At 40.3% G+C, this 115,343-nt stretch carries 92 protein-coding genes and 1 tRNA gene (1 of these 93 running past the window's edge); 40 read left to right on the top strand and 53 right to left on the bottom strand.

All coding sequences use genetic code 11. From position 1 onward, the window contains the following. Positions 1-1,729, bottom strand: partial view of a M14 family metallopeptidase gene (locus SAE01_RS17460; RefSeq protein WP_147205080.1) — the 5' portion only. The gene continues 1,031 nt to the left of window position 1, outside the view; 1,729 of the gene's 2,760 nt are visible here — the first part of the coding sequence; the start codon lies at positions 1,727-1,729; the stop codon falls past the left edge of the window. 308 nt (positions 1,730-2,037) lie between these two features. Between SAE01_RS17460 and SAE01_RS17455 the strand changes: the two genes are divergently transcribed. The 3 genes from SAE01_RS17455 to SAE01_RS17445 all read left to right on the top strand — a co-directional run bounded on the left by SAE01_RS17455 (position 2,038) and on the right by SAE01_RS17445 (position 5,270). Further along, positions 2,038-2,853 carry an alpha/beta fold hydrolase gene (locus tag SAE01_RS17455; protein WP_147205079.1) on the top strand — a complete coding sequence of 272 codons (816 nt, stop codon included), beginning with the start codon at positions 2,038-2,040 and terminating at the stop codon, positions 2,851-2,853. A gap of 20 nt (positions 2,854-2,873) precedes the next feature. Continuing rightward, positions 2,874-4,025 (top strand): glycosyltransferase, encoded by a 1,152-nt coding sequence (locus tag SAE01_RS17450; protein ID WP_147205078.1) that lies wholly within the window; start codon positions 2,874-2,876, stop codon positions 4,023-4,025. A 162-nt stretch (positions 4,026-4,187) separates the two neighbouring features. Next, positions 4,188-5,270, top strand: coding sequence for an ABC transporter permease (locus SAE01_RS17445; protein ID WP_147205077.1), 1,083 nt, complete (start codon positions 4,188-4,190; stop codon positions 5,268-5,270). 28 nt (positions 5,271-5,298) lie between these two features. On the opposite strand, the gene SAE01_RS17440 is transcribed toward SAE01_RS17445, so the two are convergent. Beyond that, on the bottom strand, positions 5,299-5,769 hold the full coding sequence (locus tag SAE01_RS17440) for an Lrp/AsnC ligand binding domain-containing protein (RefSeq protein WP_147205076.1): 471 nt from the start codon (positions 5,767-5,769) through the stop codon (positions 5,299-5,301). 1,781 nt (positions 5,770-7,550) lie between these two features. Here SAE01_RS17440 and SAE01_RS17430 point away from each other — a divergent pair. Continuing rightward, a complete protein-coding gene (locus tag SAE01_RS17430; protein WP_147205074.1) occupies positions 7,551-10,934 on the top strand; it encodes a methylmalonyl-CoA mutase family protein in 3,384 nt (1,127 codons plus the stop codon). Between the two features lie 101 nt (positions 10,935-11,035). Then, positions 11,036-12,139, top strand: a complete 1,104-nt coding sequence (locus tag SAE01_RS17425; RefSeq protein ID WP_147205073.1) for a metallophosphoesterase — start codon at positions 11,036-11,038, stop codon at positions 12,137-12,139. Positions 12,140-12,172: 33 nt separating this feature from the next. Here the strand turns inward: SAE01_RS17425 and SAE01_RS17420 are convergent, their stop codons facing one another. Then, positions 12,173-13,039 carry a hypothetical protein gene (locus tag SAE01_RS17420; protein ID WP_147205072.1) on the bottom strand — a complete coding sequence of 289 codons (867 nt, stop codon included), beginning with the start codon at positions 13,037-13,039 and terminating at the stop codon, positions 12,173-12,175. A 77-nt stretch (positions 13,040-13,116) separates the two neighbouring features. Beyond that, on the bottom strand, positions 13,117-13,404 hold the full coding sequence (locus SAE01_RS17415; RefSeq protein WP_147205071.1) for a hypothetical protein: 288 nt from the start codon (positions 13,402-13,404) through the stop codon (positions 13,117-13,119). A gap of 166 nt (positions 13,405-13,570) precedes the next feature. Between SAE01_RS17415 and SAE01_RS17410 the strand changes: the two genes are divergently transcribed. Both SAE01_RS17410 and SAE01_RS24560 read left to right on the top strand, forming a co-directional pair. Continuing rightward, positions 13,571-13,765, top strand: coding sequence for a hypothetical protein (locus SAE01_RS17410; RefSeq protein ID WP_147205070.1), 195 nt, complete (start codon positions 13,571-13,573; stop codon positions 13,763-13,765). 179 nt (positions 13,766-13,944) lie between these two features. Next, on the top strand, positions 13,945-14,088 hold the full coding sequence (locus tag SAE01_RS24560) for a hypothetical protein (protein ID WP_170234192.1): 144 nt from the start codon (positions 13,945-13,947) through the stop codon (positions 14,086-14,088). A 268-nt stretch (positions 14,089-14,356) separates the two neighbouring features. Here the strand turns inward: SAE01_RS24560 and SAE01_RS17405 are convergent, their stop codons facing one another. The 5 genes from SAE01_RS17405 to pgl all read right to left on the bottom strand — a co-directional run bounded on the left by SAE01_RS17405 (position 14,357) and on the right by pgl (position 17,405). Beyond that, entirely contained in the window at positions 14,357-14,767 is a 411-nt protein-coding gene (locus tag SAE01_RS17405) for a hypothetical protein (RefSeq protein WP_147205069.1), read from the bottom strand. A 239-nt stretch (positions 14,768-15,006) separates the two neighbouring features. Next, positions 15,007-15,342 carry a hypothetical protein gene (locus tag SAE01_RS17400; RefSeq protein ID WP_147205068.1) on the bottom strand — a complete coding sequence of 112 codons (336 nt, stop codon included), beginning with the start codon at positions 15,340-15,342 and terminating at the stop codon, positions 15,007-15,009. A gap of 55 nt (positions 15,343-15,397) precedes the next feature. Continuing rightward, entirely contained in the window at positions 15,398-15,562 is a 165-nt protein-coding gene (locus SAE01_RS24555) for a hypothetical protein (protein WP_170234191.1), read from the bottom strand. 184 nt (positions 15,563-15,746) lie between these two features. Further along, complete coding sequence (locus tag SAE01_RS17395) at positions 15,747-16,334, bottom strand: YMGG-like glycine zipper-containing protein (protein WP_218029181.1); 588 nt, start codon at positions 16,332-16,334, stop codon at positions 15,747-15,749. 336 nt (positions 16,335-16,670) lie between these two features. Then, complete coding sequence (gene pgl / locus SAE01_RS17390; protein WP_147205067.1) at positions 16,671-17,405, bottom strand: 6-phosphogluconolactonase; 735 nt, start codon at positions 17,403-17,405, stop codon at positions 16,671-16,673. A gap of 126 nt (positions 17,406-17,531) precedes the next feature. Between pgl and SAE01_RS17385 the strand changes: the two genes are divergently transcribed. Both SAE01_RS17385 and SAE01_RS17380 read left to right on the top strand, forming a co-directional pair. Next, positions 17,532-17,876, top strand: coding sequence for a carboxymuconolactone decarboxylase family protein (locus tag SAE01_RS17385; protein WP_147205066.1), 345 nt, complete (start codon positions 17,532-17,534; stop codon positions 17,874-17,876). A 289-nt stretch (positions 17,877-18,165) separates the two neighbouring features. Next, on the top strand, positions 18,166-19,206 hold the full coding sequence (locus tag SAE01_RS17380) for a 2-oxoacid:ferredoxin oxidoreductase subunit beta (RefSeq protein WP_147205065.1): 1,041 nt from the start codon (positions 18,166-18,168) through the stop codon (positions 19,204-19,206). 191 nt (positions 19,207-19,397) lie between these two features. On the opposite strand, the gene SAE01_RS17375 is transcribed toward SAE01_RS17380, so the two are convergent. Beyond that, entirely contained in the window at positions 19,398-19,985 is a 588-nt protein-coding gene (locus SAE01_RS17375; RefSeq protein ID WP_147205064.1) for a pseudouridine synthase, read from the bottom strand. 708 nt (positions 19,986-20,693) lie between these two features. Between SAE01_RS17375 and SAE01_RS17370 the strand changes: the two genes are divergently transcribed. Next, on the top strand, positions 20,694-21,644 hold the full coding sequence (locus SAE01_RS17370; RefSeq protein ID WP_147205063.1) for a UDP-3-O-(3-hydroxymyristoyl)glucosamine N-acyltransferase: 951 nt from the start codon (positions 20,694-20,696) through the stop codon (positions 21,642-21,644). Between the two features lie 100 nt (positions 21,645-21,744). Here SAE01_RS17370 and recB read toward each other — a convergent pair whose 3' ends face one another. From recB to recD, 3 genes are all read right to left on the bottom strand, one after another. After that, on the bottom strand, positions 21,745-25,137 hold the full coding sequence (gene recB / locus SAE01_RS17365) for an exodeoxyribonuclease V subunit beta (protein ID WP_147205062.1): 3,393 nt from the start codon (positions 25,135-25,137) through the stop codon (positions 21,745-21,747). 178 nt (positions 25,138-25,315) lie between these two features. Next, positions 25,316-28,516, bottom strand: coding sequence for an exodeoxyribonuclease V subunit gamma (recC, locus tag SAE01_RS17360; RefSeq protein WP_147205061.1), 3,201 nt, complete (start codon positions 28,514-28,516; stop codon positions 25,316-25,318). A 108-nt stretch (positions 28,517-28,624) separates the two neighbouring features. Further along, positions 28,625-30,427, bottom strand: coding sequence for an exodeoxyribonuclease V subunit alpha (gene recD, locus SAE01_RS17355; protein WP_147205060.1), 1,803 nt, complete (start codon positions 30,425-30,427; stop codon positions 28,625-28,627). 291 nt (positions 30,428-30,718) lie between these two features. Between recD and SAE01_RS17350 the strand changes: the two genes are divergently transcribed. Beyond that, positions 30,719-31,705, top strand: a complete 987-nt coding sequence (locus SAE01_RS17350) for a DUF2157 domain-containing protein (protein ID WP_170234190.1) — start codon at positions 30,719-30,721, stop codon at positions 31,703-31,705. Further along, positions 31,686-32,843 carry a hypothetical protein gene (locus SAE01_RS17345; protein WP_147205058.1) on the top strand — a complete coding sequence of 386 codons (1,158 nt, stop codon included), beginning with the start codon at positions 31,686-31,688 and terminating at the stop codon, positions 32,841-32,843. The genes SAE01_RS17350 and SAE01_RS17345 overlap by 20 nt, the downstream gene beginning before the upstream one ends. A gap of 84 nt (positions 32,844-32,927) precedes the next feature. On the opposite strand, the gene SAE01_RS17340 is transcribed toward SAE01_RS17345, so the two are convergent. The 13 genes from SAE01_RS17340 to nirB all read right to left on the bottom strand — a co-directional run bounded on the left by SAE01_RS17340 (position 32,928) and on the right by nirB (position 51,968). Then, on the bottom strand, positions 32,928-33,350 hold the full coding sequence (locus SAE01_RS17340) for an SET domain-containing protein (protein WP_147205057.1): 423 nt from the start codon (positions 33,348-33,350) through the stop codon (positions 32,928-32,930). A 143-nt stretch (positions 33,351-33,493) separates the two neighbouring features. Next, complete coding sequence (locus tag SAE01_RS17335) at positions 33,494-34,162, bottom strand: gluconate 2-dehydrogenase subunit 3 family protein (protein WP_147205056.1); 669 nt, start codon at positions 34,160-34,162, stop codon at positions 33,494-33,496. A 157-nt stretch (positions 34,163-34,319) separates the two neighbouring features. Continuing rightward, a complete protein-coding gene (locus tag SAE01_RS17330; protein ID WP_147205055.1) occupies positions 34,320-36,059 on the bottom strand; it encodes a GMC oxidoreductase in 1,740 nt (579 codons plus the stop codon). Positions 36,060-36,330: 271 nt separating this feature from the next. Then, positions 36,331-36,894 carry a DinB family protein gene (locus tag SAE01_RS17325; RefSeq protein WP_147205054.1) on the bottom strand — a complete coding sequence of 188 codons (564 nt, stop codon included), beginning with the start codon at positions 36,892-36,894 and terminating at the stop codon, positions 36,331-36,333. A 184-nt stretch (positions 36,895-37,078) separates the two neighbouring features. After that, positions 37,079-37,462: a hypothetical protein gene (locus tag SAE01_RS17320; RefSeq protein ID WP_147205053.1), complete on the bottom strand. Its 384-nt coding sequence runs from the start codon at positions 37,460-37,462 to the stop codon at positions 37,079-37,081. 359 nt (positions 37,463-37,821) lie between these two features. Beyond that, positions 37,822-40,053 carry a S9 family peptidase gene (locus SAE01_RS17315; protein ID WP_218029180.1) on the bottom strand — a complete coding sequence of 744 codons (2,232 nt, stop codon included), beginning with the start codon at positions 40,051-40,053 and terminating at the stop codon, positions 37,822-37,824. A gap of 36 nt (positions 40,054-40,089) precedes the next feature. Next, on the bottom strand, positions 40,090-40,296 hold the full coding sequence (locus tag SAE01_RS24830; protein WP_218029179.1) for a hypothetical protein: 207 nt from the start codon (positions 40,294-40,296) through the stop codon (positions 40,090-40,092). A 187-nt stretch (positions 40,297-40,483) separates the two neighbouring features. Beyond that, on the bottom strand, positions 40,484-41,959 hold the full coding sequence (locus SAE01_RS17310; protein ID WP_147205052.1) for a rubredoxin: 1,476 nt from the start codon (positions 41,957-41,959) through the stop codon (positions 40,484-40,486). A gap of 64 nt (positions 41,960-42,023) precedes the next feature. Continuing rightward, the gene (locus SAE01_RS17305) at positions 42,024-45,629 is read right to left on the bottom strand and encodes a nitrate reductase (RefSeq protein WP_246113269.1); all 3,606 of its coding nucleotides are present in this window, start codon (positions 45,627-45,629) and stop codon (positions 42,024-42,026) included. A gap of 270 nt (positions 45,630-45,899) precedes the next feature. Next, a complete protein-coding gene (locus SAE01_RS17300; RefSeq protein WP_147205051.1) occupies positions 45,900-47,213 on the bottom strand; it encodes an MFS transporter in 1,314 nt (437 codons plus the stop codon). A 55-nt stretch (positions 47,214-47,268) separates the two neighbouring features. Continuing rightward, the gene (locus SAE01_RS17295; RefSeq protein ID WP_147205050.1) at positions 47,269-48,621 is read right to left on the bottom strand and encodes an alginate export family protein; all 1,353 of its coding nucleotides are present in this window, start codon (positions 48,619-48,621) and stop codon (positions 47,269-47,271) included. A gap of 82 nt (positions 48,622-48,703) precedes the next feature. After that, positions 48,704-49,090 (bottom strand): nitrite reductase small subunit NirD, encoded by a 387-nt coding sequence (nirD, locus tag SAE01_RS17290; RefSeq protein ID WP_147205049.1) that lies wholly within the window; start codon positions 49,088-49,090, stop codon positions 48,704-48,706. 349 nt (positions 49,091-49,439) lie between these two features. Next, on the bottom strand, positions 49,440-51,968 hold the full coding sequence (gene nirB / locus SAE01_RS17285; protein WP_147205048.1) for a nitrite reductase large subunit NirB: 2,529 nt from the start codon (positions 51,966-51,968) through the stop codon (positions 49,440-49,442). A 211-nt stretch (positions 51,969-52,179) separates the two neighbouring features. On the opposite strand from nirB, the gene cobA reads away from it, so the two are divergent. Both cobA and SAE01_RS17275 read left to right on the top strand, forming a co-directional pair. Then, positions 52,180-52,953 (top strand): uroporphyrinogen-III C-methyltransferase, encoded by a 774-nt coding sequence (cobA, locus tag SAE01_RS17280; protein WP_147205047.1) that lies wholly within the window; start codon positions 52,180-52,182, stop codon positions 52,951-52,953. A 357-nt stretch (positions 52,954-53,310) separates the two neighbouring features. After that, positions 53,311-55,059 (top strand): pyruvate dehydrogenase complex dihydrolipoamide acetyltransferase, encoded by a 1,749-nt coding sequence (locus SAE01_RS17275; RefSeq protein ID WP_147205046.1) that lies wholly within the window; start codon positions 53,311-53,313, stop codon positions 55,057-55,059. A gap of 144 nt (positions 55,060-55,203) precedes the next feature. Here the strand turns inward: SAE01_RS17275 and SAE01_RS17270 are convergent, their stop codons facing one another. Then, a complete protein-coding gene (locus tag SAE01_RS17270) occupies positions 55,204-56,286 on the bottom strand; it encodes a sialidase family protein (RefSeq protein ID WP_147205045.1) in 1,083 nt (360 codons plus the stop codon). Positions 56,287-56,576: 290 nt separating this feature from the next. On the opposite strand from SAE01_RS17270, the gene SAE01_RS17265 reads away from it, so the two are divergent. Both SAE01_RS17265 and SAE01_RS17260 read left to right on the top strand, forming a co-directional pair. Then, complete coding sequence (locus SAE01_RS17265; RefSeq protein ID WP_147205044.1) at positions 56,577-56,765, top strand: hypothetical protein; 189 nt, start codon at positions 56,577-56,579, stop codon at positions 56,763-56,765. 310 nt (positions 56,766-57,075) lie between these two features. Further along, positions 57,076-57,516, top strand: coding sequence for a hypothetical protein (locus SAE01_RS17260; RefSeq protein ID WP_147205043.1), 441 nt, complete (start codon positions 57,076-57,078; stop codon positions 57,514-57,516). A gap of 94 nt (positions 57,517-57,610) precedes the next feature. Here SAE01_RS17260 and SAE01_RS17255 read toward each other — a convergent pair. Further along, positions 57,611-57,683 (bottom strand) — tRNA-Phe (locus tag SAE01_RS17255). 126 nt (positions 57,684-57,809) lie between these two features. Beyond that, positions 57,810-59,246, bottom strand: coding sequence for an asparagine--tRNA ligase (gene asnS / locus SAE01_RS17250; RefSeq protein ID WP_147205042.1), 1,437 nt, complete (start codon positions 59,244-59,246; stop codon positions 57,810-57,812). Positions 59,247-59,870: 624 nt separating this feature from the next. Here asnS and rho point away from each other — a divergent pair. From rho to SAE01_RS17225, 5 genes are all read left to right on the top strand, one after another. After that, positions 59,871-61,565, top strand: a complete 1,695-nt coding sequence (gene rho, locus SAE01_RS17245; RefSeq protein ID WP_147205041.1) for a transcription termination factor Rho — start codon at positions 59,871-59,873, stop codon at positions 61,563-61,565. A gap of 460 nt (positions 61,566-62,025) precedes the next feature. After that, positions 62,026-63,399 (top strand): DNA repair protein RadA, encoded by a 1,374-nt coding sequence (gene radA, locus SAE01_RS17240; protein WP_147205040.1) that lies wholly within the window; start codon positions 62,026-62,028, stop codon positions 63,397-63,399. A 78-nt stretch (positions 63,400-63,477) separates the two neighbouring features. Beyond that, entirely contained in the window at positions 63,478-64,173 is a 696-nt protein-coding gene (locus SAE01_RS17235) for a ComF family protein (protein WP_147205039.1), read from the top strand. 24 nt (positions 64,174-64,197) lie between these two features. Continuing rightward, a complete protein-coding gene (locus tag SAE01_RS17230; protein ID WP_246113268.1) occupies positions 64,198-65,595 on the top strand; it encodes a choice-of-anchor Q domain-containing protein in 1,398 nt (465 codons plus the stop codon). 65 nt (positions 65,596-65,660) lie between these two features. After that, positions 65,661-66,221: a glutathione peroxidase gene (locus SAE01_RS17225; protein WP_147205038.1), complete on the top strand. Its 561-nt coding sequence runs from the start codon at positions 65,661-65,663 to the stop codon at positions 66,219-66,221. 28 nt (positions 66,222-66,249) lie between these two features. Here SAE01_RS17225 and SAE01_RS17220 read toward each other — a convergent pair whose 3' ends face one another. Further along, a complete protein-coding gene (locus SAE01_RS17220; RefSeq protein WP_147205037.1) occupies positions 66,250-66,555 on the bottom strand; it encodes a hypothetical protein in 306 nt (101 codons plus the stop codon). Between SAE01_RS17220 and SAE01_RS17215 the strand changes: the two genes are divergently transcribed. Further along, positions 66,536-67,747 carry a DNA polymerase III subunit gene (locus tag SAE01_RS17215; RefSeq protein ID WP_147205036.1) on the top strand — a complete coding sequence of 404 codons (1,212 nt, stop codon included), beginning with the start codon at positions 66,536-66,538 and terminating at the stop codon, positions 67,745-67,747. The two genes, SAE01_RS17220 and SAE01_RS17215, sit on opposite strands and share 20 nt — an antisense overlap. A 445-nt stretch (positions 67,748-68,192) precedes the next feature. Then, complete coding sequence (locus tag SAE01_RS17210; RefSeq protein ID WP_147205035.1) at positions 68,193-69,731, top strand: PSP1 domain-containing protein; 1,539 nt, start codon at positions 68,193-68,195, stop codon at positions 69,729-69,731. Between the two features lie 55 nt (positions 69,732-69,786). Here the strand turns inward: SAE01_RS17210 and SAE01_RS17205 are convergent, their stop codons facing one another. The 3 genes from SAE01_RS17205 to SAE01_RS17195 all read right to left on the bottom strand — a co-directional run bounded on the left by SAE01_RS17205 (position 69,787) and on the right by SAE01_RS17195 (position 73,662). Then, entirely contained in the window at positions 69,787-70,971 is a 1,185-nt protein-coding gene (locus tag SAE01_RS17205) for a transporter (protein WP_147205034.1), read from the bottom strand. A gap of 14 nt (positions 70,972-70,985) precedes the next feature. Beyond that, positions 70,986-71,633, bottom strand: a complete 648-nt coding sequence (locus SAE01_RS17200; RefSeq protein WP_147205033.1) for an ATP-binding cassette domain-containing protein — start codon at positions 71,631-71,633, stop codon at positions 70,986-70,988. 235 nt (positions 71,634-71,868) lie between these two features. After that, entirely contained in the window at positions 71,869-73,662 is a 1,794-nt protein-coding gene (locus SAE01_RS17195) for a DUF4836 family protein (protein WP_147205032.1), read from the bottom strand. A 303-nt stretch (positions 73,663-73,965) separates the two neighbouring features. Here SAE01_RS17195 and SAE01_RS17190 point away from each other — a divergent pair, with 303 nt between their 5' ends. The 3 genes from SAE01_RS17190 to SAE01_RS17180 all read left to right on the top strand — a co-directional run bounded on the left by SAE01_RS17190 (position 73,966) and on the right by SAE01_RS17180 (position 77,122). After that, positions 73,966-74,847, top strand: a complete 882-nt coding sequence (locus SAE01_RS17190; RefSeq protein WP_147205031.1) for a sugar phosphate isomerase/epimerase family protein — start codon at positions 73,966-73,968, stop codon at positions 74,845-74,847. A 209-nt stretch (positions 74,848-75,056) separates the two neighbouring features. Continuing rightward, complete coding sequence (locus SAE01_RS17185) at positions 75,057-76,571, top strand: TolB family protein (protein ID WP_147205030.1); 1,515 nt, start codon at positions 75,057-75,059, stop codon at positions 76,569-76,571. A gap of 101 nt (positions 76,572-76,672) precedes the next feature. Beyond that, positions 76,673-77,122, top strand: a complete 450-nt coding sequence (locus tag SAE01_RS17180) for a hypothetical protein (protein ID WP_147205029.1) — start codon at positions 76,673-76,675, stop codon at positions 77,120-77,122. A 41-nt stretch (positions 77,123-77,163) separates the two neighbouring features. Here SAE01_RS17180 and SAE01_RS17175 read toward each other — a convergent pair whose 3' ends face one another. The 9 genes from SAE01_RS17175 to SAE01_RS17135 all read right to left on the bottom strand — a co-directional run bounded on the left by SAE01_RS17175 (position 77,164) and on the right by SAE01_RS17135 (position 86,832). Continuing rightward, the gene (locus tag SAE01_RS17175; protein WP_147205028.1) at positions 77,164-78,051 is read right to left on the bottom strand and encodes an alpha/beta hydrolase; all 888 of its coding nucleotides are present in this window, start codon (positions 78,049-78,051) and stop codon (positions 77,164-77,166) included. A 63-nt stretch (positions 78,052-78,114) separates the two neighbouring features. Beyond that, positions 78,115-78,903, bottom strand: a complete 789-nt coding sequence (locus SAE01_RS17170) for an NIPSNAP family protein (RefSeq protein WP_147205027.1) — start codon at positions 78,901-78,903, stop codon at positions 78,115-78,117. Positions 78,904-78,967: 64 nt separating this feature from the next. Next, positions 78,968-79,831 (bottom strand): sugar phosphate isomerase/epimerase family protein, encoded by an 864-nt coding sequence (locus tag SAE01_RS17165; RefSeq protein WP_147205026.1) that lies wholly within the window; start codon positions 79,829-79,831, stop codon positions 78,968-78,970. Positions 79,832-79,853: 22 nt separating this feature from the next. Next, complete coding sequence (locus tag SAE01_RS17160) at positions 79,854-80,420, bottom strand: gluconate 2-dehydrogenase subunit 3 family protein (RefSeq protein ID WP_147205025.1); 567 nt, start codon at positions 80,418-80,420, stop codon at positions 79,854-79,856. A gap of 274 nt (positions 80,421-80,694) precedes the next feature. Continuing rightward, positions 80,695-82,161, bottom strand: coding sequence for a Gfo/Idh/MocA family protein (locus SAE01_RS17155; RefSeq protein WP_147205096.1), 1,467 nt, complete (start codon positions 82,159-82,161; stop codon positions 80,695-80,697). Positions 82,162-82,237: 76 nt separating this feature from the next. After that, complete coding sequence (locus tag SAE01_RS17150) at positions 82,238-82,879, bottom strand: gluconate 2-dehydrogenase subunit 3 family protein (protein ID WP_147205024.1); 642 nt, start codon at positions 82,877-82,879, stop codon at positions 82,238-82,240. 76 nt (positions 82,880-82,955) lie between these two features. Then, positions 82,956-84,641 carry a GMC oxidoreductase gene (locus SAE01_RS17145; protein WP_147205023.1) on the bottom strand — a complete coding sequence of 562 codons (1,686 nt, stop codon included), beginning with the start codon at positions 84,639-84,641 and terminating at the stop codon, positions 82,956-82,958. A gap of 86 nt (positions 84,642-84,727) precedes the next feature. After that, positions 84,728-85,492: a hydroxypyruvate isomerase family protein gene (locus SAE01_RS17140; RefSeq protein WP_246113267.1), complete on the bottom strand. Its 765-nt coding sequence runs from the start codon at positions 85,490-85,492 to the stop codon at positions 84,728-84,730. A 92-nt stretch (positions 85,493-85,584) separates the two neighbouring features. Beyond that, complete coding sequence (locus SAE01_RS17135) at positions 85,585-86,832, bottom strand: nucleoside permease (RefSeq protein WP_147205022.1); 1,248 nt, start codon at positions 86,830-86,832, stop codon at positions 85,585-85,587. 614 nt (positions 86,833-87,446) lie between these two features. Here SAE01_RS17135 and SAE01_RS17130 point away from each other — a divergent pair. The 3 genes from SAE01_RS17130 to SAE01_RS17120 are packed head-to-tail and all read left to right on the top strand — an operon-like array spanning position 87,447 to position 89,681. Then, positions 87,447-88,502, top strand: a complete 1,056-nt coding sequence (locus SAE01_RS17130) for a sugar phosphate isomerase/epimerase family protein (protein WP_147205021.1) — start codon at positions 87,447-87,449, stop codon at positions 88,500-88,502. Positions 88,503-88,532: 30 nt separating this feature from the next. Beyond that, positions 88,533-88,937, top strand: coding sequence for a c-type cytochrome (locus tag SAE01_RS17125; RefSeq protein WP_147205020.1), 405 nt, complete (start codon positions 88,533-88,535; stop codon positions 88,935-88,937). A gap of 3 nt (positions 88,938-88,940) precedes the next feature. Then, positions 88,941-89,681 carry a 3-keto-disaccharide hydrolase gene (locus tag SAE01_RS17120; RefSeq protein WP_147205019.1) on the top strand — a complete coding sequence of 247 codons (741 nt, stop codon included), beginning with the start codon at positions 88,941-88,943 and terminating at the stop codon, positions 89,679-89,681. Between the two features lie 51 nt (positions 89,682-89,732). Here SAE01_RS17120 and SAE01_RS17115 read toward each other — a convergent pair whose 3' ends face one another. From SAE01_RS17115 to SAE01_RS17095, 5 genes are all read right to left on the bottom strand, one after another. After that, positions 89,733-90,974, bottom strand: coding sequence for a glutamate-5-semialdehyde dehydrogenase (locus SAE01_RS17115; protein ID WP_147205018.1), 1,242 nt, complete (start codon positions 90,972-90,974; stop codon positions 89,733-89,735). 145 nt (positions 90,975-91,119) lie between these two features. Next, positions 91,120-92,154: a glutamate 5-kinase gene (gene proB / locus SAE01_RS17110; protein ID WP_147205017.1), complete on the bottom strand. Its 1,035-nt coding sequence runs from the start codon at positions 92,152-92,154 to the stop codon at positions 91,120-91,122. A gap of 185 nt (positions 92,155-92,339) precedes the next feature. Further along, on the bottom strand, positions 92,340-92,756 hold the full coding sequence (locus tag SAE01_RS17105) for a hypothetical protein (protein WP_147205016.1): 417 nt from the start codon (positions 92,754-92,756) through the stop codon (positions 92,340-92,342). Position 92,757: 1 nt separating this feature from the next. Beyond that, positions 92,758-93,102, bottom strand: coding sequence for a phage holin family protein (locus tag SAE01_RS17100; protein ID WP_147205015.1), 345 nt, complete (start codon positions 93,100-93,102; stop codon positions 92,758-92,760). 52 nt (positions 93,103-93,154) lie between these two features. Beyond that, positions 93,155-93,547 (bottom strand): YtxH domain-containing protein, encoded by a 393-nt coding sequence (locus tag SAE01_RS17095; protein ID WP_147205014.1) that lies wholly within the window; start codon positions 93,545-93,547, stop codon positions 93,155-93,157. A gap of 399 nt (positions 93,548-93,946) precedes the next feature. Between SAE01_RS17095 and SAE01_RS17090 the strand changes: the two genes are divergently transcribed. The 7 genes from SAE01_RS17090 to SAE01_RS17065 all read left to right on the top strand — a co-directional run bounded on the left by SAE01_RS17090 (position 93,947) and on the right by SAE01_RS17065 (position 103,776). Continuing rightward, positions 93,947-94,207 (top strand): SemiSWEET family sugar transporter, encoded by a 261-nt coding sequence (locus tag SAE01_RS17090; protein WP_147205013.1) that lies wholly within the window; start codon positions 93,947-93,949, stop codon positions 94,205-94,207. A 186-nt stretch (positions 94,208-94,393) separates the two neighbouring features. After that, positions 94,394-94,561, top strand: coding sequence for a hypothetical protein (locus tag SAE01_RS24550; protein WP_170234189.1), 168 nt, complete (start codon positions 94,394-94,396; stop codon positions 94,559-94,561). Positions 94,562-94,899: 338 nt separating this feature from the next. Then, positions 94,900-100,368, top strand: coding sequence for a translocation/assembly module TamB domain-containing protein (locus SAE01_RS17085; RefSeq protein ID WP_147205012.1), 5,469 nt, complete (start codon positions 94,900-94,902; stop codon positions 100,366-100,368). Further along, positions 100,358-102,688, top strand: coding sequence for a translocation and assembly module lipoprotein TamL (tamL, locus tag SAE01_RS17080; protein ID WP_147205011.1), 2,331 nt, complete (start codon positions 100,358-100,360; stop codon positions 102,686-102,688). The genes SAE01_RS17085 and tamL overlap by 11 nt, the downstream gene beginning before the upstream one ends. Before the next feature lie 18 nt (positions 102,689-102,706). After that, entirely contained in the window at positions 102,707-103,012 is a 306-nt protein-coding gene (locus tag SAE01_RS17075; RefSeq protein WP_147205010.1) for a DUF4286 family protein, read from the top strand. Between the two features lie 212 nt (positions 103,013-103,224). Further along, positions 103,225-103,494 (top strand): HU family DNA-binding protein, encoded by a 270-nt coding sequence (locus SAE01_RS17070; RefSeq protein ID WP_147205009.1) that lies wholly within the window; start codon positions 103,225-103,227, stop codon positions 103,492-103,494. Between the two features lie 162 nt (positions 103,495-103,656). After that, on the top strand, positions 103,657-103,776 hold the full coding sequence (locus SAE01_RS17065; protein WP_147205008.1) for a 30S ribosomal protein THX: 120 nt from the start codon (positions 103,657-103,659) through the stop codon (positions 103,774-103,776). A 75-nt stretch (positions 103,777-103,851) separates the two neighbouring features. On the opposite strand, the gene pdxH is transcribed toward SAE01_RS17065, so the two are convergent. From pdxH to SAE01_RS17045, 4 genes are all read right to left on the bottom strand, one after another. Beyond that, entirely contained in the window at positions 103,852-104,493 is a 642-nt protein-coding gene (gene pdxH / locus SAE01_RS17060; RefSeq protein WP_147205007.1) for a pyridoxamine 5'-phosphate oxidase, read from the bottom strand. Positions 104,494-104,670: 177 nt separating this feature from the next. Then, the gene (pyrH, locus tag SAE01_RS17055) at positions 104,671-105,381 is read right to left on the bottom strand and encodes a UMP kinase (protein WP_147205006.1); all 711 of its coding nucleotides are present in this window, start codon (positions 105,379-105,381) and stop codon (positions 104,671-104,673) included. A gap of 183 nt (positions 105,382-105,564) precedes the next feature. After that, entirely contained in the window at positions 105,565-106,299 is a 735-nt protein-coding gene (locus SAE01_RS17050; protein ID WP_147205005.1) for a DUF2490 domain-containing protein, read from the bottom strand. A gap of 20 nt (positions 106,300-106,319) precedes the next feature. After that, the gene (locus tag SAE01_RS17045) at positions 106,320-106,700 is read right to left on the bottom strand and encodes a RidA family protein (protein WP_147205004.1); all 381 of its coding nucleotides are present in this window, start codon (positions 106,698-106,700) and stop codon (positions 106,320-106,322) included. Positions 106,701-106,885: 185 nt separating this feature from the next. On the opposite strand from SAE01_RS17045, the gene tsaB reads away from it, so the two are divergent. The 3 genes from tsaB (at position 106,886) to SAE01_RS17030 (ending at position 109,546) form a co-directional block, all read left to right on the top strand. Beyond that, positions 106,886-107,572, top strand: a complete 687-nt coding sequence (gene tsaB, locus SAE01_RS17040) for a tRNA (adenosine(37)-N6)-threonylcarbamoyltransferase complex dimerization subunit type 1 TsaB (protein WP_170234188.1) — start codon at positions 106,886-106,888, stop codon at positions 107,570-107,572. Positions 107,573-107,671: 99 nt separating this feature from the next. Continuing rightward, complete coding sequence (locus SAE01_RS17035; RefSeq protein WP_147205002.1) at positions 107,672-108,013, top strand: ArsR/SmtB family transcription factor; 342 nt, start codon at positions 107,672-107,674, stop codon at positions 108,011-108,013. Between the two features lie 129 nt (positions 108,014-108,142). After that, entirely contained in the window at positions 108,143-109,546 is a 1,404-nt protein-coding gene (locus tag SAE01_RS17030) for an MBL fold metallo-hydrolase (protein ID WP_147205001.1), read from the top strand. Between the two features lie 117 nt (positions 109,547-109,663). Here the strand turns inward: SAE01_RS17030 and SAE01_RS17025 are convergent, their stop codons facing one another. Beyond that, positions 109,664-110,629 (bottom strand): zinc dependent phospholipase C family protein, encoded by a 966-nt coding sequence (locus SAE01_RS17025; RefSeq protein WP_147205000.1) that lies wholly within the window; start codon positions 110,627-110,629, stop codon positions 109,664-109,666. 9 nt (positions 110,630-110,638) lie between these two features. Further along, positions 110,639-111,283: a DUF502 domain-containing protein gene (locus tag SAE01_RS17020; protein WP_147204999.1), complete on the bottom strand. Its 645-nt coding sequence runs from the start codon at positions 111,281-111,283 to the stop codon at positions 110,639-110,641. Between the two features lie 613 nt (positions 111,284-111,896). Between SAE01_RS17020 and SAE01_RS24825 the strand changes: the two genes are divergently transcribed. Then, the coding region (locus SAE01_RS24825) for a PA14 domain-containing protein (RefSeq protein ID WP_218029177.1) at positions 111,897-115,343 on the top strand (3,447 nt) is incomplete at its 3' end.

Raw genomic sequence — 115,343 nt, 5'->3', positions numbered from 1 at the left:
CAGCCTTTGTAACCAACCCTTTTGGTGATTGCAACTGACCATACGGGACCTTTTGAAACGGACCATCGAAGGCATTTAGGATTCGATCAAAGTGGATCCCCATCTCATATGCTAACGTCCAGCCGGCAGCATCGTAAGGTGGTATGGGAGGGCCGCCGGGATATTGAAAATCATTAGGATGATCTTGCGGCTCAAACATGTCAAGGATGTGGGGCCGGAAGGCCTGGCTTGTTTTAATGATGTAAGAGCCTGAAGGGTATTTCTTTCCTGCGACAGTAAAATCAGCACTGGCTCGATGAACGCCTATACCTGAGTAAATAAGGGCGTTGATAAACTTAACAGCCGTAGGAAAATCAGGTTGATCCGCCGAAATAATATAGCCTCGTGGGTCACGTAGCGTAGGATCTTTATAAACCGCATCAAAATATTTTGTTGGAACAGTATCTCGTTCAGAAATAGCGCGCTCACCTTCACCAGACCTCGCCAGCTTTTGATCTTTTTTGAATGCATTATTGATAGAGTCAATATAACGTGGACTAAGTGTCCACGTATCCCTGTTTCCTTTCTCGATAGAGTTTTTTCCCATTTTATAAATTCCGTATAATAAATCCTGCTTCTGGTTAATCGAGTAATTAAGCACTGCGTAATTAAGCGAAACGGAATAATCTATCGATTGCCTGAAGTGCCACTCCTGCGGAACGACTGGGTTTGGTGTAGCTCCATTAGGAATAAGGCGTGAAGGAACAAGCGGTATAGCAGCAGGCGTAGGGCCGCCAATGATTTCTGTAAGTAAGCCAACCATATTATGGAAATAGGCAGTTGTACGTAAACCACCATTCCACCAGGTCGAATAACTCGAGCCTGCTCTTTGTGTATAGCCCGGTTTTCCTTCGAGATTTAGCCTGTTGTTCATTGCTGCTCCAACGGCATCTATACTTGTAACTAATAGGGGATCAAAAGCATAATTGAAAGGATCGCGATATGGAGGACCTGCCAATACAGAACCGGCTGGCCCTGTCTGGTGATGATTGTAAATAACCTGGGGCATCCACTCGATGTATTGCTGCTTGCTGATGTTCTGCGTCTCTTTCATGTTCATCATGAAGAAATCCCGATTGTTATCGTGGCCGATGTATTTCTCATACAACCGCGGGATGTTTGTCTTGCGCTTTTTAACATCGCTATCCTTCATGTACCAATTCGAAACAAGTTCTTGCCCGTCAGGATTTGCATGAACAAACAGGATGATCGCTTCGTCTAATATCCTCAATGTTTCCGGGTCTTTTCTACTTACTAATTGGTACATGGTTTCGATCAATTGATGTGCACCAACTACTTCAGTTGCGTGCAGGCCTCCGTCTATCCAGACAACAGCTTTACCCTCGGTTGCTAAGGTATGAGCCTGCTCATCTGTTAGGTCTTCAGCACGGGCAAGCTTTTGAGAAATCTCTTTGTATCGGTCCAGGTTCCTGATGTTTGTAGACGACGAAATGATTAGCATGAACTGGTGTCTGCCTTCTTCCGTTAGTCCTATGTCAACCAACTTTGTTCTGTCTGATGCAGCAGCTAATTTTTTTACATAAGCTTCTGTCTGCGTGTAATTAGCCAATTGATAGTCGTCACCAATATTAAAACCAAAGTGTTCTTTCGGCGTTGGTATTACCTGGCTAGAACAAACAACCACATTCAGGAGAATAATGGAAACAGCAGTTAAAATCTTACTAATCATATTGGGAATTGTAATAATGGTGAATTTACCTGCTTTCGTTTTTCGAACCAAAACAGATCCCGCTATTTGCCTGGCTAAGGGGATTGTTTCATATTCTTGTATTCTTTGTTGAAAATCTTTTGTTCGTAGGAATAAAACAGTTGCCGCAAATTGTTACAAAAGACGAACGGATTGCGACGCAACGATGGAACAACAAGGGGATAATGTTTGTATCAAAATGTTTTTCTTTCTATTAATGAAGGCGCCTTTTTATCTCCATTTCCCATAGCATTGTTTTTGCAACAGCATTAAAACTTTTCTCACCACGAATGCAGAGCCACTACATTACTCATAAAAATTCCACTGTTCATTATAGGCAGTTTGGGAACGGGCCTAAACTTTTATTCTGCTTTCACGGCTATGGAAGAGAAAGCTATACTTTTTCATTTCTTGAAAAAAGGCTTGGAAACATCTATACTATCATCGCGATTGATATTCCCTTTCACGGGCTCACCAAATGGAAAGACGAACTGATATTGAAGCCGAAATACCTGGCGCAATTTATTCTTGATATACGGCAGGGGCTTAAAAAGGAGAACATGAAATTCAGCCTGCTTGGTTTTAGTATGGGTGGTCGAATTGCTTTACATCTTACCGAACTTTTATCGGGACAAATAGATCGTTTGGTGCTTTTGGCGCCCGACGGATTGTCTTTTAATTTCTGGCGATGGTTTGGAAGTGAGACGTGGATAGGCAGTAAGCTGCTTCACTACACCATTTATCATCCCGGGTGGATAGTTTGGGTAGTTGAAAAGGGGGAGAAGTGGAAGGTAATTCATAGAAGCATCGCGGACTTGATAAGATATTATATCTACGATGAGGAGCACCGTTTAAGCCTCTACAGGCGGTGGGTTTCGATGAGGAAGTTTAGCCCGGCGTTAGGGAAACTGCGGCGTTTAATAGTGAACAACGGCATTAAGGTGCGAATGCTGTTTGGTGCATTTGACAGAGTGATCCCGTACAAAGGAGGTGAACGATTCAAAGAAGGGATTGAAGCGTTTGCATCTTTCGAGGTTGTTGAAGCGGGACATAATTTGCTATCTGAAGTAAATGCAAGAAAAATAGCCCAACTAATAAATGACTAATTCTTGTTTTCTTTGCCCTGATGGCTTCAGCAATTATTATTTCGATTATCCTGCTTTTCCTTTTTGTGCATTGCGTATTGATTGAAAGCTATCGCAAATGGTTTTTGAAAGTGAAGCCGTTCATACCTGTTTCTAGCTCTGTTCCATCGATTTTTTTTTCGGTGATTATACCTGCAAGAAATGAGGAACACCAAATAGCTAAATGCCTGCGAAGTGTATTAGATCAAAACTATCCCTCTGAACTTTTCGAAGTCATTGTCGCGGACGATTACTCTACCGATAACACTGCCGGCATAGTGCGGCAGATGCAGAACGAATATAAAAACCTGCGTTTACTCCAGATAGAAAAACTATTGCCTCAAAAACAACTCAACAGCTACAAAAAGAAAGCGCTTGAGCTGGCAATTCAGCAAGCTAACGGAGATTGGATCGTGACAACCGATGCAGACTGCAATGTTTCAGAAGAATGGCTTTCAAATTTCTCAAATTTTATTCAACAGAATAATGCTGTTTTCGTGGCAGCTCCTGTCAAGTTTATAAACACGGGTTCCTTTGTTTCTATTTTTCAATGCCTTGATTTTATAAGCCTGCAAGGCATCACTGCCGCTTCTGTAAGTGCCGGTTTTCATACCATGTGTAACGGTGCAAACCTTGCTTACAGTAAGAAAGTGTTCTACGAAGTGGATGGGTTTAAGGGAATTGACAATATCGCCAGCGGCGACGATATGTTGCTCATGCACAAAATATACACGCGCTATAAAACACAGGTTCACTATTTGTTTTCAAAAGAATCAGTCGTAGAAACGCTTCCGATGGAAACCTGGAAGGACTTCTTTAATCAACGCATTCGATGGGCAAGTAAAGCGGATAAATTTGAGGATAAAAGGATTGTGTTTGTTTTGATCTTTGTTTACTTTTTTAATCTATCATTTCTTCTGTTGCCTTTCGCAGCGATCTGGCTTGATAACATTGGTTGGTATTGGCTGGCTATGCTTGCTGGTAAAACAGTCATTGACTTCAGGTTCATGGTTCCTGTCGCTAAATTTTTTAATGAAGAAAAACTGTTGTGGTGGTTCCCCATTATGCAACCATTTCATATTGGGTATACAATCATCGCCGGGTGGTTAGGAAAGTTTGGCAAGTACTCGTGGAAAGGAAGAGTGGTTAAGTGAGAAGGAAAGCTACGAGTTGCGAGCTTGTTAGCCAGTGGGAAATTTGCACTGGCAACTGGTATCCAAAACAGGCAACAGTGCCAGCCAACCTTTTGAAACTTGTAACTTGCAGCTCAAGTTTCCGTCATCCGTCAACTATCATCTGTCAACTAATTTTTCTTCATGCCTTCTGGTTCATACTCACAAGCCTTTTGGAAACGCCTTAAAAAAAACAAGGGCGCTATGTTTGGTTTGGTGATAATTTGCCTGTCCTTTCTGTTGGCTGTTTTTGCTTATTTCATTGCGCCAGATTCTTCGCCTAATGCAAACAAAATGACGGTTGAAATTGGTGGCGAAAAACCTGGGTTTACCATACATTTTCTGAAAATAAAAAACGAAAACATAGCTGAGAGAGTACCGTTCTTTTTACGGTTAGTAAATGGTCAGGAACAACCTTATTCATTGTTACCTATTACATCTTATCAAAAAGTAAACGACAGCATTATTGTTCAGAAGTATATAGATGAAGGGATAACGGAGCGACAATCGTATCATCAATCGAAGGTCGAACAGGAAATGGTTCTGCGGAAAACCTTTCTATTAGGTACGGATAAATTTGGGAGAGATATTCTAAGTAGGTTAATTGTAGGCATAAGAGTTAGCCTGAGTGTGGGACTGATCGCAGTAACAATCTCCGTCATACTTGGAATATTACTTGGCTCTCTTGCTGGTTATTTTAGGGGACGCATTGACGATATCATCATGTGGTTCATTAACGTCATTTGGAGCATTCCAACCCTATTACTTGTTTTTGCCCTAACGCTCCTACTCGGCAAAGGCTTCTGGCAAGTTTTTATTGCGGTCGGATTAACAATGTGGGTAAACGTAGCGAGACTTGTACGCGGGCAAGTGATGGCAGTACGCGAACTTGAATTTATCGAAGCAACACGAGCCTTGGGTTATTCGCATACCCGTACCATTGTTTTTCACATTCTGCCCAATATACTGGGTCCTGTAATGGTTATTGCTGCGAGCAATTTTGCATCAGCAATTGTTATAGAAGCGGGGTTAAGTTTTTTAGGTGTAGGTGTTCAACCGCCACAGCCCAGTTGGGGATTGATGATAAAAGAAAACTACAACTTCATCATTACCCATAATCCAATGCTGGCCCTCGCACCCGGATTAGCCATTATGATTTTAGTGCTTGCGTTTAACCTGCTTGGGAACGGTTTGAGAGACGCTTTAAATGTGCGGGGAAAGTTGTGATGTTTTTTAGTGCAATTCTGTAAATGACTTAATTATTAGTAACAACAACGTTGCGGCTGAAGCTTTCTTCAAGGGAGATAAACGTTTCTGTTCTTTCAATTCCTTTAATTTTTTGTAGTTCATCATGCAACACCGATCTTAGCTGCGTGATATCCTTGCAAATAATTTCAGCAAACATGCTGTAGTTGCCAGTTGTATAATTTAATCGTACAATTTCAGGAATATTTTTAAGTTCTTTTACAACATCGTCATACAACGAACTTTTTTCAAGGTAAATGCCGATAAAAGCAATTACATCGTATCCGAGCGCTTTTAGGTCGACATTTAAGCGGGTGCCTTTAACGATGCCCATTTCCTGGAGCTTTTTAATCCTGACATGAATAGTTCCGCCTGACACAAATAATTTTTTTCCAAGGTCGGCGTAAGAAATTTCTGCCGTTTCCATCATTTCGTAAATGATCTCATGATCCAGTTTGTCAAGATTTAATTTCCCTGCCATTTTTAATTCTTCTATTTTAAATTTTCTAACATATTCTACAAATATGTGGATATTTTCTAAATATTTAAAATAATACTTGAAGATTTTATAATGAAAAGGGAAGATGTTGTAATATTGCATAGTCAATGAGGATTGATGTACGATCTTTTTTTCTTGTGGGGTGATGAAATTTTTGGCAGACATGCCCTCTTGTCTCGGGGGTGAGGATCACGGGATAAACTTAAGCGTAGAGCCGACTGTTCCTTGCGTTCGGCCGACCAGGGTTGACCACTAAACTTTGCGTTAAGCTAACTGCCTCGTGGAGGTTCGACCCCTCCCCCTACAGCTAGTAAAATGGTAATACCTTTGAAGACCTAATACCAGGAACGAAATTACAGATGCTGGTGTGTCTTAGTTCTGTACCTTTAAAAAAAAGAGTTCTTATCAATACTGTGGAGTGATGAAATTTTTGGCAGACATGCCCTCTTGTCTCGGGGGTGAGGATCATGGGATAAACGAAGCGTAATGCCTTTCGCAAGAAAGACTGGGGTTGACCACCACAACATTGCACTTTGGCTAACTACCTCGTGAAGGTTCGAGCCCTTCTTCCACAGCTCTCTTAGCCTCAACCCTTCTCATTTGTGCATTGGGTTGGGGCATTTTTATCCAATTATCCGTGAAACAAAATCTAACCTATATTCTGTGCGTATGATAATTCAGTTTTTTCTCCTTGCGGTATTTATATTTATCAGTATAATAGTTATTAAAAAGTTTGTTAGGTGGGTTGTAAAAGAAGAGTATAAAGAAAGGTTGAGGATGTCTAACAAACGAATGAAAACTTCTACTTCTGCCTCATAAGATTTCGCTCTGCCTGTATTAACTCCGACGCAGATACGACTTAAAATTTAATGCCTTTGCTCGAAAGTTCTCTGGCTACGAGTTCTGGTAGTGATATTGTCTGCCCGCTAACGAGCTATTCTTTTTAGCATATCCTAGCAAATCTTTTTTTTTGCTTTTACTCAGATTTCCGTCTACGCTAAGGTGTTGTAGTTTATGCATAAAGAAAATAATTATTTCAATGTGCATCGTTACTGGTAAAAGAGTTGTCTCTAAGCAGATTACTCTTTTAACCCTGACTTATGATACTAACTTTTACATTTTTAATAATGTTGGCTTCTTCAGTTTATCTCATTCTTTACACAAGTCATCTAACACGTCGCACCCAGCAAGAACTTAAAAAGCAAGTAGTTACTAAAGCTGTCACAGATACAAGGCAGGAAGTAAGTCTACAAGAAGTGCGTAGCCACTTACTGGTAGAGGCAGTTTAAAAGGTTCCCTCTTATCAGTTTTGTAGCTTGTTTTATCAATTCAGCTAACACCGTTGTTTTTCAACTGGCCCGGCAGTAAGCAAGGGCCATTACGATTGTATTAATCTTCCCTTAGTAAGGCTTCTACCCTATAATTTATCTTTTCGAAACGTTACCAAGCATCTTGCTGTTAATGCCCGCTTGCCCACTTCCTTTTAGAATTTTTCTAAAAAAGGTCTAACTTCTGCTACTTCCGTAGTAATAATTGTGGAATTTTAGGCCGTGAGTTTGAATTCTTCTAACAAAATTTTTAGGCGATTTGCTAAAAAGCAACCGAAACCCTTTAAAGCGCTAATTTAGCTCACCGCGTAGGGAAAGTATGATTGTTGATAGTTAGAGAATAAATGGGGTTATTCTTTGGAAAGAGTTCATCGATATTAGATTAGTTACTCACCCATTACCTGCTGGTTTATAAAATTATTTAGAATTCGAAGTATGTCTTATAGTCTTCAACACAAAGTTAGAATCGTAACTGCGGCCTCTTTATTCGACGGTCATGACGCCGCCATAAACATAATGCGGAGGATAATGCAATCTAAGGGTGCAGAAATTATTCACCTCGGTCATAACCGAAGCGTTGCAGAAATAGTTGAATGTGCCATAGAAGAAGATGCGCAAGGGATAGCGATTACAAGTTACCAGGGCGGACATGTCGAGTTCTTCAAATACATGAAGGATTTACTTGACCAGAACGGGTGTGGACATATAAAAATATTTGGCGGGGGCGGAGGCACTATTCTGCCAGCTGAAATACGCGAATTACACAATTACGGAATTACGCGTATTTATAGCCCCGATGACGGAAGAACGATGGGCCTTGAAGGAATGATTGAAGATGTAGTCAAGAGTTGTGATTTCGCAGTAAATGGGAATTTAACAATATCAGGCAAACTACAGCTTGATGAAGTGAAAGACATTCGTTTTATCGCAAGAGCTATCAGCCACGCGGAGAACGGGCAGGAGTTTGAAAAGTTATTATTACCCATTCAGAACAATACTGATAAAGAAACGACACCGGTCGTAGGAATTACAGGAACAGGAGGCGCAGGTAAGTCATCAGTTACAGATGAAATTGTTCGTCGCTTTCTGCACACATTTTCGGATAAAACTATTGCAGTTATCTCTGTTGATCCATCGAAAAAGAAATCTGGTGGGGCTTTGTTAGGGGACCGGATACGGATGAACTCCATTCATAGCTGTCGTGCTTACATGCGCAGCCTTGCCACTCGCGAGAGCGATAAAGCTTTAAGTAGTCATGTGCAAGAGGCAATCGACATTGTTAGAAGTGCAGGATACGATTTCATTATTCTTGAAAGTGCAGGTGTTGGTCAAAGCGACGCAAGTATCTTAGATTATTGCGATATCAGCATGTACGTGATGACGCCGGAGTATGGTGCTGCAAGCCAGTTAGAAAAAATAAACATGCTTGATTATGCCGACATAGTCTGCATCAACAAATTTGACAAGGCAGGCGCTTTAGACTCACTTATGGAAGTGCGCAAGCAGTACAAACGCAACCACAATTTATGGACTGCCAAAGATGAGGACTTACCTGTCATTGGTACTACCGCATCAAAGTTCAATGACGAAGGGGTAAACCAGCTTTTTACCGAATTGATGAAAGTTGTTGAGATTAAGACAAATTTAAAATTTGCTCAAAAAACAATCGAACCTACAGAAGTAAAACATTCTATCAGCAGTTTGATAGTTCCTCCCAAACGCGTTCGCTATTTGTCTGAGATTGCTGAAAACAATCGGAAATATGATAGCTGGGTAAATGAACAATGCGCTATTGCTTCTAAACTCTATAACATAAACGGAACTGTTAAAGTACTGGCTGAAGTTGGCACTCGAACACCGGCAGTTACCGAAAGTCTCGAAGCAGCAAGGAAACAACTGGATGAACAGTTGCATCATGAATGCCGAAAGTTGTTGCAGCACTGGAATGACATCGTACAAAAGTACAGCTCCGACTTTTTTGAGTACGAGGTGCGCGACAAAGTGATAAAGCAATCTCTCATCACCAACACCTTATCCGGAACGCGTGTACCTAAGGTGGTTCTTCCGAAGTATAAAGATTGGGGCGATCTTTTGAGGTGGCAATTGCAGGAAAATATTCCCGGCGAGTTTCCTTATACAGCAGGGGTGTTTGAACTAAAGAGACAAGGCGAAGATCCAACAAGAATGTTTGCCGGCGAAGGTGGACCCGAGCGCACCAACAAACGTTTTCACTATGTGTCTTTAGGGCAACCGGCCAAGCGTCTTTCTACTGCGTTTGACAGCGTTACCCTATATGGCGAGGATCCAGAAATCAGACCCGATATCTATGGAAAGATTGGCAACAGTGGTGTTAGCATTGCAACTGTAGACGATGCAAAAAAGTTATATAGCGGCTTTGATTTATGTAGTGCTACCACTTCAGTAAGCATGACGATAAACGGCCCGGCCCCCATCATTCTTGCTTTTTTCATGAATGCAGCTATCGACCAGATGTGTGAGAAATGGATAGAGGAGCATGGTCAATGGCAACTGGTCAATGAAAAGCTTGATCAAAAGTTCAATAATTCTTCCAAGCCTTCTTACTATAATCCATCCTCACCAGAAAGGTTACCTGAGGGTAACAACGGCTTAGGTTTAAAACTGTTAGGACTTTGCGGAGACGAAGTATTGCCCGCCGAAATTTACCAGCAGATAAAAGCAGAAGCATTGAGTCAGGTGAGAGGAACAGTGCAGGCAGATATTTTAAAAGAAGATCAGGCACAAAACACTTGCATCTTTAGTACCGAGTTCGCTCTTAAGTTGATGGGTGACGTACAGCAGTTTTTCATCGACAATAAAATTCAGAATTTTTACAGCGTTAGCATCAGCGGGTATCACATTGCCGAGGCAGGAGCCAATCCCATTACACAGCTTGCCTTTACACTTGCCAACGGCTTTACGTACGTGGAATATTATTTAAGCCGTGGGATGAATATTGATGATTTTGCTGCAAACCTCTCTTTCTTCTTTAGCAATGGAATGGATGCAGAGTATAGTGTTATTGGGCGCGTTGCCAGGAGAATTTGGGCCAAGGCGATGAAGTATAAATACAACGCAAACGAGCGGAGCCAAAAGCTCAAGTATCATATTCAAACAAGTGGCCGAAGTCTTCATGCGCAGGAAATCGACTTCAACGATATCAGAACAACGTTGCAGGCGCTCTATGCTATCTATGACAACTGCAACAGCCTTCACACGAATGCTTATGATGAAGCAATAACTACCCCTACAGAGGAGAGTGTGAGACGTGCGATGGCGATTCAGTTAATTATTAACCGCGAACTTGGAACAGCTAAAAACGAAAACCCCAACCAGGGAAGTTTTTTAATAGAAGAACTTACAGACCTTGTTGAAGAAGCTGTGTTGACAGAGTTTGATCGCATCAATGAAAGGGGTGGTGTACTGGGTGCTATGGAGCGAATGTACCAACGCAACAAAATACAGGAGGAGAGTCTTTTCTACGAACACCAGAAACATACAGGTGAACTGCCTCTTATCGGCGTAAATACTTTCCTGAATAAAAAAGGTAGCCCCACTATTTTGCCTAACGAAGTTATTCGCAGTACCACAGAAGAAAAGCAACAGCAAATTCAAAATCTGAAAGCTTTTCTAAAACGTAATGAACACAAGTCTGCCGAGATGCTCAACCGGTTAAAGAACACTGCAGTCAACAACGGGAACCTTTTCGAAGAGTTGATGGAAACAGTAAAGTATTGTTCGATTGGGCAAATCACTCATGTTTTATATGAAGTAGGTGGACAATACAGGAGAAGCATGTAATGATGAAGCGCTGAAGATTTAGTTGTTAGTCATCATTTTATTTCCAATCGTCTTTTGTTGCGTCGCACCCTTGTACAGCATATTTTCATTCTACCTCTATCATGCGGAAATTTCTACAGGAGCTACTAGTAAAACCTATCAACCGGCTAGCTGATTATTACTCATCTCGACCAGACAAAGAACGTGTACACAAAGCTTTAACTGACCTCTATGCAAGCATTACATCCGACAATAAAAAAGGTCTATTATTAAATTTTAATGCGGAGACTGATCGTTTTATCATTTTTTCCGACATGCATAAAGGGACTAAAAATGGTGCGGACGATTTCAACTTCTCCGAAAAAAATTACTTGCAGGCTTTAGAGTATTACGAGAAAAACAAGTTCACCTACATCCAGCTTGGAGATGCCGAAGAACTTTGGGAAAACAAACTGGCTGCTGTAAAAAAGGCAAACGCAGATTCATTTGATAAGGAAAGATTCTTTTTACAGCGAAATGCCTTTATAAAGGTCTTTGGTAACCACGACCTTTTTTGGGACAACAGTCCTTTCAGCAGCTCAGAACTTGAAGACATCTATGCCCAAAAAGTAACTATTTACGAAGGCGTGGTGTTACGAACAACTGACAGCAGTAACTCCCTTGATATCTTTCTTACTCATGGTCACCAGGGCGACGAACTGAGCGATGGCAACTGGTTTACCAAGTGGTTCATAGCGAATTTGTGGGCGCCGCTTCAATCATATCTTTTAATTAATCCGAATACGCCCGCCTACTATAATTATTTAAAGACGGCCCACAATAAGTTGATGTATGAATGGGTGGCGCCACAACAAAATATATTATTGGTTACAGGTCACACTCATCAACCAGTATTTCAATCACTAACCCAACTCGAAAGATTATATAGAAGACTTGAATCAGCAAAAGAGTCAAAGGACGAAGCAGCAGTTAAAGACATAGAAAATGAAATACAAATAAAGCATCAGAAAGGGCAAATACTGCCTGATTTCTCTGGCTATAAACCCTCGTATTTTAATAGTGGTTGCTGCTGTTACAACGATGGCGATATTACGGGGTTGGAAATAGAAGCAGGACAGATATCACTGATAAAATGGGAATACAACGAAGACACCCAAATGCCCGGCCGAATATTGTTAGAAACGGTTGCCTTGTCAAAACTTATATCTTCCGAGGCTGTCAATTAAAGTCTTTGCTATTGCCACCGTCTTAAACTCAGATTAGTAGTTGACCTCCACACCATCGTTGTTAATATAAATTCTTTTTCCGCCCGCCGTCTCTATTTCATACAAGTCATCTTTCCCCTGCACTTGTAGCTTATAAATTGTAGCTGCCTTAAAGTTAGCAGGTTGTTTAGCCAGGTATACACTTACAGGTCTTGGTGGCTGCACAAGAGGTACCTCTGTACGCATATCTAACCGTTGGCCTGAGGAATTGTAGTTAGTAACGATCCACTGGCTTCCCGATTTATACTTTGCTGAATAGATAGTCGTATCTACATTATTCCTTGTCCAGGTAGCACTGTTAGAAGCGGGAAACTCTTTATTAAAAGAAGCGGTGATTGGTGGTGGAATAGTCCATTGACTCTCGCCAACGGTACTTCGGCTGTTACCCCAATTAGTCTGGCCAAACTGCGCTTGCCCCGACCTGTCAACTGCACCCGAATTAGTCGTTACTCCTCCTTGAGAAAGGGTCGTATTAATGTTGAAAGTAGTATCATTCCCACCCGCAATAGTTGTATTGGCTCTTTGCCCGTTCGAATTATTTCTATTAATAGTTGTATCGAATGTCCTCGTCGCGTTATCCGCAGCATGCACTCCTCCAACAAAAGGACTAGATGAACTGGCACTCTTTGCGGAAGTTGTATCAGTTCCTTTTCTCACAGGCCCGTTTAAATATTTATCAGTAACTGTTTGCCTCGGTTGTAAATTTTCTTCGCTCCGAGGCGGCTGACCAATGCCGGCATTTGTTGTAGTAGAACTTCGGGTGGCTGCTTTAACCGGAGCGCTTCTGTTAGTCCTCGGCTTCGACTGGCTGTAGGTATTTATACAAATGGCGGTTAGCAATGTTATGAATGCAATTTTCATAAAACGCATTTTAATTAAAAAAAAAGCTGCTGTAGCCGGCGGCTCACAACAGCAGACGTTACCCTTTTTTGTAAACTCTATTTCTCTCTATTAATCAGCTTAAAGAACCTACTTTCCTTTCCTCCTGCTGTATGATCCTGGTAGAGAAAAGCCAGCTTTCGGTCTTCGAAAGTTTCGTACCAATCTTCCCACGAAATCTCTTCTAATGTATCCTGTCCTGAATATCCGGGAAAGTCAATTCTTAGAACTCCGCCTCCCTCTTTATCTGCAGTGCTTTTAACGCGTGAAGGTTTGCCCCCTCTTTCCTCTGCCCATTTTTTAATTGTCTTAAAATCTGTCGTTGTATTTGATGATGACTCTGACATATCGTTACAGTTTTACATGATGAAATAATACCATAAGGGTTACTAAAACTGTGCTAACCACAAGTTGGGGAAGTGGTGAAAAGAGTGGATTTACTCCTGAAAAAATTGCTAAGTCTTATTGAACGGCCCATCTTTTGCATTTACCCTTTGTATTAAAAATATAACGATGGAAAAGAAAGTATTCGGAATCATACTAACCATTTTAGGTATAGTAGGACTAATAGCTGCGGCGGTAAATTTTGTAAACTCAAGTAGCGGCAGCTACAACATAAAGATGATCACAGTATATGGTATACTTGGTCTCATTTTCTTCTTTACTGGGGTTGGCTTAATAAGAACTACTAAAGACAGGTCCTTATAATAGAGGAAGTCATGAGAATAGGTTCGCTAAGAGGTATAAAAACGCCCACAAGTGCGACGCAACCAATGACGTGATAACCCCTAATGCCTGGGACACCAATAACTACTTTGATCGTTTTAATGGCAAGATTTTTTATCAACCATATTCCTTTCTAATTATAAAAAATTAAATCAGCAATCATGAAAAATGTTCTTATGCTTCTTAGTGCAATAGTACTTGGATCAGTAGTTATTCAGCAATTAATTGGGGGTAAATCTCGCAAACATATCAGGTCAAGAGCAGACGATCCCACCATACCACAAATTTCTACCAAAGCTTTCTAAATGCTATCTTGAACTTACTTTGAGTCCCTGCTTTGCGGGGATTTTTTGTATTAAGACGTCGGCTTTCAAAAATGGTAAGGTTATGTTGTGAAAGTGAAAAAGTAAGAAGATACCCCCGGCGCTTTTTGATAAGAATTGGTTCCAAAATCATATAAAACGAAATAATGAGGGATTGAAGCTTTTTAGCGTTCTTTTTTACTAACGTCAAATCATAAAAAAAAGCCACCCGGGCAGGATGGCTTACTTTCTTTCAATAGGGCAACTCCACTTATTTTTGAGGAGGAGTTGTAGTTCCGCTACCTGTACCTGTTCCAGATCCACTTCCGGACGATTGAGAACCAGTTGAGTTAGTTCCCCCGCTTCTTGTTGACCTGTGTTTTCTCTTCGTACTTTGTCCATTAGCACTGCCCTTGTTCATGCCTTTGTGCATGTTACTTCCGCCTGTACCACCTGTACCGCTTTGACCTGTTCCTGTGCCGCCTGTACCGCTCCCTGATCCAGCTCCGCTACCTTCTCCTGTTGTACTACCGGTACCAGTTTGGCCACTAGTACTTGACTGTCCTGTTGTTCCTTTGTGCTTTGTTTTACCTTGAGAACCAGAATTTGTTCCTGATCCTGTTTGGGCACTTAGAGATAAACTGCCTAATGCAAATAATGCAACGATGAATGTCTTTTTCATACTACAATCTTTTCTATTAAGGCTTCAAAGTTTAGACCACATTTGCCAACGCACTAAAATTACAAGTAATATGATTTGTTGGGGAATCTTGAGGATTTTTAGTCTTTAAAGAGCTCGAATCAAAAAAAGTTGTACAAGAGCATGCTCATATTATTAAAATATATTTTAATATAATTTGCAAGCATGTTTTGTGCGGGGCATGCAGAAAGATAAACCCCTAATCCAAATGTCCTAAAATGTTAGTCTTTTCCTTTAGCCGTCCCCTTTCTCGCAAGGATGTTGTTTCCGCTTTGCTCATTTGACGGGGCAGCCTTACTTTTTTGTAGTGCCGTTTTAGACGCAGATCCCGCTGGCGACCCGCTCATTCCGGTGCCGCCAGCACCACCTGTTCCCATTGGGCTTCCTGGTGTAGTATCCTTGCTTCCGTGGTATTGGCCTGTGCCTCTCGCCTGTGTGGCAGTCTTCTTTGCGTTGCTACTATTTTTGCCGGTACTCGTTCTCGTACCGGTGGCACTTTGGGACTGCGCGAGAAAAGTGCTTGCAATAAAAATGCTTGCTAACAAAAGATGTTTCATAGCTAATTTTTTTTAACCATTTCCAGGTAATGGTTGCTGATTTTTGTTACTCGGATTAGTCCCTCTCTGTCATCGCCTCTTTGAACCTCTCTTCATTATCGATATCCTCTTGCGTTATTTTACGCGTGTCATTAGGATCGAAAGGATTATGAACGGGTAACGGTTTTTGGTTCTCTTCTTTCTGAGGTGACTCCTTTGTCTGGTTTTGATCTTTTTCCATGTAATTTCTTTAGTTTATTAAATAAAAAATGAGGCCAAACTTCAGAGGATTAAAGCTTTTTTTGCTCCATTCCGTAAGGAGAAAAAAATTGGTGCAAAAAAAAATCTGTATACAGTTTTTTGCAACTTGCATACAGATCGAAATTTTATTTCTTATGATTGTTTAACTGTCGGCTCTTGTTCTACTAATAACGGCCATCTTTCTTGTCCTTATTACGGCCGATGATATATCCACCTGCACCACCAACAACTCCACCAACAACTGCTCCTAAACCTTTCTTTTTGCTTATGATAGCACCTGCAACGGCACCAGTACCAGCTCCAATTGCTGCTCCTTTTGCTGCTTTGCTCCATCCTTTCTTTTTTGCCGGAACGGGAGCAGATGCAGTACCCGCACCTGAATAACCACCGCCTGAAGAACCCCTTCCACTATAACCACCGGAAGATCTTGTACCGGTGCTACGAGTAGTTTTTTTAGCAGTGCTACGATGAGTAGTTGCAGTTGGTGTTTTCACGGATGCTGGAGGGGTAGTAGTTGCCGCCAAATTTTGTGCAGGTTGATTAGGATCAACCTTTACGTAACGGCTGCCATCACCAGCGACGATTGTGTCGCTTACGCCTTTCAATTCAATTACCTGCCCTTTATCGGCCATTGAATTATTTCTAAGGCTGGTAGTATCTGTAGTCGTTGTCGTCTGTGTATTTGTTTTCGGGTTACTATTACAAGCTGCAAAGATTGCCGCCATCGTAATTGCTAATAGTTTACTTTTCATAATTGTAATTTTAAAATGTAGAATTGACTTATCTGTTCAGTTTTTAGTTGTGAAAAATTCTATTATAAATTCTTTGACCATACAAAGAGAAAACTGTGCCAGAATTAAAATAGCAGTACAAAAACAAGTAGAACGAATTGAAACGCAACTAGTTGAGAAATGAATATTAACGATTCTAATAGAAGTTTTTGCAAGGCGTTAAAAGAAATTATAGAACATGAAGAAGGAAATTGTAGCCCGCTTATTAACAACTTTTAGAGCTGCACTATTAGTCTACAATAATGAATAAAGAAGGGTGAAAGATCTCAAAACGATATAGGTAACGCGCTACTTAAATCAATAGCTGGGTTTGATCAACTTACCTGCCGAGCCTTCATCAAGGAACCAATGGACTGGTTTATTCGCAGCAACAATTAGTTGAGCCGGAGCTTTTTCTGGTTCGTATTTGCCCTTCAAAACTTGTTGCACTACGTCTTCTTTCTTTTTTCCTGTTATTAAAAAAGCTTTTACGGCGGAGGCATTGATTGCTGAAATGGTTAACGTGACTTTGTATAAATCGTCTTGCTTGTCGTAAACAGGCATTACCCACGAGCCGGCATGATGACTTTCTTCCGAGAACGGGTAGAGCGAAAGCAGGTTTCCTTGTTCACCCATGCCAAGTATAACAAGATCGAATGTCGATTCGGGTTCTGTAAAGTAGGTCCTCAACAAATTTTCATATTCTGTCGCTGAATCTTGAGGAGATACATCAGTTCTTATACTATGAACATGATTTTTCGAAACTGGTAAATCGTCGATCAAATTCTTCAAACCTAGCGTCGGGTTATATTTCTCGTCTGGAGAAGAGATGAAACTTTGATCTCCCCAAAACAGGTGAATTCTCGTCCAGTCAATACTAGTCGCGTAATCGGTTGCCAATATTTTGTAAACGAGTTTAGGTGTATCACCCCCGGAGAGAGCGATTGTAAATCGGTCTTGTTTAGTCAAAGTCTCTTTGACCAGGTTTGCCAGCCACTCAGCAAAAGCGTAACATGTTTCCTTTTCGTTTTTATATATATGAAGCTTTGGCATTTAACCTTTGTTATAATGTACGTTAAACTCTAATATATAAATAAGCAAAAAATAAGCCGCGCCATAAGGCGTTGCTTTTGCCCGAGGTTTAGGCACTCTGACCGTAATTTTGTAAAAAGTAATAGTATGAGCAATATAGTAGAAGAGTTTAATGACTACCGGGTTAAGATGAATGAAGTCATTCTTAGTAAGAATAACCTGGTGATGAAACGGCTTTGGAACCTTGATACAAACACGTACGAAGAAGGAGCTTTAGATAAGAAGACAAAGGAAATGCTGGGGCTGGTTGCAAGCATGGTTTTACGGTGCGACGATTGTATAAAATACCACTTAGGCAAAAGCTACGAACTTGGAGTAACGACCGAACAGATGTACGAAATCTTTGCAGTAGCAAATATTGTCGGCGGTACCATCGTCATACCTCATACTCGTCGCGCAGCCGAGTATTGGGAAGAACTACAAAAATCATAGCCAGGGCTTTGAAGCGTTTGGTAGTGATATTCGAATTCGGCTAAAAGGTGTTTAGCTAACACTGTTTATATGGCAGCTTTAAGCTTGTTAAATAGAATTACGAAAAGTACAAGAGTGCGACGCAACGGCAGCAGAATTTATTTATGAAGCTTGACACAAAAGCGTAATTTTAAGAAAGCAAGGTCGAACGATTTCTATTTTAGTAATTAATAGCCAAAAAAAAGTAAAACCAACAGCAACTCGGTTTTATTTATCGAATTTTACACCCTCAAATTAAGGAAGTATTATCATGTCAACGATAACAGAAACAAGGCCGGTTACATTAACCGCAAAGGATTTTGCGACCGATCAGGAAGTCAGGTGGTGCCCTGGCTGCGGTGATTATTCTATTCTTGCGCAGGTGCAGAAGATAATGCCAGGCATAGGTGTTCCAAAAGAAAATATTGTGATCATTAGCGGTATCGGCTGCAGCAGCCGTTTTCCATACTATATGAACACTTACGGGATGCATAGTATTCACGGACGTGCGACTGCAATTGCCAGTGGATTAAAAGCAAGTCGTCCTGAATTAAGCGTGTGGATCGTGAGTGGTGACGGTGATAGCCTAAGCATTGGCGGTAACCATACTATTCATCTTTTAAGAAGAAATTTTGACGTTAACCTTTTAATGTTTAATAACCAGATTTATGGTTTAACGAAAGGGCAATATTCGCCTACTAGTGAAAAGAAAAAGATCACTAAAAGTACTCCTTATGGTAGTATAGACCATCCCTTTAATCCACTTGCCCTTGCGCTTGGTGCAGACGCTACTTTTATCGGTCGTAGCATGGATCGCGATCCAAAACATTTGCAAACGATGCTTACCAGAAGTCATCAACATAAAGGGGCTTCGTTTCTTGAGATCTATCAAAACTGCAATATTTTTAATGATGGAGCTTTCGAGATTTTTACAGAGAAATCAACCAAGATGGAAGAAGCTTTATTCCTCGAACATGGAAAGCCGTTGGTATACGGAACTGCACGGGATAAGGGAATAAAAATCGAAGGCCTTCGACCAGTAGCTGTACAGTTAGGCAATGGCGTTAGTGAAGATGATCTTTGGATACATGACGAGAAGGATTTTTATAAAGCGCAGGTGCTTGTAAGAATGTTTGACGACCCTCAACAAAGCGTTCATTTTCCAAGGCCATTTGGTGTGTTTTATGAAACTGAAAGAGCTTGTTACGAAGACATCATGCAAATGCAAATAGAGGAAACAATCGCAACAAAAGGAGCAGGAGATTTAGATAAACTGTTGCGTGGAAGAGAGGTGTGGGAGATAGCAGGATAGCTACGTTGGTTATAAAAATTTGAAAAGCCGGATCATTATTGAACCGGCTTTTTGCTTTTAGTACCCCTGAAGCTTTAAAGATTTTAAAGGCAAATTTTGGCTCAAGCATAAGTATTTCAATTAAGCAATAGTTGCGTCGCACTCTTGTACTTAACTGCTTTCAGCAGCCATCTATAACTACGGTATTTCTGTTATTGAATAAGCAATCCTTTATAAATTTCCTGCTTTGAAAGTTCTTTTATTTCACCTGGAGCAAGGCCTTGAATTGAAAGCCTTTCAATGCGGTATCTTATCAATCGTAATGTAGGAAAACCGACTTTAGCAGTCATTCTTCTTACCTGCCTGTTCTTTCCTTCGACCAGTGATAAGCTAACCCAGCTAACGGGAATTTCTTTTCTAAATCTTATTGGCGGGTTTCTTTCAAATACTTGTGGCGGTTCAGTAAAAAGAGATGCTTTACAGGGAAGTGTCGTGTGTTGTTTACCATCTATTGATATGGTTACACCTCCTGTTAACTCATCCAACGCTTGCGGGGCTATACTGCCTTCAACCTGCACCCAATATTCTCTTTCATGTTCGTGTTTTGGGCTTAATAAAAGGTGATTTAATCGGGTGTCATCAGTAAGTATAAGTAAGCCCTCACTATCATAGTCGAGGCGCCCGACAGGATAAATATTTTTAGGCACATCAAATACATCTGCAAGGCACTTTTTACCTCCTTCTGACGTGAATTGACTTAGTACCTGGAATGGCTTGTAGATGATGAAATAGCGCTGCATATAACAATAAAAAAGCCCGGTATAAAACCAGGCTTTGATATATGGATGGGTTAGTAAGTACCAGGAAATAAATTTCCTTACACAATATTAAAAATTGTTTTTTCTAACACAAAAATTTTCTTTCATTATTTTATACACATTTTTAATTTTATTGTTAATAAGGACACTTTTAAGAGCGCTGAATTACACACCAAATTTGCATTGTCGCAACTATATTCACACCAATTTTTATTACCAATGTTTATGCCATTTAAAGTGCTGAAAGTGCGATGAATAAAGGCTTTCGGCGTTTCTCTATGAAAAACAGATCGTGCTCGCCGCATAACTTAAGCTACAAAGCTCTTGTCTGTTTACGTCTTACTTAGTGTCTCAAATAGCAATAAGAATCGCAAGAAAATTTTCTTTTAAAAATGATCTTCATTTTGTTTTTAAGCAGCATATTAATGCCTAACTGCTACGATGTCTTTTATAATAGACTCATCTTCTGGCGCTAACGTTTTTTTGCTTTGCATTAAATGAAAATTACGGTCATTTTTTGCTCCTTGTCAGTATGAGACATAAAACGTTACTCCACCAAAATATAAGGTAAAATAGAGGTGTTTTTTTGTGAATTGCTGAAGCCTAAATTGTCGCCAATTCTTGAATAAGAATAAGCCAAATACAGCTTTGAATGAAGCGCATAGTACCTTTGCCAAAATCGTTTTTATCATGAAATTTCCTTCTCCTGTTACTGTACAATGGATTGCTGGTTTAATAGGTGCTGAAGTGCTTGGTGATGCTGCTGCTTTTGCAACCGGTATTAATGAAATTCATCGTGTTGAAACGGGAGATATTTGTTTTGTTGATCATCCTAAATACTATGATAAATGTTTACATAGTGCAGCCTCTTTTATCATCATCAATACGAAGGAAGTGCAAGTTCCTGAAGGTAAAACCTTGTTAGTTTTAAGTGACCCTTTTGAAGCTTATCTCACAATCGCCAATCACTTCAGGCCCTTTGCTCCATCTGAAAAATCTATCAGTAATTCTTCAAAAATCGGCGATGGCACCGTTGTTATGCCCAATGTTTTTATTGGCAATCATGTAACCATTGGGAGGGACTGTGTTATTCACCCAAACGTCGCTATACTCGATTATACCGTGATAGGAGATAGCGTTGTTATACAAGCAGGAACGGTTGTAGGAAGCGATGCATTTTATTATAACACTAAAAAAAATCGTGAGGTGTGGTATAGAAGAATGCAAAGTTGCGGGCATGTAGTGATTGAAGATTTTGTAGAAATAGGGGCGGGTTGTACGATTGATCGGGGAGTGACTGCTGATACAAGAATTGGACAGGGAACGAAGCTTGATAACATGGTTCACATTGGTCATGATGTGGTGATTGGGAAGAACTGTTTACTTGCCGCACAAGTAGCTATAGCCGGGGGAACAAGGTTGAAAGATGGAGTTACACTTTGGGGCCAGGTCGGCTTAAGTAAAACACTGACTATTGGTAATAATGTTACCGTGCTCGCCCAAAGCGGGGTAGGCAAAGATTTGCCCGATAACAGCGTTCATTGGGGGTCGCCTTCAGAAGATGCGTTGACTAAAAAACGAGAATTAATCTGGGTCAGACGTATCCCTGAATTATGGAAGAAGGTGATGGAGAGTAAATAAGGGGTTTTGATTTTCGAAACATTATTTACAAGTCTTTACACGATTACTTTCAGTGATTTTAGAATACATCGCAAAAAACATTTAAAGTAATTGGCTTGGCTTAAATGGATATTTTCTTACTTAAGATTTTCTCAAGCATCTCAATGCTTCGCAGGGAGGGCAAGCTGGTAAACACGCCGCTATTTGCATCGTCCCTGATACCGCGGACAAACAAATAAATAACTCCACCAAAGTGCCTTTCGTAATCAAACTCTGGTAAGCGGCTTTGAAGATATTTTTTCGCTGCAAGAGTGTAGAGCAAGTATTGCAGATGATAGTTGTTTTCGCTCATTACTTCCGGCAGTAATTCTTTTTTATAGTACTCAACCGAGTCGCCTAAAAAGTTTGACTTCCAGTCAAGAATGTAGTACTTGTTATTATACTCGAAGAACATGTCCATTTTGCCGTTCATAACCCCTTCCAAATCCTGGCTATATTTCAAATTAATCCGGGTATCATTGTTTGTAAGCCCGGCAAGGTCAGCAGGGTCAAACAGCCCGACATTAAAATCGAATTCCAACTCGTTTAAACGTTTTTCCTGCAAAATGTTCGAAAGCGAAAATTCTTCGCCATTCATCTTAATACTGACTTTTGTAACCTTGTTCAGCATTTCTATTAACATAGTCGTATAGTCGCTATGTCTTGCCGTGTATCTTTTTAAAGCACTCTGTATCGTTCGCTCCCAATTCCGGTTATTTGCGAAGTCGATGTTTTCAAAAATATAGTGTAACAGGTTGCCGGTTTTGTTCCCTTTAACCAATTGCTTGAATACAAAATGATCGTACTCGTTAGCTGCAATACCAGAATTATGTTTAGTACTTGTTGTATGTGCGCTTGCAAGAGACGTGTAGCTCATCTTTCTCCAATTCACCTGTGAGAGCGTAAAGTTGACCGGCTTCGCTTCTGCAGTTTTTATCACTTCCCGGTCAAAGGAATAATAGTATTTAGCAGGAATTGTAGGAGATTCATTGAAACTAATGAGGCTTGGATCAATCCCTTTAACGGAAGCCAGAAATGGAACGAGCGAAGAGTCTTTATAATAGTTTGCAAGACTTTTATTGAGATAGCATTTATACACAGCCCGGGTAATTGCGACATATATCAGGCGCCGGTTTTCCTGTTCGGTTTGTTCGTCTACGATCTGTTGTTGTTCGGGGTTTAGCTGTTCGCTGTCGGCGAAAATGTAATCTCCGGTTTCCGTGTCTCTGAAACTGCAGAAACGAAAATGTATCTTCGTATCAAGGTCCAGAAAAGGTGCAAAGACGATGTTGTACTCAAGGCCCTTGCTCTTGTGAAGTGTCACAATTTTAACCGCTTCTTCATCGCTTTCTACCCGTTGTTCAAACTCATCTCCTTCAGTTTGCATTCCGTCAATTCCGCGTTTTAGCCAGCTCACCAGCTCAAGCTCGGAAAACTGTTTGGCAGATTGTACCTTATGCAGCACCTCAATAATTTGGTAAAGATTCGCAATAGTACGTTCACCATTTTCTGTATGATGATTTAGCAACAGCGCCCTTACCTGGTAGTCAGAAACGAACTTCATTAAAACACTATACACCCCATCTTTGTCCCAGATGCTCTTGTATTCTCTGAAATTATTTAGCACCGTCTCCTCATTCAAAGCGAGAACAGCTCTTGTGTCATAACCTGTGAAAGGAGACAACAAAGCTTTATTAATAGACGGCCTGTTTAAGTCTATTAAAGCCTCTAAAAGATATAACACATAGATTGCTTCTTCAGACTGCAAAATTTTAGTATCATCAATGGTGACTGCGGGTATACCACGCTTGGCAAGACAAGCCTTCACTGCAATTGCTTGTTTATTTTTTCTTACCAGAATACCGATGTCAGAAGGCCTTATCCTTCTAGAGATACCTTTTTCAACTATCGTAAATTTTTCCTTTTCAAGCAGGTTGATAATTTGGGCCGTTACTGTCTCAGCTATTTCACTGTTATTCTGGTTGCCATAGATAGTGATGGGAACATCTTGTTGACCGTTCAGATATAAGCCACCTTTATTATTATCGCGAGGCGATTCTACTTTGATATAATCAATCGAGTGTTGATGTCCATTGAAATAAAATGTGTCAAAATCAATACGAGGTTTGAAGAATAAATTCATTGCATTTATAAAGGATGCAGAGGACCGGTAGTTTACATTCATCCCATACTTATTGTCAACCTCATCCGATGCTTTGAAGTAGGTGAAAATGTCAGCCTTTCTCCAGGAGTAAATTGATTGCTTTGGATCGCCTATGTAAAACAGAATATTTTGCCCTGTCCCAAAAGTGTTATGAAAAATTTCATACTGCAGCTTATCAGTATCCTGAAACTCATCGATAAAAATTGCGCGGTACTTTCTCTGAAGAGAAGTAATAAGGTTTGTGTTGTTGTTATGTACAATTGCCTTGTGGAGGTTAACGATCATATCGTCGAAGCCGAGCAAACTGTTGCGCTGCTTATATTGATCGATTGCTTTTGTTACGATGCCAATAGCATGACAGTTAATTTTGTTTATAACGGATTGAAGAATACTTTTTCTCTCTTCCACCAAGTCGTCGCACTCGCTATGCTGCAAGATGATATCTCCGTACAACTTATCGATATAACCGGTGCCTTTTTTACTAACTACTACCGTTAGAAATTCTGGAGGTGTATCCACCAAGTGCAATAAACTTGCTTTGGCCCACTTGTTTGCTTCTGTTATAGATTTAAGGCGATCCGAATGATTCCTGATATGATCGTACACGCAGTCTTTGATCTCTAGGTCTTTTTCTGCCAGTTCTTTTATGGTGTTCGAGAAGCTCACCTGGTCTTCATCACAAATCAAATAGCTTTCGTTCTCATCGTATTCAAAATAATTTTTACCGGACAGATGTTCCCTTATGACAGAAACAAGATCTGCCCTTGATAGTCCATGCTCCAGCAACTGCCCGAGCAAATCAACATTTAAGGTGGTAATGTTTTCACGCCAGAATTTATTCACTTCACTTTCTATAAGTGAAACAAGGTCTTTTAATGTTTCTGAGCCAAATAGCTGGTTTGTCTCAAAGGCAAATTCGGTAAGCGTCTGCTGACAAAAACTATGGATAGTAAGCACAGATGTTTCATCTAAAAACAATACTGCGTCTTTAAGACGTTGCTGAACGTCTTGCTGTGAAGTTAGCTTAGTGGCATGCTCCACTAAAGCGGAAAGTGTAGGGTCGCCACTTTTATTTCCAAGGCTGGCCTTGTGGGCCTGCCTGATAAACAGTCTTATTCTCTCCTCAAGTTCAGCTACAGCCGCTTTGGTAAATGTTACCATCAAGACCTCTTTTATTGGAATCTTGTTTTCCAACACTAGTCGCAAAACCATGATAGCGATGGAGTAAGTTTTACCGGTACCTGCGCTTGCCTCTATCAGGTTACTGCCTGAAAGAGGCACAGTAGAGGTATCAAAATCTTTGACTTTCATGAGGGTGTAAAGTAAATAAAAATGCCTTCACAGGCATTTGTTGACCGGGTGGATTAACAGCATGTTTACATGCTCCTAATTGTGGCTGCTGTAGTCTAAGGGCGTTGAATATTTATTCAAAAAGTACAAGAGTGCGACGCAACGAAGGCCAGGCGTGGTACGAATGCTGGCTAAAAAACTAACTCCTTCCATAATACAGATCAAATAGCTCCTTAGCCTCACCAAAGATTTCAGCACTATTTTCCTGGTATTGCTCGAACACTCCATCCTGGTCGAAGAAGCCAAACGAATGTTCCTTTTTCAAGTAAACATCGTAGCCTTCACTTTCGAGATACTTATTGACCAACACTTTAAACTTGTCTTCGGTTAAGCTCTCTATATCAGCAGGACTTTTGTTGAAATCAGGATAGAACATCAAAATCTCTTCATGCCCAAGCTTGTACACGTTCAGTAGCTTTTGCAAACTTTTCAAAGCCGTTTTCCTGCTTCTGCTACTTTCATCGATTTTGTACACTTTATTCCTAACTGCCGAAATATAAAATAAGTCAAGCGGATTGCCGGCAGCTATGGCGATAAGAAACCGTATGTAGGCTTCGAGCAAATACTTGCTTTCATACTTTGAGAGTGAAATAAATAAGAGCTTACCGTCATAAATGCGACCCAGCTTTCCTTTCAGCAAAGTATCGCCGAGCTCCAATTCAACATGCATGCTTTCCTCATGGGCATCTCCTATGCAATCACTCACCAACTCTTTCAACGGACTAACTGAAACGGCCGTACTTGCCAGTACCCAATCCGCCATATTTTTCAACGGCAGCGTGCCGGTAGCAACTCCCTTGTTTCTATATTCGGTGAGTTCGTCGGGGTTCGAGAACAACATATCTTGTTTCATTTGCCACGATTGCAAACCATCCAGTTCGAATATTTCGTTCTCGGGCAGCAGCACATTATCCTGTTCGTAGCGGATGCGCAATACATTGTTATAATAAGCTTTTAAAGGATTTTTGAAGAGGCCGATAAAGGCTTCGATAGACACCTCGTCAAAAGCGAGCGGAGCGGTTGCAGCTGCCTGAGACACTACGGTTGTGTGCTTTGTTGTATCCGCCTCGCCCAGGTAATTATACAGACGTTTATTCTGTATTTGATATTTGTGGCTAAAACCATGCAAAGGATGAGTAGTCACAAATGTCTCTCTTAGTTTAACCGCTTCATCTTTAAGACCAGATTGTATATAATCTATCAATTCATCAATCAGCACCGATGGCGGCATTACAGTATTGTCTTTTGAATTGCGCCCTATGTAGCTGATGTATAAATACTGCTGTGCGGAAAGTAGCGTCTCGAGAAACAAGTGCTTGTCATTCTCCTTTACATTCCTGTCGCCTTTTCTCTTTTCCAGCTCCATTAAGTTGAAACTAACCCTTGTCTCTTTACGAGGAAACTTATCGAAATTAAGCCCGAGCAATGCGACTACTTTAAAGGGAATACTTCGCATTGGGATCAAGGAACAAAAGGTAATGCCGCCCGATGCAAATGCGTTTGAGCGGGTTTCGGTAGTAAGTGAATTAAGAAAACTGTGCTTAAAAACATCGAAACTAATTTTGTCTTTCACCACATCATTCAACGCATATAACTTCTCAAGGTTTCGCAAAAGCAATTGATAATCTTCGTCGTTGTTGTCTTCCGTTTGATAAATCAATTTATCAATCACCTGCTCAATATATTCTCCCCATTCTGTAATGGTTCTAACATGCCTCCGATCTTCAATAGTTGATATAAGTACTTCAGCAAAATGACTAAAGCGGATAAGCTCAAATGAATCTTCGCCTTCTGCTATATCAAGCGGATAGGTAGTATATCCGTCAACGTCGTAGGCTTCCTCACCGCTCATGCATATGCCATACATAATTCTTCGGATACCATTTTTCCAGCTTACGTAGATTGTTTCATCTTCCTTTTTACCTTCAATTCCAAACCTGATGTTGGCTTTGTCAACAGCTTTTCTAATGAGATCCGTACCCGTGATTGAAAACCGGGTTCTGATATAATTGGAGTCCAATAGTTGCAATACTTCTTCTGCCTTAAAATTGTCTTCACTTAGCGCCAGGACAAGCTGAAGAGCGCTAAATAAATTATCACTTATAGTAAAACTTTCGTCAGCAATCGTAAAAGGAAATTTGTAAGGGGCAGAGTTGAAAACAGCTTTTATATAAGGCGCATAAGCATCAATATCGCTTACCATTACCACAATGTCTCTTGCAGATAATGCCTCAGATTTCTGGTCGACGAGATGCACTAAATAATTATACAATACCTCCACCTCCCTAGCGGTAGTATAACATGCGTTGACCGTTATCGAACCATCGATTAGATCATCTTCTGTTAATTCATTCCTGGCCTCAACGGCATGATTATGAAAAATATCATTTTGAATTTTCTTCAGCAAGGTTTGCGTAGAAGGTTCAGGCGACTCTATATCTACGTATTGATTCAAGAACTCCTCGCTTTCGAAGAACATGCTAAACGTGTCTTGCAATACTCTTCCCCATCCTATTAACAAAGGGTTTCCAGCGCTTTGCAAATCTGCCGGCCGCAGCTTCACTTTACTCTTTTGCCTCCACATTGCCAGTTGCTTTTCGCTTCTGTCTTCGAACCAATAGACGGCGGGAGCAGGGTTCAACAAATGAAAAGTAACGTCTATAATTTTTGCCAGCTCGTAAAATATGTGAACGTGATAAGTGGTTATAATCGACAAACCAAAAACATGAATATTTGGAATTTGCGCTCTTAATTTCTTTTGTTGTTCCGGTTGCTTCAGTGCTTCGATGATTGTCTTGCCTATTACTGTTTTATCGGGCATGCTTTCTCCAAGGATCTCTTTTGCCTTAACCCACAAAAACTTTTGCCATCCATTGCTACCGTTGAAGCCGGAAGTGTTTTCGTTCCAATCACGAATCATTTCAGGTCGATAGATCTGGTATTGGTCAAACAGATCAGCCACTTTTTTTGCAAGCGCTAAACGCTTTACGTCATCGTTTGTGTAGTAGTTAGCAATGTTCCTAAATTCATCCTGGAACTCCTTCGACGATAAAAGGGTAAAAAGCACCCACTGTAAAATATCGGGTGAAAGTGCCTGTTTATTTTGCGAGCCCAGTTTATAATAGATCTCGTTCACAAGGTCGTTGGGCTTCACAAACTTGCAGTTCGCAACAATCCCCACCGTAGCTGCCATCTTAATCTTTAACCAGTTATTCATCCCTTGCGTCTGCGTCACGATGTACTGCGGCTGAAATACGTGGTTCTGCTGCCGCAGCAATTCCTGGGAAAGTTGGCCTGCAAGATGCTCCAGTGAATTAGACCCGTTAATTTGTAAACTCATTATAGTTCAATTACTTCTTTTTGTCGCCAACCTGTTTATGGTAGCGAACATTTGTTATCTATTCCATCATCCAACTAATTTGAAGCATCCCATCAATTCCAGTTGCAGTTATTCATCAAACCTTTCCATGATCCCTGAAGCTCTTTCGACTACTCCTTCTGCGGTCTGTAAGATGACTGCTTCGCTTGCCTGTACAATTACCTTGGATTTTGGCCGCGTAACCGCGGTGTAGAGCAATTCTCTTGTCAATATTCTTACGTTAGTATTATCGGGTAAAACCACTAACACCTTATCATACTCAGAGCCCTGGCTTTTGTGTATCGTCATTGCAAACACCGTCTCAGACTCTGCGATGTATCCCGGTAATACTGATTTTAGTTCTTTATTACTATCCTCGAACCATGCTTTTAAAACCCCATTTTCATCAGCCCTTATAATTCCAATGTCACCATTGAACAAGTCAAGAGAATAATAATTTCTTGTAACTATAATAGGACGGTTTTCATAATACTCAGAACGTTTATCAAGCAGTTTCTTCTTTCTCAGATAATTCTCAATCGCTGTGTTCAAACTATACAAACCCTGCTCACCCTCTCTTACAGCACAAAGCACTCTTAGCTGACCTAATTTCTGTAGTGCTTTTTTAATGTCAGGCTCCCTGATATATTCTGCGTAACCTTCTACAAATTTTTCAAATAATTCAGGGGCATACTGTGTATCGATCGTTACCTGTTCATCCTGGTCGTTTTCTATGTACTCCTTCAATCCCTCTAGGTCATTCTTTATGATGGCCTTACTAAATTTTCCAATGCCTTTATCGCTTGTAAAACGGTGGCTTTTTTTAAGCTCAATAATATTTTCAGATAAAAGATGAGGAGCGCTTTTTAAAAAATAATCGGGCGGTAACTGTCTTTCGCTTTCAGCAATAAAAGAGTTAATCACCGCTGCTCTTTCAGGTGAAAGAAATTCTAACGCTGACTGGCTTCTACAAAGATCTCCAAATAAGCTACCTGCTTCAACGGAAGCCAACTGGTCCCTATCACCCAACAAAACCAGTTTTGTTTCAGGCCCTGTTGCGTCTAATAGCTTTGCAAACAAAGCGACATCAATCATCGACGATTCGTCTACGATTACCACGTCATAGTTTAAAGGGTTCTCTTTGTTGTGTTTAAAATATGGAGTGTCGGGCACGTACTTCAATAAGCGATGTATGGTTGCCGGAGTTACAGCCTGTAACTTTTCTTTTATATCCGAAGCTACGTTTAGAGACGAGCTTTTTAAAGACTCTGCCATTCGCATCGCTGCTTTACCGGTAGGGGCAACCAAGGCAACTTTAAGGTCAGGGTTCAAAGTATACAGTATCGCAAGAACCTTTGCTACCGTTGTCGTTTTGCCGGTACCAGGGCCGCCGGTAATTATGGTAAAATTGTTTAGAACCGCAGATATAGCAGCCACAAGCTGCCAGTCAATATTTTCACCAGATAAGGCGTTTTCGTTTGCAGCAGCACTATTAAAAAGCGATCTGATAAAAGCTGCGTGAGAACTTAGTTGTTGTGCCCTTTTCTCGAACAATCCTTTCTCACTTTCGACGAATGCTTTAATTCTTTTCAGAATCGCCGTTTCGTAGTTAAAGTATCTCTGTAGATAGAGCCTGCTGTTGTGTAGCACAAACGGTTGCTTAGGACCATTTGAAGTAGTTACCAGCGGCTCTTCCTGCAGCTTTGCAATATTTCTAAATACTGTTTTTGCATCAAAAAAGGCTGATTCCTCTAGTTCTAACGCAGCATCGTTTACCTGAATACAGATATGCCCTTCGCTTAATTTTTTAGAAACTAAAAACGCAAATGGTTTAAGTGTTTCGCTTTTAAAAAATTCTGCAAATTGCTGGTGAACGTTGTTAAGAGTCTGCATTAATATGGTTTATACGATTACTTGCAAGCGAACTTAAAAGAAGTATTTCTGCCGCTATACTAATGATCGGCCTGGTGAATACTATTGGTGGCGACAAAATTAAGGCTGCCAGTCTTCATTCTAATTTCGTTTTATTCTTTGCCCGTTTCTTTAACTCCGCTTTTCCTTTTGTTGATTTTAGGGAATTGGTTTAAAACCATTCAAAGCGTGGATTGCAGAATGACGAAAGCCAGCAATGCCAGTCTATTTGATTACGTGTTTTAAAATTCTATTTTTAGTCAAATATTAAATGTGGATATACCTCTATTTAGAAAGCTGTTAGAGAAAGGACTCATTTCAGAAGGGGAATTTGAATGTGTTGAGCAACATGAGCGTGCTCCTCTTTCCATTTACATTGAGCTTACTTCGATATTATCACTTGGTATCTTACTTTTTACTACTGCCATAGGCATCTTAGTTTATAAGAACATTGATTCTATAGGCCATGCGGCTTTAATTACTATGATTGCCGCAACCTGTATTTTTTGCTTTGCCTTTTGCATAAGAAAAGCGAAAGGCTATTCCAATAAAAAAGTTGACTCTCCAACGGCGCTGTTCGACTACTTTTTGATTTTTGGATGTCTATTGCTTGTAACACTTGTAGGATACCTTCAATTCGAGTACAAAGTATTTGGCGTGGACTGGGGGCTTGCCACTTTTGTTCCTATGGTCGTCTTGTTTACCGCAGCTTATTACTTTGATCATATTGATGTGTTAAGTATGGCAATAACAAATCTAGCTGCCTGGGCAGGTCTAACAGTAGCTCCCCTAAATATAATTCGTAGCAACGACTTCCAGGACGAACAGTTAATCTTTACTGCCATAATCTTGGGTGCAGGCTTACTTGCCTTGTCGTTTCTGTCTTCGCGCAAGCAAGTCAAGCAACATTTCGCGTTCACGTATAAAAACTTCGGAGCGCATCTTTTGTTTATTTCAATTCTTGCAGCGCTCTTTCATTTTGACCATACTTTCCTGGTCTGGTTCCTCGTATTAGCAGTCATTTTCTATCTTTTTTTTCGATATGCCATTAGAGTTCATTCTTTTTATTTCCTGGTCGTAACGTTGTTTTACGGTTATATTGGACTGAGTTATGTTATGTGTAATTTTTTATTTTTTAATAATGAAAGCACAGGTGGTATTTACGCTGCGACTATATATTTTTTGGTTTCAGGAATTAGCTTGATAAAAGCTTTAATCTATTACAATCAATTATTAAAGAATGATGCACATTTATATTGATACGGATTTATATAACAAGCATGTGCAGGACGAGGCATATCAAGCATATGGAAAGAAATACATCACCGAGGAGGCTTATAAAAACATCCGGGATAACTACACTTCTAATTTGTATACGCCCAACAATTTCATTAGGATAGCACTTGGCTTACTGACTATAGTCGCCATCATCTTTTCAGCTTTGCTTGTGATACTTGTGTTTCTTTCATCAACGCCCGGCATTGGCATGTATATAATCTTGGCGCTGATTAATTATGTTTCGTTAGAGCTTTTGGTCAGGAACAAGCAGTACTACAACGCGGGGGTAGATAACCTCTTGATGTTTTCTTCGGCCGCATTTCTGCTTTCAGGGATCGCTGTTTATAATGATTTTGCCAATGCGACTTTAGTAAGTGGTGTCGCTGTCATCGTATTTCTATACCTGAGTGTTCGATTTGTTGATGGCTTCATGGCAATACTAAGCTACCTCGGGCTGTTGGTATTCATATTCCTCTTATATACCCGGATCGGCGCTTTTGCAAAAGCAACCGCTCCTTTCTTAATAATGATCTTTTCTGCCGTGACCTATGGTTGCTTAACCGTGCTAAGGAAAAAGGATGCATACCAATTGTATCGTCGTTGTTTTAAAAGTGTTTTGCTCGTGACTATTCTTACCTTTTACAGCTCTGTAAATTACTTTGTTGTAAAAGAGTTAGGAGGTGAAATGTCTGGCGTTCACCTGGGTGAAATCGATCCAATTCCTTTTGGATGGTTATTTTGGGTTCTCACTTTTGTTGTTCCCGTTGCTTATGTTGCCCATGGAGTTAAGAAAAGAGACTTGATGTTTCTAAGAATAGGATTAGTGCTTGTTGGTATGTCAGTGTTTACCTTCAGGTACTATTACCATGTGCTGTCAGTTGAAATGGCAGTGCTGATTGGAGGCTTCATCATGATCGCAATTAGTTATGCAATTATAAAATACTTAAGGATACCGAGGTTTGGGTTAAGTTTTAATAGGAACGCTGACTTAAATGAGACAAGAATAAATATAGAAAGCCTCGTAATTACCCAAGTTACAGGTCAGAAGACTTCTGCTACAACTGGGGTAGAATTTGGCGGAGGTAGTTTCGGAAGCGGTGGAGCAGGAGGAGATTATTAAGGAGTCTTCAAACCAACATTTATTTTTCAAAGCCGTTTTCTTGTAGCAAGCGACTAATCCCAATGAATGGCTCTGGAGCTTGCCCTACTTGTTCTTTGCATCGAGCTTTTGGTTTGTTCGAATAACTTGCCAATACTCTTTTCCGTATCCCAAGAAGATTTCGTTTCCTGCCGGAATGTCTTTAATGGCATCTACAAACACTCGTAAGCCGTCGATTACAAATTGGGCATTGTTGGATAATCCTTTTATTTTTTGCAGCCCTTTTGCATCATTAATAAAACGGGCAAGAGACTTTTGATGGTTAGATGCATCAATAATACGGTCTTCGTTTACGTAAAAGATATAATAGTTATCGTCCTCATTCTCTACCTCCTTCCACGTTCTAATTCGGCCTTTATACTCCACAATCCTCGTTCCTTTTGGAATATGCTTATCGGTAAACAAGCCTTTACCTGCACCTGGGATCGATGATTCTCGTACTTCCAAATGTTTTTCTAATAATGCCATTTGCAATTAAATATCTTAAAAAGGTTTAAACTAAAATTATGCGCAACGCCCGTTTTGGCAAAATTAGAATCTACAGTATTAATAAAAATAAGTGAGGGCGGCTTCTGCCACCCTCACTTATTTTACACAATCAAATATTAATGCTAAGCTGAGAAACTGATACTCTCTTTTAATTCTCTCTCAGTATAAGCTAAGCCGTACTGCTTCAATACGTCATCAGGAACGCCGTTCCATTGATTAGGCCTGTTACCCACATATCCTATATCGTCTAAACCAATTTTGCTTGTAAAAAAGCCCGAAGCTGTCAGGCTTCTCATTCTGTTGAAGAAGGCTACGCCCTGCTGCATTTCAGGTGCTGCTTTCGCGGGGTAAGCTATTTCTGTAACCATTTGAATTTGCTGATCACTATTGCAATCTTTAAAAGGATTACCGTGAAGGTTTAGCATTTGTATATCAAGCCAGCGCAGACCGCCTCGCATAGGGATCTGGTGATCGGGAACGTCTTTTACCATGAACTCTATAAAATCGGGAACCTTCGCGTCGGAAGCACTTCCTGATTTCTCATCTTTTGGAATGATAATGTCAGCTAGAATTGTAATAGTCGCCATCTCATGCTCGGTGAAAAATTTCTCCGCATTTAGCTTAGCATTTCTGTCCAGTTCATTTTGGGGTCTGTCAGCTTCTCCTTTTTGGTCTCCCGATCCAGATCCGGATACGTCTGTATTCTGCTCTTTCGGTTTACATGCTTTTAATAAAACTTCTGTAGAAAGAGTTCCTATCGTGAGCGCCTTTAATGAGTCCCGCCTGTTCATAAAAATTGTTTTATTAAATTATAAATTCAACTTTAATTATTCTCGTTACTGTTGCTGTTTCAATCATCCTGTCACCTGCTGATGCCATAACGATGCAGTATAAGTGAGTGACACAACCGGAGCTGAAATAAAAGCAACAGCTGATTACAAAATCATTTTAAATATTCTGCTTTTTTCTTTGATCAAGTATATACTCGGCTGCTCTCATTGAAAACGCAAGAATTGTCCAGGTAGCGTTTTTGTCTGATTGTTGTACGTGAGATGATCCGTCTACAACAAAAAGGTTTTTACAGTCGTGCGCCTGGCACCACTTATTCAACACCGACTTTTTGGGATCATCACCCATACGAGCCGTACCTACCTCGTGTATAATTCTTCCTGGAGCTTCCAGTCCCCAGTTATTTGCAGCGTTTCTTTCTGACGACGTTACGATTGCGCCCATTTCATGCATGATAGATTGGAAAGTTTCCTGCATGTGTTTGGCCTGGTTGATCTCGTCGTTGTTCCAGTTGTAATGAAAACGCAATACGGGAATACCGAACCTGTCAACTACGTTTGGATCGATCTCGCAGTAGTTATCAATTCTAGCCATACCTGTACCACGACCAGCCATACCTACATTTGTTCCGTAGAAACGACGGTAGTCATTTTTTAGGGAAGCACCGAAACCGCCCGCTTCTTTCATCTTTCCATCGGGACCAGGTACCATTCCATTTAGCTTCGGAACATCTCCGCCGAAACCATAACCCGGCATACCCATTCCGCCACCAAATTCTATATGATAACCACGGGGAAAATCAAGTCCTTTGTTATCAGTAACCCAGGGGCCTAACAGGTGAATACTACCAACACCGTCTTCGTTATAGCGCTTACGATCCATTAGTTTTGGAAGAAAGCCAGACAGAGAAGCACCGGTGGAGTCTTGTAAATATTTACCTAAAACCCCGCTGCTATTAGCAAGACCGTTCGGATGGGTTTTAGATTTTGAGTTAAACATGATCCTTGTAGACTCGCAAGTACTTGCACCAAGGATAACCGTTTTTCCGCTCACCTGGTATTCCTGCATGTCGTCTTTACTCACATACGAAACGCCCGTTGCAAGACCTTTGTCATCAGTTAGTACTTCACGCACCATCGCGTTAGAAATAACTTCGAGATTGCCTGTTTTCATAGCAGGAATAACGAGACATGACGAAGCAGAAAAGTCGGCATAGACTTTACAACTACGGTTACACTGGCCGCAGAAGAAACATGCACCACGGTCTTTATTATTAGGCAACGCTTTAGTTAAAACAGAGCCTCTTCCGGGAATTACTTTTACACCCGCTTTTTCAGCGCCCTGCTTAATGAACATTTCATTCAAGCGAAGTTTTGGAGGTGGAAGAAATATGCCATCCGGATCGTTTTCCAAGTTTTCTTTGGTTCCGTACACACCTATCAGCATGTCTACCTTATCGTAATAGGGTTTTATTTCGTCGTAGGTTAATGGCCATCTTTCGCTGTAACCATCTGTTGGTTGAAAATCTTTTGGTCCAAACCGGAGTGAAATTCTTCCCCAGTGGTTCGTTCTGCCGCCAAGCATTCTAGAGCGGAACCAGTCGAACTGAGTGTTGTCTTTTTTAGTGTAAGGCTCACCCTCAAGTTCCCATCCACCGTAGGCGGCATCGAAGTCACCAAAGGCCCTGAGTTTAGAACCGGCACCTCTTCTTGGTGATTCGTAAGAAAATTTTAATTGTTGTGAATGTTTAACAGGATCGAAGAATGGACCCGCCTCTAACAACAGAACTTTTGCACCAGCATTTGCTAAAACATATGCCGACATGCCTCCGCCTGCACCGGAGCCAACAATTACTGCATCGTAAACTTTTGAAGATTTTTTAATTTGGATATCACCCATAAAATTTATTAGGTTTTTGCAATCAGAAGAAAAATTAAATATAGAATTATAAGTTGAAGAAAAATGATTTTTGGCAAAAAATTGACCGATAGAAAATAAAAATAACAACAGTTAATTAGAGAATTTGAAAGATAGAATTAAACATTAAAACAACCAGCTGAAGCAACCAATTTAGCTCACAAAAACCTGAGAAACTAGTGCTTCATAAATAAAAACGAGCAACAAACTTGACTAAGTATTGTTGCTCGAAATAGGGTAGTAGTTAGGTTTGTTAGAAAAGCTTTTCGTTAGGAGGACGAACTCCTGCGAGTCGCAGGTAAATGGTTGTTTGACCCCTATGGTGAGTCTGGTGTTCAAACGACTTTAATAGCCATGCAAGTCTTGTTTCGGTCAGCGGTCTTCCCATGTTTAAAGTGGCTGTTTGCATGAGAGAAGTTGCAGGCAATTTTTTGATCGCATTGATTGCAAAATCATAACTGCTGTTTACGTAGTACATGACAGAGTCAGCGCTTTGTGCACCCGCACTTTTTTCAAGATCAGGGCCAGCGTAAGAAGATTTTTCACCGGTTGCGGTCGATACTAAAAACATATTTGCTTGTGCAAGGTGCAATAACTGTTGGGCAAAAGTTCTAACGCTATCAGTTGCTTTAAAGGAGTATTTATTTGCCGGCATTGCGCGCATATATTCCTGCGTATATTCCTTTGCGCGTTGCCATTCTTTTGCCAGGGCATTTTTAATAGTATCGCCGGAAATAGATGCCTGGCCAAACGTGGCTGTAACAGAGAAGAGTGTAACAGTTATAAGAAGTAATGTGGTAATAAGGTTCTTTCTCATACTAAAGGTTTCTTGTCAAAATACAATATCTTTTAAAAACTCAAAAGTGTTGTAGAAAAATTAAAACCTGGAAACAGAGCGCTGAACGAACTTATACTTCTGAATATTTCACTTTTGAAAAAAAGCAGTGAAATTGGTTGAAACAAAAACGGCGAAGTTTGAGCTTCGCCGTTTTCTTAAAAAACTATTGTTGTGGACCACCGCCACCGTTTGCCCTGGCCGCTCTTTGTTTCTCATAGTATTCTGCTACTCTTTTAGCAAGCGCTTCATCTTTTAAAGCTGCTGACCATCTTCTTAAACGCATATCGTTCATCTCTTTCATCTTAGCCGCTCTTTGATCATCGCTTAAATCTCTAAGACCTCTCATTTGCTGTCTTGATTCCATGTTGATGCTTACTACAGAATCAGCTTGCGCGTCTGTAAGTTTCAGGTCAGAAGCCTTTAACTGTGTAAGTTGTCTTTCTTTCATTTGTGCAGGGTCCATGTTACCTCCACCGCCACCCTGTGCCATTAGAGCGCTACCTGAGACGCCTAGTAAAAAAGCAAGCAATACAATTACCTTTTTCATAATCTTTTTAATTTTTGTTTTTAAGAAAAATAGTCAAGCAATGTACGTGCTTATTTTATCAGTTCTTTGTTTTTTGATATATAAAAACGGTCAAAGAGGGAAGTTAAACGGTTAAGATGATTTACATGGTAGCCGGGTAAATTGGGCTTGAAGTAGAATAAATGACCGAAGTGATGTTTGCAGTATGCGTTAATAAAAGCTGAGTTATAGAAGGATGTACAAGTGTGCGACGCAACAAAAGCATCAGAAGAATTACAAATGCTGGCCAACGAAAAAGAGTAAACAGCTTTTATTGGTTTAAACAAAAAGAGCACGAAAAACATTCGTACTCTTTAAATAAAAACTATGAGGGTTAAGAATTACAGTTTATTACCTCCGCTTCCCAACTCTATTTCGCGGTTCATTTGTTCTATATCTACCGGCTGTGAGAAATCGCCTAATAACCACTTGCTATAATAGTCTGCCAACATATAGAAGAAATACTCGCTCATATCGCCGTATCCATGGCGCTGTCCGGGCAGCACTACAAGGTCGAAACGTTTGTTTGCTTTTATAAGGGCATTTACAACTCTTATGGTATTTGCGGGATGAACGTTGTTGTCAATATCGCCGGTTGTCAGGAGAAGGTGACCTTTTAGGTTTTTGGCCAGGTCGTTGTTCTTTTCGATGTTGTACGTAAAAGTGGTGTCGCCCTTTTCGCCAACACTCTCTTTTACCCCGTGGTGTTTTTCGCTCCACCAACGATTGTAGATACTGTTGTCGTGGTTACCGGAAGAGGAAACAGCGACTTTGAAAAAGTCGGGATAATTGAACATGGCAGCAGTTGACATGAAGCCACCACCGGAGTGACCGTGAATGCCGACGCGATTAATATCGATAAAAGAATAGCGATCGGCAAGCTGTTCGACAGCCGCCTTTTTATCGGCAAGTCCATAATTTCTGAGGTTTCCATAACCATAGTTATGATACCATTTACTGCGACTGGGATTGCCACCACGGTTGCCGACTGTAACTACGACAAAGCCTATTTGTGCCAGCCTGTCAATACGATCCATTCCCTTTCCGAATGCTTTGTTTACTGCTTCTGTTTGCGGACCGGGGTAAACGTACTCGATTACCGGGTATTTCTTTGTTGAGTCAAAGTCGAACGGTTTGTACATTACTCCATAGAGATCCGTTATACCATCGTCTGCCTTTACCTTAAACACTTGCGGAAATTTGTAACCGGCAGCCATCAATGATGACAGGTCGGTGGTTTCAAGGTCGAGTACTTTTTTGCCTTCGCTATTAAAAAGTACTGATTTCGGAGCAGTGTTGACTCTTGAGAAATTATCAACGAAAAACTGTTCATCATCGTCCATTGTTGCTGAGTGTTCGAACTCTCCTGCGTTTAGTAAGCGTGCGCCGGTACCATCGAAATTGATGCGATAGATGTGTGTGTAGTAGGGGTCTTCTTTGGGCTCGCGTCCATTTGCCGTAAAATATAAAACCCTCTTTTTTTCATCGATACCTACAATGTCTTCGCAGTGGTAAGCACCTGATGTAATCTGATTTTTCAGCTTGCCATTTCCATCATACAGATAAAAGTGTCCCCATCCATCTCTTTCACTCCATTCAATCAATTCACTGCCTCCATTGACTAAGCCAAGTTTCCTCATCTCAACATACGTGTTCATTCTCTCTTCTATCAAAGGACTTACTTTACCGGTGTTGATGTCAACGGCACAAACGTCTATTCTTTTAAGATCACGACTTGTACGGGCAAAATAAAATTTATTATTTGTGCCGAGCCAAATTGCGGGGCGATAATCGTCGTCCCTGGTTTTCTCTAAAACCGGCGCGCTCCATAAGCTGACAGCCTGGTCTTTAAACTGTTTTACATCCAGTTCTTTACTTGTTTTAGTAGCCATGTCAAACAACAACACATACTCGATTGGTGATTCTTTTTCGCCCGGCATGTGGTATTTGTACGTTTCCAATGTAGGGCGTGGAGAAGCAATGCTGTTAATCACCCACAGCTCTTTTACCGCCCGCATATCAGGCCGTGACATTACAAAATGTTTTGAGTCAGCAGACCATAAGATGCGGGCGGGCTTGCGTTTATTTTTATTCTTCTCTTTGTCTACATTGGTTTCATTGTCCGAAGAGCCATATTCGAAATATTCAATTCCGTTTGTAGTGAGTTTGTTCTCAACAATGGTGCTATCGTCTTCCTTTTGTAAAGCATTTTCGTAGTTGAATTTATCCATCCAAAACAGGTTGAAGTTTTTAGCGAAAACAATGGTTTGGCCGTCGGGCGCAACAGATGCCCAACGAGGATTTCGTTTTGGTTTTTTAAAATCCGACAGTTCAACCAGTTGTTCGGTATCGAGGTTATATTCAAAATAGAACACTTTTTTTTCTTTTGCGGGAGGCGTTCCTTTTTTTACGGTCGTATCTTTTCGCTCAACTTCCTGCGAGCTTTTTACTTCGAATTGAATCCAGTTTTCGTCTTTTACAAAACGCATACTGTCTATTAGTAAGTGTTGTGCATCAAAGGGATCTTTTACTATTTTGGTTAGTTCTGCAGCAAGTTTTGCATTGTCGAACATCAGTCTTTTTTGTGCCTTCACCGGATCAACTATAAATCAGTTTTTACCCTGAGGTGTCTCGTACACATACCAAAACCGATTTGATTTTTTTAGCCAGTGTGGATCGACAGATGTAGAAAAAACCATCTTGTCTAATTTTTTTGGAGAAAACCTGGAGGCAAGCTGGTAGTTAGCTGTTGTGCGTGTTTGTGAAAATGAAGGAGTAGTAGAAATAAGAAGTACAATGAGCCCAAATAATTTCATAAATAGCTTGATTAATTAAAAAGGAAAAGTAGGAACGAAAAGCGAAATAAAGCAAGTTCGTATTTGCCGATATCAACAAAAGGCAGGTAAAAAGGTTGATAGTACGCAGCTGCCGGTAGCTACTTCTTGGCTATGAATGCAACCTCTAAATTCGTTTTGGTTAATCCCTTTCCTGTTAACGATGGTTTTAAGAAACTGGAGTATTTAGCATAGAAAGATCGATAGCTTCAAAGTCTTCTTTGCCGGCTTCACATAATGGACACACATAGCTAGAAGGCAGTTGAGTAAAGGGAGTTCCTGGAGGAACATTATTCTCTTCATCACCCGTCGTTTCATCGTAAATAGAAAAGCAATGTTTACATTGATAGACTTCTTTCAACGGAACAGTTTCTGAGGATGCATCTGCGGGATGATTTAGATTTTCAAGGATGACTGTTTTTTCCTCACTTTCCAATTCGTAAAAATATTTGCATAACGAAACAAGGTACGTTCCGAGGTGTTCTTTCTCAACATCTTTTCTAAAGATTATCAAGTTCGAAGTATTGGGATTGAAGTCAGCAGTGTATAAAATTTCAAAACGCTCCAATGCTTTTAATCGTTCGGGGTTTCTGACTTCTTGTTTCCTCACAATTACAGAACCCAGCATACTTGAAAAAGCCCTCGTCTTTACCGCAAAGCACAGCCCATAAGTTCGTACGTCCTCTTTATCGAAATAGCGGATTATATGTCTTTTTAGTTGCAGACCATCTTCGCAGTTGTCTTCAATCTGCCAGTTTAATTCGTTGGCTGCATGGCGAACATTGATCCTGTATTTGCCCAGCGCATAATCCCACAAATGTCTTTCGCTTGTTTCGATGCCTTTGATAATAATGCTTTTCCATGGAGTCGTATACATTTGACCTACTCTTGTTTTCATACAGATAGAACAAATTTGCAACAGGAAGTTGACTGAGAACGATTCTTCACGCCTGTAAATTCCCAGCCAGTAATTGTTGTCGTAGCGGTTAAAGCCTTCATAATAAGGCAGTGAAAATGTCGGAAGCTGCAGCGCTTTTTCTATTGGCTTAGAAATGAACCGACAGGCATCCTTCACTTGTTTGTATAGTTCATTTCCGTTAGCAATTTCTTTCGTAGCTAAAGCTCCTTCTATGTGTTTCGACACGGAAGCAATGTCATTTGTATAAACTAATTCAGGAAAACAATACACATGCTCCGACTTAGGAAAACGGACGTACAAATACCAGAAATGGGTTGATTCAGAAGAGATCCAATTTACATGACCAGTGAAAAATGGAACGAGGCTTTGGTTACTATCAGTAATATTAATTTTTACGGCAGGCGTGTAATCGAATAGGTTGAAGATGTCTTTGTAAACACCCTCACGCACCCAGGTATCAGTAGTGAAAATATCAACCGCAGGGTAAGAGCTTACGATGTTTGGATGGGCTTCTTTTTTTCTTGAACAAGCAATATTTTTTTCAAAACACGCCTCAGTAAATACATCTATATGTTTTACCGGCACTTCCAGAATTAATTGTTGCCTCAAACCAAAACGTACGTCTTTTACTTTAGCCATTGCAGCTATTTCAAGTACTTCTTTTAAGTAACCCGGAGAAACAATGCCGCCAGTAAAATTAATGTATATAAGTTCTGTTGTTGCCATGTCCTAACCCCTAAAGGTGAATTTGCTCCCCGCCCTAAAGGGAGCTATTGTTATGTAATAATGTTTAAGCTCTTTGTGCTTTTAGTTTAGATGCATTATTAATTTGCCCCAGGGATCTGTATTTGAGCGGCGGCAGCAGCTCCCCTTCAGGGGCAGGGGGGCTACATCTCTCCAATATCGCCAGCACTTCTGGTCTGCAACTTCCGCATCCCATACCTGCTCCTGATGCTGTGCAGAGAGATTTTAATTCTGTGCATCCTTCCCTTATTTTATTTTCGATGTTGCCTTCTCCAACACTACCACAAGAACAAATCAATTTACCAATTACAGGTTCCGCTTTTTTACCAGAACGCAACAATTCAAGACGTTTTTCCGATAATTCAATTTTATGCTGGATTAAATCTCGATACTCTAAAAATTCTGTTTTATCGCCAATCAATATCGCACCTACCAACCGGTCGTTGTGGATGACGCACTTTTTATAATACCTTTTTGCTTTATCAATAAATACGACTTCTTCATAAGCAGGATCGTTTGCAGGAGCTTCAGGTAGTCCTAAAGAACACAAATCAGTTCCATGCATTTTTAGGATGTTCATTAGCAATGAGCCCTCATAAAAGTTGGAGATGTCACCATTTAAATGTTTCGCTACAATATCAGCCTGCTGTTCTGCTGCTGCGGTAATGCCATACAAAAAACCTTTAAACTCTGCGATTTCACCAATAGCATATATGTTCGGATCATTTGTTGACAGGTATTCATTAACCACTACTCCACGTTTACATTCAATTCCCGATTCACGAGCAAGTTCAATATTAGGGGTTGTTCCTATTGCGATAACGATTGCCTGGCAATCTATTTCGCGTCCGCTTTTAAGTCTTATGCCCGTTACGGTTTGTTTTCCAATAAACCGTTCTATCTCATCATCATAAAATATTTCAACACCTTTGTCGGTCAGTTCTTCATCAAGTAACTGGCTTCCCAATGTGTCTAACTGTCGATCCATTAAGCGGGAAATTCTTTGGATAACGGTCACTTCAACATTGACTTCGCGCAGTGACGCTGCTAACTCAATTCCGAGTAATCCACCACCCACTATTACAACTTTACCTTTTGTGGGATCAACATGATTTTTAAAGTCATCAGCATCAACCCGGCTACGCATGGTGAAGATGCCTTGCATTCCAGGAATGTCTCTTAGCATGGTAGCCCTGCTGCCTGTTGCCATCAATAAGACATCGTAAGTATGAACAACACCTCTGTTATCAACAACCAACTTCTTGCCTCTTTCTATTTGTTCAATGCTTACTCCTCGATGTAATTTTATATTTAGATTGTATTCTTCCTCATCTTTCATTTTTACCAGCTGCTGCCATTCCTGCGCTCCGCTTATATAGTCAGGCAGCATTACTCTGTTATAAAACGGGAAGTTTTCTTTACTGAAGATCTCAATTTCATCTTCTGTATTCATTGCACGGTAGCTTTTTACAAAACCATATGCACCTGCTCCAGCCCCAATGACTATTATTTTTTGTTTGGCTTTTTTGTATCGATGAACCTGGACAGCAGAAAATTTAAAATCAGGTTCTTTTGAGATCAAATCGACAAGGTTATTGGTAAGATTATTTGCCCTGTTTAAATCGCTGTTTAATATCTTACCCCAGTGCATGGGTAAAAACACAACCCCTTGTTTTATGTCCGTCGTCAATTTTGCCTTTACTCTCACATTACCCCGGCCATTGAAGATCTCGACAATATCATTTTCATTGATGTTTCTGTCTTCCGCATCATTTGGATGGATTTCTAAAAACGAGTTGGATAGATGTTGTTTTAGCTTACTCACCTTTCCTGTTTTCGTCATCGTATGCCATTGGTCACGTATACGGCCTGTAGTTAAAACAAGTGGTAAGTCTTCTGTAGTCTTTTCCGATTGATTGCCTTCTTCAACCGTTTGAATAATTGCTTTTTTAGAAGGAGTATAAAATTGTTTGTCAGTAAACAATCTTGTAGTTCCAAAACCCGTTTCTTCTTTTGTGTATGGATATTGAACGCTACGCTTGCTCTTAAGAACATCATAGCTAAGTCCTGTAATGTCGATGTTGGTTCCTTCTGTCGTTCTGCAATGTTCTGCGTAGATCTCAGAAGAGTCTTTGTAATCAAAACCATGAAAGCCCATCTTTTTAGCAAAAAGGCTAATGATTTCAGCATCAGGAAGCGCTTCTCCCGGGACCTCTACTATTTTGTTCATGTAAGCAATTCTTCGTTCCGCATTCGTCATCGTTCCTTCTTTCTCTGCCCATGCTGCAGCGGGTAAAATAACGTCTGCATACTTGAGCGTTTCCGGTTTGTTGCTTACGTCCTGTACCACTACAAACTTTGCTTTCCTTAGGCCTTCTTCGGCAATTCTTACATCGGGAAGGCTTACCAATGGATTTGTTCCAATAATCCAAATAGCCTTTAGTTTTCCGTCGTTTAGCGCTTCAAACATTTCAGTTGCGGTATAACCAGGCTTTGAAGCAATGGTTGTACCACCCCAAAAGCCCTGCATAAAAGCACGATCGCCCGCGTTGGCAAGGTTACGGTGAGCAGGCAGCATATTTGCCATACCACCCACCTCTCTTCCACCCATTGCATTGGGTTGACCAGTTAATGAAAATGGGCCGCTTCCAGGCTTACCGATATGACCTGTAATTAGGTTTAAGTTGATTAAGCTGAGATTTTTGTTTACGCCAATAACGCTTTGGTTCAACCCCATCGTCCACATGGTGATAAAACCTTTTGCATTGCCTATGTACGATGCAGCTTCTCTAATGTCTTCTTCAACCACATCACATATCACCGCCGCTTCTGCAACACTTCGTTGCATCACTTTATTGCGATAAGCTTCGTAGCCTTCAGCATGTTCTTTTATAAAATGGATATCAATGTCTCCGTTCTCAATTAGTATCCGTCCAATCGCATGATGTAGTACTACATCAGTTCCTGGCTTTAGTTGAAGATGGACATTTGCATATGAACAAGTTTGCGTTTTCCTTGGGTCGCTGACAATGATTTTAATGTTTGGGTTAAGGGCTCTTGCAGCTTCAATCCTTCTCCATAAAATAGGATGACACCAGGCGGGGTTTGCGCCTGCAACAAAAATGCAATCAGCCAGTTCCAGGTCATCATAACTAACAGGAACACTGTCTTCGCCTAAACTCATTTTATACGCTGCCACTGCACTGCTCATGCATAAGCGCGAATTGGTATCAATGTTATTGCTACCAATAAATCCCTTCATCAACTTATTGACTACATAATACTCTTCCGTCAGGCACTGCCCCGATGCATAAAAAGCAACTGAATCAGGACCGTATTTATGGATAAGTGTTTTAAAAACAGCAGCAGTCCTCTCCAACGCCTGGTTCCATGTAACTCTTTGTCGCTGCATGCTTTTATTGTAACGCATTTCGGGATACAACAACCTGTCGCTTTGATCCATTACTGTATAATGCAAGTTCATTCCCTTACTGCAGAGCATGCCTTTGTTCACCGGGTGATCCTTGTCGCCTTCGACATGCAGCTTACCGTTGCGGTCTTTATGCATTACTATTCCGCAGCCGACCCCGCAATAGCAACATGTTGTGCGCCCCCCGCCCCCCTGAAGGGGGAGTTTGGAAAATTCGTTCATTTTATTTGAATTACTCATTCGTCAATTTTCTATTAGAACTGGGATGGGTGAGATTTTTGGGATAGGTGGGATAAGGATAATTTTAGTCTGAACCTTGATCTGGATTTTTTGGATTAAGGGATATTTTAGCACATTTACTTTTTCTTCAAAATCCATTTAATGGCTTCAAATTATGGTTCAGATAATCCCACAATTCCCATTCATCCCATTATCCCGGTTCAGACATTTCCTCAAAATCCAAAAGATCCCTCTAAATCGTGGTTCAGACAACTAGGCCACCGCAACTTCACGTCCCAGCAACACTTCTTCGGCAACAGCCTCTTTCTTACCAACAAATCTTGTTACAAAAACAACAGCCGAAACAGCAATTACGATATACCCGATGTAGGTAAAAGCCTGCGCATATGAAATGGTTGAAGACTTAAACAGGAAGCCGAACATCATACCACCTAGGTTACCGCCGGCACCAACAATACCACTAACCAGACCTACATTTTTTTCATCGATGAAAGGAACAATTCCGTAAGTAGCGCCATTGGCCATTTTAAGGAAAAGGGCGAAACTTAACATGCTAACGATCGCAAATACAAGTGAACCAGCCTGGGCAAAAAGGATGAGGCCGAGACCTTCAAGCAACAACACAATTGCAAGCAATAATCCTTTTCCACGCATGCCAAATCTTTTACCCGTTTTGTCCGAGACAATACCGCCAAGTGCACGGGCAAATAAATTCATCAAACCAAAAATTCCTGCCCAAAAACCTGCATTTGACTGAGACAATTTGAACGTATCAACAAAGTGAAGCGAGGCAACGTTATCGAAAGTGATTTCCATCCCGAAGCACATTGCATAAGCAGCAGTCAGTGCCCAAATTCTCCAGTCTTTCAAAACAGACCAATCGGTTTTTTCACTTACTTTTTTAGTTCTTCCAATTTCTTCAAAGTTTCCTTGTGGAGTATCTTTTGTAAACCTCTGGTATAAGAACGCGACGATTACCATCATTACTCCCGGAACTATCATCGCGTATCTCCACGCTTCGCCTTTTGTAAAACCCATTCCTACTATGGATGCAAAAATCAATGGCATTACAATATTGGTGACTCCACCACCCAAATTACCCCAACCGCCTGCAACTGCATTGGCTGTTCCTTTAATGTTTGATGCAAACATCATAGAGGTATGAAACTGCGTGATGACGAATGAAGCACCGATGATACCTATAGCAGCACGAAACAAAAGGAAGGTTGTATAATCTTTTGCAAGGCCTACAAAAAATACCGGCAACGAACCGAGAAGCAATAAACGGACAGCAGTCTTTCGCGGTCCCCAGCTATCGCAAAGCTTGCCAATAATGAGACGGGCAATGATGGTTGATGAAACTGAAACGATAATGAGATTTCCGACCTGGCCTTTTGTAAGGTGAAGGTTTTCGCGAATGGTCGGCATTAAAGGAGCCAGACCGAACCAGCCAAAGAAACACACAAAGAACATGAGCCATGTTGTGTGAAAACTTTGCATTTGTATGCCTTTCAAGCTAAAAACATTTAGTTTGGTTAGTGGCTGTTGAGATGTTGGAAGAGACATAAGAAGTTGTATTACGGGTGATAAATTGATTTTGCTGGCAGGCAACCCGTTTGTATTATTTGAAGAGGAAGTCTGGTTTGATGTTAATCATCACATAAGCCCAGTTATTATTTGCCTGAGCGTTTGCTACGTTTTTAACAGCCGCAGAAGTAAGAAGCGGAGTTGCAAAGAAGTGTGCATATCCACCCTCGATGGTTATTTGTTTTGTAAGAGAATAATTACCTACCATGTCTATTTCCTGTCCGAAATTTCTTTGATTATCACCGGTGCGAATGCTGGCTGCGCTGTTGAATTGATGAAGGTCTGTAGAGAGCAAAAATTTGTCAGATGTTTTATATTTTGCTTTTATATAGTAATCTGTTAAACCGCCTTTACCGAAAGGGTTGGCTGCGTAGAAGTAGTCCATCAATCCCCATAATTTATGAGGTGTTCCGTATAAAGGATCGAAGGTATTGCTGGTAGCACCTTTGGAACCGCCGGATGTATAATCAACACCGGCAGCAGCGTTAACCTTTTTATTAAAAGCATATTGAAAAGTTCCACTTAATAATATCGCACTTAATTTCTGAGCTGTAGCCGTCTTGCCAAATTGGTAGTAAGCAGATGCAGTAACCCCAACTTTATCAAAAGTATTATTTAGGTAGAAGCCAGTTGTTGCCCTGCCCCAACTACCCTGTTCAAAGGTTTTTACGGTACTGCTGTTTACCGTGTCCATCCTGTATTTGCTAAATTGATCGGTAAAGAACAAAAAAGACGCATTGCCACTTTTTAGCTTTTTGCCGGCGTATAAAAATTGCATGCTTTTATACATGTTGCCGCCATTAGTGCTGCTGGTATAATTTCCGGCCGGGTTGCTATTATAAACTGTTCCTGATGCATTTTCTTTGTTTTGATTAAATGCTCCTGCTACATGCAGCATCCAGCCCTTAGTCTCATATTTCAATACCGCCGCATCATGCCTGCGACCTTGTTGCAACCAATCGAGGTTTCCAATCAATCGCTGGTCATCATACACCAATTCCTGCCTTCCTAACTTTAGGCTTAGTGCTTTGTTTTTAACAGTTGTGTCTGTCAAAAACATTTCTGCCCACGCTTCGTGCAACATCATTCCATTGTTGTCAGGAGTAGTTGTACGATTGATAGTCGATACGTCCTGTCCCCAAACACGTACTTCCTGCAAGCTTACACCGAACTTCAATCTGTACATATTATAGCCAACGTTTAGCCGTGTACGTTGAGATGTAAAAAATGCTGGACACGCACCTTTTGGTGACGGCACTCCTTGCCCGTCTCTTAATTCTGTTCTTGTTCTCAACTGTGCAGACATCGATAGTTGAGCTTTCGTTCGAACTCCGGTCGCCGTGCATAAGAGCAAAAGCGTGACCGGAATGAATGAAGGTTTTTTCATGTAATTTTAACCTGGGTTTTAAGTGAGCGTTATTTATTTAAGACTTAAGTCCGGCAGGTGGCAGCCTGTCCGGGCTTCTTATTTATGCGCATACAGTTTCATACGTTTCATTGTCTTCTTCAGACACACCTATGTACACTAAATTGTCTTCAATTTTTACAGGGTATGTTTTAATCTTGTAATCATCGCCACTCATGCAGTGGCCGTCAACCAAGGAGAAATTTTTCTTATGAAATGGGCATGCAACTTTGGGTTCTCCTTCCAACGATCCGATCATTCCGCGGCTCAGTGCCATTTGCATTCGATGAGGACACATGTTTTGAGAAGCGTACCATTCTCCACGGCGGGTGAAGTTGAACAGGGCTATCTGTTTGTGTTTATACTTTACACAAACGCCCCCATTTTCGGGTACGTCATAAGTGTTGCATGCAGGAAACCAGGTAATGTTTCCGGTAAGTGTAGTACTCATATTTATGAAATTTTGATGAAGAGTTATGGCAGTAACATTCATTCTAAAACTTCATACAGCAGCTAATCGTAAGGCTATCAAAGGCAAACAATCGTTAGGGTAAAAGAGATTTATTTATTATGAAAGCAGTATTTTATTAGTTTGGATCTTTTGGACCAGACTTTTTGTAAATCTGTTATATCATCGGTTGCGTCGCACTCTTGTACTTGTGTTAATTCTATTGAGCGATAAATATTTTCACGCAAAGAACGAAAAGGAATACAACGTTAAGGCGCAAAGAGAGGGCTTGTACTTTGCGTCTTTGCCCCTTTGGTTTTTCTTTTCGTGAAATAGAACTCTCCACCTTTCCCTACTTCCACTCCATCGCCTTTTTCTGATCTCTCAACGGTTCAAACTTTATTGAAGGATCTTTTTCTTCCGGTGCATTTACAAAATGCGAAAACCTCTTTTGTAGTTCAGGGTTGTTAACAACAGCTTTCCACTCACATTCGTAACTGTCGACCAGCAATTGCATTTCAGCTTCCAATTGCTGAGCAACACCGAGGCTATCATTTACCACAACATTTCTTAGGTAATCTATTCCCCCTTCCATTTTGTTTAACCAGGTAGCAGTACGTGATAAAGGATCTGCTGTTTTTATATAAAACATCAGGAAGCGATCAATGTATTTGATACAAGTGTCACTGTCTAAATCAGTAGCTAGTAATAAAGCATGTTGAGGTTTGGAACCACCATTACCGCATACATACAAGTTCCAGCCTTTTTCAGTGGCAATTATTCCAAAGTCTTTCGATTGTGCTTCGGCACATTCACGTATACAACCTGATACTGCTGATTTTATTTTATGCGGTGCACGAAGACCGCGATACCTTTCTTCAATTCTTATAGCATAACTAACGCTGTCGTGTAAGCCGAAGCGACACCAGGTAGAGCCAACACAGCTCTTCACAGTGCGTAAAGCTTTGCCGTAAGCATGTCCGCTTTCAAAGCCAGCTTCAATTAATTCTTTCCAGATTGCAGGTAGATCATTGAGATGAGCTCCAAATAAATCGATCCTCTGTCCGCCTGTTATTTTTGTGTAGAGGTTATATTTCTGCGCCACCTGTCCAATTACTATTAATTTCTCAGGAGTAACTTCTCCACCAGGAATACGGGGTACTACAGAGTAAGTTCCGCCTTTTTGAATATTTGCCAGGTAACGGTCGTTACTATCCTGAGCCGTATCATTTCCTTTCTTCAAAATCATCTCATTCCACAAGCTTGCAAGGATAGATGCAACAGCCGGTTTACAGACTTCACAACCGTCACCGTGTCCTATTTCATCTAATACAGCATCATAAGATTTCAGTTGTTTTACCTTAACCAAATCATACAACTCCTGCCTTGAATAACTAAAGTGCTCGCACAGAACATTTCTCACGTACTTACCCTGCGCCTTCATCGTATGAACCATCAGGTCTTTCAACATCGGAATACAACCGCCGCATCCTGTTCCTGCTTTTGTACATTTTTTTATGGAATCTACAGTTTCGCAACCTTTTTCAGTTACCGCATTGCAGATGTCACCTTTAGTAACCGCCTCACAACTACAAATCAAAGCATCTTCAGGAAGGCTTAACACGCCTGCCCCGCCTTCAGGCTCTGCACCACCTCTTGAACCAAGAATAACATCTTCAGGATTTGGTGGTAATGCGATCTTATTTTTTGTTGTTTGCAAAAGCATGTTGTATGCTTCCGCATCACCAATCAATACTCCCCCTAAAAGGTGTTTACCATCTTGTGTTATGTTGATACGTTTGTAAACTCCTTTCATTGTGTCTTCAAACACAACTGTACGACATTCAGCTTGTGGTACAAATGGATCACCGAAGCTTGCCACATCTACCCCAATCAACTTCAACTTCGTGCTCATGTCATAGCCGGTGAAGCCCCTAACCCCCGAAGGGGAATTATTAATCTTTGCTAACAAGTAGTCTGCAACTACCTGCGCCATTTCATATCCCGGTGCCACTAGTCCGTAAATCATTCCATTGTACAATGCACACTCGCCAATTGCAAAAATGTTCGGGTCATTTGTTAGCATGTGATCATTTACCACTATTCCACCACGGTGTCCAACCTCAAGGCCTGCGAGTTTTGCAATCTCGTCCCTTGGCTTTATACCCGCAGAGATGACAAGCATGTCTACACTAATGTGAGATTCATCTGCAAACTGCATTCCGGTAATGCAATCATCACCAAGTATAGCAGAGGTATTTTTATTAGTATGTATTTTCAGCCCAAGAGTTTCCAATTTTGCCTGTAGAATTTTAGAACCCGCATCATCAATTTGACGCGGCATAAGCCGTGGCGCAAATTCAATTATCTGTGTATCACAAATTCCTAAGTCAAGCATTGCCTTTGCGGCTTCAAGACCTAACAGACCGCCACCAATGACTGCGCCAGTTTTTGCTTTCTTAGCATATTCAGTCATCATTTCAAGATCCTCTATTGTTCTATATATAAAGACACCTTCTTTTTCAACTCCGGGTATGGGGGGAACAAATGCAGATGAACCAGTCGCTAAGACCAAATAATCATAAGATTCTGTAATTCCATGAAATGAATGAATTGTTTTGTTTAGCCTGTCTATACTTTGGACAGGGTCGCCAAGATAGAGCCTGATATTATTATCTGCATACCATTGGGCAGGTGCCATGGTAAGCTCTTCTGCACTTTTACCTGCAAAATATTCGCTGAGGTGAACCCTGTCGTATGCCGGTCTGACTTCCTCACCAAATACTGTTATAGATAAAGCTGATGGTAAGTCCGTTTTTGCTACCAGCTTTTCGCAGAATTTGTAGCTAACCATTCCATTTCCTATGATTACAATTTTCATAGTGTTAGGTGTTTAATTAAGAATTAAAAACTAATTAGAATGGCAAGCAGTTAAAACATTAAGAAAAAGTATATGTAATAAATATTTATACTTTTATTACAAATTCTACTCTTTTCCGTGATTTGTATCATAAATTTACAAGGTTCATATTTACAAAAGTGCTTTTTCTGATTCTTTTTCTTAAAATAGTTAACATATTTTAAATATTAATATGAAAGAACAATTAATTTCTTTAGTTGGAGCAGGCCCGGGAGATCCGGAATTAATCACCTTAAAGGCAATAAAAGCCATCCAAAATGCGGATGTAATCCTGTATGATGCGTTGGCTAATAATGCGCTGCTTGAATACGCTTCGCAGGATGCAGTAAAAATGTTTGTCGGAAAACGTTTTGGTTGTCACGCACTTTCTCAGCAAGAAATAAATAATGTTATAATAGAGTATGCAATGTCGCATGGAAGGGTTGTTAGATTAAAAGGGGGAGATCCTTTTGTATTTGGACGGGCTATGGAAGAAATCGACGCTGCACGCGAAGCAGGAATAGAGGTTGAGGTAATCCCGGGAATCTCGAGTGTACTTGGTGTACCTGCATCACAAATGATACCGTTAACCTGTCGCGGAATAAATGAAAGCTTCTGGGTTACTACCGGAACTACACAATCAGGAGAGATATCAGCAGACATAAAGCTGGCAGCTCAATCAAGCGCAACGGTTATCATATTAATGGCTATGAGCAAGCTGGAAGCTATTATGGAAGTTTTTGCGGAGCATGGTAAGAGTGAAACACCAGTAGCTATCATACAAGACGGAACAACCGATAATGAAAAGATGGTTATAGGTAAGGTAAATGATATCTATTACAGGGCACAATATAAAGGGCTATCTAACCCGGCGATTATAATGGTTGGAGAAGTTGTCAACCTCCATCCCTCTTTATATAAACACTACGTTAAAGCAAACGTGGAGCATGCTGCTATGAAAAGCTAACGTACAAGTGAGTGACACAACAATGTTTGGTAGAGGGCTAAAGCCTGTAAAAAACATTGTTTCTAGGAATACACTTTCTTTTTTTAGAGGTAGAATATTTTTGGCCCCCGGCGACACATTTGTTTTACCCGCTCGATCAGTGTAATTTATTTGTATAACAATGAATAGCAAACTGAGAACAGCGCGTCTAAATAACGCTTCTTAACGCAATCAACTCCCAACTAATTTTATAGGAAATTTTAATCGCCATCTTGCCTTTAATTCAATTTCATGTAATTTCACGGCTCAAAAATTAACGCCTAAACATTTGCGGTTGTAAAGGCATTTGCGTTAAGGCGTTTAGCAAACTAATTAAGTATGGCCGAACCGATATTAATGCCCAGGTTGAGCGATACCATGACAGAAGGCGTAATAGCTGCATGGCATAAAAACGTAGGAGATACAGTTAAGAAAGGCGATTTACTGGCTGAGATCGAAACGGATAAAGCTACAATGGAACTGGAAAGTTACCAGGAGGGGATACTGTTACACAGAGGCGCGCCGGATGGCCAGAAATTACAAGTAAACGATTTATTAGCTATTATTGGCAAGCAGGGAGAAGATGTATCTGCATTAGTTACCCAACACTCAGGCGGTAATGGACAAGCTGCAGCTGAAGCAAAACCAGAAACTCAAGAGGCAAGTCCGGTAGCGCCTGAAGCTCCTACACCAGCACCTCAAGCCCCCACTGCAAATGCACAGCCTATAGATCTTGCCAACATGGAAGAAGTTGTGCTAATGCCGAGGCTTAGTGATACCATGACCGAGGGTGTGATAGCTGCATGGCAAAAAAATATTGGGGACACAGTTAAGAAGGGTGAGGTGTTAGCCGAAATCGAAACAGACAAGGCTACAATGGAACTGGAAAGCTATAAGAACGGAACGTTATTATACCAGGGAGCTAAGCCCGGTGAAAAGATACAGGTGAATGACCTACTCTGTATAATAGGGGATGCCGGAATGAATATCGATGCTATCGTTGCGGCTTCAAAAGGTGGGATTGTAACTCAGGCACCTGCAGCAACAACTGCCCCTGTTGCGCAACAAGAACCGGCTGCGGCTTTGCAAGGTGCGTCTGCTCCTCAGCAATTGGCTGTAGTAAATGAAGGACGCATCATTGCTTCTCCTTTGGCGAAAAAACTTGCGGAAGAAAAAGGCGTTGATCTACGTTACGTGAAGGGTTCTGGCGACAATGGTAGAATTGTGAAACAAGACATCGACGGCTTCACCCCTGCACAAGCACAAGGGGCGTCACAAGTTCAGGCTCCATCTCAGCCGGCAACTTCTCAACAACCAGCAGCCCAACAACAACCGGCTGTAGAACCAACGGCAAAAGCTCAGGAAGCGAAACCACAAACACCAGCTACAGCTTCCGGAATAGGACAAGTAAGTTTTGATGAGGTTCCGGTTTCTCAAATGCGTAAGACGATAGCACGTCGACTTGCAGAAAGTAAATTTTCAGCTCCGCATTTCTATCTCACGATGAGTATAGACATGGACCAGGCTGTTCAAACACGTGCAAAACTTAACGAACTTTCTCCAGTTAAAATCAGCTTCAATGATTTGGTTTTAAAAGCCGCAGCAGTGGCTCTGAAGCAACATCCAAAAATTAATAGTAGCTGGTTGGGAGATAAGATACGTATCAACCATCATGTGAATATTGGTGTAGCGGTAGCTGTAGACGAGGGATTGTTGGTGCCCGTAGTGCGGTTTGCAGACGCAAAAGGTTTGAGCCAGATTTCAACTGAAGTGAAACAATTTGCTCAAAAGGCAAAAGATAAAAAGTTGCAGCCATCGGATTGGGAGGGCAGCACATTTACGATTAGTAATTTAGGGATGTTCGGTATAGATGAATTTACCGCTATAATCAATCCTCCTGATGCTTGTATTTTGGCAATTGGCGGAATTTCGCAAGTGCCCGTAGTTAAGAACGGACAGGTTGTTCCTGGAAATGTAATGAAAGTAACGCTCAGTTGCGACCATCGGGTAGTTGATGGAGCCTCTGGAGCCGCTTTCTTACAAACACTTAAGAGCTTACTAGAAGAACCTTTAAGAATGTTAGTATAAAACGAAATTTTATAGAGTAATAAAAAAGGTGAGACACTGTCTCGCCTTTTTTATTACTAGCACGTCGCTATGTTTTAATCGAATTTTAAATCACCTCTAAAAACATTGAAAGTAACCGTTCTACTTATTCGGTAAAAGAGGGTGTTAATACGGCCATAATCCGTTTTCGATTTTTTTACCTTCCAGTTTTGTGGGATCTATTTTAACGTATTTCACTTTTTGTCTTCTCCACGTATACACTATGTGAACCATTCCATCTGCTGATTGAATGATGGAAGGATAAGAGTACTCACCTATCGGAGAATTTTCAAGTACAACAGTCGCGTACCAGGTTTTGCCATCACTTGAGTAAGATAAATTTAGTGGTGTTCGTGGCCCGCCTGCCTTATTGCCTGGGGCTAAAATATGATTATACACCACAAGATGCCTTCCATCCTTCAGGGTTACAGCATCGATTCCCGAGTTGTTATTTGGTAAAGATGACTTAGTTAAAGGTGACCATGTATCGCCGTTATCGGAAGACCATGCTTCCATTATCGCCCGGTTTTCGCTACGTGCAAGTATTTGTAGTTTTCCGTTTTTGTGAATCAATACACTTGGCTGGATTGCACTAATTGACTTGCCATCATTAATTGGCCCAACCATCTTCCATGATTTTCCAAAGTCATCCGATATTTCAAAGTGCACTTGCCACCCGTTATCTTCTTTGCTTGATGGTGCAATTAATCTTTCGTTACCAACTAGAACAGGTTTGTTTTTAACTGGGCCTATAAATCCTTCGGGCAATGCCTTAGCTTCCGACCAGGTTAACCCATTGTCTTTGGATGCCTTCATCCATCCTTTCCATGTAGACGGGCTTGGTCCAACTTTGTAAAAGAGCAGCAAATCACCACCAGGCACCTGGTATAGCACGGGGTTCCACGTTGGATAACGAAGTGAAGCATTCTGAACACCGTTTGCAACTGAAACAGGAGCTGACCATTTATTGCCATCTCTTCTGCATAAGTAAATTTCTACATCACGATTTTTTTCCCTGGTTCCCCCAAAAAAAGCGCACACCAACCCCTTCGGTGTTTCTACTATCGTAGATGCATGGCATTGTGGGAAAGGTGCAACATCATAAACAAAGTCATCTTCCATTATTCCACTTTTAAAGGGTGGAGTCTGAGCGACAGCGAGATTGAGACTCGCAATGAGGCATACAAAGGCAACGATCAACTTTTTCATGGCATTATTAAGTAGTGTGTGAAATAATCATTTTTCTTTTTGAGGAGAATGGATAAAAGAATTTCAAATGCAAAACGAGCAAACCTTCTTTTTTAAAAATAAGTTTTATTTCAACAATATCATCTTCAAATACTTACTCACACAAGCCGGAAAAGCTTTAAACAAAAAGACAAGTATTTTCGTCCGATGCTGAATTTCAGCTACTTTAATTATTCAAAAAAAGTATCATTTAAACTTGCAATCTTTAGTTGGTCAAATTATCTTTAAGAAAAGCTCTAAAACCTTTCGATATGATAGTATTCTTTACTCTTCTAGTAATGCTCTTATCATCCATCACTCTGGTATTATACTTCAATCATCTCACTGCCCTAAATGAAGAGGAGACAAAAAGAGTTGCTATTCAAAGCAAGTTTAGAATGCCTCTAGAGAATATAAAATTAGACGATGTCGAGAAACAGGTATTAGTGGAGGCCTGCTAAAATGCCTGTAATTATTCCTTCCGTTATTGCTCTAGTCTGTACAAAAAATATAAATAAGGGTGCTTATCAGTCCGAACGTTTTCCTTAATGCAGAAATATCCCTAACTAATATCACACTTACAAATAACTCTAAAAGTGATCTAAATTGATGTGAACTCTCTTGTACTATCTCGTCGTAGCTTTTAAATTTGATGCCTCCTTTTTATTTTAAGACTAGCCTTTCGCTTGCTTCAACTTCTATAATTTTTGTATCTTCAAATGCGGCGGTTGAATTAGCAAAACCCTAACGGAGTCTATAATTGCAGGCTGGATGAAAAAATCAATCCTTTATATTTTACTTCTTTCGATCATCATTTCCTGCGGTGATAGTTCCGAGGATATTGAGGCGGCTACTAATATTTCTAAAACAGCCCATACAGATACTGCTAAAATAAATACCAAAACTGTTGCAAAGCAGTCGAATTCCTCCTTAAGGCCTGTAGATGATTTTAATCATGCAGAAGCAATAGTTATGGCTAAAGAGTTTGTAGCTAGGAGGCTTAATATTTCACCTGCTCCAACTTTTGATAATACTAATTTGGATTGGATAAAACTTAAGCATAACGTCTACAAAATTACGGCTACAGTAGAAGCAGATGATGCGGATTGTGTTAGACACAAGTATAATTGGATGGTAAAGCTTAGATACAAAAATGGCGACTGGACTGATAGGAATAACTGGGCAGTTTTAGATATAAAAATTACAGAATAAAAGTATGCTGAAAATAAATATGGAACGATTGTCAAATTTGGAAAAAAGAAAAAGCCTCAATTATTTTGAGGCTTTTTCTTTTTCTAAACTTGCGTGGTGTGAGCCGGGATCGAACCGGCGACACAAGGATTTTCAGTCCTTTGCTCTACCGACTGAGCTACCGCACCATCCTTTCCTGGCTATTCTCAGGATTAGTTCCTTTCGGGCTGCAAATATAACAGCTTATTTAATTCGTCAAAAATAAAAATTGTCTTTCTTTTAAAAAAGGAAATTCTATCTTTTTTTGTACAAACCTAGAACTCACAATTTTTTGGAGTCCTTGCAAAAGGGATGACATCTCTAATATTGGTCATGCCCGTTACAAATTGTACCATGCGTTCAAACCCTAGTCCAAACCCTGCATGTGGTACTGTTCCAAAACGGCGTGTATCCAGGTAATAACTCATCTCATCAATTGGAACATGCATTTCTCGCATTCTTTGCTCCAACTTTTCCAGTCTTTCTTCTCTTTGTGAACCGCCGACGATTTCTCCAATTCCTGGGGCCAGGATGTCCATTGCGGCAACAGTTTTTCCATCCTCATTTAGACGCATGTAAAATGACTTAATGTCCTTCGGGTATCCTGTTACGATCACAGGTTTTTTAAAATGCTTTTCCACCAAGTAACGCTCGTGTTCGCTCTGCAAATCAATTCCCCACTTCACGTCGTATTTGAACTTCTTCTTTTTATAGAAAGGGCTCTCTAAAAGTATGTCTATAGCATCTGTGTAAGTTATTCTTTCAAATTTGTTGTTGATTACAAATTCTAGTTTTTCAAATAGACCAAGCTCACTTCTTTCGTTTTGTGGTTTTTGCTTCTCTTCCTCAGTAAGTCGTTGATCCAAAAACTCGATGTCTTCCCGGTTATTATCAATTGCGTATTGAATTAAATACCTGATAAACTCTTCAGCCAAATTCATATTATCCTCTATGTCGTAAAAGGCCATTTCCGGCTCTATCATCCAGAACTCTGCGAGATGGCGGGTTGTGTTAGAATTTTCAGCTCTGAAGGTGGGACCGAAAGTGTAGATCTCGCTAAAGGCCATTGCTCCTAGTTCACCCTCAAGCTGGCCACTTACTGTAAGATTTGTGCCTTTACCAAAAAAGTCCTCTTTATAGTTAATACTACCATCCTCATTTCTTGGAGGAGCATCAAATGGGAGTGTAGTTACTTTAAACATTTCTCCTGCACCTTCTGCATCAGAGGCGGTAATAATGGGCGTGTGGAGATAGATGAAACCTTTATCGTTAAAAAATTTATGAGTAGCAAAAGCGAGCGAATGTCTTATGCGAAAAATAGATCCGAACGTATTGGTTCTAAAACGTAAGTGAGCAATTTCACGTAAGAATTCGAGACTGTGCTTTTTTGGTTGAAGAGGAAATTTGTCTGCATCGCAGTCGCCTAAAATTTCTACTGAAGAAGCCTTGACTTCTACTCGTTGTCCTTTGCCCAAAGATGCTACAACCTTACCTGTTACTTTCAAAGAAGCTCCCGTCGTTATTCTTTTTAACGTAGCTTCATCTAACAAACCTAACTCTACTACTACTTGAATATTATTGTTTGTACTACCGTCGTTCAAAGCAATAAACTGGTTGTTGCGGAAGGTTCGTACCCAGCCCATTACAATTACTTCCTGCTCTGTTTCATCAGTAGATAAAAGGTCTCTTACCTTAATTCGATTATTAAACATTCTATTTATTTTATTCGAGCGGCAAAGATAAGGGTTGAGCTTTTCGTTGCAGTAATTGCTAGCGAGGACAGGGGTAGTGCTATTGAAATTTTAAATAGGAGTATAACAATTTGTAAAAAATTACGTTGGTTAATTAGTGTTAATCTGAATGCTCTCAGATTTTATTGAAAAAGGCAGTGGACTAGGTTTACAACCTACTTCCTAACAATATTCAAACTCTATCGCTTTCTTTTCTTTTAAAAAGCAGAACATCATTTTTTCTAGAATTGGCATGAAGTTTTATACTAATTTTTAAAGGGCATTTTTAGAGCACTTGCAGATAAAAGACTAAAACTAAAGATGAAAAATTAAACTACAGATGAACGAACTGTGACGTAATAATGTAAAATCCGGGATCTAAAGTATGGATATTAAAAAAGCAATTTTTTAAATTTCAATATAAGTAAAAACAAGTTAAAGTTTGCGATTTTACAAATTTGTAACGTAAACTTGCATTGAAATTCAGAGCTGACCGGCCTCACTACTCTTAGCTAATCAGTTTTTCGGTTTTCCCAATTTCATTTCATTCAAATATTTTCCTTTGTACGATTGGATGGTTTGAGCTTTTAATTATCAAAACTTTTTATGTACGACATAGCGCAACTGAACGACATGCTTGTTCCTGAGTTGAAGGATATAGCAGAACAACTAAGCATTCCCCATGCTCAAAAAACAGACAAACAAGACCTTATTTATAAAATACTTGACCGGCAGGCTGTAGATGAAAGCACAACAAAAACCATTGCACCTGAAAGAGCTGAAAGAGGAAGACGCAAAAGAATTGTAAAAGCAAATACAACATCAAATGGTAATGGGCAGGATGAAGTAATTACTGCCCCAGAACCGCCTGCACAACCAGAGGAACAACGTCAGGATATACCAGAAGAACCTAAGAAAGAGAGTTTTAAAAATGCCGGTCCAAAAAGAGCAAGGAAGAGCAAACCTACTAAGGAGGAAAACGATAAGCAGCCCGAATTCGACTCTGCAAATACTGATGACAGACCTGTAGAAAAATCTCAAAACGAAGATGTAAATAAAAGCGCTAAGAGCGAGGAAGGTGTGCAGGATGTGCAAGTACCTGAAGGTGCTCCTGTAGTGCAACCACAACATCAGCCAAGACATCAGCAACAAAATCAGAGAAGAGAACAAACCTTTAATATAGAATTTGACGGCGTAATACAAGGCGAAGGTGTGCTTGAAATGATGCCTGATGGTTATGGTTTTTTACGCTCTTCTGATTACAACTATCTGTCATCTCCTGACGACGTATATGTCTCTCCTTCCCAGATAAAATTATTTGGTCTTAAAACAGGAGATACCGTTTTCGGTTCTGTTAGACCACCGAAAGAAGGTGAGAAGTATTTCGCTCTTTTGAAAGTTGAAACAATTAACGGTAAAGGGCCGGAAGAAGTAAGAGATCGCGTTCCTTTTGATTATTTGACCCCTCTTTTTCCTTTTGAAAAACTGAATTTATTCACTACTGCAAATAACTTCAGTACACGCATCATGGACCTTTTTACTCCGATAGGAAAAGGACAACGTGGATTGATAGTTGCCCAACCGAAAGTTGGTAAAACGGTCTTACTGAAAGAGGTAGCCAATGCCATAGCGGCAAATCATCCAGAGTGTTACCTAATGGTTGTTTTGATTGATGAACGCCCTGAGGAAGTTACGGATATGGAGCGAAGCGTGAGAGCAGAAGTAATTGCTTCTACCTTCGACGAACCAGCGGAAAAGCATGTGAAAGTTTCAACTATCGCTTTGCAGAAAGCAAAGCGTCTTGTTGAGTGCGGGCACGACGTAGTTATCTTATTAGACAGCATAACACGTTTAGCGAGGGCGCATAATACCGTGGCTCCATCAAGTGGAAAAGTATTAAGTGGTGGTGTGGAGGCAAATGCTATGCAAAAACCTAAACAGTTTTTTGGAGCAGCCAGGAAAATTGAACATGGTGGATCGCTTACTATTTTGGCTACAGCCCTAATAGAAACAGGCTCTAAAATGGATGAAGTGATTTTTGAAGAATTTAAGGGAACAGGTAATATGGAATTGCAGCTGGATCGTCGTTTAGCTAACAGGCGCATCTTCCCGGCCATTGATCTTGTATCATCTTCTACAAGACGTGATGACTTGTTACTTGATAGAGAAACGCTTCAACGTATGAATATTCTTCGCTTATATATCAATGATATGAACACTGAGGAATCAATGAATGAATTGCTTAGAAGAATGAGAGGTACAAAAGACAATACCGAATTTCTTGCTAGCATGAACGGATAATCGAAGTATTAAGTTTTTAGCAAAAGCCACCTCTGCGGTGGCTTTTTGTATTGAAAGCTTTAGACTTTTTTGACCCTCATTTCCTCTTTTGCTAATATTAGACTTTAAGAAGCCTTGCTTCTATACTTTGTTTTAATTATAAAATCGCTTCCCTTGTTACTTTTGTATAAAGAAAAAGTGACAAAAAGTCGCAAAAATAGAAAAAGAAGACAATGTGGCTCATCGCATCTCCTGGAAATTTAATTTCCCTTTTTTGGAGAAAAAGGGGTATAAAAGTTATTCACAGGGATAAAAATTATTTTTGAAATGTGACCCGTATTTGTAATTTAGTGGCAGAATTTAATGGGTTAGTAAGTAACGGGGTTAGCATTCTTGCTGACCCTTTTTGATTCTACCTCCTAATTATCTGTCTTAATATCTCCCTTTTTCAAAACCCTTTGTTTACAATTATCTTCGATGAATGAGTAAAGTTAAGACGGCCTATTTCTGTAGTAATTGTGGTTATGAAAGCACTAAATGGGTAGGCAAGTGTCCTTCGTGTAACTCATGGAATACCTTTGTAGAAGAGGTTATAACTAAGGGAGTAGAAAAAAATGATAACAGTTGGAAAGACTACAACGCAGATAAACGTACGTCAAAAACAATCTTATTAAACGAAGTAAGTGCTACCGAGGAAGATCGAATTCTAACTACAGACGGCGAGCTAAATCGCGTACTGGGTGGAGGTATCGTTGCTGGAAGTATTGTGTTGGTTGCTGGTGAGCCTGGTATCGGTAAAAGCACGTTGTTTTTACAGGTAGGATTGCATCTTGATGGAGTAAGTACTCTCTATATTAGCGGTGAAGAAAGTGAGCAGCAGATAAAGATGCGTGCTGATAGGTTGAAAGCTTCTAACCAGGATTTTTATTTATTGACTGAAACTGCGACTGACGTGCTTTTCAAGGAGATAAAGAAACTACGGCCACAACTGGTTATCGTAGATTCTATTCAAACACTGCATTCAAATTTTATAGAGTCTTCTCCAGGCAGTGTGTCTCAAATAAGAGAATGTGCAGCCGAGTTTCAAAGGTTCGCGAAAGAAACAAATACGCCGGTGTTCTTAATTGGTCACATTACAAAAGACGGAACCATTGCAGGACCGAAAATACTTGAGCATATGGTTGATACTGTTCTTCAATTCGAAGGAGATCGTCATTATGCATACCGCATCTTGCGTACTATCAAAAATAGGTTTGGTAGTACAGCTGAGTTAGGAATTTACGAAATGACAGGAGAGGGGATGCGAAGCGTTACTAATCCTTCCGAAATTTTGATTACACAAAAGGAAGAACAATTAAGCGGAAGTGCAATCGCTGCAACCTTGGAAGGTATGCGTCCATTATTGATAGAGGTGCAAGCGCTCGTTACCCAAAGCGTATATGGAACCCCTCAAAGAACTGTCAGTGGGTTTGACCTGCGACGATTGCAGCTATTACTAGCCGTGCTTGAAAAAAGGGGCGGCTTTCATTTTGGGGTAAAAGACGTTTTTGTAAATATTGCCGGCGGTTTAAAAGTGGAAGATCCATCTATCGATTTATCTGTTATTTGCGCGTTGCTCAGCAGTTTTGAAGATATTCCTCTACCGCAAAAAATTTGCTTTGCTGGTGAAGTAGGCTTGAATGGAGAAATACGGGCGGTTAACAGGATTGAACAAAGAATAGCCGAAGCAGAGAAACTGGGGTTTGAAAAGATAATTGTATCTAAATACAATAAGAAGGGGTTCGATAAACAAAAAACAGGCATCCAAATAGTACCGGTCGGACAAGTGCAGGAGGTTTACCAATTATTATTCTAATATTGGAATTCTGACAAGACGCTTCATTTCTTAATCCTGTAAAAACAATTGCTTATATTGTTATAACATCTTCACGTCATGTCAACCGTCAGTTCTGCTGTTACGGATTTTATCCACCTCTTCTATCCACATGTTTGTGCCGGATGCAGTTCTGACATCATTACTATAAACCAAGAGCTTTGTTTGCGTTGTGTCTCTCAACTTCCATCTACGAATTTCTTTGAGCAACGGGGTAATCCAGTTGAGAAAAATTTTTACGGCAGACTAAACATAGTCAATGCCGCTTCTGGTTATTTTTTTACGAAATATTCTTTGATAGAAGCTTTAGTGTATGAGTTGAAATACAAAGGAAATAAGGCCGTTGGACTCGAAATGGGCAAAAGGCTTGGAACGCTATTGCTTAGCAGTCCATACGATGAAGTTGACTTGATCGTACCACTTCCACTAAATGCGCGGCGGCTAAAGAAAAGAGGTTACAACCAGGCGACAATTTTGGCGGAAGGGATAGCGACTGTTTGGGATAAGCCTGTAGTGACAGACGCTGTTATAAGAAATGTAAACACAGAAACACAAACTCACAAAGGACGAGTTACGCGCTGGGAGAATATGGACGGAGTGTTTGCAGTGGCAAAACCTTCCCTGCTGCAAGACAAACATATTTTGCTGGTAGACGATGTAGTTACAACAGGTGCATCGCTTGAAGCATGTGGCGCAGAAATATTAAAGGTTCCTGGTACCAAGCTCAGCATAGCAACTTTGGCTTATACCATTTAAAGCTTTTAATTTACTTTTGAAAGGATGAAACACCTGGTCAACGCTGTTGTAATTCTTTCATGTATTTCTATTGTGCTCTCCTGTCGTAAGACTTCTTTTATCAATAGCCCTGACGCATCGGTTAGCTTTTCGTCTGACACCTTACATTTTGATACCGTATTCACTACTACCGGTTCTGTTACTCAATCAGTAAAAATTTTTAACCTGAATGATCAAAAGCTTCGGATATCTAACCTAAGAATATCGGGAGGAAGCACTTCTGCCTTCAAATTGAACGTGGATGGCACACCCGGCGAAAACTTCAATGACATAGAACTACAACCTAATGATAGTATTTACGTTTTCGTTTCAGCAACCATTAATCCAAATAGTGCAAGTCTTCCCTTTATAGTCAGCGATAGTATACTGGTTAATTATAACGGCAATAAGCGTTTTATCCAACTGCAGGCTTTTGGTCAAAATGCTAATTTTTACCGAAATAGGCGAATAACAAAAGACTCTACCTGGAAAAGCGATCTCCCTTTCGTTATTCTTGGTGGCGTAACTATCGACAGCAATGTTACCTTGACTATACAAAAAGGTTGTAAAATTTATTCGCATGCAGACGCGCCCTTTATTGTTAATGGCAGCCTTAAGGTTAACGGTGAAGTTGGTGCAAATGCGAGAGTAACTTTCGATGGAGATCGTTTAGACCCTACTTATCGTGATCTTCCTGCCGGGTGGCCTGGTATCTTTTTCTCCGAGTCAAGTACTAATAATGTGCTTAACTATGCCGTAATAAGAAATGCTTACCAGGGAATAATTTCAATACTTGGTATTAGCACGGTTCCTAAAATAATTTTGAACCAATGTATTATAGATAATGTGTACGATGCTGGCATCGTGAGTGTAGCAAGCAGTATTAAAGCAACCAATTGTTTAATCAGCAACTGCGGAAATAATATATCGATAGCAGGAGGCGGCCTTTATTCTTTCACTCACTGTACAGTCGCCACTTATAGTAACCTTTTTATTGCGCATAAAAACCCCGTGCTCTATGTTAGCAATGGTTATCAAAACCAGCTCGGGCCGATACTTGATGCCCGATTTACTAATTGTATTTTTTACGGTGAAGGAGGAATTGTTGAAAATGAGGTTGTAATTGACAAAAAGGGTACACCATCAGCAAGCGAGTTTAAAGTTGTATTTGAAAATGTGATCTATAACAACAAGGTCACGGACGCTGACTCGTATTTCGTAAAGGGTATTAAGAACGCACCGCCGCTATTTGACAGCATTGATGTTGGCAGAAGGACGTTCAACTTTCACCTTCGCCAAAACTCACCAGCAGTTAATGCCGGCATAACATCAACAGGAGTATTAACTGACCTCGACGGAAAACTAAGAGATTCTAAACCAGATATCGGGTGCTTTGAATATTAACTAAAGCCTTTCACCTAATTAAACTTTATTGCACATTATTTGTTCTAACCTCATAAATCTCTACAATGAAAAATTTTCTTCTGGTTGTTGTCTTATTAGTAGTATGTGTTGCTGCCATCCCAAAAGCAAAGAAATTAAAGCCCAAAGCTTATCCAAAAACCATACATGCGTTTAAGGTTCCTTCTATTGAAGGTGGTACTATTGATTTCAAAAAATACAAGGGCAAAAAAATTCTTGTTGTTAACACTGCCAGCAAATGCGGTTATACTCCACAGTATGAAGGTCTCGAGAAACTGTACAAGGAGCATAAAGACAAATTAGTGGTTGTAGGATTTCCTGCCAATAATTTTGGTGGTCAGGAACCTGGATCAGATGAAGAAATTCAGCAATTTTGTAAGGCTAGGTTTGGTGTTACCTTTCCTTTAGCTAGCAAGGTCGAGGTTGTTGGTGACAATACACATCCTTTGTTTAAATGGTTAACTTCTAAAGAAGAAAACGGTGTATTAGATGCAAAAGTGAAATGGAACTTCACAAAATTCCTTTTAGACGAAAACGGAAAACTGCTTGCAACGTTTGAAAGTAAAGTCACCCCAGAATCGGAAGAAATTTTAAAGTATTTAAAATAAATAGTAAAAGCCTCGAAAGAGGCTTTTTTTATGCTTTCAACCTTTTTCTGCCCGTTTTTGCTTTGTTTGAAAAGGTACAGGTAGTGGTTGTTGCTATCAGTAGTTCCCTGAGAAACAGTGGTTGCGACGCTCCGTTTATCTTTATAACAATGTGCAACCGCACTTCAAATCGCCAAAGGCTTTTATGCATTGCACCTATTGTCAGATTTCCCCTTTTTTTAAATACTACCTGGAATTCTTCAAACCATGGTATTTGCTCCGGCTGTTGAAATTTTCCAATTAATAATAAGTCTGCAACTGATAACTTCGCCGCTATGCTTTTTAAGGACGTCATCGGACAAGAGAATGTGAAGCGCCACCTTGCAGAAATGGTTCATACAAATCGGCTGAGCCATGCGTTGTTATTTTTAGGAAAGCAAGGAAGCGGAGCGTTACCACTAGCACTGGCTTTTGCGCAATACGTTGTTTGCGAAAAAGTAAACGGCAAAGCAGGTGCAGCTCAACCAGGACCTTCATTATTTGGTTTTGATGAACCTATCGAGAAAACGAAAGTTTTGTTATTCGACGCCTGCGGTGAGTGTTCCGCCTGCAACAAAGCAAGGCAAATGGTTCACCCTGATATTCATTTCTCCTACCCGGTCATCTCGAAAAAAGGTGGCGACAAACCTAAATCGACAGACTTTATAACAGAATGGAGGGAGTTTGCGAGGCAAAGCCCATATGGAAATGCGTACGAGTGGCTACAATTTATAGGTGCCGAAAATAAACAGGGAAACATTACTGCAGAAGAGTGCAACGACATTATTCGACAACTGAGCCTTAAAAGCTTTGAAAGCGAATACAAAATTTTGCTGATGTGGTTGCCAGAGTACCTGGGCAAAGAGGGTAATAAGCTTTTAAAACTCATTGAGGAGCCGCCCGCAAATACACTTTTTATACTCGTTGCAGAAAGTGAAGAGCAAATTTTGCAAACCATTTTGTCAAGAACGCAGTTGGTGAAAGTTCCGCTTTTGGAAGATTTTGAAGTGGAACAAGCGCTGATGGAAAGAAACCAGGTTTCGCAGGACCAGGCCAGATTGTTGGCAGGCATCGCGCAGGGAAATTACCACGAAGCCCTGCAGCTTTTGCAACATTCTGAGGAAGACTGGCTCAGCTTACTGAGAGAATGGATGAACGCGACCCTAAAGGAAAACCCCGTCGCGCAGGTAAAATGGGTTGATGAGGTTTCAAAACTGGGACGCGAAAAGCAAAAACAATTTTTGCGGTATTATAACCACCTGCTTGAACAATGTGTCCGCTTAAGAATTTTAGGTCCGGCAAATCTTTCACTGTCAGAGAATGAAAAGGACTTCGCTCAACGGTTAAACAAAATCACCAGTGTAAGCCAGCAGCAGGCCATTATAACGGAATTGGATAATGCTTCGTATTTCATTGAAAGAAACGCGAACGGCAAAATGCTTTTCCATGCCCTCACTATAAAGATGTTGCATATTATACGAGACAAAGTGTTGGTAAGCGCGGCATAACCCACGGCTACTATTAAACGTCCATAAACCTGGGCGGCAACTGTATACGTTAAGAATAACCTTGATTATCAATACTGTTGTAACCTTTATGACTTTTTATTCTTTTTAATTCATTATTTTTGAATCGGAGATGCCATATAGAATAATTAAAAATTATGTGTGGCGGAAGTTGAGAGAATATGTGAGCGGGCATTTGCGATGAAGGAAATGGGTTAATTTTTAAATTTTTCGGTTTTATAAAGTGTTTTTTCGTCCAGGGTTTTTCTTTCTGCCTAGATAGAATATCGAAAGGAGACCAGTTTTGCGCATAGCGTAAAAGCGGACATAACCTACTTCAGTACAAGTGTGCGACGCAACAATAGCTGCATAGATGTTTTATGCTGGCTACAACATTCTCTCTCTTTAATCTCATTATTATTTATTAATCTTTTTACGTATTAGAGATATGGGATGTGATAGTTGTGGAACGGCAAAAGGTGGAAAGCCGGGCGGTTGTAAAAGCAACGGCGGGTGCAGCACAGGTGGCTGTAATAGGATGAATGTACATGATTGGTTAATGAACCTGCCTTTTAGTGACCCGGAAAGTACCTGCAAAATTGTTGAAATCAGTTTTAACCAGGGTAGCCGAAAAGAGTTTTATAGAAATGCAACTTTGCAATATTTTGAGAAAGGTGAGATGGTAACTGTGGAAGGTGTAAGTGGGTTCGATGTGGGAGAAGTAAGCCTGAGTGGTGAACTGGTGAGAATACAAATGAAGAAAAAGGGTGTCGATGAGTTTAGCCCCGAAATAAAAAAGATCCTACGTAGAAGTACAGAAACGGACCTAGCGAAGTGGGAAGACAACAAAGCCCGCGAGAAGGAAGCCTTGGTTCGTAGCCGGGCAATGGCAAGGACGCTTAACCTTGATATGAAAGTCGCTGAAGTTGAAATACAAGCTGACGGTAAAAAAGCCACTTTCTACTACACTGCAGACGACAGGGTTGACTTTAGAGAATTGATTCGTTTGTATGCAGGAGAGTTCAAAGTAAAAGTTGAAATGCGCCAAATTGGTGCCCGCCAGGAAGCTGGAAAGGTGGGGGGTATCTCCAGCTGCGGCCGCGAATTGTGTTGTTCTACCTGGCTAACGGATTTCAAGAGTGTAAATACTACAGCCGCCCGGTATCAAAATTTATCCATTAATCAAACCAAACTCAGTGGCCAGTGTGGCCGGCTGAAGTGCTGTTTGAATTATGAGTTGGACACTTATCTCGACGCTTTGCAGCATTTTCCGGATAATGCGGATGTAATACATATAACCCGGGCGCCCGCATACCTGGTAAAAAAGGACATTTTCAAGAATTTGATGTGGTACACTTTGCCGGATAGTAATAAGCATTATCCGTTGACAATAACCAGGGTGAAAGAAATTCAGAAAATGAATGCGCAGGGATTGAAACCCGATGAACTTGAGCCGGTTGAAATTGTGAGTTCGAAGCCTAAGGAAGTAGAACCTGAGTTTGTTGATGTGGTTGGCCAGATAAGTCTTCGTAGCCTGGAAAGAAATAGTCGCCGCAGAAAGGATAAAGAACAAGGCCGTGACGGGAGAGGAAATGACAGGCAAGGACCTGGAAGATCTAATGAAGGTCAGCAACAAGGGAACGGGCCACAGAACCAACAGCGACCCCCACAACACAACGCCCAAAGAAATCAACCTTCTCAACAAGGAGGACCACAAAGACCGGGACAAAACCCGAACCAGCAAAGAAATGCAGGCAAACCTGCGGGAGGGCCTCCTCAAGAGAAACCCCAACAACAGCAAAGAGGTCCGAACCAGCAGCCAGGACAGCAGCAAAACCGGCCACCGCAACAGCAGAGGCCGCAAAGACCGCCGCAGCAAAAACAAGGGGAGCAACAACAGCAACAGAGACAAGCTCAACCACCAAGACCACAACAACAGAGGCCGCCTCAAAAAGGACCAACGCCACCTCCACAACCTGATAAATAAAAGAGAAAGCCCGGCACTTGCCGGGCTTTCTCTTTTATTTATTCTTCAAGCAATTCTACTTTTCGGTTTCTTTTATGTATTTCTTAATCGTAGAATAATTTACCAGCCATAAAACAATCAGTATAACGGCTGCGGTTACAACCGTGTACCAGGACACCCAGGAGCTGACGTTCATATTTTGTTTTGCCAAAAAAGCTTGTAAAACATATTGAAGGATTGTTATTACCGCCAGGCAAACTAGTGTAATGATGACGTTAGCTGGTAGAAATTGCTTCATAAGAAAACGCTGCAATTGTTTCGGCGAAGCGCCAATGGTTACTAATAAATTTATTTCGTTCTTAGTTGAGGCAATGGTCAGTTGAATAAACAACGAAAACACCAGCAACGCGAACAATAGCATGGCCGCTCCTGTAAGCCACGAAGCATTTACGACCGTATTTACAATTCTTCGATATTGGCTAAACCTTGTTTTATCGGCATCAGTAACCAGCTCATTATCTTTTAAAAATTTTGCTAGTTCCGGGTTTCCCGGGTCGCTGGTCCTTATAACTACTCTCGAAGGTCGGGCATCCCCCTGTGTTCCAAATTGTTTGTTAGCCATCGCTAGAAAGTTCTGAGGAACTAACACGGATGAAATGCGATCACTAAAGCCGACCACTTTTCCAGTAAATCTTATGGGTTGACCTTGATAGGTAACGTTCAAAACAATAGGAAGGGCCATCACCATGCTTTGGGTCAATTGCATGAGGTTTTGGGATGGAGCGAAACCGAAATTGTATAGATCGAGAAATTGGTTGGGGATGATAAGAGGTATTGTAGTTGAACCGGGTTCCCACTTCCAGTCATCGCTTTTTACGTCGATGAATTCATCGGGCACACTTTCAAAAAACATATCTGTATAAAAAGGAAACCGGTCGCTTGGGCTTTGAGCAGAAACCTTAAAGCGGCTTGCTGTAAGTAAGCCTACTTTTTCAATAAAAGGTTGCCTTTTTAGCTTTTCAACTTCTTCTGTGCTTAATACATTTTCACGTTTATTGCCGTTAATTACTTTGGCAACTACTAAAAAGTTAGCAATGCTGTCCTGGTTACTTTTTCCATACAACAGCTCGTTGTAGTTTACCTGTATTTGTACGGCCGATAAAATGAGTAGCATTGCAATCGTCAGCCCTATCCCTGCCATGATAAACCGGCTCCTTCCAACACCGGTTCGTATAATTTTCTTTAGTAGTTGATCTAGCATTTCCAGTCTCTAAGTTATAAGCTGTACACGTGTGTATAAGGAAAAAGTGAGTCTTCATCAAGGTCGGTAAGTACAAAACCTGCTTTTCTTTTTTTGCACTCTGTTGCTATAAGGTCTGCTGCTTTGTGTGTGTTTGCATTATCTAAATGACTAAAAGGCTCATCCATTATTAGCCATTCAAATGGTTGAACCAGGGCCCGAATTATAGCTATTCGTTGTTGCTCACCATAGCTGCATACGCCTGCTCTCTGTTCTAAAATATGACTGATACCTAACAACCCTGCCATGTCATCAATGGTTGCTGCTTCATAAAACGGTTTTTGCAAAACCCTGTTTAGCTCTATGTTTTCCCGTGCAGTCAGGTTTTCAAATAGCCTCAGGTCCTGGAATATTACACTTACATTTTGCTGCCTCAGCTTTGCAAGATCATCCCCTGTAATGCTTTTTAAATCCCGGTTATCCCACTTTACCGAGCCTTCATAATCGTGTCGCACCTTGTACAAAATGTTCATCAGCGTCGTCTTGCCCGTTCCGCTTGGAGCAACTATCTTAATCCAATCCCCTGCACGAAAAGCAATGCCTGTGTTCCAGATATTAGATGGTCGCTGGCTAAACTTTTCTTTTAATGGTATTGGAACTAGTTGCTGTAATTGTATCTCCATTTATGTGTGCAGGGTTTAACTATTAAAATCATGAACGAATGTAGCATGAAGCTTTGTTGCTATGAAAAGATGCCGTACAAGAGAGTGACACAACCGGAGCTGCACGATTATTAACTGCTGGTACTTTGAAGCTTTTAAGCAAGTATTTAGAGTTTTATTAAAAGTAGCAACACAAACGCAAGAAAAAAGGTTGCTTTGTTATTAGCAACCTTTTTACAATAATTATAAGATTAGTTTACTTTCTTTTCGGAGCTCGCGCATCTGATGGCGCCAATTCTGTAGCCGTGTCTATACGAACATCAGCTCCGTTTATTTCACGGCCGGTGCCTGGAGCAACAGTATCTATTTGAACATCGTTATTGTCTACCATTCCCGGCGTTGTTTTTACGTATTTACTTGCCGTTTCAAAAAAGCTCAATAAAGACGTAAGGCTGTTTTCCTTTTCATTTTTGAACCTGAGCTCGCCATACCCTTCTATATACTTGCCATTGAAATTATCGGTATACATTTCAAGGTCTTTAAAAGTCTCACGAGCTTTGGGAAGTACATTATTTCCCTGCGCATTTGGCGAAGTGTTTATTCCATTTAAAATACTTTCGATGTTTATATAAGCGACACCCGACTTACTCTTAAAGTCACTCATCACGTTTGCATTTATATTCGCTTTCTTCGACTTTGCCTTGTATTGATTTAATACATTTTCGTCAGAAGCTATAAAAAGGTTTTTATCGTCTACTATCAATTGAAAGCCCGTCTGTTGCATGTTAGGTGTAAGCCTGTATTGATTATTGGTCTTTACCAGCATCTGCATTTCCACCAATTTGTCCATCAACCTATTCATCTGCACTTTATCGCCGACGGGTATATTCACAATCATTTTTAGGTTAGGCAATTGTCCACCTCTCATTCCCGCATTTGGGTCTGAAGCAGGCTTCGCGGCCAGGTCTGAAACCACTACAGCAAAATCGCCCTTGATGGCTCGCAGTGCTTCCTTTAAAGTATAATTGCTACCCATCATTTTTGTAAGGTATGAATCTACCATTCCACCTACTTCAAGGTATTTAACCAGTTCGTTAATGAAGTCGGGATTGAACGAAAAGAGGGCAAAGGCATTCACGTTGTCTGAAGGATAATTTTCTACCAGCGTAAGGTCAGCAGTTGGACCGGAATATTTTTTAAGAATGTCTTTGAGGGCAGAACTATAGTATGACCTAGAAGTCATCGTTATTTTACCATCTTCGAAATTTACTTTCGCTGCGGTAAAGCTGCTCGAAAAGAGCTCCCTTACTTTAGGCAATGGAATAGGAAAATTCTCTACCGAAGAGCTCGAGTTTACCCACATGCTTGCGTCAGATTTTTCCTGCATCAAATCTCTAAACTCAGGAATGGAAGCAACAGATTGATCTTCTTTGAGGTTGAAAGCGCTGGCAAGTTCAAGCTTCATATCGTTTGTTGCATTGGGAGAAGATCCGAGGTTGTATGAACCTGTCGTGCTATCGTATTGCATATTGCCGGGCGAGAACGATTTCTGGTAAGACATCATGATGACCACGTCGGTACCCCACGCTACCATGTTGTCACCATGTATTGTTGCATAACTATACTCTTTCTCCTTCCGTACCTCGCTTGTTGGATCTTTCTTTTTTATATAAGCTTCGAGTTTGCCTGCATCTTTCAGGCCGCCAACAACCGACGTAACAATAGTGCCGGGACTTGACCCCATTCCGCCACCTTTGTTTACTACAGCTACGTAAAAATTTTCATCCAGGTCAACGCCTGAGTTTTTAATATCCTCCCACTCCTGCTTGCCTTTATTAATTGCGGTGTCGCTACCGCTTATCGATCTTATAATATTTTCAATGGTCGCCTGGTTCTTCATCAGCTTGGTCTGCAAAGACTTTGTGTTGATGGTGGCAACAAAGACAGCGTTTTTAGGAATATACTTTGTTTGTTTCGGGACAGATTTTTTACAAGAAGTAATAAGCGCAGCTGAAAGTAGTAACAGCAGGCACAAGCGAATAGGTTTCATAAGCGGGGAGGTAGTTTTAGTGTGACGAAGATAATCGGTTGAAAAGGATTTAGGAAGTTTTGAGAATTATTAATGATAGGCGGAAAATGTGTCAAAAAGCTTTATTCTAATTAGGCCTTAATCTCGCTAGTTCTAGCGCAACAATTGCTGCAAGACGCGTTATGGACATTTGACAACTTACGAATGCAGTCGATCAAACTTTGATCAAAACAAATAGGTCGGTTCAACATTTCTTAATGCCGGTAATTGGCTACATTTATTAAGAAATTCTCTCTTTATATAATCATCTTAATAACGATCAGCATGTCATCCAGACGTTCATTCATTAAAGCCGGCTCTCTTCTTACAGCAGGAGCTTTTGTAAAGTATCCTTTCTTCGACAAAAAAACTAATTATATAGGGTTGCAGCTATACACTGTTCGAGATGCAATGCAGAAAGATCCCAAGGGCACGCTTGCTAAAGTTGCTTCGATTGGCTATAACTCTCTGGAAGGAGCAACGTACACAGGAACTCAAAATTTCTATGGGATGCAACCGGCGGAGTTTGCAAAAGTATTGAAGCAAAACGGGCTGATTATGCCCAGCAGTCACTATCGTCTCGGCGAAGAAAAAGTGAATGGACAAATTCAAAAAGGTACGATGATGTCTGAGTGGGACAAAGCCGTAGACGATGCTTCGAAAGTTGGTATCAAATACATGGTTTGTGCTTACCTGTCTGAAGCAGAGCGTGGAGGAATAGATCATTATAAAGTAGTAGCAGACGCGCTGAACAAGGCTGGAGAACGTTGCAAAAAATCGGGCATACAGCTTTGCTACCATAACCACGATTTCGAATTTATGCAGCAAGGCTCAACCCTTCCGTATGACATTCTTTTGAATACGGATAAAAACCTGGTTAAGATGGAAATGGATTTGTATTGGGTGAGCAAGGCAGGCAAAGATCCTGTTGAGCTGATCAACCAACATCCTGGCAGGTTCCCTTTGTTCCATGTAAAAGACATGGATAAAACGCCGGCTAAAGCTTTTACTGAAGTAGGCAACGGCTCGATTGATTTTAAGCGGATTTTTAAACAAGCGAATAAAGCAGGAATGAAATACTTTTTTGTTGAACAGGATATGACCCCCGGAAATCCTTTCGACAGCATAACAAAGAGTATTACTTACATCAAAAGAAATCTTGTGTAGCTGTATCTTTTTTCGATCTGTACCGCATCATCTATTCCTCGGTAATATGAGAAATTGGTGGTGCGGTTCAATCTGCAACTATAGGTACAAGTGAGTGACACAACAATGTCGATTGTTGGTTTGCCGCCGATTTCCCAAAGATTATTCTAATCCAAAAAAAGCTTCTTAAAACATTCGAAGCTCTACCCTCTTATATAAGATCTTTAAGTATGAAACTTAGTTCGTTTAAAACTGCTTTTTTATCGATCGGATTGTTGCTTTCCTGCATCGCTGTTTCTGCACAACAAACAATAGGAATTTTTGAAGGCCAGGCAGATATTGGAGCAAAGGTAACTCCGGGATCAGGGCTTTATATTCCTCAGAGCGATCAGTATGTTATTTCGGGTTCCGGCTATAATATCTGGTTTGACCACGATGAGTTTCACTATGTATACAAAAAAATGAAGGGAGATTTTTTGCTGTACACCCGGGCAGAGCTTGTAGGTTTCCAGGGAGTAGACCCGCACAGAAAAGTAGGATGGATGGTACGCAAAAGTCTTGACGGAAAGTCTGCACAAATAAATGCAGTTACTCATGGTGATGGACTTACGTCACTACAATACCGGCCGAAAGATGGCGTAAATACTGAAGAAAAAAAGTCTGCGCTTACCCATGCAAATATTATCCAACTCGAACGAAAAGGCAAGACTTACACAATGCGGGTAGCAAAATTTGGTGAACCTTTTGTAACCGAAGAAGTTGCTGACCTGGACCTTGGGGATGAAGTGTACGTCGGTCTGTTCGTGGGTTCGCACAATGCTGATGTGGTTGAAACGGGCGTTTTTAAAGATGTGCAAGTATCAGTACCAGCGCGTGAAGGTTTGGTTCCTTATCGCGAGTACCTGGGGAGTAGCCTTGAAATTTTAAACGTTGCATCAGGCGACAGGGAAACCATTTATACTTCGCCCAAATCTCTTCAGGCTCCAAACTGGACGCCTGATAATAAAAGCCTTATTTATAACAGCGAAGGGCTGATGTATAACTTCAATTTGGCCACACGGCAACCATCTGTAATACCTACAGGAGATGTGAAAAATAATAACAATGATCACGTACTTTCTTTTGACGGAAAGATGCTCCTATTAAGTAGCGGTGTGGCAGCTTTGGGTGGTTCTATTGTGTATACAGTTCCGGTTACAGGCGGTGCACCAAAACAGATAACACCAAAGGGTCCATCGTACGGCCATGGCTGGTCGCCCGATGCACAAAGTATTGTCTTCACCGGTCAGCGAAATAATGAGTTCGATATTTACAAAGTGCCATCGAAAGGTGGAGCGGAAGTGCAACTAACTACAGCCAAAGGATTAGATGACGGGCCGGAATATACGCCTGACGGAAAATACATCTATTTTAATTCAAACCGTACCGGCACGATGCAAATTTGGCGTATGAATGCCGACGGCAGCAACCAGGAAGCTGTAACGACCGGGGAGTTTCATGACTGGTTTCCACATATTTCGCCGGACGGTAAATGGATTGCCTTTATATCTTTCCTGAAAGATGAAGTTCGTGCCGACGATCATCCTTTTTACAAACATGTTTACATTCGGCTGATGCCTATTACAGGAGGTAAGCCAAAAGTTATTGCTTATGTGTATGGCGGACAAGGAACGATGAATACGCCTAACTGGTCTCCCGACAGCAAGCGGCTGGCTTTTATTAGTAACACTACAATGAGTAAGTAGAACAGGGCGTGAATTACTCCGTTGTAATATTCATGTAGAAAGAGTGAATATCGGGCGACGGAATACTAATTGCAAAAAATCAAACAGAAAAAATTATTGCTATGAAGGGCAAAGAATTGGAAAGCGCGGTTAGAAGAATCATAGATGAAGCGGAGAAACTAATTCCATTTTATATGGAAAATGAAGAAGACAGAAGGATAGCAAATGGAAACGTGTCAGTCTGTATTATAGACGACGAGGGAGTAATCTATGGACGAATGTTTGGCACCAATAAAATCAGGGCGAGAGAGTCTTACGGAGTTGCCTGGACCAAAGCAAGCCAGGTTCACATCACACGGTTAAAAACAGGAGAGTTTGAAAAGCTCGCTTTCAATAATGAAATTGACGAAGAAAAATTTGGTATCGAAAGACCGGACTGGATAGGGTGGGAAGGCGGCCAGCTAATTACCCTAAAAGACGGAACTGAACTCGCCGTTGGCTTTAGCGGTTTCAGAGGAGTAATCGACCTTGAAATTGTTGTTAGAGCATTGGCGGCAGTAGAGATTTCGTAACTGTTCAACTCGCAAGCTTAGAAGCTTTTTTAGACTGATTCTTACTCCGGCTTATATTTCCCCGGATGAAGAATATTGTTGTCTTCCAGCCAGTCGGCCACTCTTTGAGACCACGTTTTCAATGAGTTTAATTTTGAACGTTGGCCCATATTAAACCCGTGACTGCCTTGCGCATACAAGTGTGCTTCAACAGGCACTTTTGCTTTGCGATATCTGTCAATCAATTTCACCACTGGTTCAGCACAACAAGGATCGTTGTTGGCAGCAAGCAAAAAAGTTGGGGGAGCATCGTTGCCTACAGAGTCTGGAATACCTAGCGGACCGGGATAAATAAGCATTTGAAAGTTTGGTTTACCGTTTAACCTGTCTATAGGATCTGCTGCTTTTAAATCACCGCTTCCTGAAGCATAGGCCACAGCGGCTACGGTTTCACCTCCTGCAGAAAACCCAAGCATTCCTACCCGTGCAGTGTCAATATTCCAATCTTTTGCATGACTTCTTACCAACCGCAGTGCGCGATGCGCATCCTGCTCTAAATGCTTATCCAACGAATATGGAGAATTCTCTTCTCGGGCAAGACGATACTTAAGCACAATAGCCGTCACGCCGATACTGTTTAAAAACAAAGCAGGTTCTACACCCTCTGCATTGTACACCAGCAACCGGTGACCTCCGCCAGGACAGACTACAACAGCTGCGCCGGTCGCCTTTTCTTTCGGCGCGAGATAGACAGCAATCGAAGGGTTATGAATATTCTTAACCCAATACTCTTTAGCTTCTTCCGGCTCGTTTTTCCTGCTTTCAAAACCGGGCGCCCCGTTTTGCCACAGAGGAAGTACAAGAGGTTTTGTTTGACTTCTTCCGGTAAAGGGTAAAAGAAACGTGGCTAGTAAAGCAGCCAGGGGAAACTGGGTATATGATTTAGACATACTGTGGTTTTAGAAATTGAAAAAGGTGAGCCATAGCTCACCTTTTTATCCTGTCATAAAAACTTATAGATCTGAAAACTCTGTTGGTCTTAGAAAGATAATGTCGCTGTGAGAAACGTTGTGTTGATACTCAGGAAGAGCCGATAAAGTCTTCCACGCCGGATCAGCGCTAAAGGCTTTCCAATGTTCGTTTCTTGATTCCATGTTTTCAAAAGAAGTCATATACATCAGGTTCGGCATTTTTGAGCCAAAGAGAACTTCACTATAAAAAACGGCATTAAAGCCGAGACGTGAAAACAAGGCAATTTCTCCACCCTCGTTAAACATTTTCACCTTGTTTCTAAAGAACTTTTCCGTTGGTCCTTCATAGCTTCTCAATTCGTACACGCGCTGATTTTTAGGAGCAGTAAGCTTTGATGGTGCAAGGGCTTCCATCAATGGAAAAGCTTTTAGCAGGATGGTTTCAAATCGGGTATAAGCCGGTTTGTTATAGGCAGCGTTCACATATCCTACGTCACCCGTTACCGTCGGTTCAATTGAGTTGGAAGAAAAGCTTTCCCATTCTTTTAAAGATTTAAATGGGATAAATACATAAGTCCTTTTATCTGCCGCGGTATCATTGGCTAGGGCTTTAAAAACACCAACATTGTTCAACTTAGAAGAATGCAAAAAAGGGAGATATCTATACTGAAGGAAGCTGTCAATTGAAGCCTCTTGCAATGCATCTTTATAATGATAGACCCTTAAAATAAAATACCCTGCGTTTTTCGAAGTCGGTGATGCAACTGCCTTCTCAACATTTATAAGTTGCGAAAGGATTAATAGTATAAAAAAATAAAGTAGTTTCCTCATTCGGCTAGTTATTTATAAAATTGATAATTGCTTAAAAAACATTCAAACCTTCCGCTATGTACCCTTAGATTTTTAATCTTTTCATATAATCTGCATCGTCTTTTGCCGCTGCAAGTGGCGTTGTGCCTTCGTATTGTTCCTGCTCGACTATAAAATACTCCATTCCACCTTTTTGAGCAGCTTTTAGTAAAGAAGGATAATCAATATTTCCTTTACCCAAAGTAGTTGTTTCTTTTCCACCGCGGTCTTTTACGTGCCCTAATTTGAAGCGTCTGGGGTATTTCTGAAACCACTCGTTTGGATTTTGGCCGGCGGCAACGATCCAATACATATCCAGCTCATAATCGACAAGGTCTTTGTCGGTGTTCTGCATCATCACATCTTGCGGGTATTGTCCCTCAACTTTCTTGAAAGAATAATCGTGGTTATGATAAGCAAACCGGATCCCTCTTTGTTTACAGATCTGTCCTGCTTTATTAAAGTCTTCAGCCGCCTTTTTAAATAAATCAAGACTTTTCTGCGGTCCAAGATAAGGACACATCAGGTACTTCATTCCGATTGCAGCAGCTTCATCGGCTTTCTTTTCCAGGTTTTGTTTCCAGTTACAATGGCTCGAAACCATTTGCATTCCGAGGTCGTCCATATAACGCTTGAACTCCGTATTAGACATTCCCCAATAAATGCCTTTAGAACCTTCAAAGCCTTCAATTTGCTTATAGCCAAAAGAGGCTACCTGCCTTAAAACTCCTTTCGGATCTTTCGGCAGGTCGTCGCGTAGGCTATACAACTGCAGCCCGAAGGTGTTGTTTTTACCGCTCAACTTCGAGCTGGTACCGCAACCAGCTAGTTGACCGGCTACACCGGTAAGGGCTACCCCGGATGCAAAAGTTCCGGCTATTTTTAGGAAGTCTCTACGTTTATAATCCATGATGTTTGTTTGATTAAATTAATTAGGCCCAGGCTTTATCGCCCTTTTTGTAAGGAATACATGCTTCATATCTTCCCGGTGTTTCAACATATCGCCGGGCTTGCGTGCAGCCAATTTCGGAAGTGAAATATCCAAGAAGCGTAAGCTCCTTCATTAAGCGGAAATAAGGTTTTGGAGATGAAGATTGCCACGTCTTCATGGCTTCGTTTGTCTCATTATCGAGTTTGGTCAAAAGGGCCAGTTTTTGTTGAGAAGTAAGGTCAATAAAATCCTTTCCAAATTCTTTGTTTGCCCGAGCCTGCAAGTCTTTAATGCCGTTTTGAAAAACGACTTGATCTCTTTCTACGTAACAATCATTCACCATTACGTTCATCATCTCGCCTACTTTTGCCGCTTTGGCTCCGGGCGTATTTGTAGCAGGCAAAATGGTTTCACCCACCTCATTAAGAAAATCGATGTCGTGAGGGGAAAAGAGGACTTTCTTACTGCTAACCGGGTTGGTGTTGCAGCCACTTAAAAAAGCACCAGCACCCAACACAGATCCTCCTAACAGCGCGCATATGTGTTGAACAGCTTCTCTTCTGTTCATAATTGAAAGTCGATTTATTGATAAGGTTGTTTTGGAAATACGCTTCCGTGTGTAATCTTCCGGTTTCTAACTTTTTGGCATAAAGTGCCGAAAACAAGTATTTTTTGTAACCAACTTCTGTTCTTCATTCAACATTGTTGTGTCACTCACTTGTACCGTATTATTCTATTCAGCAAACTGTGATAAATGCATAGTTGAAACAAGCCTAAAAAACCAGAAACTAGTAACCGGCAACTAGTAAGTAACCGGCTACCAGCAATTTCTCCCGCTCTTTTTACACCAACTCACCTACTCCAAAACCGTCGCGGTACTTTCTACGAACAAACTGGTTTACGTCGTCGAAGTTGGTCACCTTCATATTCTGGTTATCCCAAAGCAATTTCACATAACGACCAGGATAAGTGAAGCCTGTACCGGTAGTTCTTGGTTTACGAATATCATATCCCCTAATGGCAAGGTTTGCCATACATAAAGCTTCAGTAAGAGGTCCTGCAATCTCAAAAGGAGAGCTTAATTGTGTTTTGCCATAGCCCGCAATACACCCTTCAACCCACTGAGCATAGTGCCCCTCTGCCTGGCCCGGTACACGAGCATATTTTTGTTTTACCTTAACCTGCTCGTTTTTTGATAAAGGCAACAGTCTTGCGTTTGCACCGTAAGTGCTACACATCATTTTGCCTTTGGTGCCAATAAATAATGTACCGTTACCACCGTCGCCAAACATTTCATTGGGTCCTAGTTCTTCAGGTCTTTCAGGTTGAATACCACCATCCATCCAATGAACCACTACCGGTCCCTTTGTTTTGTTTGTCTTAGGGAAGGTCATGGTAACGTGACTTGAAGGCGGAACGCTTTCAGGAAAATACCCTTGTTTAAACTCGTCAACATAAACAGTACCCACGCTAGCCTGAACATCAGAAACATATTGAAGATCTAACACACGGAAAGGGGCCTCTAAAAGATGGCAACCCATATCTCCCAGTGCGCCGGTACCATAGTCCCACCAGCCGCGCCAGTTAAACGGAACAAGTTTTTCAACGTAATCTTTTTGCGGAGCGGTACCTAACCAAAGATCCCAATCTAATGTTTTAGGAACTTCTGCTTTATTCGTTGACCAGGGAATGCCTTGCGGCCACACAGGTCGGTTCGTCCAGGAATAGATGGTATGAACATTTCCAATTATTCCGTCATCATACCATTCCATCATTTGCCGTACGCCATCATTCGACGCGCCCTGGTTTCCCATCTGGGTTACCACCTTATACTTCTTGGCAGCGTTGGTAAGCACACGAGCTTCATACAAATCGTGCGTCAAGGGTTTTTGTACATACACGTGCTTGCCAAGTTGCATAGCACCAAGTGCAGCAACAGCGTGGTTGTGATCTGGAGTGGAAACTGAAACAGCATCAAAGTTTTTTGATTCTTTATCAAGCATCTGACGCCAGTCTTTATACACTTTTGCTTTAGGGAAGTTACCCACTGTTTTTGCAGCTCGCTTTTCGTCTACGTCGCAGAGGTAAGCAATGTCGGCCTTGCCGCTTTTGAAAAAGTTAGCAATATCACTTTCACCTTTTCCACCAACACCTATGCTTGCAATCGTCAGACGGTCGCTTGGCGCAACAAAACCTCTTCCGCCTAGTACATGCCGGGGAACAATCATAAAGCCGGCTACAGCAAGTGCAGTGTTCTTAAGGAAATCTCTCCTTGAATTATCCGGCAGATTTTTGTCTTTCTCGTTCATCATTTTGTAACTCTTTTACAGGTAAACTTTCTGTTTTAAAATCATTTTATTGTATAAAGTAGGAAATGGAACCAGGTTAGGTTAAACCTGCAAAAGCTTTATCTCCTTTTTTGTAATCGATAACTCCCTCAAACTTTCCCGGTACAGGGGTATAACGTAAAGATTCAGTTCTGCCTTTCTCTGAAGTGAAATAACCAAAAATGGCTAACTGCTTCAATTGCTGAAAATAGTGGTTAGGCAACGCCTGCTTTTTGAAGTCATTTGTATTTCTCTCTTGTCCTTGCTTCTCCTTTTGTCCTTGTACATTCACAGCGTCTGCCTGCTTTTTCACATAATCTTTCGTTTCCTTATCTACAGCAATCAGTAATTGCTTGCGCTGTTTAGGTGTAGCTTTCATAAAGCCAACTCCATGCATTTTATCGCAAGCATCATCGAGAATGTTCAATCCTTTATGAAATATTTCCTGGTCCTCTTTGGTGTAACAGTCGTTCACCATCACTGTCATAAACCTTCCTACGCCAGCAGCCTTAGCACCGGCTGTGGTAGTTTGTGGTATGATCGTTTCAGCTATCTCATCTAAATAAGCTATACTTTCTTCTGTAAACGGCACCGGTGCAGAATCAGGGTTTCCTTTACATCCTGACAATAAAAATTCTCCACCAATCATGACCGAGCCAGTAGCGGCTGCGACCATTTTTAATAGTTCACGTCTGTTCATGTTGAAAAAGTTTAAAAAATAATTGTCTGAAGTTTACTGCTATCATGCTCTTCGGGCTACAGCGACAAACCAGAATTTAGATATTTCCTTTTTTTAATTCCTTCACTGCGAAATCAGCGGCCCGTGCTGTCATTGCCATATAAGTTAGAGATGGATTTACACAAGATGCGGAAGTCATAAACGATCCGTCTGTTACAAATACATTCTGGCAATCCCATACCTGGTTGTTGCTGTTTAGCACCGAAGTCTTAGGATCTCTACCCATTCTTGCCGTACCCATCTCATGTATACCCCAACCTGGCTCGCAGCCCTGGTCCTGACCTTTTACATTTTTGACACCCGCAACTGTAAGCATTTCAACTGCATCAGCAACCATGTCTTTCCGCATGTTTAGTTCATTCTCTTTGAATTCAACATCAAACTCGAGAACGGGGATGCCCCATTTGTCCTTTGTATCTTTTGAGATGGTAATCTTATTTTCGTGATAAGGCAACATTTCACCAAATCCACCGATTCCCATAGTCCACTTGCCCGGTTCACTCAATGCTTCTTTTAGATCAGCGCCTATACTTAATTCAGCCACTTGTCTTGACCAGTTTTGGCGGCTACCTGATCCCTGGTATCCAAATCCCCGCAGGTAATTTCGTTTTTCATCGCCGGGTAAATTGCGGAAGCGCGGAATGTAAATGCCATTCGGTCTGAACCCTGAATAGTATTTATCGTCAAAGCCTTCCATGTCTCCGCTCGCCCCCAACTTTAGGTGATGGTCCATAACATTGTGCCCCAACTCTCCTGAACTACTTCCTAATCCATCAGGCCAAATGTCAGTGGCAGATCTCATGAGGATTGCTGTAGAGTTAAAAGTAGAAGCACACAGGAAGACAATTTTGCTGTTAAACTCAAGCGCTTCATTAGTCCGTGCATCTAACACTCTTACACCTTTAGCTTTTTTCGTATTCTTATCGTAGATGATATCTGTGACGATCGAAAAAGTACGTAAGGTTAAATTGCCTGTTGCATTAGCAGCAGGTAAAGTAGATGACTGTGTACTGAAGTACCCCCCGAATGGGCATCCGTTGGAGCAGATATTTCTATACTGGCAAGGGGATGGGCGGCCTGGAATTGTCTGTGTAAGATTGGCCGTGCGACCAATGAACATCGTTCTTTTATTATTATAATGCTCCTTTATGCGCGACGCGACAGTCTGCTCCACAATATTCATATCCATTGGAGGGAGGTAATGACCGTCTGGTAAATGTGGCAATCCTTCCTTTGAACCGCTGATGCCTGCAAATTTTTCAGCGTACGTATACCATGGCTCTATGTCTTTATAACGGATAGGCCAATCAACAGCAATCCCGTCTTTTGCATTTGCTTCAAAGTCAAGATCGCTGAGACGATAACTTTGTCTTCCCCACATTAGAGAACGGCCACCGGTATGATAACCGCGAAACCATCCAAAGGGTTTTTTCTCAACGTACGGGCTGTCTTTATCAACTGCCCAAAATGAAAGATTTCGTTCATTTAAGGGGTAATCTCTTTTCAATACAGGGTATTCGTCAATCATTTTCTGCGTCCTTCCACCGCGATGCGGATACTCCCAGGAAGGCTTGTTAGTCTCCGCATAATCTTTCACATGCTCAATGTGGTGGCCACGTTCGAGCATCAAAACCTTGAGGCCTTTTTCGGTAAGCTCTTTTGCAGCCCAGCCTCCACTGATACCAGAGCCTACTACAATAGCGTCGTAAGTGTTGTTTGCCATAGCAATCGTTAATTGTTAGAATTTATAATATAGAAGAGATGTTAAACGGGTTGAAATAAGCGACATAAAATTAAAGGTTATTCACTTCAGACATCACAAATTTTTATTGCCTCTCTCAGGGACGCTATTTTGTCTGATTTAGCCGGAATGAACTCCTGGGCGACGTAGTCGTTAAATCCTGTTTCTTTTATCGCTCTTAGTATAGCCGGGTAATTTAATTCCTGCTGGTCATCAATTTCGTTTCTGCCGGGAACACCGCCTGTATGGTAATGGCCGAAATACTGGTGATTTTCTCTTATAGTTCTTATGACGTCTCCTTCGTCAATTTGCATGTGATAGATATCATACAGTAGCTTAAAGTTTTCCGAATTCAATCTTCTGCAAAGCTCAATCCCCCAAGATGTTTTGTCGCACATATAATCCGGGTGGTCAATCCTGCTGTTCAACAATTCCATGAAAATAACAACACCTTTTTTTTCAGCAATTGATAAAATTTTCTGTAAACCTTCAGCACAATTTCTCAATCCAATTTCATCAGCCATTCCTCTTCGGTTACCGCTAAAGCAAATCAGATTTCTATACCCCGCATCCGCTACAAGGTTTATATGTTCTGTATAGTTTTTTATTAAAGTCGAATGAAATTGTGGATCATTCCATCCCTCAGTTAAACTTATTTCTGCACCGTTACACATGGAAGAGTAAACAGCATATTTCTTTAGCGTTGGCCAATCTTTGGGTCCTACAAGGTCAATAGCAGCAAAGCCGATTTCTTTTACCCTCATACACAGTTCATCTAAAGGGATAAACTCGTAGGTCCAGCGACAAACAGAATGATGTATGTTTCCTCTCAACGTTTTTGTTTTACTGATAGTGTTGATCGTTAAAAGTGAGGTTAGTATTAAGACAATTTGCCTCGTTTTTTGTTTATTGATAAAAGCCCCTCTTATGTTACAGGACTCGTTGCCAAACCTTTTTCTGCTTCACCTTCCGAAATCGGCTTCTTTTTAACTTCCTTAAACAGAAATGCATACATCAGGAATACCACGATAGAAATAAATGCCGGAACGAGCCATATACTTTTCCATAAATGACCTCCGGGAACTGTATATTTTTCGGCCACTAATCCGGCTATCCAAAAACCGATTAGCATACCTACTCCGTACGTTGCAAGGGTAATCATTCCCTGTGCAGACGAACGTATTTTTTCGCCTGCTACATCGTTTGTATATACCTGGCCGGTAACAAAGAAGAAATCATAACAAATCCCATGAAGAATTATCCCTGCGTATAACATCCACATGCCTGATCCTGTATCTCCGTAAGCAAAAAGGAAATACCGTAAAGCCCATGCAATCATCCCTATCAACAACATTTTTTTTACGCCTAACCTTATAAAAAATAACGGCATCAAAAACAGGAAGAGTAACTCAGACATCTGACCGTAGGTCATCTTACCTGCAGCCCCTTCTACTTTTATTTCATTCAGGTAAATGTTTGTTTCCTGGTAATAGAAAGCAAGCGGAATACAAATGAGTAAAGAGGCCAAAAAGAAGATCAGGAAGTTTTTATCTTTCAATAAGCCTATTGCATCAAGGCCAATAATTTCACGAAAAGTTGTTTTAGTACCCGCTTTTGGTGGTGGAGTATTTGGCAGCGTAAAGCTGAATAATCCCATTACTAATGATACGATGGCCGATAAACGGAAGGTGTTGATCAGCGTATTTTTTTGCTCCCACGCTAACCAGGCAATGATAAGACCAGCGACAATCCATCCAACAGTTCCCCATACCCGAATGTTTGCAAAATCTTTTTCAGGATTGTCAATCTGCTTGAATGATACAGCGTTTACCAGCGCCAGTGTTGGCATAAAAAGAATCATGTAAATAAGCAACGCCGGATAAAAAGCCGAGAAGCTACTTATCGTTGAGATATAATACAAAATGGCAGCTCCCAAAAGATGTAAAACGCCCAGTATTTTTTGGGCAGCAAAATAACGGTCAGCAATCAAACCAATAATAAAGGGAGCGATTATGGCTCCCAAAGATTGTGTTCCATAAGCGATACCGACTTGCACATCGGTGATACCGGGAATTGATTTAAGATAAGTGCCCATGGTTACATACCATCCACCCCAAACAAAAAAGTTTAGGAACATCATAAAGGAAAGTCTGAAGCGAATCGCAGAGTTCATTAGGCAGTTGTTTTTAGTGAGAAGTTTTTTGCTAAAACAACATCTGGGTCCACAAACACAGAGCGCGTAAATAACCTATTTGTAGTGATGAAGTTGTAGAAAATAAATGTAGCACTTAAAGAAATAGGTTTTGCTTTTGGCTTAATAATTTTATCATGGCATCTAAAAAGGTTTATATAAGATTCGAGTTAAATTTGAAGTTCCTACTATGGAGCATTTTAGCACATAAAAAGTAGAACCGCTAAAGTGCTTTGTTTATAATGGAGTGTTGACAATGCTTTGGAGGTTTAAGCATTTAGGGAAACCGAACAAAAAAATGTTGAAACCTTGCAGCAACGAGTTATGATAAAATGCCTCCTGATTTTACTTTTATAGCTCTTTATATTTGTAGAAGTCAGAGGTTAAATGGTACGGTTATTTAAGATAGTTGGGGGAAGAAGTGATGATTGGATTTTTTTGACAAGGGATAGAATAGTAAGTAACGAGCTTACAATTTTTAATGTGCTTTTGTTGTGTCACTCACTTGTACTTTTGCACTACTATCAACTTGCTCAGTTCTTATTTTTACAGGCGAATTTTTATAAACAATTCAAGACCAAACGCAACGCTTCAATATGAAAACAATAAAAGGACCTGGTATTTTTCTCGCGCAATTTATGGGTGACAAGCCACCCTTTAATGATCTAAAAAGTATTTGTCACTGGGCAAAAGCTTTAGGCTTTGTCGGAGTACAATTACCTGCATGGGACTCCCGTTGTATCGATTTACAAAAAGCGGCAGAAAGCAAAACATATGCAGACGAACTGAAAGGCCTAATCAATGAGTGCGGGTTAGAAATAACTGAACTATCTACTCACTTGCAAGGGCAGTTAGTAGCAGTAAACCCCGCTTACGATGCTATGTTCGATTCCTTTGCTCCTGAGCAATTTCGCAACAACCCAAAAGCAAGAACAGAGTGGGCCACGCAACAGGTAAAGTTTGCTGCAAAAGCCTCCCAAAATCTTGGCTTAAAAGCTAGCGCTACTTTCAGCGGTGCGCTCCTCTGGCACACTGTATATCCCTGGCCTCAACGACCTGCAGGACTAGTAGAAGCGGGATTTGCAGAATTGGCTAAAAGATGGCTGCCGATACTAGATGCTTATGAAGAAGCAGGTGTGGATCTTTGTTACGAAATACACCCCGGAGAGGATTTGCATGATGGCGAAACCTACGAGATGTTTTTGCAAGAGGTAAACAATCACAAGCGGGCTTGCCTGTTATACGATCCTTCGCACTTTGTTTTACAATGCCTCGATTACCTTACTTATATCGACTATTATCATGAGCGCATAAAAATGTTTCATGTAAAAGACGCAGAGTTTAATCCTACAGGAAAACAGGGCGTTTATGGTGGATACCAAAGTTGGGTGAAGCGCGCAGGAAGGTTCCGCTCGCTCGGAGACGGACAGGTTGATTTTAAAGGCGTCTTTAGTAAACTAACCTCTTATGACTATGACGGCTGGGCAGTAATGGAATGGGAGTGTGCGCTAAAGCATCCTGAAGAAGGAGCCAAAGAAGGTGCAATATTTATAGATAATAATATTATCAGGGTTACCGAAAAAGCATTTGACGATTTCGCAGGTGCTGATAATGAGGACCAACTAAATAAAAGTATTCTAGGACTAGTATAATAATTTAAAATTTTAATTTAAAAGTTTACCATGAAAAAGTTAATCGTAATTCTTTCTTTTAGCTGCGTAGTAATTAGTTGCGGCAGCAATGACAGTAATCCGGCAAAAGAGGACCGTAAAGACGAGGCAAAGGATGTGGCCAAAGAACCAGCTCCGGCAGCAAAAAGTGAAGATTATCAAAAGGGCTTAGAATTAGTAGCAAAAAGCGATTGCTTCACTTGTCACAAAGTAAAAGAAGCTGCGACAGGTCCTGCGTATGAAGCTGTTGCAGCAAAATATGCTCCTGCTTCAGACGAGGTGATCGAAAAACTAGCTAACAAAGTAATTGCCGGTGGTGCTGGTAATTGGGGAACAGTTCCTATGCTCGCTCATCCTCAGTTGTCGAAAGATGATGCAAAGACTATGGTTAAGTATATAATGGCTTTAAAGAAATAAACGATGAAGAGTGCTTTTTTAATCCTATCTGTAATTCTTTTACTTACTCAGGCTTCAGCTCAGAATACGTCAAACAAGATGCAGGACAATACTCTATCAACCCAGGAAAAAAATGAAGGCTGGAAGCTTTTGTTTGATGGCAAGACGACTAGTGGTTGGCATAGTTACGGATATAACGCTGTTGGTAATGCCTGGAACATTTTAGATGGCTGCTTACACTTAGATGTGGCAAATAGAAAGAGTTGGCCGGCAAATGAAAGCAAGGATATTTTAACCAACGACGAGTACGACAACTTTCATTTGAAAGTAGATTGGAAGCTGGCTAAAAAAGGCAACAGCGGCATAATCTTCTACGTGCATGAAGACAAGTCGAAGTATGCTAATACTTATGAGACAGGTCCGGAAATGCAGGTACTTGATAATGCAGGTCATGCCGACGCCAAAATTCCTAAACACCGCGCCGGTGATTTATATGATCTCATCTCTTCGTCAAGTGAACCGGTAAAGCCCGCAGAAGAATGGAACCATGCGGAAATAATGTGTAAGGACGGCAAGCTTGAATTTTTTCTTAATGGCGTGTCGATCGTAACAACAACTATGTGGGACGATAACTGGAAGAAAATGGTGGCTAACAGTAAGTTCAAATCAATGCCCGACTTCGGCACTTTTAAAAAGGGAAAAATCGCCTTACAGGAACATGGCGAAGAAGTATGGTTTAAGAATATTAAAATAAGAAAACTATAAGGCGGTATAAATGAAGAAGGGACTGAAATCAGTCCCTTCTTCATTTATACCCTATCTTATTTGTCCATCTCCTGTGATGATCCATTTTTCCGTAACCAATTTTTCCAGGGCAAATGGACCACGTGCATGCAGCTTTTGAGTAGAAATTCCTATTTCGGCACCCAAACCAAATTCTTCGCCGTCAGTAAACCGGGTAGAGGCATTTGAATAGACTACAGCCGCATCAACTTCTTTTATAAATCTCTCACAATTTGCTTTATTCTCCGACACAATGGCTTCTGAGTGTTTTGTCGAAAACTGCCGAATATGTTCCAAAGCTTCATCTATATTTTCCACGACTTTCACTGCGCATTTAAGGCTTAGAAATTCGCGACCGAAGTCTTCAGCACTCGCCTTTTGGAGCATTTGATATCCTTCCAAAAGTTTGAAAGCTTGCTCATCAGCAAACACTTCCACTGCATGTTTTGTAAACAATGGCTGAAGTTTCCCCAAAAACTCACCGGCTACTTGGCGGTCAACTACAATAGTGTCAACGGCATTACATACAGATGGCCGGGTTACTTTCGCATTCACCGCAATGTTCACGGCTTTATCAATGTTTGCATCTTTCTCAATATATACATGACATACACCGGCTCCGGTTTCTATCACTGGCACCAGGCTGTTTTTTCTTACAAATTGTATCAGACCTTCAGATCCGCGCGGAATTATTACGTCTACATATTTTGTCGCTGTCATCAGTTCTTGCACCGACTCTCTTGCAGGAGGAAGCAAAGTCACGCAGTCAGGGTCTATATTATTTTCTTGCAGGGCATTTTTTATCAATTCAATGGCCGCAAGATTACTGTTCTCAGCATCACTGCTCCCCTTCAAAATGCAACCGTTCATGCTTCGGATACATAGCGCTGCTATGTCATAAGTTACGTTTGGCCGTGACTCATAGACAGCCCCCACAACGCCTAGCGGCACCGCTATCTTCTCTAGTTGCAAACCATTATACAACGTTCTTTGCTCTAACTGTTTACCAGTTGGGTTGGGAAGCTGAGCAACTTTTTTGATGCTTTTTGCAATATTTAAAACACGATCAGCATTCAGTCTTAAACGATCTGTTTTCGGGTCGCCGGCGTCTTGCCTCGCCACATCTTTTTCGTTCGATTTTACAATAGCTTCCTTATTAGCTGCTATAGCATCAGCAAGCGTCGTTAAAGTCTTAATTACTTGTTCATCTGTCGCGTTTCTTAAAGATGCGGCTGCTTTGTATGTTTTAATTATAAGAGGCTCTATTGATTGCATGTTTTTTTGTGTATTCGGCTGTAAACCTTGCTCAACATTTCTTGCGACGCTCCCTTGTACTGTAGCATTTTATTGAACTTGTTTTTACGTTGATTAATATTTAAAAGTAAACAGAACAGCGCAATTACCTAAGAAAGTAAAACGGCTAGAACAAAACGATATCATCACAATGTGCTGCGAGTGCATGTTTTTTAGAAACCTGTTCTGCCATTTGCGCCGCATCCAGTTTTACTTTGGCTACACCTATAATGGTTTCTTCTTCATTGATAAGCTGCACTACTTCACCTGCAGAAAAAATACCTTTCACATCTTTTACGCCTACAGTAAGCAGGCTCTTTCGTTCGTGTAAAGCTTTTTCGGCTCCCTTATCAACCAGCAAACTACCCAGTGTTATTGAACCACTAGCCAACCATTTCTGCCGGGCTTTTAAATTTGACTTTTTCGGTTTAAATATTGTTCCGCTATTTCCTGCCATTGATTCTTTTAAGGCATTCTCCTGGTTCAAACCAGTCATGATAACCTGAATTCCCAAAGAGGTGGCAAGCCTTGTAAAAGTTAGTTTTGAAACCATCCCCCCAAGGCCGACAGCGCTTTTTTCTGAGTTTACGTATCCAAGAATTGTATTGTCAATATTTTCAACTGAACGAATAATGGCTTTATTATCATCAAGAAAGCCACCAACAGACGTGCAGATAACCAGGGTCTCAGCATCAAATCCAATGGCAATTAAAGTAGAGAGCTCATCGTTGTCTGAAAACTTTAGCTCGACATTACTCACTAAGTCATTTTCGTTTACAACAGGAATAATATTGTTTTCCCAAAATTCGTAAAATGTCTCCTTTAATTGTAGAAACTGCGAACGGTTAGAGAAGTGATGGCGTTCACAAAGCGCCTGCGCAACCACCAGGTTGTGCATCGAAAAATGCTTATGATATAGCTGTATAAGAATTGGATTGCCGACAGCCGCGGCGGCCTTTCGTTCAATCAGTGTTCCTTTATAGTTTTTAATAAAAGATTTTCCGCTGCCGACGGCGCCACTTGAAACCAAAACAACCTTATAAGTAGTATTGAGTTCTGCAATTTCTTCCGCCAGTCTCGATATAATCATCTCGTCGGCTTTACCATCAGCTCCCGTGATGACCGCTGTTCCTAATTTAATCACCAAGACTGGCTTATGCATAAAGATGAATTATAAGGACGCAATTTATTATACTTAAAAATATAAGAAGAATGATTTTTCCCCTATCTAAAATTGGCCTTTAAAAGCTCCAAAGCTCTAAGCAACAGCGAAGTTTGGTAAACAAAAAAGCCGCTACATATGGTAGCGGCTTTTGTTAATGAGTTGACTATGTTAAGCAATAAAAACTATTTATATCGAACAAAAGGATAGATGGGAGAGTCGTGAGGGGTGTGCTTTCTAAGCAACGAAATACCCTTAGAAAGCAAAGTATCAGGATCTTTACTTTCGATCTTTGTGATGTGATGATTGACCATATTGTGTATGGTGCGATCGAGAGACTTTTCAGATAAAAGTTCGACGGCCTTTTTAGAGGCATAACCCAAAATGAATCCAATAACAGTATTTACTAACGTTCTTTGGATTTCAGGAGTTTCACCAACATAGCTAAAAGTGTTTTTTACAACTCTTTTAGGGCTTAAATTTTCTTTCACCTGTGCATAGGTATCCTGTATCTCAAGTTTTTGAACCTTTACCCTGGTTTCCAAATCATCGATTGCTTTCCGCAGATCTTCATTATTGGAAATTTTGCTTGTGGTTGCCATTTTATAAAAATTTACCAATAATCAATTTAGTAATCGGTGTCTTGAAAATCTTATCTCTCTTGGAAAACAGAATAACTCCGGCGATCCCGTAAATAGCAGCGAGTATCAAAAATCCTAAGTAAGCTTTGCCTATTAAGTCGCCTATTAGTAAAGCAATCCCAATATTAAAGACAACAAAGAATATAAAAAATATTACGAATAGAGCTACATAAGAAATGATTGACGAAGTAACCGAAGAGGTTTTATCAATCATTTTCAACTTGTACAACTCGAGCCGGTTATCTATATAATCTTTCGACTGGCTAAATACTGACTCTATTAAGGTTAAAGTGGGCTGCTTACTCATAGCTGTTTTTTAATAATCGCCGGAGACCTGTTAATTCCAACTGTTGATACTTTTATATTTGGTTAAAACCACTTCCAGCTTCTGCACCTGCTCTAGCACCGGCTGCTGCTCCTGCTGCGCCACCTGAGGCTGCTCCTGCCGCACCTGATGCTTTGGAAGCAACATCACCCGCTTCAGATTTCAACGCGCTAACAACACTATTTGCTTTTTGTCTTCCCTGGTCTAGAAGGTCTGTTGCGCTTTCTTTAACTGTTTCATATCTGTCAGCAAGACCGTCAACGAATTCTCCAAACTTAGTTTTCAAATTTTCTGTAACATCTCTGCTACCTTCAGATATACGTCTTCTTGTTTCATCTCCTTTATCAGGAGCAAATAAAACTCCCAAAATAGCACCGGTAGCGGCACCAGCTAAAACTCCTAATAAAACTTTTGATCCTGAGTTCATAATAAACGGTTTTTAATGGTAAAAAATATTTTTTTAATGCTTTGTAATTATAGATTTTAAAAAAAATAATGCCACATCGAAATAGAGCGTAAGTATTAATAAAGCCTACATTACAAAGGAGTTATGTATATTTTGTGGAATAATTTTCCCACGGAAGAGCCGGTTTTTATGCATCTCCTTTGTCCGAAAATCTTATCCTTTTTAATCCATGGCACACACTTTTTACTATAACACTTTTTAATATTTCAGACCTTTCTTTTTTGCCTTCTATCCCTTTTCAAATATTTATTGTTTTTGCCGCGAAGTATACATAGGTTGAAGAGGTTTAAGTGACAAGAGATTTAGCAAGATGTGAAATCTGGCAGGAGACAATAGTGCATTCATTTAAAAGTTAAAGCATTGAGTACAGTTGGTGTTATCGGAATTGTAGCAGGCATATTTACATCTGCCTCCCTTCTTCCGCAATTGGTAAAGATCATAAAGGAAAAAAAGGTGGAGGACTTATCAATGACCATGTTTTTTTCTTTGTTAATCGGAATAATACTATGGGTAGTCTATGGCATTCTGCGAGAAGATTGGCCGATTATAGTTACAAATAGCTTCTCTGTTTTGCTCAATCTTTTTATTCTCGTACTAAAGTTTAAATACAGGAAAGCTTGATGATAAAGTTTGGCACTACTTTTTACTTTGTATTACAGTAAGTTTAAAATGAAGGGTAGAACTGCAAGTAGCTAAGATGTAACGGAACTTTTTCTTGAAATTCCCCTTGTCAAATTTACAGATGAATAAACACGAATAAGTAGTTGTGAGGTATTGATATAATTTAAACGATTTTAAAATAGTGTTATGAGAAAGAGTCTTTTGTTATTTACGGTTCTTGCTTTTGCGGTTAGCCTATTATCCAGCTGTGAAGCTATTGGAGGAATTTTTAAAGCAGGAATGTGGGTAGGCGTTATTGTAGTGGTTTTAATAGTTGCGTTGGTATTATGGCTAATTGGAAAAGTCAGGAAATAGACAAAAACAAGCTCGGCCATTCGGATAAATTTTTTTCAACGCAAATGTTGTCTAAATACCTCCGACTCTAATACTCGTGGTTCTATACAACTCGATTAGAGCCACCAAGATATTCAGTAAAAGTTTACTTACACGCCTATTAGTAGAGTCTCCATAACATCCTTCTTACTTTCTAAATTTATGCTTTTTGCGTGAGGAATAATTTCTACACCAGAGGGAAAATTGCATTAAAAAATCTTCATATCTCTTTGAAAAACAAAAACCTATAAAGGAAAATCGTTTGGTGCGTCTTTTGACTAATTAAAGTTTTATTAGCAGATTAAAGATGATGAAGGCGTATGCAACAAACTACTACCCCCACCCACAAAAGATCGATTCTTGCAAAAATAGGACGTGGTTTCGCGATTTTTTTACTTTCCCTGATAGGACTAATTGTCCTAATCCTGATTTTAATTCAAACAGCACCGGTACAAAATTTCGCCAGGAAAAAGGCTGTTTCTTTCTTATCAAATAAACTTAAAACAAGGGTTGAAATTAAGGGGCTTGATATCGAGTTCCCGAAGATGATTGTTTTACAAGGCGTTTATATTGAAGACAGAACTAAGGATACTTTGGTTGCAGGAAACCAGTTGAAGGTTGACATTGACATGTTCAAGCTGTTGAGCAAACAAATTCAAATCAATGAAATAAACCTAAACGGAATTACGACCAAGATAAAGAGACAGCTTCCTGACACCACTTTTAATTTCCAGTTTATCGTAGACGCCTTTGCCTCGCCTGTTGATACAACAGTTGAAAAGGATACTGCTGCCATGAAAATGGCTATAGAAAAAATTATTGTTGATAAGACTCGCGTTGTTTACCTGGATGTTGTTACGGGAAATGATGTTGACGTTTATCTTAACCATTTTGATACCCGAATTAACACATTTGATCCTACTAATCTTCGTTATGATGTGCCGAGTATTGTAGTGAATGGTGTAAGAGGCCGCATAGACCAAACCCAGCCTATAGCGGTCACAACAGTGGTAGATAATCCAAGGCCTGAAGTAAAAAATGAAGCTCCGAAATTCTTAAACTTTACTAACAAAGAAATTCTTTTAAGTGATTTGGACATTAGCTACAGCAATGCTGTGTCCGCTATGTCGACTCGCCTTGCTTTGAAAAATTTTAATATCCATCCTGAAAGCTTCGATCTTAAGAATTCTGTGATTGCATTAAAAGACGTACAATTGAACAATTTGGATGGTTTTTTCAGAATGGGGAAAGCTAACACTCCTTCTGTAGTTCAACTTACAAATGAAAACAAAGAAGCTGTTTCTACTGCCACTCAACCGTTGCCATGGAAGTTTACAATAGCATCCATTCGTTTCGACGATAATAATTTTGCCTTTGATGATGACACTAAGCCCAGAATAGGTAGAGGGATGGATTTTGCTCACCTGGCTCTAAAAGATCTTACACTCCACGCAGATAATTTTCTTTTCCATAATGATACTATTGCAACCAACATCGTAGAAGGTCATATGAGAGAAAAAAGTGGCTTTCAGTTAGACAAATTTCAAACAGATGTTGTTTATACAGATAAAGGTGCTTCACTACAAAACATACTTATTCAAACTCCCGGTTCTGAAATTAAAAGGAGCGCCATCATTCGCTATCCTTCATTGGCCGCTATCCAAAAGCAAATGGGATTACTTGAACTTGATTTGAACATCGACAATAGTTATTTGCAGGTAAAAGATATTCTCACTTTTGTTCCAACATTGGCTGGTCAGCCGGCATTTAGAAACCCTGCTAGCAAGATTTATTTTAATACCCGTATGAAGGGTAGTCTCAACAGACTTAATATTCAGAATTTCCAATTTAGAGGTTTAAATAACACAAGCATTGATGTAGCTGGTTTTGTCAATAATGGAATGGATAGTAAGAATGCTTCAGCCGATCTTAACATCAGGAAGTTCACTACAAGCAGGAGTGATATTGTTTCATTAGTTCCTGCCGGCACTCTTCCTAAAGGAGTAAGTCTTCCGGAAGTAATGAACCTGAACGGAAGATTGAGGGGAGGAATGAGGCATCTTGAAATAAATAATCTTCAATTTAGAGATTCGCGAAATACCAATATAGATCTATCAGGAACAGTTGATAATGCTGCTGACCCTAATAATGTATATGCTGACATCAGCATCAATAGGTTTAACACAACAAGAGGTGAAATAATGGCGCTAAGTCCTGCCGGCACCATTCCAAAAAATATCACTATACCGGAAACAATTGCGTTGCGAGGAAGGATCAAAGGAGGGATGAAAAATTTAGCAACCGATCTTGCTGTAAACACCTCTCTCGGTTCAGCTAAACTTAATGGGAAGATCAGCAATGCAACAGATAAAAATAATGCAAGGTATAATGCTGTCATTTCAACAACTGCATTAAATCTGGGGGCCATAATGCAGCAGCCGCAGAATGTTGGAGCTATATCTGCAAACTTTACTATAAGTGGTAAAGGGTTTAATCCTGACAATGCAAACGCAAAAATTAAAGGAAACATTGTTTCAGCAGAAGTTAAGAAATACACTTACACGGGTTTGTCTTTAAACGCCTCTATTGCTGATCAAAAATTTACTGCTGATGCTGCTATGCAGGATCCTAACATTCATTTTGCCTTGCAAGCCGAAGGAAACATAGGGGGTAAACTACCTGGTTTTGTCGTTAATGCTGACATCGATAGCATTAAAACGCTTCCCTTACACCTTACTCCAAATGCCATTTTTTACCGCGGAAAGATAACAGCGAATGTTCCTGAATTAAACCTCGATGCACTGAACGGAGAAGTGTTCGTTGTAAATTCCCTTCTGGTCATGAATGGGCAAAGAATAGCACTTGACTCATTATCCGTAATTGCAAGCAATGTAAACAACCAACAAACTGTTGCTTTAAAAACTGATTTTGTAAATGCTGTTATTCAAGGCCAATACAAGTTGCAGCAGTTAGGCGACATTATGATGGAAACAATTCAACCGTATTATGCTATCAATACAACCGGTGCGCCTTTAAAAGCTGTAGATCCTTACAATTTTTCGATTAATGCCAATGTCATTGACCATCCAACGCTTCATGCCTTTGTTCCTGACCTAAAACGTTTTGATGGAATAGCCCTTGTATCTAATTTTTCCAGCAGCGAGGGGTGGAACGCAAACATAACTGCTCCTAATATTTTGTATGGGACTAATGCTATCAACAACTTGTCATTAAATGCTGTCGGAAGGGATAGTAGTCTAAACATAGTTACTAATGTAAACCAGATATCCAATGGAGGCAGTATAGCTCTTTACGGCACAAGGCTCACAGCTACACTTGCTAATAACCGTATCAACTTTGGGTTATCAATTAAAGACAAGGTTGCAAAAGATAAGTACAGGCTGGCAGGAGTATTTGCACAGGAACCTAATAATATTTACGCTGTGTCTCTTAGGCCCGACAGCCTGATGCTTAATTATGATGCCTGGTCTATCAGTCCTGATAATCTTATTCGCTTTGGCTCCACTTTAGTCAATGCACGAAATTTTGACTTAAGTCAAAACAACCAGCATTTAATAATCAATAGTCTGAATACTGCACCTGATAGTCCCCTGCAAGTGGCTTTCACAAACTTTAGGGTTGCTACCTTAACTGCTTTTGTGCAATCTGATACTTTGTTGGTCGACGGTTTGTTGAATGGAAATGTACAAGTGAGGGATATGTTGAAACAACCAAACTTTACCACCGATCTTACCTTAAATAATCTTGCAGTTAAAAAAGACACTATTGGCGATGTAAATATTAAAGTAAATAATAACACCCAGAACGTCTTTGCTACCAATGTCACCATTACTGGCAAGGGCAACGATGTTAGTCTCACCGGAAATTATTATATGAAGCCTGCTAACAATAGCAATTTTGATTTCAATTTAAATATCAGGCAATTACCCTTTAAAACAATTGAAGCTGCAAGCATGGGTGCTATTAACCAGTCGACAGGCAACCTTACAGGAGCCGTGGCTATTAATGGTACCACCAAAGCGCCAAACATCGATGGCGGAATTAACTTTAATCAGACCGGTTTCAACGTTGTAATGCTTGGCAGTTATTTCAAAATAGACGGTGAAACAATCAAAGTAAACAACCAGGGGATAGCCTTCAATACATTCACTATAAAAGACTCTGCTGACAATAGCCTCGTTGTTGATGGTCTTGCTGGTACGAGTAATTTCATCAATTACAATTTAAACCTAACTGTAAAAGCAAGGAATTTCAGGGCGATTAATACGACAAAAAGACAGAACAGCCTGTACTACGGCAAATTGTTCTTAAACACAAATATAAGCATAAAAGGTACAGAAGCTGCACCTGTAGTGGATGGTTCGTTACGTGTGAATGAGGGTACAGATTTGTCAATAGTATTACCGCAGGCTGAGCCGGGCGTAGTAGACAGGCAAGGCATCATAGAATTTGTAGATATGGATGCCCCGGAAAACGACTCGATATTTAAGCAAACCCTTGCCACTTACGATTCTTCCTTCAATAAGACTGCGATAACCGGAATGAATGTGTCCGTAAATATGGAGGTGGTAAAAGAAGCAAACTTCAATGTAATTATAGATGAGGCGAATGGAGACTTTCTTAATTTGAAAGGAACTGCTGTGTTAAATGGTGGTATAGATCCAAGCGGAAAAATTACCATGACCGGTTCTTACACAATAGAAGAGGGCGGATACGAATTGTCTTTCAATTTCCTTCGCCGCAAGTTTGCAATAGAAAAAGGTAGTAAGATTACCTGGACAGGTGAACCGACTACAGCAGACATAGATGTTACCGCTATTTATGTTGCTAATACGTCACCTATGGAGCTGGTCTCAAATCAAATTCCTGAAGGGCAGAAAGGTTATTATCAACAAAAGCTACCGTTCCAGGTAAGGTTGATGGTGAAGGGAGAATTGATGCAACCTGTATTAACTTTTGATATTGCCTTGCCTACAGAAAATAATGCAAGAGTATCAAACGAGGTTTTGACAACAGTTACTACTAGGTTGGATCAAATAAAGACAGAGCCTTCGGAATTAAATAAACAGGTTTTTGCTCTACTGTTACTAAATCGTTTTGTAGCAGAAAATCCTTTTGCAACTAGTGGTGGTGGTGGTGGTTTTAATGCGGCTTCATTTGCAAAGCAGAGTGTAAGTAAATTATTGACAGAGCAGCTAAACAACCTTGCAGGAGATCTTATTGCGGGCGTAGATATATCGTTTGATGTAAATACAGCGGAAGACTATTCTACCGGTGAAAGAAGAGATCGAACCGACTTTAATGTCGCTTTATCAAAACGTCTTTTGAACGATCGTCTTAAAGTAACCGTAGGAAGTAACTATGAACTTGAAGGCCCCAGCCAGGGAAATCAAAGCGGTAGCAATGTAATTGGTAATGTTACTGTCGATTATTTTCTCACACAGGATGGCAAGTACCTTTTACGCGGCTATCGAAAAAACGACTATGAAGCAGTCGTCGAAGGATTTGTTGTAGAAACAGGCTTGAAGTTTATTATCTCCGTTGACTACGAAAAATTCAAGGACATTTTTATAGATAGAAAGAAAAGAAGGCAGCAAAGGCGCGAGCAGAAAGAAAGAGAGGAGGCACTGAAATCTTCAGAAAAAGCAACAACAGCTAACGATAGTATACCAGTTGAAAGCTCTCCAATCACTTTTGAAAAAGTATTAATAGCGGACGACAGAAAAACAGTTTCTGCGACAGAAAAAGATTCAACAGATGCAAATTAGAAGATCTAAACTACTTACTCATTATTCGAAAATTGCTGCTATCGGTATATTGTTGGCCGGCTGTAATGTTACTAAAAAAATTCCCGAAGGGGAGGCTTTATACACAGGACATAAAGTAAAAGTTGAAAATGCCTCTGTTCCTAATAATGAAAAGAAGGTAATTACGGCGGACCTGCAGGCTTTAATCCGTCCGAGGCCTAACTCGAAACTCCTTGGTATCCCGTTCAAGCTTGTCTTGTACAACATGGCCGGTAAGAAGAATAATTTTATAAATAAGTTCCTACGGAAAAATGGTGAGCCGCCGGTTCTGTTAAGCTCGGTTAAACTCGACCGCAACATACAAGTGCTTACAAACACCCTTGAGAACAGGGGTTTTTTTCATGCAAAGGTCACTGCTGATACCGTTGTTAAGGATAAAAAAGCTAGTGCTACTTATGTCGCTAATACGGGGGTTCAGTACAAAATAAACGAGGTAACTTTTCCTAAAGACACCAACGCTATCAGCCAGGCTATACAGGCAATTTCAAATAAAACGATCTTTAAGAAAGGAGATGCTTTTAATCTCGATGTAGTCAAAGGCGAAAGATTACGTATAGATGCAGCTCTTAAAGAAAAAGGCTTTTACTTTTTTAGTCCTGATGACCTAATCGTATTTGTCGATAGTACTATAGGTAACGATCTTACCAACCTCTACGTAAGCTTTAAGCCAGATGTGCAAATGGCAAGAAAGCAGGCTTATACTATCAATGATATTTACATCTATTCCAATTATAACCTAAATACTGCAAGAAGGGATACGATGAAAGTTGACTCTATCTTCTACAAAGGGTATTATGTTATCGACCGAAATAAAACCTTCAAACCTTTGGTTTTCGAACAGATGATGTTGTTTAAGCCGGGCGATCTGTACAACCGTACAGCCCATAATCAATCCCTTAACCGGCTTACAAACCTAGGTACCTTCAAATTTGTAAAAAACCGATTTGATGTTGTAGCGGATTCTTTTAAGCTCAACACCTATTATTATCTAACTCCACTACCTCGCAAATCTCTCAGTGCAGAAATAGGCGGCCTAACAAAATCTAACAATGCGACTGGCTCTGAGATTACTGTTCGTTGGAAAAATAGAAACGCATTTCGAGGGGCGGAACAATTAAACATCAACGCATACTTTGGTACAGAGGTACAGGTATCAGGCTCGTACAGCGGATTCAATACTTTACGCTATGGGGCCGAGTTAAATCTTGCGCTTCCAAGGTTTGTAATACCATTTTTTGATTTGAATACAACTGGTGCCTATGTTCCTCGAACAACTATACAGTTGGGCTATGACATTTTGCAAAGGCAAAAATTATATTCTCTAAACTCCTACCGGGCAAACCTTGGCTACAACTGGAAAGAAAGTGCCCAGAAAGAACACCAGTTAAACGCTATATCTATTACTTATGTTCAGCCACTGAATGTTACAGACTCTTTCAGAAGATTTATTTCCGACTATCCAACATTAAAAAGGACTATTGAGCAGCAATTTATACTTGGATCAACCTATAACTACAACTACAATCAACTCGTTGGCCGGGAGAAAAATGCAACCGGGATATATTTCAACGGACTACTCGATGTAGCAGGTAATATATTAGGCCTTGCCACTGGTGCTGATGCTAAAAATGGTAAAGTAAAGAATTTGTTTGGATCACCTTTTTCCCAGTATTTAAAGGCCGAGTTTGACACCCGCTACTATCGCAAAATTGGGTTAAACAGTCAGTGGGCCAACAGGGTGATAATTGGCCTTGGCTATCCTTATGGAAATTCGAACGTTCTGCCTTTTATAAAACAATATTTTGTAGGGGGTAATAACAGTTTGCGTGGATTCAGAAGTCGCTCGGTAGGTCCTGGTACCTTTGCTGGAGGCCAAACTGCAAATAAGAGAGGGTTTTACCCTGATGTGACTGGCGATCTTAAACTGGAAATAAATACAGAGTATCGCCCCAAACTCTTTAGTATTCTCTATGGGGCAGTATTTTTGGATGCGGGCAATGTATGGTTAGTTAATAATATTGTAGATCCAGTTTCACGTAGACCTTTATACCCGGGTGGAAGGTTCTCAAAAGATTTTCTAAAAGAGCTTGCAGTTGATGCGGGTGTTGGATTGAGAATAGATATCCAAATACTGTTGCTTCGCCTTGACGTCGCAGTTCCAATTAGAAAGCCATGGCTACCTGAAGGACAGCGATCGGTTCTAAATCAAATAGATTTTGGAAGCAGTGAGTGGAGAAGTAGTAACCTAATATTTAACCTTGGAATTGGGTTGCCATTTTAGGTTAAGAAAAGTAATTACATGATTATTTATAATGTCACCATAAAGGTTGATTGGTCCATTGCGGAAGACTGGGAGAAATGGATGAAGGAAGAATACATACCAGAACTACTCGAAACTGGTTGCTTCGATAAACACCAGCTTGTAAGGCTGCTCCAAGTAGACGAAACAGAAGGGCCTACTTATGCCACGCAATACTACGCTCCAACTTTGACTAAATATGACCATTATCTTCAGTACTATGCTCCTGCACTTCGAAAAAAGGTCACAGAAAAGTGGGGACAGAAATATGTGGATTTTAGAACGCTAATGCAAGTGGTAGAGTAGTACCTCAATACCATTCAGCATGCCTTAAAAGCCTTTGGTCTTTCCTTTCTTTTTTTAGAGTTAATCCTACTGCATCTTAGGCTATTATTAAACAAATATTAGCTATAGGATCATTAAGATGTTTTAGCGGTATTAAAAGTTGATGAAAAGTTTTTCTGCTAGGCAAAAGCTAATAAATTTGCCGTGTTTAACTCTAACAAAAAAAAACTACAATGAACAAAGCGGAACTGATTGCTAAAATTTCTGACGATACTGACATCACTAAAACGCAGGTGAATGCTGTTTTAGACTCCTTTGTAGATGCCGTAACTAAAACTTTGAAGGGAGGAGATAAAGTTACTCTGGTAGGATTTGGAACTTTTTCTGTATCAAAGAGATTAGCACGTAATGGTCGCAACCCTCAAACAGGTGAGATTATAAAAATTAAAGCAAAAAAGGTAGCCAAGTTTAAAGCAGGTAAAGAGCTATCAGCGAGAATATAAAAGCAAATCTTTTTCTTGATATAAAAGCAGGATTTCCTGCTTTTTGCATTTATAGCAGAGATTTTCAAAAAAGGGTAAAGGGTAGCCAATTATAAGCTTTGATATATTAGGCAAACTATTGTAGGTTTGCAACCTGTTATTTAAAATTTTAAAAAAATCGTTATGGGAAGAGGTGATAAAAAAACAAAAAAAGGAAAGATTTTTAAAGGATCTTTCGGAAAGACCAGGCCTGCAAGAATTGCAAAAGCAGCAAAGCCTGTTGCAGAAAAAAAAGAAGCTTAATTAGTTGATGGTTGATTGAGAGTAGCTCGCGCTAAACTCAATCAGCCGCAAAGCTTACTTAGGGTGTTAGAGGATTTAAGGCGCTAATCGTTCTATAGTCCACCCGTTTTCTTCCCGGCGATACAATATTCGGTCATGAAGTCTGCTTCGTCTTCCTTGCCAAAATTCTACTCTCAAAGGCCTCACAATATATCCTCCCCAATGTGGCGGTTTTGGAATATTTTCTTCTCCAAATTCTGCCTGGTATTTTAAAACATTTCGCTCGATAATGTCTCTGTTTGCTATTGTTGTGCTTTGTGCAGATGCCCATGCACCAATTTTACTTGCTGCAGGCCTCGATGCAAAATAAGCTTCACTATCTGCTTCGCTTACCTTATCTACGGATCCTTCAATTCTTACCTGACGTTCGAGTTCTTTCCAGAAAAACACTAAAGCGGCCTTTGGATTTGCAGCTAACTCTTTACCCTTATGGCTTTTATAGTTAGTGAAGAACATAAACCCTTCAGCAGATAGGCCCTTTAACAATACGATTCTTGCAGACGGCGATCCATCTGGAGTTGATGTCGCTAAAGTCATTGCATTTACCTCTTCAATCTTGCTATTAATGGCCTCGCTCCACCAGTTTTTAAACTGTTCCAGCGGATTATCTAACACATCTTCTTCTAATAAAGATTTCAGTTTGTAGTCCTTTCTTATGTCAGCAATTGATTGCTCCATATTGTTTCTTTTTCAATGTAGAGAGTACAACAACACGGTAGAAAATTTGTTTGGCAATAAGTAGCAGACGGTTGTTGCCGATGAACGAAATGCGTGGCAACGATGTAGAATAGAACTACAAAAGCCTGGACCAAAAAAGGTAAGGGAAGTAATATTAAACTTATATGTTTTCAAGTACTAGCTAACATAAGTTCCCACATCCATGCCTTGAACAACTTCAAGTAAAGTACCCGGAGTATTCATATCGAAAACGATAATCGGCAAGCTGTTTTCCTGGCACAGGGTGAAAGCAGTCATGTCCATTACTTTCAAGTTTTTATTGATTACTTCTGCAAAAGAGATTTTATCAAATCTTTTAGCCGTAGGATCTTTCTCAGGATCTGAAGTATAAATGCCATCTACACGCGTTCCCTTCAAAATAACGTCGGCTTTGATTTCGATAGCCCTTAATGAACCTGCAGTGTCGGTTGTAAAGTAGGGGTTTCCTGTACCAGCACCGAAGATAACAACACGACCTTTTTCAAGATGCCTTATTGCACGACGACGAATATATGGCTCTGCAATTTGTTCCATTTTGATGGCGCTTTGCAAACGTGTGTACACACCAACCTTTTCGAGCCCTGCCTGCAATGCCATTCCATTGATGACGGTGGCGAGCATACCCATATAATCTCCTTGTGCCCTTTCAATACCTGTTTCAGCCTCGTTCATGCCACGATAAATATTGCCACCTCCAATCACTATTGCCACTTGTACACCCAGTTCTATAACTTGTTTTATATCCAAAGCATATTGAGCGATAACGGTTGAGTCAAGACCAAAATTTTTATCACCCATTAAAGATTCACCACTAAGCTTGAGAAGAATTCGTTTGTACTTTGGAAGCATGTAAGTTTATTTTTCGTGTGCAAAGAAACAAAAAGTAATGGTTGAAAAAAGTTTGATCTTTTTCAATGCAAGTTGTCTCAATAGCAATAATGATAAATGATTTACGAGTAATGTTGCAGGATGTATTTTAGCCTTTCAAAATGCACGGGAAAATTTCCGAGAAACGATTGGCCAATTCAATTTTTAGAAATTGAAGTAGGTGTTTATTACAATTCCGTTATTATGTTGAATAACATTTTTATTTTCTATCTCTCTTCCTAACTGTGCGATTTGATTTATGTATCCGCCTTCTACTTTGAAAATTTTAGAAGCCTTATACCCGACTAATGCACTAAAACGGTTTTGATCAAAAATGTTTTCTCCAACATTTTCTCCAAAACCTATAAGTATTTCATCATATACGCTTGCGTACCACTTTTCATTGAGAGGAAAGTCTAGTCGTGGCATAAAACGAAACCTGTTTACAAAATTAAAATCAGGCTTCTCCTGATCAATAGAAGCAAACCTTCCAATCCATCTTTGCTCTAATCTTAATCGATTTGTTAAAGTAGTTTTCCCTATCGTTGAATTAAGAACTACTTGTTCATAAATACGGTGCTCAGGATACGTTTTAGGAACAGCAGAAAGGGTGTAGTTGCCATATGGAAAAGAAGGTGCAAAGGCATAGCCTACCTGTACTGCAACTTGTGATGTGATCTTGTAGGTTACTCCTACTCTTACGAGGCTTTGCTGCCAGTATTTTAAAAAGTTAGCACGTCGCCATTGGTATTCCCCGTGCAGGCTCACTTTCTTGCTAAGAGCCGGAGTTATGGTAGTGGTAAACCAGCCGATCGAATTGTAATCATTCAAACGGTTGCCCTGTGAAAATGATAGATGACTTAATAAAAGAAAAAAAATTACAGGTAGCGTCCTTCTCATATTCTAAAAATTATTCTAGTCTACATTACGGCAATCATACTAATCTCTACGTTTACATTTTTTGGCAAACCTTTTACTGCGACAGTTTCCCTGGCCGGGTAGTCAGCCGAAAAATAAGACCCATAAACTTCGTTTACGGTAGCAAAGAGATCCATATCACTTAAAAAAATTGTGCTCTTTACAATGTGGTTAAAATTTATGCCCGCTTCTTCAAGTATTGCAGATAAGTTGCGCATTACCTGGTGTGTTTCCGTAGCTGTGTCACCAGTAACTAATTCGTTTGTCGCAGGATTGAGGGGAATTTGCCCGCTAATAAACATCATGTTATTTGTAATGATCGCTTGGTTATAAGGGCCGATGGGAGCAGGTGCTTTAGAGGTATTGATAATTTTTTTATCCATTTAGGTGTGGTTTAAAATAAAATTGCGTCATTTTGTTTCAACTAACAAACATAATTTGACTTGCTATATCCAATAATAGGTTAGGTATTGGCTTGCAAAAAATATTTAATTTGTTAGGACACTAACGTCTTTATATATACGTTATAGTCCAGCACCATTTTTTAAAAAAAGCAAAATTTCTGATCTTGGCGCTACTTCTAAATATTGATACTGCAACTGAGGCTGCCTCTGTGGGTATTTCTCTTAATGGCGATTCTATAGCTTTTAGAGAAAACCAGCATCAGAAAGAGCACGCCTCGTTTGTTCATGCGGCTATTAGCGATATGCTTGAAGAAGTTGGGTATAGCTTACAGGACATAGAAGCTTTTGCCGTTACATCCGGACCAGGAAGTTATACAGGTCTGCGGGTTGGCATCGCTGCTGCCAAAGGATTTTGTTATGCATTTTCAAAGCCATTAATAATGGTAAATACATTGGAAGTGATGGCAAAGGCGGCCTTAGACAGCGGTAATACATTTAGCGGAACTGACTTATTGTGTCCAATGATAGATGCCAGAAGAATGGAGGTTTTTGCGGCATTATTTGATATAGGGCTAAATTGTGTACTACCGCCGCAACCAGTGATATTAGATGGAGAAAGTTTTAACAAACTTATGATCGAAAGAAAACTAGTCTTTTTCGGCAGCGGTAGCCTTAAATTCGGGCCAATGGTAAGCAGCAGAAACAGCCAATTTGCAAACATTAGCCACAGCGCCAAAGATCTTGGAACCCTAGCCGAACAGGCTTTTCAGAAAAAAAACTTCTCCGATGTCTCCTATTCCGAGCCATCTTATTTCAAAGATTTCCATTCAACCAGTAAAACCCACACTTAAGTAAAGTTTATACACAATCGATATTTTAAACATTCATTTATAAAAATATATAAAATTTCATTTTTATATTTACACAAACAACCCCCAAAACAAATATTTATGATCACAACAACACAGAGTATTACTATTGCTAATAAGGAGAATAGTAATACTATTAAATTAGATTTTCTGCACTTAAAAAAAGCCGCGTTAGTGCTCCGTGCTATGAATCATAAGCTACGTCAGCAAATGATTAAGTTACTTGATGAGAGTGAGAGAATGACGGTGACAGAGATTTATGTAAAATTACGATTAGAACAATCAGTAGCTTCTCAACATCTTGCAATTCTTCGCCGTGCCGGCATTGTGATTACTCAGAGGGACGGGAAGTTTATATACTACGCTATCAATTACGACCGGGTCGCTGAAGTGAATCAATTTGTTGAAGACCTCGTAGCTTAACCATAAGATCTCTTTATTACTAACAGGGATGTTTCATTGAAACATCCCTGTTTTATTTTGGCAAACCTTAACCGTGTTAAGTACAACGTTGTCTAGCCATCAGTTACTTTTGCATTTTAAATTCAATTTATGTTCATCAAACAATTATATACTAACTGCCTGAGCGAGGCCGCTTATTATATTGAAAGCGAAGGCGAGGCTGCCATTATTGACCCATTAAGAGATATAGAAGAATACCTGCTTCTGGCAAAAGAAAGACAAGCAACTATTAAATATATTTTTGAGACTCATTTTCATGCTGACTTTGTAAGTGGCCATATTGATCTCTCGAAAGCTACCTCGGCCCCAATTATTTACGGCCCTGAAACCGAAACCCGTTTCAAAGCAACTGTGGCTAAAGACGGAGAGACTTTTAGAATAGGTAAGCTGCAAGTAATAGTCCTTCATACCCCAGGTCATACCGTTGAAAGCACTTGCTTTTTGCTGAAAGATGAAAACTCCAAGGACTATGCGGTCTTCACTGGCGACACGCTTTTTGTGGGAGATGTCGGAAGGCCGGATCTGGTTTCAGCAGACACTACAAAAGAAGAAATGGCAGGTTTGCTTTACGATAGCCTCCACGAAAAAATATTGCCCCTATCCGACAATGTTATTGTTTATCCCGCACATGGCCCGGGCAGTAGTTGCGGTAAGAATATTGGAAGTAACACTCAAAGCACTATAGGCGAGCAAAAGCAGACAAATTACGCTTTACAGCAAGATTCAAAAGAAGCATTTGTAAAGGTTGTTACAGAGGGGCTTGTAGCTCCCCCGAATTATTTCCCGATAAACGCTGTAATAAATAAGGAGGGTTACGATAGTATTGACACAGTTTTGGATAAAGGGCTAACCGCATTGTCGGTGGAGGAATTTAAACAGCAATTGGAGAATGATGCGATTATAGTTGATACTCGCAATGCATCAGTTTTTTCAAGCGGATTTATTCCCGGCTCTATTTTTATCGGACTTGAGGGAAAGTTTGCAGAGTGGGCAGGAAGCCTGTTGCCATTTGATAAACCGCTCATTTTGGTAACAGAGGAAGGGCAGGAAAAGGAAACGGTCACACGACTTGCCCGAGTTGGCCTATCTAATGTGCAGGGTTATTTGAAGGGCAGTTTTGCTGCATGGCAAAATGCAGGAGAAAAAATAGACCTGCTTATAGAGGTGGAAGCTGACGAACTAGCTATGGATATACCTTTTGATGAAAATTTGGTAGTGGTAGATGTAAGAAAAGAAGTTGAATTTGCGGATGGGCACGTCAAAGAGGCTGTAAATATCCCTTTAAGCAATATGGTTGACCCGGCAAGTATGGCTGATATAGAAGACACAGACAATCTGTACCTGCACTGCGGCAGTGGGTTTCGGAGTACAATTGCTGCCTCACTTCTAAAAAGACAGGGAATACACAACGTGAGAAACGTAGTGGGCGGCTGGGATACAATAAAAGCTCAACCCGGAATAAAAACAGAAAAAGATGCTTCAGTGTTAAACTAATTGAGTTACCAACAATGGTGATTTCATCGTCATCGTTGTGTCACTCAATTGTACATGTTGATTGCTACTCGGCTGGAAGAAAATGCACTAGATCATATTTATCTACAGGATCAATTCTTACTCATGCAATCTTCCTTTGATGTTGTTGTATTTCCATGCAGCCTCTAGTATTTCGAATTCTTTAAGATCTTCTTCACTGAATGCTAGTGGTTGCATATTTTTTAAATTTGGTTGGCCTGCGTTTATCCAAGCGGTATACCATAAGCTTGCAGTCGAAGTGATAGCTGTTCGCATTCTTCGCTCTACCATTCCTTTAAGCGTGTTGTTATAGCCGACAGTAAATCCTGATGAATATTGCCTTACCAGTTTCCCGTTTCTTTCTTCGAATGCATATTTCCTATCCGTTGCAAACTTGCTTGTTAAAAAAGCTTCATTTTGTAATACTGTATCGGCTTCAGCCCCACTTTCTAATACGCGTTTCCAAATAAACGATGAAATATTCGAAATGTAAGCTGCCTTTCCTATCATGAAGTCAAATTCCTTTTCTGATAATAATTCAGGTATCCTGCTTTCCCAAAATGCATGAATTCCTTTTTGCCCTGTTAATTGTCCATCATGATTTGAATTAGCATGCAGCGGTACATGTGCATCTGCTACATAATGACCTATCTCAGCAGACAGTTTTAATATTTTAGCAGGGTTTTTTTCTTTAAAAGCATTTGTTAGTCGGGCTTGCACGGTCTGTACCCACCAAGGCACTATTCCGTTTGTCATGATAGTATCCTCCGAAAATTTTTTTACCGCGCTGTCATAACTTGCAGGAAGTTCTTTGTATGGATACTTTCCGTACCTGTCAATATCAATATAGTGTTTGCTGGCTTCTGATGCCAATAGGTACCTGCGTTTGTCAGGATCAACAGAATGATCGGATAAAAATTGGATGTTGGGTTTGTAGAAAACCATCATCTCCGGAGGAAGAAGAAATACTGCATAGTAATTGATGCGTTGATGACCATAGAAACCCCAACAAAAGCTTTTGACTGTTACTAAGCAACATGCGCTAAATATCAAAGCTTTTTTCATTTCCGGATGTTAATGAGTTAACTCTGCTACGCCGCCGCTTAAAGCAAACTTCATAGCCTCAGTAGAAGAAACATGATGCAATAATTTTACTTTCTCCAAGGGTACAATATAAACAATGCCACTCACCGCATAAGAGTGAGGTACATACACGACAACGTGATCTACCAAGTCAAGTTTTTCGCCACTTTCCTGCGTCATAAACCCTATTCTCCAAACATCAGGCGCGTCAACACTAACCAATACAGGTTTATCAAACTTTCTTTTTTCACCAGCAAATGCCTCTAAAAAGTCTTTAACTGCAGTATAGATAAATTTAATCCCAGGTGTTCTTTCTAAAAGATGCCCGAAAAAATCAACAATCTTACCTACGATATACGAAGTAGAAACATACCCTACAAGAATTATGATGATGGTAATAACCAGGAAACCCACCCCAGGAATTTTTTCAATATCGCCGTTTTCATCCGGCTTATAAAAAACCGGAAAAATAGAATGTATAAAGTTTGGAAGAATATTATCGATATAAATAAATAGTGAGACAACGGCCCAGGCGGTTATTGTGATCGGTGCTAAAATAATCAATCCCTGGAAAAAGTAATTGAGTAACTGCCGCCATCTAAACCTCAGCGGATCCTTCACATTATTAATGTCCATATGGACAAAGTAAATAGAAAATAATAAGAAAAGCTATCCAGACTTTTGGGGAAAGAGATATATATAGCTATCAGTTTCGCCAAATTTGTGAGACAAGAAAGAGAGGCCGACACAGTTATTTTTAACATTTATATCTGCTTTTACGCTCTAATAAGAATGGAATGAACCTCGTTTAGCCAAAAAAGCTGAAAATTTTTTTAAAGTCAAGCCAACCATTTACAAAAACAATGTAATCATTAGGGCTATAATATTTAAAAAACGAAACTCTAAGAATTAGGGAGAAAAATTTAAAACTATCGAACCAGTAGTATTAAAATAAATAAAATATGTAGGTCAAAAACAATCTGCCCTTATGTTTGCAAAAATTCTAAACATCCTAACAGAATTCCAATAAGTAACAAATCCCTTGTTTGCCATATCAATATCGACTGATTTATTAATAGTTAGTTGAACCGATATATTGGAAAAAGTGCTACTAACTATCTTTTAGAACCCGGTAAGTGTAGGATAATAATCTTTTTAAATATAAATTCTAAAACCAAAGTTGTAAACGCTACGACTTGATTAACTAACACTTTTTTTTTGTAAAAAAAGTACGATCTATAATTATTGTATGATGTATCAAAAGCTGTTCTTTACTCTATTTACGCTAGTGTTTTGTACCGTAACTTTTAAATCTTTTAGCCAGAGCGCTGCACCTTCGAACAATAACTCATATACAATAAAAGAAAAATCAACTACAAGTGCAGGTGTGTACAAAGCTGATGGGACTTTAGTAAGAACGCTATGGAGTGGAGTTGTAAAAGAAGCGGGCACATACGAGGTTGTGTGGGATGGAACAAATGATTTTCAAGAGGCGATTCCGAAAGATAACTACATTATTAAAGTAATGTCAAGTAACATGCAATATACTTGGCAAGGAGTAATAGGCAACAGCTCTGCTAATCAAGTTGGGCCTAACATTCATAGGTCTTTAGATGCTCCAGACAATATAGTAATAGCTGGAGCAAACGCTTACTATACGGTAGGTTATGATGAAAGAACTCCGTCTCACTTTCAATTTTCGTTGGATAATCCCCAGGTAAAGTTAGATCCTTTTACTGGTTTTGTGAATCAAACTACTGACTATGCCTGCACGGATGGTGAAAACATTTATTGGACAGGATGGGATAATTATGACGAAGCAAATTCATGGGTATATGCTACAAAGGTTTCTGATAATAGTTTAGTAATATTTCCAAATGGTGTAACGCACAAGGTAAGACATGGGAAAGAATTCGCCTCCGTGATAGATCTGAAAAGGGTTCGGGCAAAACCCTCTGGGATCACCGTCTCTTCAGATTATTTATTTGTTTCTTACCAAGGGTTGGGCTACATATCAGTAATCAATAAAACTACCGGCGCTTTGGTTCAAACTTTGAATTTTCCTTCTCCTACTGCTATCGCTGCAAATGGTAACACCTTATGGCTATGCACCAGGGTTAATTCAGTTGAGAAATACAACATTAATAGCGACGGCACATTGTCCTCAACAGGCGTTAAAGCAACTGGATTTACTGCTCCCATTACCATGAATACAAATGGCCGTTTAGTAGGAGTTGTTGATGGTGGTAGTAGTCAGCAGTTAAAAGCGATAGACTTCAATAATGGCTCACTACTTTGGAGTTTTGGTCAATCTGGGGGTAATCTAACTTCACCTGTAGTATCTAACGATAGATTTGGATTTTGGAAACGGGATCAGGAAACTAGTGAGAAAGTACCTCACGGCGGTTTCGCTTTCGCTCCCGACGGCTCTTTTTGGGTTTGCGACGTAGCTAATTTCCGAATGCAACACTATGCATCTGACAGAACCTTTATCGAAAGAATACAATATACTGGTCGGGCTTATAATCTAGCTGTAGACTTAAGAAACCCTACTAAGGTTTTGAATACAGTTCAAGAATACCAGGTTGACTATACAAGTCCTATAAAAAACAGTTGGGTGCATAAGTATAATTGGGACGGTAATTTTAAACCAGAGTATGATTTGCTATATAAGATCAGGCATATGTGTACTTTATCTAACGGAAGAACCTACGCAATGATGGTAAGAAAGAGCGGTGGTGCCGAAATGGTTGAACTAGATCCAGCAATAGGAATAAGATATACAGGGCTTGTTTTTGAAACAACTGCCAAAATATATGAAGATGGTTCTATAGGTGAAATGCAAAATGGGGCAGTAAATGAAACACAGTATTTTAAAAAAAGAACGCTTGTTGGTTTTAATGGCGTCAATCCAATATACAGTAGCGCAAAATTAATAGCTACACACAGTAACACTTCTACTAATGAACCTCGTAACGGCAGCATTTCAATTTATCCAACAGAAATAACATCTACTGGTATTCTTACCTTATATAAAGGTAATAGGGTTAAGAATGAAGTCAACAGTTATCACTTAGGTGGGTTTGATATTGCTACAGGAAAAGTAAAGTGGAAGACAGCATTGCCAACCTTTGATGCTTATGAGGGAGCTTTTCCAAATAACGGAGATTTCGAAGTGGGAAACTTTGGTTCTGAGAACGGTGGTCAGGGGGATGCAGCAATGGCTATAGGAAGGAGTATTATTACTCATTATTATGGAGAGTTTTGGAAGGCTGGACAGACCAATATCTTTAACCATTACTATGATAATGGGTTATTTGTAGGTCAATTTGGAACGACTTCTGATGACGTGACACAAACTGCTGACGCTAAAATGGCTGGAAATGCTTTTTCACCTGTGATTGTGCAATTGGGAGAAGACTATTATTTATATCATAATGACGAAAGCCACCATGGGGGTACCCATAGGTGGAAAATAACAGGGCTAAATACAATACAAGAACAAGCTATACCGATTTCAAATTCTTTTGTTAGAACAGATGAGGCTCCAGCGCTACCGGGAATAGATTTAATGGCGGGTTTACCCAATAACTCTACACTTCCCGGCAATACAGGTGGGTGGAGCAGAAATCCATCAGGTGACGCTACTGGTTGGACTGCCAAGACCAATGTCAAAACGTACAGTAAAAGAAGCTCTCCTGATCTTTATATTACTTATAGTCAAAATTCCGGAGCCTATAATGTCAGCAGAGATTTAGGTACAAATGTCGGACTAAATTCTTGGGAACTTACTGGTAAAGTTAGTTATGACAACTCGATGCCTAATACCAGTATAGGAGTGTTTTTAGATGTTTTAGACAACAATGGTAAAATAATTACAAGGTTTTATAATAGCATTGATTACTCTGCCTCACCTGTCAAGATAAATCTCTATGCAAATAATACTTTAATTGGCGCGGGCATAGAAGCTTTGATGAAAAACATAACAAAGCAGTTTCAACAGCTGAGTATAAGCATGACAGGGGGGAGTATGTCAGTTAGCTATGCGGGTTATCAGCCTGTTAAAGTTGGCTCCTATGATGCCACGGCAAATCCTGGAAGTCCAAAAACCTTGCGATTATATTTCGTTAATAGTGGAGGACCGGCTTTCGGTAAAACTCTTGGATTAGATAAGTTCAGGTTTATTTCTTCAAATGGTTCGTCTACAACTCCTTCGTCTCCCATACTCGCAGCTGATGACGCTGCCAACACACTTGCTGCATCCCATGCATTAGGCAAAACCGAAATCTTGGTAAGTGAAAATGGAGGTCCCTTTGCGGAGTATAATAACGAGATAAATGTAGGTGACGTGGCAAGGCCGGAAGGTTTTTGGAAGTTTAAAACTAAAGGATCAATCCAACGTAATGAGAGTGCAGTGGTTAATAGCCCAGAGTTTTTCAAGTCCTTTACCAGCCAATGTTCTGCTACAGGTTCTATTTTATATGAAGTTTGGAACAATGTAGGAGGTACTAATATTTTAAATAATAATTGGTCAAGCAATCCTAGTAAGTCTAATCCTCTTACATCATTTGAGGCGCCGAGGAATTTGACAGATAACTTTGCTGCAAGAATCAGAGGATATATTTGTCCGCCACAAACAGGTTATTATACTTTTTGGATAGCCGGAGATGATGCTACAGAGCTTTGGTTAAGTACA

The organism is Segetibacter aerophilus, from assembly GCF_007991655.1.
Taxonomy (GTDB): domain Bacteria; phylum Bacteroidota; class Bacteroidia; order Chitinophagales; family Chitinophagaceae; genus Segetibacter; species Segetibacter aerophilus.
The sequence above is the reverse complement of the archived record's forward strand: the minus strand, read 5'-3'. Positions and strand labels throughout refer to the sequence as shown.

Coding starts and splice junctions, on each gene's coding strand:
- SAE01_RS17455 (WP_147205079.1), top strand. CDS start 2,038: ATGCAGAGCCACTACATTACTCATAAAAATTCCACTGTTCATTATAGG.
- SAE01_RS17450 (WP_147205078.1), top strand. CDS start 2,874: ATGGCTTCAGCAATTATTATTTCGATTATCCTGCTTTTCCTTTTTGTG.
- SAE01_RS17445 (WP_147205077.1), top strand. CDS start 4,188: ATGCCTTCTGGTTCATACTCACAAGCCTTTTGGAAACGCCTTAAAAAA.
- SAE01_RS17440 (WP_147205076.1), bottom strand. CDS start 5,769: ATGGCAGGGAAATTAAATCTTGACAAACTGGATCATGAGATCATTTAC.
- SAE01_RS17430 (WP_147205074.1), top strand. CDS start 7,551: ATGTCTTATAGTCTTCAACACAAAGTTAGAATCGTAACTGCGGCCTCT.
- SAE01_RS17425 (WP_147205073.1), top strand. CDS start 11,036: ATGCGGAAATTTCTACAGGAGCTACTAGTAAAACCTATCAACCGGCTA.
- SAE01_RS17420 (WP_147205072.1), bottom strand. CDS start 13,039: ATGAAAATTGCATTCATAACATTGCTAACCGCCATTTGTATAAATACC.
- SAE01_RS17415 (WP_147205071.1), bottom strand. CDS start 13,404: ATGTCAGAGTCATCATCAAATACAACGACAGATTTTAAGACAATTAAA.
- SAE01_RS17410 (WP_147205070.1), top strand. CDS start 13,571: ATGGAAAAGAAAGTATTCGGAATCATACTAACCATTTTAGGTATAGTA.
- SAE01_RS24560 (WP_170234192.1), top strand. CDS start 13,945: ATGAAAAATGTTCTTATGCTTCTTAGTGCAATAGTACTTGGATCAGTA.
- SAE01_RS17405 (WP_147205069.1), bottom strand. CDS start 14,767: ATGAAAAAGACATTCATCGTTGCATTATTTGCATTAGGCAGTTTATCT.
- SAE01_RS17400 (WP_147205068.1), bottom strand. CDS start 15,342: ATGAAACATCTTTTGTTAGCAAGCATTTTTATTGCAAGCACTTTTCTC.
- SAE01_RS24555 (WP_170234191.1), bottom strand. CDS start 15,562: ATGGAAAAAGATCAAAACCAGACAAAGGAGTCACCTCAGAAAGAAGAG.
- SAE01_RS17395 (WP_218029181.1), bottom strand. CDS start 16,334: ATGAAAAGTAAACTATTAGCAATTACGATGGCGGCAATCTTTGCAGCT.
- pgl (WP_147205067.1), bottom strand. CDS start 17,405: ATGCCAAAGCTTCATATATATAAAAACGAAAAGGAAACATGTTACGCT.
- SAE01_RS17385 (WP_147205066.1), top strand. CDS start 17,532: ATGAGCAATATAGTAGAAGAGTTTAATGACTACCGGGTTAAGATGAAT.
- SAE01_RS17380 (WP_147205065.1), top strand. CDS start 18,166: ATGTCAACGATAACAGAAACAAGGCCGGTTACATTAACCGCAAAGGAT.
- SAE01_RS17375 (WP_147205064.1), bottom strand. CDS start 19,985: ATGCAGCGCTATTTCATCATCTACAAGCCATTCCAGGTACTAAGTCAA.
- SAE01_RS17370 (WP_147205063.1), top strand. CDS start 20,694: ATGAAATTTCCTTCTCCTGTTACTGTACAATGGATTGCTGGTTTAATA.
- recB (WP_147205062.1), bottom strand. CDS start 25,137: ATGAAAGTCAAAGATTTTGATACCTCTACTGTGCCTCTTTCAGGCAGT.
- recC (WP_147205061.1), bottom strand. CDS start 28,516: ATGAGTTTACAAATTAACGGGTCTAATTCACTGGAGCATCTTGCAGGC.
- recD (WP_147205060.1), bottom strand. CDS start 30,427: ATGCAGACTCTTAACAACGTTCACCAGCAATTTGCAGAATTTTTTAAA.
- SAE01_RS17345 (WP_147205058.1), top strand. CDS start 31,686: ATGATGCACATTTATATTGATACGGATTTATATAACAAGCATGTGCAG.
- SAE01_RS17340 (WP_147205057.1), bottom strand. CDS start 33,350: ATGGCATTATTAGAAAAACATTTGGAAGTACGAGAATCATCGATCCCA.
- SAE01_RS17335 (WP_147205056.1), bottom strand. CDS start 34,162: ATGAACAGGCGGGACTCATTAAAGGCGCTCACGATAGGAACTCTTTCT.
- SAE01_RS17330 (WP_147205055.1), bottom strand. CDS start 36,059: ATGGGTGATATCCAAATTAAAAAATCTTCAAAAGTTTACGATGCAGTA.
- SAE01_RS17325 (WP_147205054.1), bottom strand. CDS start 36,894: ATGAGAAAGAACCTTATTACCACATTACTTCTTATAACTGTTACACTC.
- SAE01_RS17320 (WP_147205053.1), bottom strand. CDS start 37,462: ATGAAAAAGGTAATTGTATTGCTTGCTTTTTTACTAGGCGTCTCAGGT.
- SAE01_RS17315 (WP_218029180.1), bottom strand. CDS start 40,053: ATGTTCGACAATGCAAAACTTGCTGCAGAACTAACCAAAATAGTAAAA.
- SAE01_RS24830 (WP_218029179.1), bottom strand. CDS start 40,296: ATGAAATTATTTGGGCTCATTGTACTTCTTATTTCTACTACTCCTTCA.
- SAE01_RS17310 (WP_147205052.1), bottom strand. CDS start 41,959: ATGGCAACAACAGAACTTATATACATTAATTTTACTGGCGGCATTGTT.
- SAE01_RS17305 (WP_246113269.1), bottom strand. CDS start 45,629: ATGAACGAATTTTCCAAACTCCCCCTTCAGGGGGGCGGGGGGCGCACA.
- SAE01_RS17300 (WP_147205051.1), bottom strand. CDS start 47,213: ATGTCTCTTCCAACATCTCAACAGCCACTAACCAAACTAAATGTTTTT.
- SAE01_RS17295 (WP_147205050.1), bottom strand. CDS start 48,621: ATGAAAAAACCTTCATTCATTCCGGTCACGCTTTTGCTCTTATGCACG.
- nirD (WP_147205049.1), bottom strand. CDS start 49,090: ATGAGTACTACACTTACCGGAAACATTACCTGGTTTCCTGCATGCAAC.
- nirB (WP_147205048.1), bottom strand. CDS start 51,968: ATGAAAATTGTAATCATAGGAAATGGAATGGTTAGCTACAAATTCTGC.
- cobA (WP_147205047.1), top strand. CDS start 52,180: ATGAAAGAACAATTAATTTCTTTAGTTGGAGCAGGCCCGGGAGATCCG.
- SAE01_RS17275 (WP_147205046.1), top strand. CDS start 53,311: ATGGCCGAACCGATATTAATGCCCAGGTTGAGCGATACCATGACAGAA.
- SAE01_RS17270 (WP_147205045.1), bottom strand. CDS start 56,286: ATGAAAAAGTTGATCGTTGCCTTTGTATGCCTCATTGCGAGTCTCAAT.
- SAE01_RS17265 (WP_147205044.1), top strand. CDS start 56,577: ATGATAGTATTCTTTACTCTTCTAGTAATGCTCTTATCATCCATCACT.
- SAE01_RS17260 (WP_147205043.1), top strand. CDS start 57,076: ATGAAAAAATCAATCCTTTATATTTTACTTCTTTCGATCATCATTTCC.
- asnS (WP_147205042.1), bottom strand. CDS start 59,246: ATGTTTAATAATCGAATTAAGGTAAGAGACCTTTTATCTACTGATGAA.
- rho (WP_147205041.1), top strand. CDS start 59,871: ATGTACGACATAGCGCAACTGAACGACATGCTTGTTCCTGAGTTGAAG.
- radA (WP_147205040.1), top strand. CDS start 62,026: ATGAGTAAAGTTAAGACGGCCTATTTCTGTAGTAATTGTGGTTATGAA.
- SAE01_RS17235 (WP_147205039.1), top strand. CDS start 63,478: ATGTCAACCGTCAGTTCTGCTGTTACGGATTTTATCCACCTCTTCTAT.
- SAE01_RS17230 (WP_246113268.1), top strand. CDS start 64,198: ATGAAACACCTGGTCAACGCTGTTGTAATTCTTTCATGTATTTCTATT.
- SAE01_RS17225 (WP_147205038.1), top strand. CDS start 65,661: ATGAAAAATTTTCTTCTGGTTGTTGTCTTATTAGTAGTATGTGTTGCT.
- SAE01_RS17215 (WP_147205036.1), top strand. CDS start 66,536: ATGCTTTTTAAGGACGTCATCGGACAAGAGAATGTGAAGCGCCACCTT.
- SAE01_RS17220 (WP_147205037.1), bottom strand. CDS start 66,555: ATGACGTCCTTAAAAAGCATAGCGGCGAAGTTATCAGTTGCAGACTTA.
- SAE01_RS17210 (WP_147205035.1), top strand. CDS start 68,193: ATGGGATGTGATAGTTGTGGAACGGCAAAAGGTGGAAAGCCGGGCGGT.
- SAE01_RS17205 (WP_147205034.1), bottom strand. CDS start 70,971: ATGCTAGATCAACTACTAAAGAAAATTATACGAACCGGTGTTGGAAGG.
- SAE01_RS17200 (WP_147205033.1), bottom strand. CDS start 71,633: ATGGAGATACAATTACAGCAACTAGTTCCAATACCATTAAAAGAAAAG.
- SAE01_RS17195 (WP_147205032.1), bottom strand. CDS start 73,662: ATGAAACCTATTCGCTTGTGCCTGCTGTTACTACTTTCAGCTGCGCTT.
- SAE01_RS17190 (WP_147205031.1), top strand. CDS start 73,966: ATGTCATCCAGACGTTCATTCATTAAAGCCGGCTCTCTTCTTACAGCA.
- SAE01_RS17185 (WP_147205030.1), top strand. CDS start 75,057: ATGAAACTTAGTTCGTTTAAAACTGCTTTTTTATCGATCGGATTGTTG.
- SAE01_RS17180 (WP_147205029.1), top strand. CDS start 76,673: ATGAAGGGCAAAGAATTGGAAAGCGCGGTTAGAAGAATCATAGATGAA.
- SAE01_RS17175 (WP_147205028.1), bottom strand. CDS start 78,051: ATGTCTAAATCATATACCCAGTTTCCCCTGGCTGCTTTACTAGCCACG.
- SAE01_RS17170 (WP_147205027.1), bottom strand. CDS start 78,903: ATGAGGAAACTACTTTATTTTTTTATACTATTAATCCTTTCGCAACTT.
- SAE01_RS17165 (WP_147205026.1), bottom strand. CDS start 79,831: ATGGATTATAAACGTAGAGACTTCCTAAAAATAGCCGGAACTTTTGCA.
- SAE01_RS17160 (WP_147205025.1), bottom strand. CDS start 80,420: ATGAACAGAAGAGAAGCTGTTCAACACATATGCGCGCTGTTAGGAGGA.
- SAE01_RS17155 (WP_147205096.1), bottom strand. CDS start 82,161: ATGAACGAGAAAGACAAAAATCTGCCGGATAATTCAAGGAGAGATTTC.
- SAE01_RS17150 (WP_147205024.1), bottom strand. CDS start 82,879: ATGAACAGACGTGAACTATTAAAAATGGTCGCAGCCGCTACTGGCTCG.
- SAE01_RS17145 (WP_147205023.1), bottom strand. CDS start 84,641: ATGGCAAACAACACTTACGACGCTATTGTAGTAGGCTCTGGTATCAGT.
- SAE01_RS17135 (WP_147205022.1), bottom strand. CDS start 86,832: ATGAACTCTGCGATTCGCTTCAGACTTTCCTTTATGATGTTCCTAAAC.
- SAE01_RS17130 (WP_147205021.1), top strand. CDS start 87,447: ATGAAAACAATAAAAGGACCTGGTATTTTTCTCGCGCAATTTATGGGT.
- SAE01_RS17125 (WP_147205020.1), top strand. CDS start 88,533: ATGAAAAAGTTAATCGTAATTCTTTCTTTTAGCTGCGTAGTAATTAGT.
- SAE01_RS17120 (WP_147205019.1), top strand. CDS start 88,941: ATGAAGAGTGCTTTTTTAATCCTATCTGTAATTCTTTTACTTACTCAG.
- SAE01_RS17115 (WP_147205018.1), bottom strand. CDS start 90,974: ATGCAATCAATAGAGCCTCTTATAATTAAAACATACAAAGCAGCCGCA.
- proB (WP_147205017.1), bottom strand. CDS start 92,154: ATGCATAAGCCAGTCTTGGTGATTAAATTAGGAACAGCGGTCATCACG.
- SAE01_RS17105 (WP_147205016.1), bottom strand. CDS start 92,756: ATGGCAACCACAAGCAAAATTTCCAATAATGAAGATCTGCGGAAAGCA.
- SAE01_RS17100 (WP_147205015.1), bottom strand. CDS start 93,102: ATGAGTAAGCAGCCCACTTTAACCTTAATAGAGTCAGTATTTAGCCAG.
- SAE01_RS17095 (WP_147205014.1), bottom strand. CDS start 93,547: ATGAACTCAGGATCAAAAGTTTTATTAGGAGTTTTAGCTGGTGCCGCT.
- SAE01_RS24550 (WP_170234189.1), top strand. CDS start 94,394: ATGAGAAAGAGTCTTTTGTTATTTACGGTTCTTGCTTTTGCGGTTAGC.
- SAE01_RS17085 (WP_147205012.1), top strand. CDS start 94,900: ATGCAACAAACTACTACCCCCACCCACAAAAGATCGATTCTTGCAAAA.
- tamL (WP_147205011.1), top strand. CDS start 100,358: ATGCAAATTAGAAGATCTAAACTACTTACTCATTATTCGAAAATTGCT.
- SAE01_RS17075 (WP_147205010.1), top strand. CDS start 102,707: ATGATTATTTATAATGTCACCATAAAGGTTGATTGGTCCATTGCGGAA.
- SAE01_RS17070 (WP_147205009.1), top strand. CDS start 103,225: ATGAACAAAGCGGAACTGATTGCTAAAATTTCTGACGATACTGACATC.
- SAE01_RS17065 (WP_147205008.1), top strand. CDS start 103,657: ATGGGAAGAGGTGATAAAAAAACAAAAAAAGGAAAGATTTTTAAAGGA.
- pdxH (WP_147205007.1), bottom strand. CDS start 104,493: ATGGAGCAATCAATTGCTGACATAAGAAAGGACTACAAACTGAAATCT.
- pyrH (WP_147205006.1), bottom strand. CDS start 105,381: ATGCTTCCAAAGTACAAACGAATTCTTCTCAAGCTTAGTGGTGAATCT.
- SAE01_RS17050 (WP_147205005.1), bottom strand. CDS start 106,299: ATGAGAAGGACGCTACCTGTAATTTTTTTTCTTTTATTAAGTCATCTA.
- SAE01_RS17045 (WP_147205004.1), bottom strand. CDS start 106,700: ATGGATAAAAAAATTATCAATACCTCTAAAGCACCTGCTCCCATCGGC.
- SAE01_RS17035 (WP_147205002.1), top strand. CDS start 107,672: ATGATCACAACAACACAGAGTATTACTATTGCTAATAAGGAGAATAGT.
- SAE01_RS17030 (WP_147205001.1), top strand. CDS start 108,143: ATGTTCATCAAACAATTATATACTAACTGCCTGAGCGAGGCCGCTTAT.
- SAE01_RS17025 (WP_147205000.1), bottom strand. CDS start 110,629: ATGAAAAAAGCTTTGATATTTAGCGCATGTTGCTTAGTAACAGTCAAA.
- SAE01_RS17020 (WP_147204999.1), bottom strand. CDS start 111,283: ATGGACATTAATAATGTGAAGGATCCGCTGAGGTTTAGATGGCGGCAG.